This window comes from Flavobacterium sp. FlaQc-47 (genome assembly GCF_044006475.1).
Classification (GTDB): domain Bacteria; phylum Bacteroidota; class Bacteroidia; order Flavobacteriales; family Flavobacteriaceae; genus Flavobacterium.
Genome location: NZ_JBIPCQ010000004.1, coordinates 1 through 115,343 on the forward strand (window position 1 = coordinate 1; position 115,343 = coordinate 115,343).

Here is a 115,343-nt window from a genome sequence, read left to right on the forward strand (position 1 = left end):
TTTTTCTCTTTTATACCTGATCTTCTTCTGAAAACTACTTCCCTAGCCCCGATAGAAGTGGAAATCCTTTTGCTTTTTCCTTTAAAAAGCAAAAGATTGGAACGAATAGCGGGAAATAGCTCCTGATTTAAATTCCACATTTTCTAAATCCCAAATTACAAGCTGTGTTCTCTATCGCTAGCGATTTATTCGTTGGGTAAAGACCTTCTTATATAGGTAGCAAAAATAAACCCGACAGATTTTAGAAAACTATAGGATCATGGGAATAAAATCTTGCTTATATATAGGAGTGAAAAAACTCTCCCTATAGTTATTTTTACAATTTTCGATTTAAAAGATATCAAAGTACAATCTAATAGATTGTGTAAGTAATCAAATTTTTATTTCATGAATATAATACAACAAAACTTTAATATAAAACGCGATCTCTGCAGACAGACTAATTAGATATTTTATAAATTCTGGTAATGTCTTTTAATATTTCGGTGAAGTTGATATCCAGGTCTATTAATTTCCCGCTACTTATATCAAAGATCCATCCGTATACTTTCAAATTTCTTTCATTGTATGCTTTTTGGACTTCAGCGGTTTTAATAACATTGACGCATTGTTCCTGAACGTTCAATTCTACTAGTTTTTTATATTTTTCTTCTTCATCGGTAATAGCATCAAGAGTTTTCTGGTGAATACGGTAAACATCCCTGATATTTCTTAACCAAGGGTTTAATATTCCTAAATCTGATTGCTGCATGGCGGCAAATACGCCACCGCATCCATAATGTCCGCAAACTACAATGTGTTTAACTTTTAAATGTACAACCGCATAATTAATTACTGACATTGAATTTAAGTCGGTATTTGGAACTATATTGGCTATGTTTCGATGTACAAAAACTCTTCCCGGCTCTAAACCCATAAGTTCTTCGGCAGAAACACGGCTGTCTGAACAGCCGATGTACAAAAATTCCGGAGATTGTCCTTTTGAGAGTTTTTCAAAATAATGATTATCTATCTGGAGCTGTTTGCTGATCCAATTTCTGTTGTTCTCAAAAATTTGAGTAATATCCATAGTACTATTTTTAATTATAAAATTATAATTCTAATCCTTAGGACGGTTCATTTTATAGAAAATTGTTTGAAAATAATTCTACTAAAGATGTCCTAATATTGTGGTGTTTGGATTGTATCTGCTTAAAACTTATAAAATACACCCATTTTTATTCCAAAAGGAACTCCGGGAGTATAAGTAATATCTGTTACAGGCGCCAGCTCGTTTTTTAATTGGGTCTCTGTCGCAAACTGAGCTTCATTCCATTTTACATTTAGTAAATTATTGAACTGAAGATTTGTTCCCCATTTTACACCATTATATGAAAGTATCAAATCATTTACAAAGTAAGCTGTTGTTCTGATGCTGTTATCTTCTACAGCTGGTCTTCCTCCCAGATACCGATATTGTAAGCCGACAGAAAATCCCTGAAGAAAATCCCAGTTTACTGATCCGGTACTAGTTAATACAGGAGCTAGCGGAACATAATCTTCACCTTGGGTTTCATCAATAAATCTGGCATGCGAATAATTAATATCTGCATTGAGGTACAAGTTTTGTACTGGCTGAAAACGGATCCCTAAATCAACTCCACAACGTCTTGATTTTCCAGAAGGTTCTACTACGGCATCATCTCCTACGTAAACAAATTCCTGTTCTAAAAATAAATACCAAACTGTGGGTGTAATAATCAATGATTTAAAGGGATGAAGTCTGGCTCCAAAATCTGCGCCAATAGAATATGGCAGGGTATTTTGTTTTTCAGGAATTGCCACTCTCATATCATTAGAGTGAAAACCCATACCTGTTTTGAGCAGCCACATCACTTTCTCACTGGCACTATAAGAAAAATTTAGTTTTGGACTTAATCTGGTTCCATTTGATGATTGTCCCACGGGCATTTGTTCCTGATCCAGCAAATCATGCATATTAAAAATGAAATAATCCAACCTTAATCCCGGATTTACGGTCCATTTTCCGGTTTTCCATATCAATCCGGAATAAGCATGAAGATTGGTTTCTACTCCAGTAACATCCCTCTTTTTGTCTAATAATAAATCTCTGCGATAGACATGATTAAGCTGCAATGTGCCAATATCGTCATTTCGGAATCCAATACCTGATATCAATTCTACAGAACCGTTAGGCAGGACAAAATTTTTGATATGTTTCAATTCGGTACCATAAATATTTCTGTCCTCCTTTTGCTGAATTTCATCTCCATAAACGGGATCATTCAGATAAAATGTGAAATTAGAATACAGGTTAAAATTATATCGAGAATACCAGCCCATAGCTTCAATATGTTCTGATGGAGAGATACTATGTTTAAAATTTACCTGAACATTTGTCCGCGAAGTGCTTCCTCCTTCTGTTGGATCAATACTTCCCCAACGATCAATAATTCCTTCATTAATGGCTCGTTCAGGATTTTGACCTGAGGCATTCCAGGAGGAACTGAAGGTAGAAAACTGAACATTTAAATAATCATTATCATTGAGCCACTGATTGTATTTTGCGAAGATATTTAACCTGCTGAAATTTTGTTTTACATCAAATGGTCCATCGGTATAATTATATTCTGTGGCAACATAGAAATTTTTCCTATGCTCCGGATCATCCACAATATTGAACATTCCTAACATTCTTTTAGTATTAAAAGAACCTGCTTCCAGTTTAATCATACTGTTTTTTAAACGGGTATACGTCTGAAAGTCTACATATCCTGCGGTACAAAAATCACCGCGATCTGTATAATAAGCACCCTTTCCAAAATCGATATTATTAATGGTTTCCGGAATAACAAAATGTAAATCTGAATATCCTTGTCCATGCGCATGAGATACGATATTTACCGGCATTCCGTCTACATTAACACTTACATCAGTTCCGTGATCGGCATCAAAACCTCTCAGAAAAAGCTGTTCTGCTTTTCCACCACCTGCATGTTGGGCTATAAATAAGCCCGGCACTTTGCGTAATAAATCCTGGGCCGAATTTATCGGAAACTTATTGAGATCAACTTTTGTAACTGCTTTAAGGAAATTATTGTTGTTGATTATAACTTCTGAAATCTGTATGGGTTTATGCTGAAGAAAAATAACATTTTTATACTCTTTATCATTGTTAACAATCCATTTTACCTCATCGTATCCCTGATGACTGATTGTAAGAGTGTCTGGAAATACATCAATATGATATTTAAATAAACCGTCAGATCCTGAATGTGTATGATTGCCGCCGTGATTGTACTCTATCCGGACATTCTCTATGGGGAATTTGTTATCCGCATCTTTAATGAATGACTGACTTTCTTTGTTTTGTGCCAAAGCCATTTTACTCATCATTAAGACAAGAAAAGCAATTAGTATTTTATTCATGTAATTAATTTTAATCTTTTTTAGACGAATTTCTTATGAATAATTTTCTGCATGAGCAGCGTAATACATGTTCCTGCCACAAAAGGAAAGGTAAGTACTCCGCCAAAGCTTGAAAAGACGTCATTATCAATTAATATGTCATCAATAAACACTGTAATAAATACTGCTATTAACACCCACAATCCATCTATTTTCTTTATTCCTGAAAAAACTATGGCAGAAAGCACAGCATTAAAACCGAATAATCCCATATGAATTCCTTCAACTGATTCTCCTCTGGTAAATGAAATATAAGCTCCTAATAAAGCCCCAACAAAACCATATAAAGCTGCCAGTGGAGAATTGATAAAGACTGCAATAAAAAAAATAATTCCTGATAATGCGCCTCCCTGAAAAATCACTTCTCCAAAACCGTTAAGAGGGGTCATAAACTCACTATAATTTACACTAACCGGTTTTGCAGTTATCATTTCAGAAGGTGGAATATCAGTAAAATGATGTAGTGCAAAGATAAATACCCAAATTATTAATATAAATGGAAAAGTAAACACCGGAATTTTTTTGCTTATAAAAAAATGCTGTATAACACTTGCCAACGCCCCTCCCAAAACAATAAGAATCCAGATAAATAGAGTAGTCTGAAAGAAAAATGAAAGAGCAACTCCTACTAAAGCTGCACTGAAACCATAAAGTCCTGCATTGATTTCTGATTTTTCATAACCCAATTTCATGGCGGTGAATGTGCCTGCACTTGTTGCTAAAATGGTTGCAACACCGCCCTGCCAGCTTCCCATAAAAATACCAATAAGAAACAAAAGTCCTGTCCATCGGTTTTCCTGAAGCATAATTTGCCCTATTCCTTTTAATAAATTGTCGATAAAAGGAATTTTTATAAAAATTTTATTCATTGTAATTTTTCTTATTTTGTTTTACCATCCTAAAAAGACCATTCCTATACCACATATTGTGACGACTACGCCACTTACAACGCTCATATAACGTTCGAGTTTATCTGTATTGAAAAAGGTTGAATATCCGTATCGCCCCAATAAAACCATTCCAAGCATTGTTGCAACAGTCGTAAGTGCAAATGGAACTACCAGCGCAAGAATTTCAGTTACAGACCGATTCAATCCTGAATAAAAAAGAAGCGGTGTAAGAGGTTCGCTTGGTCCCATTACAAAAATCATAAATAGCACAAATGGCGTTACTTTTATCCGGCTCTGCGGCATTACTATTTCTCCATGATTATGTTCGTAGACATAAACATCATCTCCCAATACATCAAAATGTTTGTGAGGTTTATTTTTAATGGTTTGTATGATTCCATATATAAGATAAATGACTCCGAAAATAAGCAATGCCCAACCGGAAATATTCCCTCTGATATCCTGAAACCACGAAAATTTATTAAGCTGCCATCCCATAAAAATCCCGACAGAACCTAAAACCAAAGAACTCAAAACGTGACCAAAGCCACAGGCAATTGTCAGCAGAATTGTTTTACTCTTGCTCCATTGTTTTGATTTTGACAAAACAATAAATGGTAAATAATGATCCGGTCCGGATATGGTGTGAATAAAGCTTATCGATACAGCACTCAGTATTAATGCCCAAATAGTAGTATTCATAACTTATTTTTTATTCTAATTCCCAAAGGATTTCCTGAACCTTTACAAAAAAATTATACATTACTTCTCCTCCGTGTCCCAGTGTTCTGATCACAAATCCATTATCTTCCATCGCTGAAATACCGATTTCCATCTCATTTTGAGATTCAATGACAGAATGGATTGTATCGACTAATACATTTTTATCTACATTTTCTTTGGTACTGTAAAAGATAAAAGTTCCCTGATGGCTAAACCCTTCAAGGTTGCCTATTGTACTTATAGGAATCAGGTCTGGCTGGATGATCACATTATCCTTTAGTACCAATTTATTTTTATGATAAATCTGGGTAAGATTCTGAAAACGCTTCAGTTTAAAAAACTCTCCATAATGTTTTCTGCCACAGGTAATGATCTCGCTGATTATTACCTGGCTGTTTGTACCAATACGGATTTCGGCTTTACTTTTGAAATTAGAATTTTCATGAGGCACTACCGGATGTGGAACATAGGCAAACGAAGTATCATCCTCCATTGAAATAGTCAGCTGCTGAACAGCGTCATTTTTCATATTGAATAATCGTTGATAGGATTGTGACTGAAGCTGCAATTGAGCTCCTTTCTCTAAAGCAATATCTAATTGGTAACGGTCACCACACAAGATTCCCGGCGAAGTACTCATCACGATTTGATAAAGCTTACGATCATTTTTGCGTTGCCCTACAGATACTACACGAAAAGGAGGTGACACATAGAGATCTTTTACATAGGAGCTTCCTTGTTTAAAACCTGCTATAATATGTAGGCGACTATCCATTATCTTAGTAGATTCGGTTCTTCACATTCTTCCAGTAAAGCATATTTTTTAAGCCATCCTATAATTTCCTGCACACCCACATCTGTTTTAAGATTCGAGAATATAAATGGAGTTCCCTTTCTCATTCTTCTTGCATCATCTTCCATTACCTGAAGACTTGCTCCTACATAGGGTGCTAAATCAATTTTATTAATTACCAGTAAATCTGATCTGGTTATACCCGGACCCCCTTTTCTTGGAATTTTTTCCCCTTCGGCAACATCAATAATAAAGATGGTAACATCAGCAAGATCGGGACTAAAAGTTGCTGATAGGTTATCACCGCCACTTTCAATAAAAATCAATTCAATATTGGCAAAACGGTTTGCCAATTCATCTACCGCTTCAAGATTCATACTTGCATCCTCGCGAATAGCCGTATGCGGACAACCGCCTGTCTCTACACCAATAATACGATCATGAGGTAAAAGACTATTTTTTGCCATGAATTCCGCATCTTCTTTGGTATAGATATCATTAGTAATTACACCCAGATCATACGTTCCGTATAAATGTCTGCTCAGTCGTTCTAATAAAGCAGTTTTTCCCGAACCTACCGGTCCTGCTACTCCTACTTTTATATATTTTCTATTTTCCATTTTATAATTTAATTTTTGTTTTTATTACGACATATAAAGTCGTGAATACAGCCTTTCATGCTGCATACAGCGAATGTCAAAAGAGGTATTACAAAGCCCTACCTCATCTCGCTCCAGTTTTATAGTTTCCCTCGCAGTTTGCTCCATAATGGGATAAAGGCGAAACAAAATATCCTGTCCGTCCAGTTGTCCCAAAGGCACTAATTTTACCGCATTCGTAATCATTCCTGTAGTTGAAGTATAATAAAACCCGAAAAGGGCTTCCTGCAGAGGAATTTTCAAAAGGCAGCAAAACATGCCAAAAACAATACTGTAATGCGAACTTGCTTCACGATTTCGAACTGCTTCTTCATAAGCTTCCATCAAGTGGAAATTCTCATGTCTTTTAAAAATCTTAATCAAACGCAATCCTAATTTCTGACTTGCCTGACGAATTTCTCTCGGGCATTTCAAGGCAGTACATTCCTGGTCCAGATCTAAAATTGCTTTTAAATTATTAGACTCCGCAGCTTCATATGCTAATTTGACAAAAGCGCCGTCGTTGTATTTGAGATTGTATTTAAGCATATTCTCAACAAATTCCTGTGCCGTCGCCGCATTGTGTACGACTTTATTTTGTATAAAAGTTTCAAGTCCGTTAGAGTGAGAATATCCGCCAATAGGCAATGTAGGATCAGATATATGCAACAGACTGGCTAAAAATTGTATGTTATTCATCTTTTGAGGCTGCCATTTTTAAGATTTTTGTAAAAATTGTAGATCCCAAACTTCCGTGTCCATGAGGCTCTACATTTGATTTGAGAAGGTTTAGCAATTTTGCAGATTGTTTTTCGGGTTTAAAACCACTTACTTCGAGCCATCTGTACATTGGCATTTCAAAAGGAAGCAACACTTTATCGTGCTGTATAAAAAGTGGAATATGCTTATTGCCAATCTCATAGCATACTGTACCCATTTCCAGCATCGAAGCCGGAGAAATAACGATAGCTTCTGTCTCCAGAATATTAACCACAATTATTTTTTTATCATTCTCAAAAAGAACATCACCTTCCCTAAGTCGTTGACCTTCTCTTAAGAATTTAATCGCAATATCTTCTCCCTGACGTGTCTTTTTACGTTGAATTCTCTTTGTAGATTCAAACCATTCGAGATCAAGATAATCTATTGGCTTTAAGCCAAAGGAAGTATCTGAAATGTTGCCTAAAGTTTCACTAATAGTCATTATAATTTGGATTTTTTTCTGAAATCAATGGCTTTAGAAATACCAACTCCAAATGTAGAACCGCTCATACCTGCCACTGTAGTCTTAGTCCAGCCTTCATCTGTTTTTGTTTGTAACATCGAAAGTTCGGCAAACTTAAATTTCAATGCCCAGCCACTTCCCATAAATACTGCCAACATAGGATATGCACGTAAACGAAACCCGTTAAAGTTTTCCATTGGGCCTGGAGCATCTAATTGTTTTCCCCACACATAATGGGCGTCTACCTGTGCTATTAAACCAAAATACTGACCTAACATTACTGATGGACTGTACCAAATTCCCGCCTCATTTTGTTTGTAGACTGTGCTTCCATTTACAACATCTTTTGCAGATGCATAATTAACCCCGATCAAATCGTTGTTATTAATAAAATACCCTACCCCTATTGGGATTGATGCATTTACAGAAGGACTTGTTCCTATTGAACTGCTGCTGCCAGATGGAGTACTTGTTTTAGAATAATCATATGAACCATAAATCAATATTTGACCTTTAGGCCCGGATTCATTTTCTTTTATTCTTGTTCCTCCTAAAAATTGCGCATTCACTGAAGAGGAAAATAGTACTGCTCCAAAAAAGCATATAAAACTGATTTTATATAAAGATTTCATGTAAAATTTTATTATTTGATAAAAAGACACCGGCGTATACCTAACCATTCGGACATAACTATTATGCGTCAGTTTGAACACGAATTGCACGAATTTGCACTCATCTTTAAGATTCACTTAGTTTGTCAAATTAATTTCAAGAACGAATTCGTTGCAATTCGTGTATTTGTGTTTCGTTTCTTTACTTATGTTCAAATGGCCAGGCTTTCGCCGATTCTTTTTAATTTATAGGATTAAAATAAATAGTACAATTGGGCTAACGGAAGTTTTTCTGACGGCTCACATGTAATATGTACACCATCAACCGTCACGTGATAATTTTCAGGATTAACCTCAATCACGGGAGTTTTATCATTGTGGATAAGATCAGCTTTAGAGATATTTCTGCAGTTTTTAACCGGAAGAATAATTTTTTCCAATTTATATGCAGCGATAGATCCGTTATCAATCGAAGCCTGAGACACAAAAGTGGCACAAGTTCCAAATTTGGCACGACCATGAGCTCCAAACATATTTCTGTAAACAATAGGTTGAGGAGTTGGAATAGAAGCATTTGGATCACCCATTTTAGCCGCAATTACAAAACCGCCTTTTACAATCATTTCCGGTTTTACCCCAAACAATGCAGGTTTCCAGATTACCAGATCGGCCATTTTTCCCGGTTCTATTGAACCAACATATTCTGAAATACCGTGGGCAATAGCAGGGTTAATGGTGTACTTAGCTACATAACGTTTTGCACGATAGTTATCATGATCTGTATTTTGATCTTCTTCTAACTGACCGCGCTGCTCTCTCATTTTACTTGCTGTTTGCCATGTTCTGGTAATTACTTCTCCGGGTCTTCCCATAGCCTGAGAATCGGAACTCATGATACTGAACACTCCCATATCATGTAAAATATCTTCCGCAGCAATAGTTTCAGGACGAATACGAGAATCGGCAAAAGCTACATCTTCAGGAATATTTTTACTTAAATGGTGGCAAACCATCAGCATATCAAGATGCTCGTCTATTGTATTAATCGTGTAGGGACGAGTTGGGTTTGTTGAAGCAGGTAAAACATTTGGATACATTGCTGCTTTGATAATATCAGGAGCATGTCCGCCACCGGCACCTTCTGTATGGAATGTATGAATTACTCTTCCATTGATCGCTCTCATTGTGTCTTCCAGAAATCCACCTTCATTTAGGGTATCCGTATGAATAGCAACCTGAACATCATATTTATCTGCTACTTTTAATGCAGTATCAATTGTTCCGGTTGTAGCTCCCCAGTCCTCGTGAATTTTCAAACCTAACGCTCCGGCTTCAATTTGTTCTTCCAGTGGTGCTTCTGCTGAACAGTTTCCTTTTCCGAAGAAGCCCAGATTCATAGGGAAATCTTCTGCTGCTTCCAACATTTTCTGAATGTTGAATTTTCCCGGTGTACAAGTTGTTGCGTTTGTTCCGTCATTAGGTCCTGTTCCGCCGCCAATCATCGTTGTGATACCACTATAAAGTGAAGTTTCTATTTGTTGCGGACATATATAATGAATGTGTGTATCGATTCCTCCCGCAGTGACAATGTATCCTTTACCTCCGTGAATTTCTGTAGATGCACCAATAATCATATTTGGAGTTACTCCATCCATTGTATCGGGATTTCCCGCTTTCCCAATCGCTACAATTTTTCCGTCTTTGATCCCGATATCTGCTTTTACAATTCCCCAGTGATCAATAATAGTGGCTCCGGTAATACAAAGGTCTAAAACTCCCTGATCTCTTGTGCAGGTAACATTTTGTCCCATCCCGTCGCGAACCGTTTTTCCGCCTCCGAAAACAGCTTCGTCGCCATAATGGGTAAAATCTTTTTCAATTTCAATAATCAATTCAGTATCTCCCAATCTAATTCTGTCTCCAGTAGTTGGTCCTAATATATTAGAATACTGTTTTCTGTCTACGTTTAAACTCATCTTTAAATGTTTTTAAATTTTAATTCATTGGCTTTAGCTAAACTTTCTTTTTTCTTTGTTTCAGAATCTACAGATCCGTCAACCAGATTATTAAAGCCCATTGCCTTTTTATTTCCTCCAATTGCAACAAGTTCCACTTCTTTTTCTTCTCCCGGCTCAAAGCGTACTGCTGTACTTGCAACAATGTTCAGCCTTTTACCAAAACTCTTTTCGCGATCAAAGCTCATTGCTTTATTCACTTCAAAAAAATGGAAATGTGAACCTACCTGAATAGGTCGATCTCCTGTGTTGGTTATTTTTAATTTCACGGTCTCTCTGCCTGCATTGCAGATAATAGTGCCATCTTTTACAAAAATCTCTCCTGGTGCCATAATAATTGGGGATTAACGAATTGGATTATGAACTGTTACTAACTTGGTTCCATCAGGAAAAGTTGCCTCGATCTGAACGTCATGAATCATATCTGCCACGCCGTTCATCACATCGTCTTTGGTAAGAATCTGTGCACCTTCCTGCATCAATTGGGCAACTCTTTTACCATCTCTGGCGCCTTCCAGCAAATAATGACTGATTAAAGCAATTGCTTCAGGATAATTTAATTTAAGCCCTCTGGCCTTTCTTTTTAGAGCAAGTTCACCTGCAGTGTGCAGCATAAGCTTCTCGATTTCTCGTGGTGTTAAATGCATGATTGTGTTATTTAAAAATTAAAATATTTAGAAATAAGGCAACAGTAAACCTGTCATATCGCAATCAAGACAAAAGCCTGAACTGATATGATAAATAATTACCTTAAAAAAAGATTTTGAAAGGAAGAAACTCCTTTAAGAAAAAGGAAGTATAAGGGCATGGTTTAAAATATACAAAGGCACTCTAATTATAGTATCATAAAGTCCTAAATATTTTTGATTTTTCAGTAAAGTAGAAACAGGAGCAAAAGGAATTGCGTTTTGTTTCAATAAAAAATTAAGAGGTAAAAATCCTTTTGTATTATTAAAATTCTCAACCTCATCAAGAACATCTTCATTTGAAGTTTCAGTATATTGTTCAAAATTTAATACTGATGAATTGTCTTTAGAATGAGAAATGATTTCTTTTTGAGTATAAGTTACATTACTATTTTTATGCACTAAAGAAATACTTGAATTACATTCATAAGCTGTTACTTTATTTACAGATAAAACTGCAATAAAAGCTAATGTTATTAATATTAAAAATGTATTTCTCATAGTTGTTTTTACTTTCCTGAAAAAAGTGACTGTTGTAGTAATCACCTTTTCCAAGATTGTAAATTTATAAATAAAATCTTACAATTGTTTTTATTAGTCGTTAAAGTTTACACAAAAGTATAATTGGCAAAAACTACTAAATTAAATGTGATATTTGAGGAGGTGTTCCTTCTGCATTTGATGCGACAACATCAATCTGGATTAACGCATCCTTAAATAAAGCTGATACTCCAATTGTTCTTCGTGCAGGAATACCACCAGGGAAGAATTCTTTATAAACTTCATCGACAGCATCAATATCTGTTATATTTTTAAGAAATATATTTACTTTCACCACATCGTCCATCGCATGGTTGATACTTCTTAAAATTGATTCAATGTTTTTTAAGCACTGTTTAGTCTGCTCTTTGATTCCGCCCACTACAATTGTATCCGTTTTTGGATCCAAAGGCAATTGAGCTGCAATATGATTGTAATGAGAAAACGCTACTGTTTGTGTAGATAAAGGGCCGTTGGGTGCATTTTTAGTATTATTTGCCTTTATAACTATTCCGTGCCTGTCTTCTACAGCTTGTGGAGGTGTACCATCTCCGTGTGAGACTACCGCTTCAATTTGTACCAAAGCATCCATTGGTAAGGCTGCAACTGCAATTACTGTACTAGCAGGAAAATAAGCCGTAGACCTTGCAATAGCCGAATCCGGAAAAAATGTTGTGTAAACTTCGTTGACAGCTTCAATATCTGAGAGGTCTTTAACAAAAATATTTATTTTAACAATATCATCAAAAGGGACATCAATACTCTCTAAAATTGCTTTGATATTTTTTAAGCATTGTCCGGCTTGCTCTTTTACTCCGCCAATTACCAATCTTCCAGATTTGGGATCAATAGGCAATTGAGCCGAAAGATTATTATAATGAGAGAATGAAACTGTTTGCGAAGACAGAGGGCACGATGGTGCATTTCCGGTATTATTAATGAGTTTTATCAGATTACCCGCTTGTGGCGCATTTGGAATTGTCCCTTTTCCGTTTGAAACAAGAGCTTCAATTTGTACCAATACACTCATAGGCAAAGCAGTAACTGCAACTATAGTGCGTGCAGGAACATAATTTGGGAAAAATGTTTTGTAAACTTCGTCTACCAACATACTGTCTTTGATATTTTTAACAAATACAGTAATTCTGACAACATCATTCATTACATTATCAATGCTTTCCACAATTGCTTTGATATTTTTAAAACACTGTTCAGCCTGTTCTTTTATTCCGCCCACTACTAATTTACCAGATTTTGGATCTATAGGTAGTTGAGCTGAAAGATTGTTGTAATGAGAGAATGCTACGGTTTGTGAATATGGCCCGATACTTTTTGGAGCTTTTTCGGTATTTCGTGCTACTATTGAATTAACTTTTTTTGGAATCATTAGTCTATCATTTTACTTTATAAATTATGAGTTTTTTTTAAAGCCGCGATTTAGGCAGACCAAAAATATTGCTCTTTACAATTTAAATTATCCACTATAAGACATGAAAATACAACTATCCGACTTTCTTTTTAAGAAGCAGAATTTTTCTTATTTTTTCAACAACAGGCAACTATTTATTAGTTTATAAATCATTTTTTTTAGAATAAGTTCTGAGAAAATAAAAAAAGTAGAGTAACAAAAGATAAGAAGACCGGCAAACCACTTCTTAAAAAGAGATGGTCAATTTTAAGGTTATTAAAAGTTTAAAAAACTTTAATCTTAAAAACATCAAAAGCCACTCAATTGAGTGGCTTTTGATGTAAACCCAAAAAGACAAATGGCTACAGTAAAATTATATAGTGCGTAAAAAATTATTGAACGAATTCACTTTTTTCCTGCCAATCAAAATTCCCTATTCTTTTAGCAATAAGCCACTCGTTATTCAGTCGACTGTAATTATCCTCATAAATTGCACCTATTGATGTCTTCATTTTTTTTCCATTATCGTTCCCGATCAATGTAATTTGACAATAACAAGTTCCTCTGGCATTATCTCCATCAATAATAACCAATTGTTGTCCGTTAAAATGATAAACATAATCTATTTCACTAAGAAATTTCTCAAATGCAACTGCCATATTTTTTCTTCCTTGCAGTTTTAAAATTGTTTTGCCTTGAGATATTGTTTCTGACACAGCATCTTCTGTAAAAAATTCTACTTGCTTGGTAAAATCTTTTTTGTCTCCAAGAATCGAAACTTTATCAACAAGTTCTCTAAGTAAAATTCTATCTTCTAATTCTTTATTATTCATAATTTTATTTCATTAAAATGATTTCCAGATATAGATATTTTGCTACTATTAATTGTACTATTCTATAAAATGAGTATCACACAACAGTAAGGACTATTTTTCCCTGAATGTGTCCTTCGGCAGCTCTTTCATGTGCCTTGCGCGCATTAGCAAGAGGAAAAGAACTGTCGATAACAACACGAATTATTCCCTTATCAAGTAAACTTGACAGTTGCGCAAGCTGTGCACCATTAGAACGTACTTGAGTTGCAGAAACTGTTACGCCTAGTTTTTCAGCTTCTTTACTACCAGAGAATCCTAGCGGGAAAATTGGAAATAATGCTCCGCCACGCTTTAGTGTTCGTAAAAAACGACCACTTTTGGCACCACCTACTGAATCGATGACAAGATCTATATCACGTACAATATCCTCAGCAGAAGATTTTGTATAGTCAATGAACTCATCAGCACCAAGTTCGCGTAACCATGTTTCCTTCTTGCCAGATGCTACTGCAATAACTTTTGCTCCCTTCCATTTTGCTAGTTGAAGAGCAAAATGTCCCACTCCGCCACCTGCTCCATTTATTAGTACGGTTTTACCTTTAAGCGGAGTGGGTTCGTGTTTACTTGGTTGCAAAGGATTTTGTTCGTTATGTCCCAGCTCTATCATGAACTGCCAAGCCGTAAGTAAAGACATTGGTACAGCAGCAGCATGTAAGTGATCAATATTTTTGGGTTTTAATGCAAGATCAGAAACAGGTACATTTACATATTCGGCGTAAGCCTGACTTGGTCCATAACTTGGAAAACGCACCATAGCATAGACTTCGTCACCTACTGTAAATTCCTTTACATCATTTGCAACTGCTTCAATGACACCAGAAATATCTGTACCCAAGATTATCGGAAAAGGAACTTTTGGCTGCCATTCAGGAGGTAACATCTTATATCCGTCACGCAAATACCAATCCGGTGGATTAAGGCCTATTGCATGAACTCTTACTCTTACCTCACCGGAGTGTAATTTCGGAATAGGAGCATCTTCATATATAAGTACTTCCGGACCTCCAAACTCGTGCTGCCGAATTGCCTTCATAACTTTAGCATTTTTTATGTTATGTGTATTGTTTTTTAATTGTTCCATTTTTATTTGTGTTGTTAATATAGTGCAAAGTTAATTTAACAGTATATTTGTCGCAAGTATATACAAATAAGTACCTTATGAACTAAAAAGTATGCATTACTGATTATCAACAATTTACAACTTATAAAAAATGAAAAATAAATTAATAAATTCTGAAATCAAACAAATGTGTGGTGTAGATTATGCTTTTAAAAGAATAGGAGGAAAATATAAAGGTCGAATTTTATGGCACTTACATTCAAAAACAGTCTTACGCTATGGAGAATTAAGTAGAACTTTACCGGATATTACTACCAAAATGCTGACTCAGACTTTGCGTGAATTAGAAGAAGATAAATTAATCATTAGAGAAGTATATCATGTAGTGCCTCCCAAAGTAGAATATTCCTTAAGCGAGACTGGTCTGGAATTAATACCTTTTATACAATATTTACACAATTGGGGAAATATACAATTAGAAAAGGAAGCATTGCCGTGCTAAATTGTAGAAAATAATTAGTTTTAATGCTTAATTTTTAATGTTCCAAATGTTCCATACAGTACAACAAGAATAATGCTGTAAAGTCTTATTGATTTTTATTGCTTCTACATTTATCACTGCAATATTTGACTTCGTCCCAGACTTTTGCCCATTTTTTTCTCCATGAAAATGGTCTCTGGCAGACAACGCAGATTTTAGTGGGCAGGTTTTGTTTCTTCACTAGTCGCATTTTTTTGTTTATCTCTAAAACTCCAAACAATATCACTCGCGTATTTTCGAGTTTCTTCTATATTTACAATAGGTTCTGGATAATCTTTACCTATTTCGCATTTGTAAAATTGCTGCTCAATACTATTTAATTTCCATGGTTCATGAATTAATTGAGATGGGATTTCCTTTAATTCAGGCAACCATTTTTTTATAAAAACACCCTCTGAATCGTGTTCCTGAGAGTTTTTTATGGGATTATAAATTCTAATAGTATTACCCGTTGTTGTACCCGCCTGCATCTGAATCTGAGGATAATGAATTCCGGGTTCGTAATCTAAAAACTGTCTTGCCAGAAAATGCAGTTCCCTCCAGTCCTGCCATAAATTGAATGTAAAAAAGGAAACTACCATTGCCCGCATTCTAAAGTTGATATAACCTGTCTGAACTAAACATCTGATACAGGCATCAATAATAGGAATCCCGGTTTTACCTTCCTGCCACGCTTTTATAGAGGTTTCGTTTCTGGGTTTCACCAAGGAATCATAATCTTTGTTTATGTTTTTAAATTCAATTTGGTAGTCACTTTCAAATTTTTGCATAAAATGGCAATGCCAGTGCAGTCTTGAAACAAAATTAAGCATGGCTCTTTTATTGGGAGATGCTTCATAAAACTGATTAGTATAGTGATACACCATTCGCATACTGATGTTTCCGTATGTCAAATAGGGAGATAAACGGCTACATCCTTTTCTGCTTAGATCGGGTTTAGAAATATGTTTGCTGTAATTGACATGTCTTTCTTTTGCAAAACTTTCTAAGTACCTCCATGCCCAATATTCTCCACCCTGTTGAAAGTTTTCATTTCGGTTTGTAATTTCGGTTGAAAGTGCTTTTCCTTTTAGTTTTTGATAATAATCAGGATCTAAATGTTCAAATTCAAAAGCATTCAGTTCAATCATTTTAGGAGCTGCACGCATTGTTTCTTCCCATCGTTTATCCCAATTTTCTCTGGAACGCAACTTTCTAATTACGCCATGGAGCTGGGTTTGTTTCCAAATAATTTTTTGATCATCAAAAAAAATCTGCATGGCAATATCCCTGTAAAAAGTAACTTTATTGCCAATCTCCTGATGCGAAAATACTGTTTGAACATCATAAAGACTGGTTAGGTGCTCAAAAACAGTTTGGACTTCGTTATGAAAATAATAAATATTTGCCGCAAATGACTTTAATTTAGATTGCATTTCCTGTAATGATTCATAAACAAACCGCCAATGACGCACATCAGAATCATCATAATCCATTACTGAAGGTTCAAAAAAATAAACCAAAAGAAGAGGAATGTTTTGCTGCTGCGCGATAAAAAGAGGTTCGTGATCTGTAAAACGAAGATCACGTTTGAACCATATAATATTTATCTTTTTTTTGTTCAACTTTTAAGCAATGATCTAATTTCCTTATCCGGCTTTGCATAGCTTAATCGGTCTAATTGCAGGGTTTTATGATAGCTGTCCAGTCCGGAACAAGTAATTGTATTGGCTTTTTCTAAATTAACAAAACCATCTTCAGACAAGCAGTCTTCGGGAATAAAAATCTGGACTATTTGTCCGATAATCATAGTGGTATTATTTATTGAAATGTCTATTTTTTCTTTAAATTCAATCCCTAACTGTATGTTGCTTTCGAGTACAAAAGGAGCTGGAAAGTTGTTTTTATATTCCGCACTGAGTCCTGCAGCATCAAATTCTGAAATTTCTTTGTCGTATCTCGCTGATGTTTGATGTGCCTGCTTGTAGATCTGTTCGTTGATATGATTAATAGTATAGAATCCTGTATCTAAAATATTCCTCATAGTATCACGCTCGGGCGGGCTGGGGCGAAAAATCATGCCTATTAATGGCGGATTCGCTCCAATATGAAAAAAAGAACTAAAGATGGATAAATTAGTATTTTCCTCATTATCAGAAGTTCCTACTAATGCCACACTTTTAAAACCGCCTAAACTATTGATTAAATGAACGGCAGTTTGTTTCTCCATTTTTTCCAGATCACTGGTTTTAAAATTTATTTTGTTTTTCACTACTAGAAATTTTATTAAAAAACACCACTTTCAATCGATCAGTATCCATTTTTTATCACTGTTAAGTCTAAAAGTCGCAATATGCTCCTTATTCCATTCTTTGGGTCCTATAAGTGAGAGAAAATCAAAACCGTCTGCATCTTTATATAAATGATATATTTCACCCACAATAGGTTCAAAAGAAAATCTGGCGTTGTAAACCAATTCATTCCACTGGAATTCTTCGATTAAATCCTGGTATTGCATTTTTAGTTCCCTGAATTTGCTTTCAAATTCTTTGTTTACCTTATTTATACCCATGTTTTTCCAGCCTGTTAAATCATCAGCTTTTATTACCGGCGCGCCCACACTTGTAGCATAAGGTAATACGCTTGCATTATACCCATGCTCTTTAGAGAAAACTACATTATCAGGTTTATCTTTTTTCATCATCTGTATAAATTTTATTAACGCTTAGAGATTTTATTAACGCTTAGAGATTTTATTATTTGAAATTGCTCTCTGCCTGTTACATTTAAACCTGTCAATTCCTTCGGTTCTCTTTGCAACGTGTTTTGTTTTGCAATTTTCAACCCTTTCACGCCACAACTTGTAACTGCTAAATTTTAATTCTTTTTTCATCAAAGCCTTCACATCACTCTCTGATAGACCAAATTGAAACTTTACAGCATCAAAAGGGGTTCGGTCTTCCCATGCCATTTCTATAATTCTGTCGATCTGAACTTCATTCAATACACTACTATCTATTTTTGCAATAATTGGCTTCATTAAATATTGTTTAACAATTATTAAATATCGTTAAACAAAAATAGTCATTTTTTACATTTTAAAATGCCATAAAATCGAAAATCCATTTAATTATTAAGTTTTAAAGTTATGCTATCAAAAAAGCGGCAGTAAATCTTATTTTGAAATTGATATATAAAATGAATTCCTGATTTTTTAAATAAAAACCAGATCTTTAAAACAAAAATGCCTCTTCGCAAATCACTTCCTTTTTAAAAAGACTGTAATTGTTAGAAGTTTTCGAAAAAATATATAAAACAGAAAGTGACATTTTTCACTAAGAATTTGAAAAATGAATCGTCAGGGCAAAACATTTACGAAAAATATGTAAAGATTATTTGATTTACATGAAGTGGGAAGAACTATCGATAGATGCTCTTCTGTTGGAAAATTTAACGAGCAACTTTTGGCATTTATGAAGCCCGTCAACGCAGAATTTATAAGTGTTTACTTAAAACGTGAAGTATTACAATTACAACACTTTACTACAACATAATAGAAAGTTATTTTTTTTCAAAATAAAGATAATTGGTAGTATTACTTACATCGCGTAGTCGTATTTGTGAATTATTAAATTCAAACAGCTTCCAACTAGTATTGAGTTTACCCAAAACAGATGAACCGAAAATTATTTTGAATTCTCTAACACCATATTGCAGCGTACTTTCCCACTGACCTGTTTCTGAAATTCCACCTTTTGTAGCAACTACTGATTTATCACTTTTAAAAGTAAACGAATAGCCACTGTAAGAAGTCGTTTTATCTGAATCATCAAAATAATAAGGAATATTCCACGAACCACTTGTAAGGGTTGTTGTAAAATCAAGTGCTGCACTATTATTTTCAGGGCAGTAATCAATAGCATATTTGATGGCGTTTTCGAACTCTAAATTATTGCTGATTGATTTTTTCTGATTGTTGTAATCCGTTATTGAAATTGGATATTGCAACGAAATATATTCACTCGCATTGAGATTTTTTATAAAATTAAAAAATGCCTGATCATTCACAAGAGACTGAGAACTTGCGATTTGATTGGCACTGTTATAACTATTAATGGTAATGGGATAATTGATATTTAATCCGTTAATTTTAGATAAAAGATCAGGGTAAAGATTCCAATAATTAATTAAGTCGTTAAAATCGGCTTCATTCGGTACCAGCTTCTGGATATAATTATAGTATACCATTGTTACCGGAAAATCGATTTTTACAATATCATCATCATACCCATTGGCATTGATATTATCTATTACTTTTTGATAATCAGCGGTAGTATTAACTGCAATTTTCTCATTATTAACCGCAACGGTATAAGGTAGTTTTATAGTGCAGTAACTGGAGCCGTCGATAACATTATCCTGAACGGTTTGAACCATTGCCACCCTTTGTAAGTAAGTAGTAAGAGGCGAAACACTGGTAACAGTTGCTTGTTTATTATCATCTTGTTCATCAATTTCACTTTGACAAGACACTAATAGCAGGACAACCGCAATGGATAAATATTTTTTTAAAAGCAACATATTTATGTTTTTACAAATGTAATAAAATTTAAAGAAAATAGTTTTTAATAAATTTGGCATCAAAGCTTTTTGATTTGTTGTTTGATACTAAATTAACAAAATGCAATAGCATTTATTCTAATATAAAACAATCAGCTTTGCTTTTACCCTACTTCAATTAAAAACAAATACTTTTACACCGTACAAATCGAAAATCTAAATGCCACCTAAAAACCAATCCAACACTTGTGATGAAATTATTTTTTCGTCTTTCTTCAAAAGTCACGTAAAAGCACTTCGGAATTTTCTTTTTTACAAATTTGGTAATATGGATCAGGCAGAAGATCTGACTCAGGAAGCTTTTGTGAAACTCTGGCAAAACTGCGCTTCAGTACCGCTTGAAAAAGCAAAATCCTATATTTATACCATTGCCAACAATAGCAGCCTCAATGCGATCGCGCACCAAAAAGTGGTTTTGCGATATGAAAAAAACTTTACCGGACTGGATAAAACCAATGAAAGTCCCGAATATCTTCTGGAGGAAAAACAATTTCAATCCAAACTTTTAAAATCCATTGAAAACCTGAACGAAAAACAGCGTACAGCCTTTTTGATGCATCGAATTGATGGCAAAAAATACAGCGAAATTGCCTTGGAATTAAACATTAGTGTAAAGGCAGTCGAAAAACGCATTCATTTAGCTTTATTAAGCTTACGTAAAGAAATTGATTTATAAAAGTAGGGTAAATTTAGTTCTACTTGTTTAATACTATAATAGCAGCACAATGAAAAAAGATCGCTTATTAGCAAAATGGCTCAGCAATGAATTGACGAAAGAGGAATTGGCTGAATTTGAAACAAGTCCCGATTTTGAAAAATACCAAAAAATAAAGAATTATACAGCTCATTTAGAAGTAGATGATTTAGATAAAAACGCTATGTTATCGAATATTCTGAGCCAGAAAAAAGAGGTCACAAAAGTAGTTCCTCTACATAAAAAATGGATGTTTCGGGCAGCAGCAATCTTTGTATTAACGCTTGGAATTACTTTTGTTATGAAATTTTTTGTACCAGAAACGCAAACGGCAAATTTTGGAGAAAAAACAACTTTTTCATTGCCTGATAATTCTGAAGTGGTGCTGAATTCAGGTTCTGAAATACATTATAAAAAATGGAACTGGGACAACAACAGACATCTTGAATTAAAAGGAGAAGCATATTTCAGGGTAGCCAAAGGCAGACGATTTGAAGTGCAGACCAGTCTGGGGAAAGTATCGGTTTTAGGAACACAATTTAATGTTAAAGCGAGAAAAAACAGGTTTGATGTCGTGTGTTATGAAGGACGCGTGAAAGTAAATTATGCCAATACTCAGATTTTATTAACGCACGGACAAAGCGTTAGTTTTGAAAACGGAAAACAAGTAAAAAGAAATGTAATTGCCATGCAGCCGGAATGGATGGACAATCAGATTTGTTTTTATAAAGAAAATATAAAAAGCCTGCTGGACGAAGTAGAAAGGCAATATAATATTAAGATTAAATTAAACACAAAAGATACAACCGCTTTGTTTACAGGAAAACTACCTGCCAAAGACCTTGCGGTAGCATTGCAGATTATTAGAACAACCTATCATTTAGAGTCCAGAAAAGACTCCAATAATATCATAATTTTTGACGAAAAATAAATGTTCCTCCCCAAACAATTTCATTTTTTGTTTATTTTCTTTTTCCTTGTCCTGAATCTTTTTGCTCAGGACAAAGAAAAAGCGATGCCTTTTAAAAAAATCATAATTGCTATTGAACAGCAGCATCACGTTAGTTTTAATTATACCGAAGATCTTATTGCCGGACTGCAATTAAATCATCCAAAAAAATCACTTTCCCTAGACCAGAAGCTGAGTTATCTTGCCCAAAAAACAAATCTGTCTTTTGAAAATATTGGCAACCAATTCATTAATATCTATAAAAAAGAGCATGAAACTCGTATCATCTGCGGATACGTTTTTTCCGGTAATGATAAAAAACCTATTGAAAACGCAAATATCAGTTTAAGTACTAAAATTCAGGTTACAACGGATTCAAAGGGTTATTTTGAATTTAAAAAAGAAAATGCCGGTTTGCTTTTCATTAGTCATGTAGGATTTACACCCAAAAAAATTATAACAGGCAATTCTAAACCTGAAAATTGTCTTCAAATACTATTAGAACCTGAAATTACGCAGCTGGAAGAGATTAAGGCAAATGCTGTTCTGGCTTCGGGAATTTCAAAAAATACCGATGGCTCTTTTGAAATTAAACCCAAGAAATTCGGTATCCTGCCCGGACTTATTGAGCCGGATGCTTTGCAGACGATGCAGCAAATTCCGGGCGTAAACAGCCTGGATGAAAGTGTGTCAAGTATTAATGTTCGCGGCGGCACGCACGATCAGAATCTATTTTTATGGAATGGGATTCGCATGTTTCAAACGGGACATTTTTTTGGTTTAATATCGGTTTTCAACCCCAATCTGGCACATACTATTTCTATTTATAAAAACGGAAGTTCGGCATTTTATGGAGAAAGTGTTTCGAGTGTAGTCGCTATTTCTTCTACTCCCGAAACAATGGAAAAAAATAGTTTTAGTGCCGGAATTAATATGATTAATGCTGATGTATATGCAAAATACAATCTTTCGAAAAAGAGTTATATCGAAATTTCAGCACGAAAATCAATTACTGATTTTGCAGAAACACCAACCTACAAGGAATATTTTGACAAAATATTTCAAAACACAACCATCACTGATTTTTCACAGAACCAAAATATCGATTATCAAAGTGATAAAAAATTCGGTTTCTATGATGCTACGCTAAAATATGCACAAAAAATAGGCGCTAAAGATCAATTAATACTGGATTTAATTACCATCAAAGACAATCTCGAAGTCTTTCAGAGTGCGACTGTGTATAACATAAACAGATCAGAAAACAACATTTTACGTCAGCAGAATTATGGCGGAAATTTATCCTGGAAAAGAAACTGGAACAATTTCAATACTACTAAAATTAATATTTACAACTCTTCGTATAAGCTTTTGGGCAACCAGAAAACGACCAATGAAAACCAAACAGTTATTCAGGAAAACACCGTTACCAATAATGGTATTAATTTAGAGAACAATCATATTATCACTTCTCAATTTAGTGTAAGCGACGGATATCAATTTAATGAAATAGGTATTACTAATTTAGAGCAGGTCACTAATCCTGATTTTTATCGAAGGGTGAAAGACGTACTACGAACCCACGCCTTAATTTTGGAAGCAAAATATAACGATACGCTTTCCGGCATCTATTTCAAGACAGGAACACGAATTAATTATATTGAAAAATTTAAAAAATATATTGTAGAACCCCGAATACAATTGGGCTATAGCATTAGTAAAAGCTTAAATGCAGAACTGCTTGGCGAGCTGAAAAGTCAAAATTCCCAACAGATTATTGATTTGCAAAAAGATTATTTTGGCATCGAAAAAAGACGCTGGATTGTATCCAATAATACGACAGTTCCTATCCAGAAAAGCAAGCAATTATCCTTGAATTTATTCTATAAAAAAGGTGACTGGCTTGTGGATGTAGAGAATTTTTATAAAAAAGTAAACGGAATTACGACCTCCAGCCAGGGTTTTCAGAATCAGTTAGAGTTTGTAAGAACTACTGGCAATTATGAAATTTGGGGATCAGAAATGCTGTTACAGAAAAAAATGAATCACTTTCTGACCTGGTTGAGTTATACCTATAACCATAACAATTACCATTTTTCTGATTATCAATACCCAAGTTTTCCCAATAATTTTCAGTTAATGCATACTGTATCGTGGGCAGGGATTTATGAGAAAAATAATTTCAAAATTGCTTTGGGCACAAAATGGTCTTCGGGCAGACCTAAAACCTCTCCCGACCTTTCGCAAATTGATCTTTCAGATCCTGTACTGGTTTACAATAAACCGAACAATACTAATTTGCATATTTTTTCACAGGTTAATCTTTCCTCTACTTATAAATGGGAAACGGCAGGTGGAATTCAATACAAATTAGGGGTTTCCATTTTAAATATCCTTAATCGGAAAAATGAAATTAGCGAATATTATAGAATAAGCTCTTTAACCAATTCCATTGAGGAAGTAGAAACGTTCGCACTGCAAAGAACTCCAAATGTGAGTTTTAGAATTTCCTTGTAGTACTATTTAGAAGGTTTTAAAAAAAATTATACCTTTTTTTTTATTTTTTTTTATAAAATAACAATTCTTTGGTAGGGTAATATAAATCAAGACTGTTTTACTCTTGAACCTTATCAAAAGTAAAACAATGAAATCAAAACAAATTAAATTCGCATTAGCTGCTCTTATAGCAGCAACATTTTTTGTAAGCTGCAGTAGTGACAATAATAATGATCCTACGCCTACTCCAGAAGCAAAAAAAGAAATTGGTCTTTCTACAAGTACAACATTGGGCTCTTATCTTACTGATAAGGATGGGAAATCGCTATACTTTTTTGCAGCAGATGCAAAAGGACAAGCTTCTTGTTCTGGCGGATGCGAAGCCGTTTGGCCTCCATTTTATGTAGATAATTTAACAGCTGATAAATTAAGTACAGGACTAACATTCTCAGATTTTGCAACCATAACTACAACATCCGGTAAAAAACAACTTACCTACAAAGGCTGGCCATTATATTACTACGCACCAAGTGTTAGCGGAACAAATACAGCAGAGGCTGCAGGTAAAACAACAGGTGACGGAGTTGGTGGTGTTTGGTTTATAGCAAAACCGGATTATTCTGTTATGATTGTTAGCAGTCAGCTTACAGGACATGATGGTAAAAACTACAAATCAGATTATACTGTTGGCGACGGCTTAACTACTTATTTTACAGATGCAAAAGGGTTAACATTGTATAGTTTCAAGAATGACAATTTCCAGAAGAACAATTTTACAAAAGCAGATTTTTCAAACAATGCTGTATGGCCAATTTACGAAACAGACAAAATTGTTGTTCCTTCTGTTCTGGACAAATCTAAGTTTAGTGTTATTACTGTATTTGGTAAATCACAACTGGTTTACAACGGTTGGCCATTGTATTATTTTGGACAAGATGCCAGCGTAAGAGGTGCCAATAAAGGGATTAGTTTTCCTGCTCCGGCTGTTTGGCCAGTAGTCGTAAAAGATGCACCGCTTGCCATATAAAATTCCATAAGACTTATATAATAACTCTCTATTTCAAATTAGCTCCGTTAAAACTGAACTAATTTGAAATGAAAAGAGCATTATTTCTTCCTGAAAATTAAAACATCACTATGAAAAGAAAAAAAACAGCATTTATAATTGCCATCTTATTAGTACTGGTTTCGGCGGGCATTTATTTTTATTATGGTTTTCTCTTTAAGGAAGCTCGTAATATAGCATCAGAAATGCCTGATTTAAGTATACCGGCAACAAAATTAATTGAAGATTATAACGCTAATCCGCAAAAAGCTGATGCATTATATCTCAATAAAACAATTGAAATCACCGGTACAGTAACCAAACAAACAGATTCTGTCGTGATACTTGAAAATACTGTTTTTTGTTTGTTTAATCAAAAAACAAAAAATCAGCTTCTCAGTAATAAAATAACAGTTAAAGGCAAATGTATAGGTTATGATGAACTTTTTCAGGAAGTTAAATTAGACCAATGCACGCTTAATAAACAAAACAATTAATTAAAAATTATGAAGAAATTTTTAGTCCCAATCTGCCTTTTTCTGGCTACTATGGCATATTCACAGGATGATTTACTTAAAGATCTTGATTCTACTCAGGTAGATGAAAGTTATTCTACGGCAACTTTTAAAGCTTTGCAGCTGGTAACTTTACAAACCACAAAAATGGCTGCGAAAAAAGAATTCTACTTTGTGGTTTCACATCGTTTTGGTACTGTTAAAGATGGTTTAGACAGCTTTTTTGGTCTTGATAATGCTACAACAAAATTGGGTGGTATTTATGGTGTTACAGATTGGTTATCTGTTAGTCTTTCCAGACATACCTTAAACAAAATGTATGAAACAGGATTAAAATACCGAATGATGAGACAAAATGCGAGTTTTCCGGTTGATATTGTAGGATACAGCGTTGCCGATATCAATACCTTTTTAGAGAAAGAACAATATCCCGGTTTAGAATTCAAGCATCGCATGACTTATGTACAACAGTTACTAATTTCCAGAAAAGTAAGCGAAAAATTATCCTTAGAATTAGTACCCTCATTTGTACATAAAAACCTTTATAATCCGGACATTGAAAATGATAATCAGTTTTCTTTTGGAGGAGGAGGACGATATAAAATCACCAAAAGATTATCTGTCAATTTAGAGTATATGCACAATTTTGACAAACCGGGCCTTTACGAAAACCCATTATCTGTAGGACTTGACGTAGAAACCGGAGGACACGTTTTTCAGTTGATATTCACCAATTCTCAATCCATGAGTGAGAGCGGATACCTTACAAATGCCAGCGGTGACTGGGGTAAAGGAGATTTCTTTTTTGGATTTAATTTATACAGAGTATTTTAAAATTATAACTTATGAAAAAACTAATAGCATTCACGATTTTACTTGCTGCATTAACGAGTTGCAGTGATTCTGATACATTTCAGGATATCGAAACACCACCAGACACAGTAACACCCCCGGGTCCCGGAACACCTGTTCCTGAACCGGTAGCTGCATTTAGCTATACTAAAAATGCGAAATCAATTATTGATGCCAATTGTATAGGTTGTCACCAAAATGGAAGATCCGCAGGTTTCAGACCTTTAACTACTTATGCTGAAGTAAAAGCAGCAGTCGAAAACTCTGGCTTATTAAATCGAATTCAATTACAAACCGGACAACAAGGTATCATGCCTCAGGCAGGAAGAATGTCTCAGGCAAATATTGATATTATTGTAAAATGGAATACAGACGGATTAAAAGAAAACTAATTATTATGAAAAAACGATTTATAAATTTCTTTGCATTACTGTTGATTATTGTTGCAAATACAGATGGATTTGCACAAAAACTAATCACAAAAACCGGGACTATAAAATTTCAGGCTACTGTGCCTTCTTATGAAGAAGTTGCTGCCGAAAACAAAAGTGTATCCGCAGTATTAGAGCAGTCAACCGGAGATTTTGCTGCTCTGGTTCTTATAAAAGGTTTTCGATTTAAAGTTGCTTTAATGGAGGAGCATTTCAACGAAAATTATATGGAATCTGAAAAATTTTCTAAAGCCACTTTAAAAGGAAAAATAGAAAATTTTGATAGTTCTAAAATTACCAATACACCCCAAAACTTTACTTTAAAAGGAGATCTTACCATTCATGGAAAAACTAAACCGGTAATTGTTACGGTGAAAATTTCGAAAGCTGCAAACGGAGTAAATGCTGTTGGTTCATTTGAAGTTAAACCGGAAGATTATGATATAGAAATACCAGGTCTGGTAAGAAAAAAAATTGCTGACAAAATAAAAATCAGTTACAATTTTTTATTAATTAAGTGATTGTTTCAAGACATCAAATCTTTAGATAATAGAAATTACCCACCACTATTAGCTAAATAAATCTTTTTTTGATTTTGGAAGATCACTAAACATGACTAATGTTATGAGGTCAGTTTCATACCAAGCTGACCTCTTTTTTTTAATCTTAACGAAAATTAAAATGATCTGTAAAAATTATGTTGTTACCGGAGAGGACGTAGACGATTTTATGGTTATGGAAAGTAATGCCTACATTTCATACACGCTTCGATTATTGTATCATTTTTTGTTTGCTAACGGATTTTCAAAAGAGAAAATGAAAACTTTACAGCTTAGTTTGCAGGAAGGAGATCATGTATTAGTCAATTATAAAAATCTAATGTTTACCGAACAATTTTCAGTTGAAATGAAACATTGTTGTATAGACGACAAAATCAATATTAAAAGCTATTTTTTCAACTCAAAAAATGAATGCTGTGCTGAAGTTACTAAAGAAGTAGAATGGTTTGATCCCGTTCGCAAAATAGTAATTGCATCGCCTAAACAAATTCTGCAGCATTTTAATCCACATTTTATAGTTTAAAAATCATTGTTAGTTCATGCAACAAGATGTTTGACCTGCATTAACAAACATAGATATGTGTGAGAAACGAGTTTCTTTCTGATTTACCTTTTTTAAGCATAAAATCTATGTATCTATGTGTTGAAAAAAACATTTAGACATTTCACTCAATCGGTTCATTATAATTTATTCCTTATATTCTTTTGCATTATACTTCCCTAAGTTTCATATTCATTATATGGCGGAACCTGAAATAAAGCAGCACAGATGATGTTAACAAACCAAGAGATAATCCATACCAAATTCCCTTTACGCCAAAATTAAGATGAATACCTAAAAAATAGCACGATGGCAGACCAATTAACCAATATGCCACAAAGGTGATCAAAGTAGGAATATTGACATCGCCCATTCCTCTAAGTGTTCCTAATCCCACTACTTGCGTACCGTCAAAGAGCTGGAATATTCCGGCAATTACCAATAATTGTGAAGCCAGCACTATCACGTTAGCATCATTTGTTATCAGGTAAGGCAGATATTGATTAAAGAATGTAAAAATAAGTGCAAAGAAAAGCATGAACAGGATAACCAAATGATAAGATGCGTAAGCAAACTTTTCAAGTCTTTTGTAGTTCTTTTTTCCAAAACTATTTCCAATTTTAATGGTCGCAGCCGATGCGATTCCGCCTGCCATCATATACGTCATTGCAGCAAGGGTGATGGCTGTTTGATGTGCAGCCTGTTCTGTCGAGCCTATCTGACCTGCAATTACAGCTGCCACTGCAAATGCTCCTATTTCAAATACGTACTGCATAGCAACAGGTAATCCAATTTTTACTACATCCAGGATTTTTGAAAAATCGATAAACTTTACAGAGAAATGCTGTAAATAAATTTTAAAATGTTTTGATCGGAGTACATACCACACCATGACCACCATCATTAAAACCCTGTCTGCCAGTGTTGCAATTCCTACACCTTTCACGCCCATAGGTTCAATACCAAACAATCCTTTTACTAAAATCACGGCAATCACGACATTCACCACATTTCCCCAAATGGTTATGCTCATGGCTTGTTTTGTAAAACCAAGTCCCTCTGCAAACTGCTTGAATGTTTGAAAGATCATAAGGGGCAGAATCGATAAACTTAAAATTAACAGATAAGGTTTTGCCGTTTCCACTACCTGTGGATCCTGATCCGCATGCTGCATGGCAAACATAGAACCAAAGTATACTAGCAAAAAAAGGAATACTGCCGTTACTACATTAAGCCATAAGCTGTTAGAAAGAAGTCGGGCACATTCCTTAAAATTCGATTTTCCATTTTCCTGCGCAATTAAAGGTGTTAATCCGTAAGCTACCCCTAACCCAATAACCAAAACCACCATAAAAACCGAATGCACCAGAGAGACAGCAGCCAATGATATCGTTCCTGCATAATGACCTATAATAATGGTATCAGCGGTCTGCACCAGTGTATGGCCCAACTGTGAAATTACAACAGGTCCTGCCAGTGCTACTGTACTTTGATAATATATTTTATTAGATGTGTATTTTTTGAACATATTTAGAATTTGTACTGCACAAGGCAGATTAAACGAAGCAAAATTATTACGCCTTAAATTTTATGTATAGAATGAATTCTTTTAGTTTCATTGATTGAATGCATTGCAACCTCATCTGCCTGTTTTTTGTGTTTTGTTAGATTTATAAAAATGTTTGGCTTCTTTACCCGTTTCGTCTTACAACTAAGAAAATATTCCTTTTTGATAATCCGAAATAAAAGTGCTGCTGGTTATTCCGGTTTGGGTTTTAAAAAATCGCATCATATGTCCGGGTTCCGAAAAATGAAGATCATAAGCAATCTCAGCAATTGTCTTTGCAGAATGTATCAGATCATTTTTTATTTCAAACATTAATCTCTGTTTCAATAGTTCAGTAGCGGTAACATTAAGCTGTTTTTTTACACAAGTATTAATGGTAATCCTGCTCACATTTAAAACATCAGCATAATAGTCAATTCTTTGTTTATCCCTAATATTTATTTCTAATAACTGTTTGAACTGGTAAGCATAGTTATTCTCGGCTCTTTCGATAGAGAGATTATTTTTTTCGGCATATACTCTGTTGAACTTCAAAAGCAGGTAGTACGTTAGGGATCGGATAATATGAATACTATCCTTCCTGCCGCTTACAAGTTCAGCTTTTATTTCCATAAGCTGGTCTAGCGCTTTTTGAAGTTCATCACTTTCAATAGTAATATTTAAACGATAATTCAACTGATAGAAATAAAGAAGACGATAAGTGAAAAATTTGTCTGAGAAAAAATCGTTAAGAAAATTTTCCTGAAAAACCAAGACAGTAAAGTCCAGTCCCTCTTTCTCCAAGGTCCATTGTCTTTTCTGAAAAGGTGAAATAAAAACAATTGTATTGTCAGAAATATTGATTTTCTGCTGATTTAAAATCAAAGATCCCTTTGCTGTTTTAAAAAGTAAAATTTCAAAAAAATCAGTATTATAACTATCTCGTTCCAAATATCTTTCACTAAGGACATCTCCGTGCAATACATTAAGAAGCATTTCAACGCCACATTCACTTTTATGAAATTTGACTGTTTTCATTTTATATTTTTAATATCTAATTTACTCCAACTTTATTTTGAAATATATTCTTCACAGATAATTATAACTTAAGTGAGTAAATTTACAAATTCATTTGCAAACGACTTGCAACAAAAAAAAAATGAGCAGTAATAAATTAAAGCCCATTTTATAAAAAGGTGATTTATAAGTTTTTTTTACGAAAGTAAATAGTGTTCTGTTGTTACAATCTTGGCATAAAAAAATTCTAATGCTGCTAAAAAAGCATTGTGTACATCAGCCGCCTTAACATACTGACCGTTAATATCAAGATCTCTTGTGGCGCAGGCATCACCAATCACCGTACACTCAAATCCAAAATCAAAAGCAGCTCTTGTTCCTGCGTCAATGCACATATGAGTCATCATACCAGCAATTACCAAATGTGTTATGTCATTTGATTGCAGATATTCCAGTAAATCTGTACCTCTAAAGCTATTAGGAAACGCCTTAGTGATTACTTTCTCGCCTTGAAGTGGCTTTACATTTTCATGGATTTCTATTCCTTGCGTTCCATTCACAAAAATTGGAACTCCTTCTCCGGATATGTGTTGCACATGAACAATGGTATCATTTTCTTTCCTGAAATGCTCCAATAGTTTCTTAGCATTTTCACTTGCAGGAATGGGATTTACCAGTTCTAATGCCCCATTTTCAAAATATTCTTTTTGTACATCTATTATTATTAAGGCTTTCTTCATTTTAATCTAATTTTTTTAATTTTTATCTATTACAAAATTAAAACTTAGACTATCGTTATGATATACCAAAACACATTCAATACATACCATTTTGATAAGTAAAACTTACTTCACATCGATTTCTGCCTAAATCAGTAATTATTATTAACACAGTGGTAAATAAAATAAAGATGATCATTGTGCGATTTAGCTTCTGAAAATCAAAGATTTGTAATAATTCCAGCGCTTTTAATGCATTAAATTTAATTGTTTGAAAAATTTGTCTTCTAGATTATTGCATCAAACTCCCTTAAAAAAAAGTTATAATTTACAAATTTACTCTTAAATGAATATAATTTCATTTAACTTTACGATATGAGACCATTAGATCCTGATAAAAAAGAAAAAATTTTAAATTCGGTATTTGTACTTACGGGCAAACAGGGATTAGCAAGTGTTACGATCTCAGGCATAAGTAAAACAGCCGGAATTGCCGCCGGAACCCTGTACATCTATTTCAAAAATAAAGAAGAGGTTGTGCAGTTGGCCTACGCAGCAGTAGAGGATAAAATGACACAGGCAATGTATCGCGACTTTGATATTAATGTACCAATAAGGCAATCCCTTAAGCAAATTTATATCAACATGCTCAACTACAGACTCAATAATTATGACGAAACCGTTTTTATCGATCAGTATCAGCAGTCCGGCTACATCCAGATCAATTTTGCAAAACAACTGGCGGAATATGAAAAACAGAACAAGCCGCTATATAATCTTTTAGAAAAAGGACAGCAGGAAGGAATTATCAAAGCAGTGGATGCAATTATACTCATCAGCTTTTTTGATGGTGCGGTTCGCTCCTGCTCTACGGGTATCATACAAAAATTATTTCCATTAAACCAGCAGCTCATCGATAACTGCTTTGATATGATATGGAGAGGCATGAGCTAATAATTTGAATTTTAAATGAATATTTTTTCACTAATACATTTTAATACTATATATCATGAGCATATTTAAAGACAAAACAATTATTATTACCGGAGCAGCTATGGGTCTTGGACTAGCAGCAAGTAAAGCCGTAGCATTAAAAGGAGCCAACCTGTCGATTGTAGATTACAATGCCGAAGCACTAGAAAAAGCAAAAGCAGAAATCCAGTCAGTGGCTCCAACTGCAAAAGTTATCACTATCGTCGCTGACGTTTCAGATGAACAGGCAGTTAAAAATTATGTAGATAAAACAGTTCAGGAGTTTGGCGGTATCGATGGATTCTACAATAATGCAGGTATCGAAGGAAAACAGGCGCCATTAGTTGACTATGACATCAATGTATTCAAGAAAGTAATCGACATTAACCTTATGGGTGTCTATTACGGTCTAAAATATGTGATCCCGGTAATGCAAAAACGAGGCGGAGGAAAAATTGTAAACGTAGCTTCTGTAGGCGGAATCAGGGGTGTTATCAACCAGATGCCGTATGTAGCAAGTAAACATGCCGTGTCTGGTATGACTAAAAATGCGGCCATAGAATATGGTAAAGATGGAATATATACCAATGCAATTGCACCTGGCGCTATCCTGACCCCAATGGTAGCAGAAGCTTTTAAACAGGTTAATCCAGCCGACCCAAAAGCAGCTGAAACAACATATGCACAAAGAAACCCTACAAGAAAGTTAGGTAAACCGGAAGATGTGGGTAACCTTGTGGCCTTTTTGCTTAGCGATGAATGCCAGTATGTAAACGGGCAGACCATTGCCATTGATGGAGGGGAATCAAACCTGTATGGTAATTCATAAATTATTAGATTTTATTTGTAAACGGATTATAGTGTACACTATAATCCGTTTTTTTATGATGTTATGCTACTACAGCTTGAAAATATATTGCGCAATTTGATTAAAGCTGGTTTCAAAGAATATTTTATTTTTTCATAGTATGGATATTTAAATTCACACGCTGAATTCCATTCTTTCAAAAGCGTATTCTAAAATCCAGTTTTTAAATATAAACTTGACATTAGTTTTTATTACTATAGGAACCGTCACGGAAAGAATTTCCGCGCAATCGTTGCGTATATTTTAGCAATTAAGGTTAGCAATTATAACAATTTAACCCTTCAAAAAAATCCATTTGAAGTCTGTTTTCGTATATACTAGCAAAAGCTATTGTTATGGAAACACTACCAAACTTTCATATAAAAATTCTGCAAATGCTTGCCGACAGATACGGTATGAGTTGTACTTTAGAAGAACTAACAAGTTTACTAACTATTGTTTTTAAGACTTACACACCAGTGAACGAGAGCATATTTGATGAAAACAAAAAACAAGCGAGAGTATTAGATGCGTTAATACTTTTAGATAAAGAGGGATATATCTTTTTAAATTCAAATTCTGATAAAAGTACAATAAGTATAAAAGGTCTTATTTTAGTAAATAATAAGGTCATTTGTAATTAGGAAAGCTTCATTGTCACAAAAAATTTCCTTTAACAAATCATCAGTGAATGCTTCATTCCAAAGATGACTATGGAAGGAAATGAACTTGTCTGTCCCTTTGCATACAATTGCCAAGCGCCATCATGGAACAATTACTGCCAATACAAATTAATCAATCATTTTTTTAAACAACATTTTCATAGATTCCGGATCTATTGCGTTCATGTCTATCAACTTCAATGATTTAACCATTTTGATCGTGGTTGTTTTATATTTTTGAAAGTGAGACGTTTTTAAATGCAATTGATAAGCATTGTTATCATTATAGATTTCTAATATTCTTACTTGGGTGGAATCATTTTTTTGATACATAGGAAATATTGCCAGTACACCAGGTTCTAATTTTACTGAAGCCGCAGACTCCTCTTTTAATATGGCATTATATTGAGATAAATATTCAGGATAAATTTCAATTTCCGAAAGACGAACCATCATATCTTTTTTTTGGGCCGACATAGTACTGCAAGAAAAAAATAGTGCTGCAAATATTAAATTCAGGAATAAACTGTTTGAAAAACTGCTTTGAAGATTATGGATTAATTTTTTCATTTGTAAGGTGTTTTAAATATTAAACTAAAAATTGTTTAAGATACAAAGGATAATTTTCTAAATCGCCAACAATATCACCTTCTTTAAAAATATCAAAACAATTATAATCAGGAATAATATCAACACCGCAAAAGCGGTAGTTACTGGTGATCTGAATTAGAGCATCAGCAGTACTTCTCCCCTCAAAAAGTACCTGATTTGGATCGTCAAAAATTGTTTTAGGTGCATTCCAGGTAGCGGAAACCATAAATTTTTTGCCCTGCATTTTCCCACCTGTTCCGTACTGTTTGGTTACATCTTCTCTGGTTCTGCCATCACCTGCCAGAAACTTTTCACTTTGTAAACCATTGTTGAAAACATCGTCTACATATTTCTTATAAATCCACGGTGCTCCAAACCAATTGATAGGCGTCTGCAAAATCATAATATCAGCCTGCAAATGTTTTTCTACTTCCTCGCCGGCATCATAACCATCTTCTACTTTTGTTTCTAAAACTTGAAAATTATTAGCTTCAAAAAATTCCTTAGCCTTTTGGTGGAATGAATCATTCAGTTTGCCTTCGCTCCAGTTAGGATACGTTAAATGCGTATTGATTAATAAAACTTTTTTTTTCGTATTCATTGTAATTTTATTTAATATTTGATTGATAATAATTTAAAGTCCAAATATATTTCCCTACATATTTTGGATAATCTTCTTGAATATGATTGTTATAAAAAGATCTCGATAATTCTATTGAGAGTAAGCCAATTTAGATTATTGGCAAAAAGTCATTTGCATTTCATTCATTCTTCCGCCATGTACTTTCAATTTTGCAAACTCTGTTTCTAATTCCTGAAATTCCGCGGCAGACAAGTGAACATCATAAGCTCCTAAATTTTCTTTAAGATGAGGGATGTTTCTGGTTCCTGCGATAGAAACAATAAAAGGTTTTTTAGCCAAAAGCCAGGCAAGTGCAATCTGGGATGATGTTGCATTTTTGTTGGATGCAAAACGGTTGAGAAGGTTCACAATTGGCATATTAGCAGCCAAACCTTCCGGCGTAAACCGATCAAATGCTGAACGTAGATCCAATTTACTATCAAAAGGAGTTTGCGCGTTTAATTGTCCTGCCAGATATCCCATCCCCAGTGGTCCCCACGGAACAAAACCTATTCCTAATTCTTCGCACAAATCCAAAACACCGTTTTTTTCCACGCTTCGCTCCATAAAAGAATATTCAGTTTGAATGGCTGAAACAGGCAATTCAGCATGTGCTTTGCGAATAGTTGCAGTGTTAGCTTCAGATAAACCAAAATGCAATACTTTACCTGCTGCAATCAAGTCTTTTACCGTGCCTGCAACATCTTCAATTGGCACATTAGGATCAACACGATGTTGATATAAAAGGTCGATTCTATCTGTTTTAAGTCTGGTTAGTGATTCTTCAACCACTTTTTTAATATGTTCCGGTCTGCTGTTTAAAGTGATATTAGGCGCACCAATTTCAAAACCAAATTTAGTTGCAATAACTACTTTATCTCTAAATGGAGCTAATGCCTCTCCCACTAATTTCTCGTTTGTATAAGGTCCGTAAACTTCGGCAGTATCAAAAAAGGTAACCCCGCTTTCATACGCTTTGTGAATGGTTTTAATACCCTCTTCAATTTTTGCCGGCGCACCATAATTAGCGCTTATACTCATGCAGCCTGCTCCCAATGCAGAAACTTTTAACTTTCCAAGATTTCTGGTAGTCATTTTATTTTCTTGATCCTTGTTTTGTTGATCCTTTTTTTGTTGATTAACTTTAATATTGCTGGATGAAGCCGTAATCAGGCTTGGTGTAAACAGTAAGCCCGCTCCGGCAATTGCGGTTTGCTGAAAGAATTTCCGACGCGAATTTTCGTCTTTATTACTGGTGTTATCGTGTTTCATTTTAAGCTGTTTTAAAATTACTTTGCAAATTTACCGTTGTGAAAAACATTCGACAGAAACAGATTACCTATAAAAAAGATACAAATTACTGAAAATGAAAAAACACCTCTTTTGAAGGTGTTTAAATTCTTTAATTTTTGCCGATGGCTTGCAATCTAAATTCTTTTGGTGTGAGATGAACCTGCTTCTTGAAGAATTTTGAAAAATAATTGGGGTATTCAAAACCTAGTTCATAAGCAACTTCAGCAGTATTTAATTTTTGATTTTGAAGTAATAATTCTTTAGCTCTTTTAATAATAAAATCATGGATATTCTCCAAAGCCGATTTTTGAGTGAAGTGTTTAACGATATCGCCTAAATAATTCGCCGTCAATCCCAATTGATCAGCAAAATACTGAACGTTTGGAAGCTGCTTTACAGGCTGATTATAATAATCAATCAGACTTTGCTGAAAATGGGCAACAACACGATTATACTGTTTAGGATCAGTAGAAAATTGCCTTTTATAAAATGCTTCTACCAAAGATACAAGCACATTCACATAAGAAAGTAAAACTCCAAAATGTTTTTTCTCACTTTCATAATATTTAATCATTAATTTAAAAACTGCAGATACTTCTTCAACCTCATCATCAGTTAAATATAAAGCTTCGTGTTGCCCGTAATTTAAATACGTTTTGAATAAAAACCTGTTTTCTTCAATGATCTGTTTAGAAAGCTGGAGATACATCCCGGTATAATTAGGTTCAGCATCCCAGCCTGGTTCAATAATTAAATCCGGTGTATTAAAAAATACCGCAGAAACAGGCGCAACATGCGGAGTAGATCTTCTTTTATATTTTATTTTGATAGAGATCCTGTAAAAATCAACAACAACCCGCTGAGAATTTAAAATTATTTTGGGAGGATCATAATAACCAACGTCAATATCGTTATCCAGAGGTATTTCCATACCCATAAACTGATTATATGATTTAAAATCCTTGAATGTTTTCATATAAATAAAATTGAAATTTCAGAAAACTATGAGTCGAAAATCTTACTACAGAAGATTTTTATCCTTAGTTCTATATTGTAAGGCAATAGCATTAGATCTCAAAATTATGAATTTAAAACTAATTGTTTAGGTATAGTTTTTTTATCTTTAAAACTTCATATTGTGAATAAATTTTGCTTATCCCAACTTTTGAACCTGATCCCTAAAAACCTATCTTCTTCAAAACAAAAAAGCCACTCAATTGAGTGGCTTTTGATGTGAACTTAGAAGGAGTGAATTCTAACCTTTTATTCGAAGATTTAAAAATTTTAGCCGACTCGTTTGAAGATATATTTTAATACAAAGTTAACAAGACCAGGCATTATTTAGATAAATAAGACTACTTATATATAGCTTTCTAAATTATAATAAAAAGAAAATTTAATCATGAAAAGCTACCCCGTAATTCCGGAGTAAATCGACCACCCTTTCCGCTAGAAAAAGAGAAATAAAAACACTAAAAACAACTAAAAAAAAAATTAACCTCAAATTTAAAAAGGGCGATCAAATTTGACTATCCTCTTAAGTGACTAAACGGACTGAATTCTAACCTTTTATTGAAAGACTTGAAAACATTAGCCGACTTTTTTAAGTATTTATGAAATAATAGAAATAGAAAAAAATTTTATAGTTAAAATGAAGTTCGCTGAATTATGAAAAATTATAAATCTTTTAAAGGGTTTTCTTCGGGAGCATCATCCGAGGCAAACCCAAAACGTATAGAGAGATAGTTACGCACATCCCTTTAAAGTTAATTTTATTTAATAATAATTACTGATTATCAATATCTTTTAGTTTCGAAGAACAAATACTGCAGAATTGCTACATTAACGAAATTGTAAATCTGAAAAATTTACTAATGATAGTAAATTTACATGCTTATTTTCTCATCATAATCATTATAGTTATAAACTTTTAAAATTTCTTCTAAATACTTTGCGACAACTTTATCACTAAACCCAGATGATAAAAATTCTGAAATTTCTTTGAGTGATTTTGAAAAGTTTTTCAAATCTATTATTCTGAAATTCTTCCCTTTCTTCAAAATTATATACATGAAAGAGGGACTCTTGTTTGTATATAATCTATAAATTCCTTTGTGGGTATAACCCAATATTTTATCTTCAACTATCTCATGAATGAAAAATTTTTCATTGTTATTTTTAATATCAACTTCATACGTTTTGCCCTTGCTGATAATCGGCTTGGTAATATTTCGGGCGATAATAACGATTCTTTTTAATAATGTTTTCGTTGATATCTTCAGTATTCTTGCCGTGCTTCTTATTCCTAATCCTTCTTTGGTTAATTGATTTATATTTTGATTTATATCTCCTTTATAAGCTAGATATGCATAATTTTCAACTCTAATTTTCTTGCATGTTCTGCAAATATATCTCTGACTGCCAGACTTTATCTTTCCATACTTTATCATCTTTTGAATATCACCAACACATCTGATACATTACCTAAACACTACCATTATTTAGTTACATTCAAGCCAATCACTATCTGCTATCTTATTTGTGACTATTTTAGATTTAGATGAATCAACATATCCCTTTAAAAAATCCATATATTGAAATAATTCGTCATCATCTACCTTTAACTCATTTAAAAATTCAACCATTTCCTTTAATGATGAACTAGTTATTGTAAATGTTAAAACTTTAATATTATTTCCTTTTTTTAAAAGAATCATTTTTTTTCTGTGAGCATTAAAATTTGAAATGATAAAGATACCGTTTGTCTGCGTTTCAAATTCTTTGCCATTCAAAACTTCTGTAAAAATTATAGGCATGTTTTTTGATCTTATACTGTCACTGATACCCATTTTGAAAAAATATTCTCTAGCTAGAATCTCGGCACAATTTTTATTTTTATCGACTTGTTGTGCGCTTAACAATTGTGCAAAAGCAAATATAAAAATTATTTTATTTTTTAAAAATCTCATTTTATTTTTTATTTAATTCGTCAATTATCTTGTTAGAAATTTCAATAGCAGGATTTTCTTCTGTCTTAGGATTATTCATTCGATAAACAACATCTTCTTTACTTGCATGTTTAATCTCATGTCCAAAAGCAACACCTAATAACTTAGCAAAATTCATACTTTTAGGAATTGATTTACCATAAGTATTCATACTTTCTTTAGAATTTAGTGTTGCATCGATGGCCTTGTCATACATTACGATATCAAATCCCTTTACTTTTACATCAGAAATTTTACCTGATTCATCCCTTCAGTTACTTTTACATAACCATTTTCCGAAGGTGTAGTTTCACCAACTATAAAATTCCCATTGCCATCTTTGAATAAATTTTCTTTATCAAGTGTTACTGTAGTTGGTATATCTGAATTTACAAATTTATTAAACTGAGTTCTTCCTGTTTCAGTCATGTTTAATGATTTAGCCATATTTCTATCATCCTGAGTAGCATATTTTGTAAAATCTCCTTTTCCGTTATTAGCTGATGGATCATAAATGAGATTTTTATTTTTATGCGAATCTACCCATTCAAGGCCTTCTAATTCTCTGCCATCAACAACTCTATTTTCTGCGAAAGCATAAGGTGAATTATAGGTATACTTTTCTGCTAGTGGATCAATGCACATAAATCTTCCAATAGCATAATCGTAATTCCTCCACTTAAAGCTGTCCCAGTTCAGTGATAACTCATCTTGACGCTCTTGACCTTGGTACTTATAATTATAAATCTTAAAAAATATCTTTTTTAGACCTAATTATGGAGTATTATTTAGCATTTTCAATCTTTCCCTAGCCAAATCTTTCAAAGATTTATTTATTGATGGCATTTTATAAACTAAATTTGAATATCTACGTTTTATAATTTTTTCGTCGGGTATTTCAGAAAACATTTGATTGTCACTATTAACAATGGCAGTTAATGCTTCAGAGTTAGTGGTGTTTTTCAAAATAAAATCACGAGTAGAGAAAGCTGCTCCATAAGTAATATAAGCATCAAAATAATCAAAATCAATATACAAATTATTGAATTCACTAGGAATTAAATAATTCTTTTGATTTAAAGAATCAATCATACCAATAATTCTTTTTCCTTTTATAGTTTCCGCTATATCATATTTTTGATTATAATTTTGTCCTTCTTTAAAATTTACTTCTGCTGTATTTTTGCAAGAATAAAATATGTATAAAATCGATATGCCAAATATTCCTAATTTAAATTTCATATTACTGTTTTTTTAATTTTTTTTCTTCTTCTGTCTGATAGTCCATATATACCGGAGCGTCAGGATTTTTGCTTTTCTCTCGTTCTACTTTTTGGGCATCCTCTTCGGCTGTATCTGGAGGGTTCTGTGTATTAATATTGTTAGCAGCAGTGTTAATCAAATCATTTATTGGAATTTCAACTCCTGCTTTTGCCATCTGAGTTGCAATTTCATCAACAGTACCTGTGTAGGTCTTTCCACCATATTTAAATGTTATTTTTGCACTAAATCCTTCAACTATTTGTTCTTGATGTTTTCCCTCATGATTTTGAACATCATCCTTAATAAAAGGATTTAATTTATTAAAACCGGAATCATTTAATAAAAAGCTGTAACTCGTTTGTATATTTAAAGTAATGTCGACTTGATTAGTTTTAGTGTTCCAAGCATAAGTAGCTCCTTTGTATCTAGTTTGCCCAAAATCATGCATTTCTCTCGTCTTTCTTGGATCCATACTTCTAAGAAATCGCGATGTAATTACAGGTTTTATACTGTCTCCGTGAATGTCTATAAAAAAGACAGGGGTGTTTTTGGCGTAATGATAAGGGGTATTTTCATCATATTTTTCTGCAAATTTATCAATATTGAAAAATCTACCTATAGCTGGGTCATAATTACGTGATCCATAATCATACATGTTAAGTTCCAGCTCGTCTTGATATTCTTTTGAATTATATTTATACTTCTGTGCTGTTGCATTCCCTAACGTACTTACAATGTTAGTATGTGATTTCTGCTCGAGGCCAAACGGATAATAATTATTCTCTTCAATAATGTTTAAATTTTTATTATAACTTAAACGAATGTTTCCTAAATGATCTTTGTATTGATAAATATACTCATAAACTCCCGAATTATTGCGTACATATCCTTCTGGATGAGGGAAAAACTGAAGAGTATTGTTTTCATATTGAAAACCATCTGCATAATCTGTTGTAATAGTTCCCGCTACTTTTCGTTGTTTTACTCCAGTGGCATCGTATGTGTAATTAATGGTACCACCTGTTAATGTTACTTGGGTTGGCAGATTTAAATAATTATAAACAATTGATGTATTGATACCTTTATTGGCATCAGTTTTCATATTACCATTATCATCATAAGTATATTCTGTCGCTGCCGTCGAACCGTTACTAAATCCTTGTGTATTGCCTGAAGTATCTTCAACTTTAGTAAGTCTGTTGCCTAAGCCATACGTATAAACCAAGTTATCAATACTACCATAATTTGAAGTATTGAGTACCGTATTGCCATTTCTGAATAGCTTCATTATATTGCCATTCTTATCATAAGAAGGATTCTCATTATAACGTCCTATATTATCTGTAGCAGCTGTTAATCGATTTAAAGCATCGTAAGAATAAGAATAACTCCTTAAACTATTATCTTGACCAGCAGTTCTCCAAAGAGTCTGGCTAATATTTCCATTAAACAGTGCAGTGCCTGTACTTGGAGCGTTATAGTTAATTCCAAAAGCAAATAAGTCGGTTCCCAAAGTATTTACATCATTAATATTTTTAAGCCAACCACGAATATTGTAACCATAATTCACAGTTTGTACATTTGTGCCTGTGCCTCCAACACCTTTTAAAATTAATTGCCCTAAATTATCATAACTATTCATTGCAATAGTTTCTTGAGTTTGACTGTTTATTTTTTGTTTCCGAGTGAGTATCCTGCCCATGTGATCGTACGTAAAGGAGTCTACTACTACAATTTCTGCTGCATTTCCTTTTTCATGGGTAATGGTAGTTTCAATTGTTTTACCTGCAAAATCAAGCTGGCTTTTGGAAGTATTTACAGTCGAAAGAAAGTTATTTTTACTGTAATTGTAAATAGGGCGTCCTTTACCGTCATAATAGTTTATATGGGTAGTCCATGCAGCAGGATTAGAATCTAAGATACGAACCTTAGAGCAAGTGGTTAATCCTTTTGCATTAATAATAGGAGTAATACCATAAGAGGCAACGGTTGTACCGCCATCTAAATCAAAATTAAGATAATTATCATAATAAATGATCGTCCATAAATCTATACCCGTTGTTGGAAAAGCGGCATTAGTGTAATTGACATTTGTTCCAGCAATTGGTATTGCTGTGGCGGATTTATTTTCAAACAAAATAGTTCCGTTGGCAAGTCCCTGAACTGCTATACGGGTTGTTTGTGTTGTGTTTACATATTCGCCTGTATAAGCAGTTCTGCCAAAAGCATCGTATTTGGTGAAGACCCATTTATTATTAACTCTTAAATTAGCATCTTGGGTAAGGACAGGTCTGTCCAGTTTATCATAGACTGTATATTCCCATTCTTTACCTGGTAATTTTTTCTCTACCAAACGTTTCAGATTATCGTATTTATATTGGTAACAAAAATCACTCAGTACAGATGCAGTTATAGATCCATCAGCTTTTGGAGGCAGTACATAGGTTAAATTACCATAAATATCATAGACATAATAGGTTTCATGTGAAGTATTTACGGCAGTGTTATTGACAAGAGAAACACCATAAGTTTTCTTAAGGATAACACGGCCTTCCTTGTCTTTAAACTCTTCTGTGGTATTTTCATTTCCACTGCTCCAGTTTTCATTTTTTGTTACCGTTTTATACAATTCCCCAGATGTATAAAAAGTGGATCCGGATGCATTTCCTAAACCAATATCAAATACACCAAGTGTCCCATTCCATGTGGTATTAGCTGTAAACAATTTTACTTCACCAGCTGAGTTAGTCTGATAATCCAATCTTATCTCATGACCTGAATTTAAAGCCCAGGCACTTCCGGGAGCTGCCTGTTTTAAAACACGATTTAATGGTGATGCTTCAAACTGTTTCTCAGAAAATGGGTTTGGAGCTGAGCTGTTAATATCAACAGGGTAATTTGAAACATAATAGCTATTTGTATTTGCATCTCCACTTGTTCTATAAGATGCAATAGCGCCAGTGCTGCTTATATAGGGCAGATACTCTTTATGCTGCCTGCCAAAATCATCATATCCAATATATGTAACAATGTCTTGAGTGCCTGGTGATGCTTTAACAGCAATATTCTGCATTGGTCTGCCAAGCCCGTCAAAATACGTTACGCCCTCGATGACATCACTATTTTCTGAAATACCAGAACTGCTAATCATTGCTTTTTGATAAGAGCGTGTAAAAATATAATTTTCATTACTTAGAGCCAATGGAGCATATGCATCCGGAATTATTTTTGCAGCGAACGTGCTTCCAGCCTGTATTAATGTATTGGGCTTTAAAGTTATACTTTGAGTTGCAATTAGAGTCACGTTTCCTGTTACAATATAATCTGTATTTCCCGCTTCGGGTTTTGTAATAATTGCTGGTGCCTGAGCCAGTAAATCAGCACTTATAAAAACCAGAAGTAAAAAAGCAATTCTTAAAATAAATTTTATCATGATTCTAGTTTTTATAGTGATATTGGTTTTCTGAAAGAAGATTTCCCTGTGCATCCTTTACTGTTTCTAATCTTCCAAAAGAATCATATGTATAGGTAATAATGTCTCCCTTAGGATCTGTAATGCTTGTAACACCAATTAAAGGGGAATGAGTATAAGTTGTAACCATAGCTGTTCCTAATAAATTAGTGCGTATGATATTGATCTCATTACGAAGCTGCTGATCTGATGCGGGATTTAGTAGAATACTATTGTTGATCATAGCTTCTACAGTATTATAATCGCTTCCTACAATTTTAGCTACAGGATACTGCCCGTTGTACCCCCATAGGTAAACTTCCTTAACATCATTATCCTTGTATTGCTCCTGAATAAATCCATAGCTGCTGTAGTTACTGAAATTTAAATTACTGGAAAGAGTCGATTGTACATAATTACTTATCTGACCCAGGCGTACTTTATTATTGATATTAAAAAATGTATATTTATTACCGCCCAGAATTGTATTTGTGCCAGCTGAAGGCAATATATAACTAATAGTTTCCAGCGGTTTTAAATAATTTTTGCTTAATAAGACACTTTTTAAAGCATTAGTCCCAAAAACAAATTCATTATCAGGTGTAATGGCATAATTAAAAACTTGTGATTTTATATCTCCATTTGTGAGGATCTGTTTCACTTTTTTCACAGCAGGATTAGCTCGAGCATTTGTTACATATTCATAATCAGTTTGGGTTGATACATTTCCGGTAGATGCATAATTAATTTCTGTAGTACTTGTAAGAAATGAGTCTTGTCCATATAAAGTATATTCATTAGTAAATACAGATCCCGGAACCTGATTTGGAATACTAGGATGAGGTGAGTCTGACCAATAGTTCTCATTCAGACTAATATTAGGTCCGAAATAAACTTTTACTTTTAACCCTTTCTGGCTATCCCATGGACCTGTACCATACCTATTAGTAGTTTTCTTTAGCAGATTACCAGAATTATTATATATTTTTTCTTCCAATAATTTGCCTCTACGGGCCCTATTATCATCCGAAGGCTTAACTGGAGGCAACATCATTGGGTCAGAACCATCAATTTCAAAATTATACACCCTGTCGGTCCATCCATTTCCCTGCTCGATTGTTCGGACTTCAGTGTAACTTACATACGAACCTCCGTCTGCACTATAGGGGTTAATAGGTGATTCTAATAACTTATAAAAACCACATCTTACATTACCTCTACTACCCGTAGCCACTAAACTAATTGGTGATATTAAAAGTCCACTTGTTTTGGTGGAATCTGTAGAATACAGATTGTATTTATATTCGGTTTTAAAAGTCTTATTACTTACAGGATCATAATCCTTTATTTCCTTAATACGAACACCGCCTACCTTAATATTATTTTCATTAAATTTACCATAAGGGGTCTGTATGGTTCCCAGTGAGCGGTTTAAGATTGTCCATTTCCAAATTACATTATTAATTGTGCAGCCTTGAGGAGAATTAAAAACTTCTACGCGATACATCCCATTAGGAACTGTAAAATTATAATTTCTTTCAGTGCGATCCCCCCATAATTCCCCTCCATTAGCTTGATTTGACTGCTGTATTTTATACAATCTTATATGAAAGCCACTACAGTTACCACTCGCCAGAGCATTATAATTTAAAACTGTATTTCCTGCAGCATTGTTAAATGTAAAATACTGTTTTAAACTGGGAACATTAGGATCGCTGGATAAAGGAAAATTTGTACTGATAATTTGATTCATGGTACTGTTGGATGAATCAGGATGATAACTGTCTTGACTAAACTGAGTAAGGGCTGTATTACCCTCATAAACAAACTCTCTGGAGCCTCCCGTCGGGTAATTTATTTTTTTTAAGATATTTGTTTTGGCATAATTATAATTTGAGCTTCTGTCGGCCAAATCAAATCTGCTGTAGCCGGGTCTTACTACATTAGGAAACACAGAACTATTATTTTTTCCATTAAAAAACCCCCAATAATCTACATTATAAGATGGATCAGAAGGAATTTTGTAGGTCTGATCGTATTCAAAAGAGTAATTGTGGACTTCTAGGCCATTACTGGACTTCTCTGTGAACTTGTTTAATTTTAAAAGTCTGTTAGCGTTTGTTGAGGTTCCAAAATAGCTATAATCAAATACAAATTCCTTAACCAAGGTATTATCTGTTTTAAATAACTGAATACTGTTAATCTTATGAGATATCAGATCCAGCCTGTCATTGGTAGAATTTACCTTGATGTATCCCTTATCAGAATCAATTCTCGACACAATATATTCATGGGCGCTGGTAACGCTGGTGGAAAAATTAGGATGCAAATTTAATCCCTGACAATCACCCCCTGTTATTGAAAAAGGAATAAAAGGATATAATTGAGTAGTATTTTGATTCGAAGATTCTACATATGTATAAGTGATTTTATTTTCTTCATTGATATCATAAACTTCAGTCAAATACCAGGAATTAGATGACGGGCCTGAGCTGCTTGTAGCACTTTGGCTATCCTGATACTGCCAAGAATTTGTCAGGTAATAATTAACAGTTCCAGCTTTGTTTTTTCCAAAATAATATTTATTTCCGGCTCCGTCTGTGACAATCCACTGACGAATCCCAAAATTCAGTATTCCCGGATAAGACGTATATTCAATTTTTATATCCGTTTTTTCCATCATGACAACCTCACCATTCTCCTTAAAAAAAAAGCGTCCACTTTGACCATTAATATTATACATAAATAAATCCGGTTCCAAATCCATTCCACCACCACCTGGTGATCTGTGATAATAGCCAAAAGGATCACCTTGCAGGTCGCTCGTATTAAATGTACTTGGTCTTACGTTATTAGGATTTAGCATTCCATTTTGTAAATCATCAGAGCGATCATTAATAAATTGTGTAATACTACCGCCTGCACCATTCAAAGTAAACCCCAAACCCATACTCCCGGCACGCTCTCTTGCCTTTATCCCGCCAGTACTAACATAGGAAAGTGAAAGATTTGTTGATAATAAGCCACTGGTTATACCACAAAGTGGAAATTCAACAGGAACGGTTCCCGTGGAAGCACCTACAGGTCGCTCCAATACTTTAAATAATGTAGCTAAATCTGGTGGTAAAGGAGTTGTTTTTGGTACGTCAATTGGATTTACCTGGGAGTAGCCCACAAGACCCAATATAAAAAATATAAAAAGGAATAATAAGGAATGGTGTTTCATAGATATTTATTTTGATTGGTTATAATATTTTATATTTACTTTTCAAATAGGCACAACAGCGTACTTTTAAATTTATAATTTTAGGCTAATTATCAGTTCAATTGACTGTAAACAGCAACTTTAAGTTATAATTCAACGGAAAGTTCAATCATATAATCAACGGGATTATATGATTAAAATCAAATGCTGGCTTTTAAATTAGTACAGAATCCTTGTCCGCCATCTTAATACTTGCGTTAAGAAGTATAGTGCTGCCGCCGGGAAGATGAATCAATTGTTTACCGCTGAAAGCCATCATGTCATAATCGCCTTGAGGATCTTTCTGTTCCAAAACAGGAATACTTGTCTCATTGGATCTGAAAAAGAAAGTAGTACCTGCGGCTAGTATTCTGTGGCTGCAACTTGTTTATTACTTTTTTTAGAAGAGCCATATACTGTTCGTCCTGAAGGGAAAAATCAGTTGTATTGACAGCAACTGTATTATGGCTTATTTCATTTTTAAAAGCAGTTTCTCTGGCCACTTTTTTAAGCATGTTGAAAATATGATTTCGGGAAATGATAAATAAATAACTTTCCACATCTGTTATCGCCTCCATGTTTTTGCGGTTTCCCAAATCTTTAAAAAAATATTCTGAAGTACTTCTTCAGATAAGACTTTGGACTTTGTCAATTTTAATGCTGTGGAATAAACCACATTTTGTATGTATCATATAAAATTGTAAATGCCTGTTCGCTTCCCTGTGACAAGTCAGTTAGAAGTTTGTTTTCGTTAAAACCGGAATTTACAGACATAGCCCTTAATTGCATTTTTATGGAAAGAGTTTTATTCATTCCCCATATTTATCTTTTGAAATGTAAAAATGCGCAGCATGAATGCTGTAAAACGATGACAAATGATAAAAAAAACCGTTGACAAATGTCAACGGTTTGTTACAGCAGAACTGCCTGAGAGGCATGAGCTATTGGATACAAATAGATTCTTATATCAGAATCCATTGATTTTAATTTATATAAAATCCGATTTCATTTAGAATGAACCACAGATATTTCCTGTAAAAGTTGCACCAGCATTGGCGGAAACATCTGCTTTTACAGCCGATGCAGCTAGTGTAATTATGGAATATGGCGGGGTAAAAGCAGTTTTATTACCTGCTGTATTTCCACTGGTATTGGTAAAAATATTTCCGACTGCCGTTACCGCTGTATAACCGGCCATTAAATCAATGGGAACTTTAACGTTTTTAAAAACATTATTTTCCACACGAAGATTGGATTCAAATCCAGCCATTACGCACTGGGCGCTGGCCGTACTATTAAAGTAACTGTTGATGATATGCACATGCCCAAAACGCACCCTCGGCATTCTGGCCTTACAGCCAGGTGCCCACCAGCAGCGTGCAAAAGTAATTTTTAATTTTCCGCGGTCATTTAATTCCTGATCTCCTGAGCCAATTAAATTTGAAAACCTGTGATCATCCAATCCGCCTGACCCTCCTGCTCTGGGAAAACTTGGAAGGAGTGAATCCCAACCTTTTACTGGAAGATTTGAAACTTTTAGCTGACTCTTTTTGAGTTTATTATAATATTTAAGATAGTTATAAATAAAGCAATTCCTAAATTTAATAAAATCGATACTAGTTAACATTCTACGTGATATTTCTTTATACATATTCATGACCTCCAATTGTAATCAGATATTTTTTTGTAATATTATTTTCATAAAACGTATTTTATTTCGATTCTTCCACAATTCTCCAGTTATCAAAACTGCAATCAAAATTATAGCCCAACTCACACATTTCTTCAACCCATTTTCTTACGGTTTCATGTTTCATTTCAATTTCTATCGTTCTACCCGATATCACAAAGAGACTTTTATCATGAATGGCAATACCATAATTGACTATATAATCCATTTTCCGAAGTTCTTTTTCCAGTTTCTGAGCTTTTTCCAAACTATCAGTATAAAAAAAATAGTCAATTTTACATTCATTTTCATCTTGAACTGACGAATCATGCAAACTTAAAAATGATTCTATTAAAAGTCGAAACTGTTTGTCCTGATTGGCTGTAAAATCAATTTCGGAAACAAATAATTGCTTCTTTTTTTTAGGCTTTAAAAAATTTAAAAAATCCATTTATTTGGGTATTTTATTTCAATTATACATTTCAAAACAATTAGTTGAATGTCGAATCTGATAACCTTCGTTAAAAAAGCTGGCAGGCTATCGTGGACCTGCCTGCCAGCTAAAAAAAAACACTAACAACTTATCTTATTCTATATTGTTCTTTAAAACAAGGCACATATTTAAGCGAATTGCTATTTAAAAGGAGTAGAAAGATCCTCTATATAATAAGCACTTAAAAATGTTTCACCACTGAACCCATCTTTAACAGATAATAATACACTGTCTCCGGCATTGAAATTTTCAAGGTTGCCAAAAACAACATCCGGATCCGGATATCCTCCATACTCTACACCATCTTTGTATGGATGTTCATTTGTACCAGACTTGTGCACCACAATAACATACTGTCTAATGGTCACATCATCGCTTATAAGTGGAGGAAGTTCCATAAATTCTCCAAAAGAACCTGTCACATTTTTAAACATAATATTCGCCTTGACATACGAAAACTCAAAAGTATTCATATCTATTTCCTGAATCATGAATTCTACATCTACCGGGCCGCCATAAAAGAATTTGCTTGAAGAGGTAAATCTCATGCGGACACCCATATTATTTGTATTGACTACCGGTGTAAGTTCGATTTTGTCTGAAAAAGTAATCCCGTCATAGAATATTTTCTTCACCTGTTTAAAGGGGCTTTTTTCTATTAAAATCTCATCTATCTGTTTACCGTCAGCCTTTTTATTAACCTGAATTTTTTGTCCCGGCTGGTATAAACGGTCGCTGATTCTTATTGCCCCGCCAATCCCTTCTCCTACTACTTTACCATCGAGAACAAACTGTAGGGTATCTGTAAGTATTAGGCCTTTAATTTCCAGTTTTACTGGTGCTGCTAAATTTTCTTTTCCCAATAGTTCCTCGTCACTGCAGCTCAACAGCGTAAAAAGACAAAAAATAAAAAGAAAGGCTTTAATTGTTATTTTTTTCATGTTTTCTTAATTAAAAATTATAAGTAATAGAAGTGCTATAAGTACGACCGAATTTCTGACGGAATCGCAGCTGATCTCCTTCTTCATATTTATTACTGAAACCAGGTTTTAAAATCACTGCATCACTAGGATCAGTATCTATAACCTGATTAGGATTTGGCTGATAACTGGCATTGTTGATAAAGAAGGTAGAAGCAGTATTAAATAAGTTTCCACCGTTAACTTTTACTTCCAATGTCTTATTTAAAAACTTATACCCTAGCTGGATATCGACCTGAGCACGGGGCATTTCATACTCGATTTGATCAATATAGGAACTCACGATATAGGTTTTTTGGCCCGATTTGTTGTACATAACGTTAATACCTAATTTGTCACCATTATATTGGATCCCGGCATTGATCAGGTAAGGAGCCTGTCCATACATCGATCTGTCTTGTCTTACGGGTACTAAAACATTACTATTGATATCGTTGGGATCCTGTATAGGGTACGTTGCGGTAACCGTTGATTTTTGTAGTGTCAAGTTACCATAAGCCATCAGGTTATTAAAAATCTCATTATCTAAAAACATACCCAGGTTTTTCCTGAGCTCGAACTCCAGCCCGTATACTTTTGCATTGTCTGAATTTCGCAGATTGTAGCTGATATTTCCGTTAGTCAATATGAAACTTAGTTCTGCCGGCTTATCAAACTTTTTATAGAAAGCACCTGCAGAAATGATCTCGCCTGCCCCAGGAAACCATTCTGTCTTAAAATCGTAACTATCTATTCGTGTGCTTGTTAATCCATTATTACCAAAATTAGCACCCAGATATGGATTGTACCTAAAGAACTGACTGTTATCCATCAGCTCTGGTCTTACCACACTGCTGGAAAACGCGGCCCTGATGTTGATCTGCTCAGTTGGACTATAAGTTAAATTGGCAGAGGGAAGCCATTGCCAATCTTTATCATCCGGAAGTGTAAATTTACTGCTTACCTTGTCGTTGTAGCCATTTTTGACCTCCGTATACTTAAAGTATTCGGCCCTTATGCCATACACCAGACGTAGTTTATCCATAATCCTTGTATCCAGCATCAGGTAAGCTGCATGGCTTTTGCTTTTACCTTCATAGGAATCCAGATAAAAGGTATTCACGAAGTAGTTGTAACCATTCACTCCGAAATTTTCTGGATTGATCATTTCGCTGATAGGAATGTATCGTAAAGCCGGATCAATAGTAGGGCTGTTAACCAGTGCAGCAATCTGCCAATCAAACGTAGCCTTTTTAGTGATGCCGAAATACCCTGTCTTTAGTGAATTGTGGACATTTCCAATAGAAAAAGGTAATGTTGCATCTACATTCCAGGAATAATGGTTTTCTGCATTCTGGTAATTCTGTCGTGATGTTGGGGTAATCCTTGCCTCACTTTGCTGTGAAGTGATATAAAAGTATTGATAGTCATTACCTACCAAAACGGGTCTCTGAGTACCTATAGAAATATCTTTTTCCTTACGATCAATGCCTGTTCTGGCTAAATTCCATTCTAATTTTATCTTACCCAACTGGTGCTGTCCGCTTAATTTATTTTGGAGCAGATTAGTAAAGGTGGGGTCATCAACCTCCTGAATACGATTGGGTGGCAGACCTTCTTTGATATCATTTGGGCCATCGGAATTGTTGTAACCAACTGTTCTAATCAGGGTATTGTCATACAGATGCGTATAAGTATTACGCAGGCTAAATCTGTTTTTTCCTAACTGCAATCCAATATTTAATAAGGCACCAATTGTGGTATTGAAACTATAACTAGCTCCCTGATTGTTTGAAGTATATTCCCAATCGCTGCGGCGCTGCTGGTCAAAAAGATTGGTTTGCTGTGTATTGCGGTAACTTACAGAACCTGTAAAGCCCAGCTTGTTCTGGCTTACCGTATCGAGCACAAACAAACGGCCAAGGCTGAACTGATAATTTTGTGAGGGCGCGGCTGTATATTTATAAACCGAAAAATTATCATTTTTAAACTTTTTGCTCTGACCATCCAGTAATGATTGATATTCTGTATCCGATAATCCATTGTTTGGTATTGCTGTTCGGTCCGTATGCACCAGACCCGTAGGAAAATCTCTTCTTCCATCGTCAAAACCTAAATAATCATACTTGCCACGTTTATGGCTCAGGAAATCTTTTCCTGTAGTCTGGTCATTGTATGAAGCACCGACTGAAAAACTCGTAAAGTTCTCGTTAGGGATATCCTTGGTATTGATCTGGATCAATCCACCACCAAAACTGGCATTCATATCGGGTGTAACGGTTTTGCTCACTACCACGTTATCTACCAAATTGGAAGGGATCAGGTCGAATGAAAAATTCCTTTGCTGCACTTCGGTACTGGGTAAAATAACACCATCCAGCATAGCGGAGTTGTATCGCTCGCCAATACCGCGCACCACAACAAACTTATTATCCACGGTACTTATCCCGCTGATTCGTTTCAGGCTTTCCCCTATGTTCTTATCGGGAGTGCGGGCAATCTGCTCAGCACTGATACCATTACTTATTTCAGAAGCATTTTTTTGCTTGGCAAGTAGTCCTGCAGCCGACGCTTTTTTATACCCAGATGTAACGACTACTTCCTTCAGTCCTTTCGTATCTAATTTCAGGGAAATGTTTAAAAAAGTGTTTTTGCCATCAATTACCTCAACATCTGTAATACGCTGTGTGACAAAAGAGATATAACTCACTTCGATAGTATAAATGCCCCGTTTTAGGGAGATAGTATAAGAACCATCTATATCGGTTTGCAGGCTTTGTCCTGTTTCTATAATCCTGACAGAAGCATTGGGCAGGCTTTCGCCATGGTCATCTATAATTTTACCGGAGACACGACCGTCTTGCTGTTGCGCTTGAGTCTGTTTTATTACATTAGTAACCGTTTCTGTTTTTTTAATCAAATAGATATCCTGCTTATCTATTTTAAAATTAGTTCTTGTTTTTTTAAAAAGCTGCCCTAATACTACCTCTATCTTTTCATTAGAAGCATTTAGGGAAACGATACGTTTGAGGTCAACATCTTCAACCTGGTAAAAAAACTTAAATTTAGTGCTGCTTTCTATTTTATCTAAAATGTCTTCTAAAGTTACATTTTGTAATGTTATAGTTATATTGTCGCGCTGACCATAAATAGTATTGGCTTGTAAGGTAAAGAAACCAACCCATATCAATAAGATACTTAATTTCATTTTTAAATTATATTTAAATAATAATTGGGCGCTTCCTGTACAATTAGGATTTTTTTTCATATTTTTTCTGCGTTAAAAACTGGGATTGTTCCTTTTGGGATTATCACTTAAAATGGTCGGGAAATGCTACAACATTTTCCGATTTTTTTTTAGGGTATTTCGCCCTGAATTCATGGTTACATTGTTGTTAATTGTCTCTTTTTATTTTATCATATAAAGCTTGTATTTAGTTTAGTATTGATTTTATTTGATGATAATGGTATTGCCATCGATTTGGTATTCAATTCCGTAATTGATTTTTAGTTTATCAAATACCTCTTTAAAAGATGTTTTTCTGAAATTTGCATTAAATATTTTATTGCCTAATGCTTTATTATTATTCACTATGGTAATATCATAATGCCTTTCCAATTTTTTCAGAATATTATCAAAAGTCATATTCCTGAAAATGAGTTCTCCTCCCATCCAGGAAGTATATATAGCAGTCCTGACTGCATCCTTTCTAATTTTTTCAGTTTGTTTATTATAGCTTGCTTTAAACCCGGGCTTTAGCAAATTGCTTTTCTGGGTATCAAAAACTTCATTGTTAGTATATAAACCTACAGAACCCTCTACCAGGACTACATCAGTGGTGTTGTCTTCGGGATAGGCAGAAACGTTAAATTGCGTACCTAGTACCCTCACATTTAAGTTGTTTGCATTGACAATAAAAGGATGTTTTGCATCTTTAGACACTGTCAAAAAAGCTTCTCCGGTTATGAATACTTTTCGCTCGGCATCTTTTAAAAACTCAACCGGGTATTTAAGGGATGAGCCAGCATTAAGATGTACTGTAGTACCATCAGACAATTGCAATTGAAAGGTTTTACCGTTTGGAATACGCAGGATGTTATAAGCTAGTTTTTGTGAGGAACTGTTTTTATTATAAGTCAGCTGATTTCCATTTTGCTCTCCAACGATATGTCCGTTTGTATTTTGTATTTTGACAGTCCCGTCTTTTTCTAAAATCTGAATCGTGCCATCTTCAAGCTGTAGTGTAATGGCATCTTTTGGAAGAATATCCGATGGTGCTTTTGTTAGTTGAAAAAACAAATAACCCGCTGTTATAAAGCAGATAAATATCGCAGCAATTGCCTGATATTTTTTCCAGCTGATTTTTTGGGTTTGTTTTTCTTCTGAAGTTCGGATAGAATTATTAATTCTTCTCAATAGCCTTATCCTTGTTTCTTCTTTTTCAGAAAGATTCCAGGAAGCCATTTTATCTTCTTTTTGCAGATCATCATAAAATTGAAATAAAAGATTTTTTTCACCTGTTGTGCAATCATTATTTTCAAATTTTAGCAATAAATCATCAATCTCTTTTTTTGTCATTTTCTTGTCTTTATATAGCTATGGTGCAAAAAAGCACTTTGACGCACATAAAGAAATTACAAAAAAGAAGGATTTAATATATAGATAATGTACAAGTAAAGATTACATAACTTTAGAGGGTAATTTATGAAAAAAGAAGTATAAAAAGTGTTGCCCCTAAACTGGCACGAAGATGTTTTAAAGCCAGATGCAGCTGATTCTCCACAGTTCTGTGCGAAATATTGAAATGTGCTGCTATTTCTGATATAGAATAGTCCTGGTATCGGCTCATATAAAAAATATCCCGGCACCTGGCAGGCAGTTTTTCTATCTCTTTATCAATGGTTGACTTTAGTTCTTTTTGATTGAGATGTAATTCAATTTCCGGAATTTGTTCCAACTGGTCTATCATACTCAAATTAAAAGCTACGAATTTTTCGTTACGTATTTTTAGAAGTGAATTATTTCTAACTGCTTTAAAAAGGTAACCATATAAATTTTGAATCTGTATTTCATCCCTTCGTAACCAAATGTCTAAAAAGACATCATGAAGTACGTCTTCAGAAAGGGATTTATCATTAAGCACGTTGTACGCATTACCATATAATTTTTCCCAATACCTGTTATATATTTGCTGGAACGCTAAGTGATTTTCCTCTTTAACTAATGTTAGAAGCTGATCATCTGAAATTGCATTGAAATCGATTGGGCTCATTTAGTTACTAATTGAGCCAAATTTAGCTTAGTTCATGACGATTGATTTTCAATGGCTGTTAAGAAATCATTAAACTAAAATAATTATATGAATTAGCTTAGAGTCTTTTCTTACCAATCAAATTCTGTTTACAAATTCATTGCATATGATAAGGAACTTCTGTTTTTGCCTCAGGAGATATTGGCATAGAATATGGATTTAAGGAAGTTCCACTTTTATTGTCATTTGATGCAAGGCCTGAAATTGGATCAGGAAATTATGATGATGACAATTTTGGATTTGATGTAGGCATAGAAATTAGATTCAAATTCTAAATAAATTTAACATACTAAAAAATCCTGTCGAAATAAAACGACAGGATTTTTTAATTTTTATAGCTGTTAGTAAATCTTATTTATTTAAAATAGATTAAAAAATTATGGCTCTATAACTGATTGGCTGATTTCTAAAGTTTCAACACTGTTTTTTTTCCGTTATAAGAAATGTTCTTACCCGGCTCACCTGAACTATCACCTACTGCTGTATTCGGACCGGCAACAATAATTTTAAAAATACGTGATTTTAACATTCCTGGAAAGGTACCTGCTCTGTTTTCTATAGTAAGCATTTTTGTTTTATCAATCCATTTGAATTTGATAATGGAATACATATTTTTCTCATAATTATAATTATCGTTTTCATCTTCATATAATATAAATTCACCATCGGCACCAGGATAAATACGTATTTCAAGATTGTCCCATTTTTTTTCAGTGGCATATTGAACCTTAGGCCCAAAAGGAAGAATTGTACCTGCTTTGATGTAAAGTGGTATTTGATCAACAGCTGATTTGGATACAATTGTTTGTCCTCCCTTGATATAGGAATTAGTCCAGAAGTCATACCAGTCACTTCCATCAGGCAGGTATACAGACCATTCTTCTGCTTTATATTTTGTTACCGGGGCCACGAGAATCGAACGTCCGAATAAATATTCATTGCCTATGTTGTGTGTGTTTTTATCCGATACAAAATCCATAATGAGCGGGCGCATAAATGTTCCGTTATTGCTGCTGACATCCCAGGACGTGCTGTAAATATAAGGAAGTAGACTATAGCGAAGATTAATTGCTTTTTCCTGCGCATCAAAACACCACGTTCCCCGTTCACCGAAATTCCAAATTTCACGCGGAAGATCAGTCCCATGAGAACGCATCATAGGACAAAAAGCCCCAAACTGCATCCAGCGGACATACAATTCCTGAAATTCAGGGTTTTTATTTCCACCATCTTTTTTCCATCCTCCTGCAAAGAATCCACCAATATCGCTATTCCAGTTAGGGATTCCCATCAAAGTATAATTCAGTGCTGCAGGAATCTGTTTCTCCAGCATTTCCCATGACGAAACTACGTCTCCGCTCCATGTATTGGATCCGTAAAGCTGTTGTCCTATAAATCCTGAACGAGTTAGTATCACAGCTCTCTTGCTGTCGTTGGCTTTTCGCTGGTTGACGGCAATTCCTTTATTATGCATAAGACTGTATGCGTTTTTTACACTTCTATAACTACCCAAATGGGTTGGAAGATCATAATCTGAATCTTTTCTATTGATGTGGTCAGGCTCTGTTGAGTCAAGCCACCAGCCATCGTTTCCAATGTAACTGAATATCCCTTTGTTAAGATAACGCCAATAAATATCCAGGGCTTCCGGGTTATATACATCATAGGGTCTCGCACCGCTTTTTGGGGGCCAGGTATCAAAATTGATGATCATGTTTTTACTGTCAAATTCCTTACGCTGCTCTGTTTTAGGACCAAATCCAGGCCAGGTTACAATTAATAATTTTGCATTTAGCTTGTGAATTTCGTCTACCCATTTCTTCGGATTTGGAAATCTCTGCCTGTCAAAACTTTGCGAATTCCATAAACTGTCACTCTTGTTAAATTCTGGCCAGTACCTCCAGTCCTGGATAACTACATCTATAGGGACTTTGAGATTTCGGTATTTTTTTAAAACATCCAGGCTTTCATCTTCGGTGTGATAACGTTCCTTGCTTTGAAAAAAACCATAAGCCCATAAAGGAAGCATTGGTGCTTTACCAGTAAGATCACGGACTTGCGCTACAACACCGTCTGCGTTTTTACCATACATGAAATAATAATCGGCACAATGGCCCAGACCTTCGAAAGAAAGTTCCTGCGCATTATCGTTAAACTTAGAAATAGAATAATTATCCCAGAAAACAGCATATCCTTTCACTGACATAAAATAAGGTGAATAAGTCGACATGTTTTCATTCTGCATCTGATGGGACGAATTACGGCGGCTGAATTTATTATCCATGATTTGCCCAACACCATAAACGGCTTCATCACCGTCAAGCAAAAAACCTTCCCGTACGGTGTAAGAAGGTGTTCCGGCATCGTCTACAGCTGAAAACTGCGTGCCGAAATCCTTATCTTTAAGCAGTAGTTTTCCGTTAGAGTCGTAGAAGCTTATACCGCCAGTTTCAGGGTTGACTTCAACTTGTATGGAGCTGCTCTCTAATAAAGCTTTATTCCCTTTTTGTGTGGATTTTACCGATATCGTTTCGGGCGATTTCACTACAGAAAGACTTTTTTTATTATAGGAAAAGCCTTTCGGAGTTTTGAACACACGTACAATATTGTTCGAATAGAATTCGACTTGAATATCCATATTCTGTGTCGCAAATTTTACCCCTTGTTTCGTTCCCTCAATAGATTGAGCATTTAAATTTACTGTTATGAAGACTGCGAGAGTCAGCATAAAACTGGTTGTTTTATAAAATTTCATGGTTGTTTGTATTTTGGTATCTAGAACACCAAAAGTATCCCTGAACCACCATATTTAAACAACAGTCATGTTGAAATAAATAACAATCATGTTGATTTCCTGATCATTTCAGCATATTCAGAAGGTCGGCAGCCGTACATCTCCTGGAAGCATTTACTAAGATAGCTGGAGCTGCTAAAACCTACATTTTCTGCTATTTCTGAAATACTGAGTTCGCCTTCCAGAATTAATCCTGCCGCTTTCTGCAGGCGAATATTTCGGATAAACAAAGATGGTGGCTTGTCCAACAATGCTATCAATTTACGATAAAGCCCTGTACGATCCATACAAAGGTCACGGCTTAGATGTTCAACAGAATAGTCAGGTACATTCAGGTTTTTTTCTACCAGGTCTAAAGCTTTCGCTAAAAACATTTCATCAGCCCTGTTTTCATTCCTGCTTTCTGCAGATTGTACAGTTTGTAAGTTTGTTTGCGCCAGATAATTCTCCTTTTCTTTCTCCAGATATTTACATTGCTCTATTAGGTTCCGTATGCGAACTAACAATATATCCTCTCTGTGATTTTGTACTAGTTTTTTTCGGCTATAGTAGAGATAGGAATAAATTCCTGCTCCGATTAATCCCGTGAAAAGCATTATAAATAGTATATATGCCGTAGTGGTTTCCCACCAGGGCGGCTTAATTTTAATCCTTAACTCTGAAACCAAACTATTCCATTTTCGGTCATTGCCGGACGACATCACCAGAAATGTATAGTTGCCGTGAGGAAGATTAGTGTATGAAGTTGTCAGAATACCGTCATTCCTGTTTTCATTTCGTCCTCCCGTTGAAGTTTCCCGCCATTCCTTGTCTATGCCCTTGAGCTGATACTTGTAATAAGTTTGAGATGGGTTTTGATAATTTAATGCGGAGAACTCGAAAGTTAGAAAATTCTGGTCATATGAAAGTTCTATTTCTTTCGTGTAGGGTGCAGCTACAGGCATAATAATTCGGCCATCATATCGTGTACCTGGTTCGATTTTTTCTCCTTTTAAGAATAAATTTGTAAAAACAGGTTTAAAAGGTAGTTTTTCAGATGATACAGGATTTGTTTTTAATATATTAAAACCGTTAATGCCTCCAAAATATAATGTTCCGTCCATAGCCTCAAATGCAGCTCCATTAGAATACTCTCCATCTAACGTTCCTTCATCTGAACCGAAAGTAGTGAAACTAATTTTTCTATTTACACCCTCTATTTGCAGTTTTGTTATTCCATAACTTGTTGTTATCCAAATATTATGATGACGATCTTCTAATATAGCATGTACAAAATTATTGGACAGCCCGTCTTTTGTATAAAAAATCTTTTCTTTCTTCTTTTTTGGGTCAAAAAGTTTTAATCCGTCCTGTGTTCCTGTCCATTCCCAACCGCGTACATCCTTAAGAAATGCAGTCTCGTTATTGATTCCGGTAAAAGTATTTATTTTATGGAGCTTTTTCACTATTTCTACTGGTAATGACGAAGGTTGTATGACGGTCAATGTATTATCATTTTGACGCAAGGGAGAATAATAATAAATAACTGTTCCTGCTTTAATGTAAAAAGTTCCATTTTTGTCTTCTGCAAATGAATGCACGGTAACATCTCCCCTTCCGGCTGACTGGAAACCGGATCGTCCAATATATTTAAACTTGTAACGGGAAGGATGATAATACAGGAGTCCCTGATTTAAAGTACCGAGCCACAGCCCACCCTGTTTATCATAAAAAAGTGTGCTTACCTCTGTCTTCAAAATACTTCCATCTACTTTTTTAAGTGTTGGGAAATATTGTTTTTGTCCGCTTTCGCAATTAATAATCCAGATCCCGTTGGTACAGCTGATATAGGCAATATCATCTTTAGTAACCGCCAGGGTATTTAAAGTATAGGAAGTCTCAAGTATTTTTTTCCATGCCTTTTTCTGAATATCAAAATAGAAGAAACCTCCTTTAGATCCGTTTCGCAATTGATAAAAGCCGTTCTTACCTTTTACCACCATCGAAGTGTAATTGAAGAAATCATGCTGTGAGTCAGGATAAGCGGCACTGCTATATATCCTTCTTCCTGTTTTTAAATCATAACAAACTACCTCACCAGTGCTAAAAAACAGATATAAGATGTTGTTCTGAGAATCCAGATCCTGCAGTTGTCCATGATTCGCTTTTATATCTATAAAATCAGAAGAATTATATTTCCATAATCTGCCGGAAGACAGAAACCATAGCTTTTTGCCTGAATCCAGAAAAAGATCTTCAACAGATTTTTTAAATCCGTTTTTCTTAAAATAAATATCAAGGTCTGGTAAATATTTTTCTGTACGAAGATCAAGGCACATTAATTTGTGTGTATCTTTTATCCACAGGAGAGAATCTTTTCCCTGATAAATACGATAGAAGCCATTATAACCTTTAAGAGGATAAATATGACGTGCATTATGATGGATATACTTAAAGTGTTCTCCATCATAAAGATTTATATTACCGCTGGTTTTAAAGACCATCCTTCCGTCAGAAAGCTGTAGAATAAAACGTATTTGATTGTCACTTAGTCCATCTGAAACATTGATTGGAGAAAACACCAAATCACTGGTTTGGCCGGAAGCAGTGCTAAAAAAAATGAGGAAGATTATTATAACCTTAACTATATGATTCATTCTACTCATTCATTTCGCTTCTGTTTCGATTTAGACTTGCTTTTGTAAATAATAATGTCTATTTAAAAGTAAATATTTTATGAATCTAAAGTAGGAAAAAAAAGTGTTTCTTACATATTCATCATCATTAATACTCGTTTTCAAATATGTATTAAACTATAACTCTTATTACTTTATCTGAAGATAGTTTACCAAATTATCCCAAAACTGATGATCCAATTTACACTAAGAAGCAGCGATAATTTATATATTTTTCCAGATAAAGATGGATCAGATTGAATTTACAACCAAGAAAGCAGTCTGTAAATAGACCAAATTAAATGGGTAAACAAAACCCACTAATTAAAGTAGGTTTATTTGAAATAAATGGTATCGGAGAGATTTTCCTCACTGATGAATGCAGCGATATACCGCTGGACTTCATTTCTCTGCTCGGCAGGAGTCTCAAAAGTATTAATATGAAATTCATCATCCTGGTCAAGGATGTGAATGATTTCTGTATATCCTTTCGAAATCAGACTACCCTTTAGTTTAATTACAGTTAGTTGCCTGCGTGGGTCCAAATCTTTTCTCACTTTTAATTGTATAATTTTTTCCATTGTAAAGATTTGAAATTAGGAGTTCAGTGATTTTTCATCAAATATACTTATTTGATTAATATCCTGCTGTTTAGAAAAAATGTTTTAACATTAATATTTTACAATATCAGAGGAATCCAAAATAAGTATTGAGAAATGGCAGTTTTTTAATATTTCGAAAACACAGAATTCTTAAATATCCAATGTCATCTTCCATTGCGCGAATTCCTTGACCTCCCTAGCGGTTTGAATTAAAAGCGAGTCAAGCCTTTTTTGCATCAACTTCCTGAAAAACAATTCAAATACTAAGTCCCAAAAACGGGAATGCATTTTGAATTGGTACTGGCATCGCACCTGCGTCATCCCGGGGCCTGAATCAGAAAAGCAGAAGTGACAGCGAATGGCTTCGAGCCCCATAAAAGTTCCCGAAGTAAAATGATCGATCTGAACCAAAAACGAAACCTGCCGTATATAAACCAATAACCGGCTAACAGCAGTTGATCCGTCGTCAAAATAGATAAGGCTCTCTTTGCCTATTTTTGCCGTTTTATTTTTAAAAAAGGTAGATTTAATATTGGGCATAAACCAAAATCCCTTGAAAACAGAAAACAGATTCATTGAAAAAAAATAAGTAAAAGTCTCCTCGCAGACAGCCGAAACCCTGACAAATGAATGTATCTCTTTATCCATACCGTATTTATTTATATATTTTTTTTAAACTGCTTTGAACAATAAAGCCTGTACTCTTACGTATTTCTTTACAAAAACTGCTGATTGAAAAATAAATCCGCCATATGATAAATAATGATGGTCTGCTTTAAAACAGCACTTTACCGGATTCAAGTTTTTTTTATAATGCATTTACAAAAACAAAAAAGGCTGTCTGCAAAGACAACCTTTAATGACTAATTCAATAAAAAATGTTGTCTAAAGTTCTTATCTCCCCTTCTTACTATCAGGGCTCATAATTACCTCGACACTTGTAGAACTATCCAGTACGTGCTTACTAAACTGCTGAATAGTTTTCTGATTAATTTTAGCAATTATTTTTTTATATTCCTGATCCCCTAAAAATGGAATTTTATTCAGACTGCTGTTATAAAGGGTGTTGATCCAGAAAGCATTCGTTTTGACATCCTCTTCCCTGCCTTTTAAAATTGCTCTTTTGACGTCCTCCAAATCATCTGAACTTACGGGCTTTGATTTCAAATCATTTATTTCCTTCCAGACAATCTCCATAAGTTTATCCTGCTTTTCAGGATTGCAGTCAAAAGTCAGGGCCAGCTGAAAAGAAGCTTTGGGAATAAGATTTACAGTACCGCTCACATTAACCCCGTAACTCCCCCCTTCTTCTTCCCGAATGGTCTGCAGAAAGCGTTTTGACAGTAATTCCCCTAGTATATACATGGACATTTCATTCTCCTGACTGTAATTAATTTTGCCACTCAGGCTCAGGTAAACAGTTGTTTTAGGGATTTCCATTGGACGTTTGAAATGAACGACGGTTTTTCCTTTTGCCGGTTCAATATTATGATCGATGAAATTCTCTTTTATCTTTGGATCGGACTGAATGTTACCAATATATTTCTGGATCAGTCCCAATGCAGATTCCGGTATGTTTCCAACAAAAACGAAAGTGAAGTCAGATGCATTTTTAAATCGGCTGCGATAAATATTTTCTGCTTTTTGCAGATCAATAGCGGAAAGAAAATTATTGTTGAAGATGAAAGTCCTCTCATTATGATTTGAATTTGCCAGATCTACTGTATCCTTCATCGCGCTGGCATTATCCTCTTTGAGGTTTTCAAGACTATTTTTATACTGCTCTTTTAAAATATTTAAAATATTGGGATCAAAACGGGGAGCTTCAAAAGAAAGATAAAGCAACTGCAGCATGGTTTCGAAATCAGCCTGATTTGAATTCCCTTGGAATCCCTGAGTATTCTCACCGATAAAAGGAGCAGCTTTTGCTACTTTTCCGGTAAGCTTTTCCTTTAATCCAAGACCATCAAAATTACCAAGACCGGATGATCTTGCCAGTACCGCGGCCACCTCCGCTGAGGCCAGATCCTCTGTTTTGACTAATGATTTCCCTCCTTTTGCAAAAGCCGAAAAAATAACCTGGTCCTGAGAATATGAAGTCGGCAGTACAATTACTTTAGCATTGTTGCCCAGAATATACCCTTTTGCAGCGGGTATTCCGGCAACTTGAAATGTCTTTTTGATCACTGAAGGCTTCAGCTCTTTATCGATCAAGGGGGCATTAGTATCTTTTTTTGTGTAAGGTTCCAAAATCATGTTTTCCACCTTTTTCATCACCCCAATAACAGCCTGCCTATCAGGAAATTCACTCCTGTCCAGATCAGAACCTGTCACTAAGACCACTTGGTTGTCCGGTTTTTGAATATTTTTACCGTATGCATTAAATTCCTCCAGGGAAATACTCTTTATAATTCCTACAATGAGATTATAATCATCCTGGGCAGAAAGAAAAGGTTTGGCTTTAAGGAAATAATTGGTAAGTTTATCTGCCCAACTTTCATTGTCCACTTTGTCCTTGTTACTGATAAAATCATCGTAGGAACTGATAAAGAGCTGTTTGGTTCTGTCTAATTCACCCTGCAGGGCTCCATATCTCCTTAGTCGCTCCGCTTCTGTATATCCTTCTTCAAACCCTTGAAGTGTTTTTCCTTTTTTGGTTTCCATTAATATATTAAATGATGTATTTAACCGTGAAACCGGATCAAAATAAGACTGCAGGTTTAAACTTGAACTTTGATTTTTCAAAAGAAGCTCCCTGAAACGATAGTTCAGAATGCTGGTATAGAAAGAATTCATCACATTTTCTCGCGTGACAATACTGTCTCTAACCAATGGTTCATCCAAAACATACTGGAGCGTAACTGCTGTGGATGAGGCTTCTTTATCTGAGGCCGTTCCAAAATACAGTCCATTGTGTTTTGGAATCTCAGCATATGTTCTCAGGGCCGCATTTTTTTCCAGGGGAATATCCGAGAATATTGTTTTAATCTTTTGCTCTATTGTTTTAACGTCAATATCACCAACGACAATAACGGACTGAAGGTCCGGTCTGTACCATTTTTTATAGTAACTTCTAAGATCTTCATATTTGAAATTGTTGATGATATCCAGATCACCGATAACATCCCTTTGACTGTACTTGGAACCCTTGTATAAGACCTGGTCTGTCTGGGCCTTCAGCCTGAAACCGCTTGTTCTCCGTGTTCTCCATTCTTCCCTGATAACACCCCTTTCAGCATCAATCTCAGCATCTGTCAGTGATAAGGCGCCCGACCAGTCATGTAAAACCCAAAGTGTTGAATCTATTAGCTTTTCATTTTGTACCGGAACGGTGCTAATATTGTAAACCGTTTCATCCTGAGCCGTGTAGGCGTTAATGTCTCTGCCAAAACTCACTCCGTTTTTTTCCAGCATTTTAATGATTCCTTTACCTTTAAAATGTTCGGTACCATTAAAGGCCATATGCTCGAGAAAATGTGCCAGTCCATTTTGATTGTCCTCTTCAAGTATGGCGCCAACATTTTGTACAAAGTAAAAACTGACGCGGTCCTTTGGCTCTTCATTATGCAGAATATAATAGGTCATTCCGTTTTTCAGCTTACCGGCAGTGACCTCCTTGTTGAGTGCCATAGGGGTTTTGAATTGCGAAAATGCGCCATGAAAGGACAAAATCAGAATTCCGATTATGATATTTTTTTTTGGATACATTTATTTCTCGTTTTATCTTCTGTTTCTAGTTATTAATAAAAAAGCGCCGCTTAGCATGAGCAGTAATGGAAATAATCCTATAAAGACAATCTTACAAATGAAAACCTGATTGGCACTTATCGTAACAGTTTTATCGATACTTTTAGGTCTTGTCGTATCAATTGGAAATTCATAATTGCTCAGCCAGCTGAAAGTATCGGTGAAAAACTGGAAGTTACCAGAGCCATTTCGGCTTAATTCAGCATTTCCGATAAAATCAGCATCACCAGAGACAATGATCCGCTGCAATCTGCCATTTACAGTTCTGGTCAATGCAGCCACTAGGGGAACTTCCTTTAAGGAAGGTTGTTTTTTCAACTCCTCGGATATGGAGGTAATATCCATTTTGGATTCCCATGCAGGCATACTGTTAGTTTTTAAAAGCGGTGTTACCTTAAATCCTGCGTCTTTTACAATACTGATGCCGCTGCTCCCTAAAAACGGAATAGGATTATGGCTCTGGCTTAATTTAAAATTGGCATTCCCTATGTTTTTTGAAAACTGGGTTACTAAATAATCAGGAGCATCTGTTTCACTCTGCTGCACCAGCGCCTGTTGTGTAAAGCCTATACCTAATTTATCGGCTATTGCTGCAAGGGCCGAATTGGTCTCAGGTTCTGCCAGGAGCATTAAATTTTTTCCCTGATCAATGTAGTTGTTTACTCGGTCAACAGCCCCCTGGCTTAACTGGGTTTTAGGATCGGCTATAATTAAAATTGTGGTCTGCGCGGGAATATTCTGCGCATTGAGATCTATTGTTGAAACATCAAACCCCTGATTAATGAGGGAATACCTAAAGGAGACTTCATTAAATCCTGTCTTGTAATTTTTATCTCCAATCCTATCTATGCTGCGTTCCATATTTCCTGCCGCAAAAACAATTTTAGGAGCAGGAACAACCAAACGTTTTAATGCTGCGGAAATCTCCTTTTCCAGAGGTATTTTAAACATATCATCAAACATTCTCAAAAATGTCTTCTGTCCATTGTACTCCACTGTGCGTACAATTCTGTTCTGCTCGGGTTTCAAATCAACAATCTTTTTAATTTCCCCAGGAGCATATAATTTATCGAGTTTTAGATCCTGGGATTCAATCATCTTAAGAGCAAGTTCTTTGTCATTCAAACCCGGATTCTGCGCGTACAGGGCTTCATTGTTTGAAGTATCGTAATAATACACGTACTGCATTTCCATTTGGGGCAGAAAACGTGTATATTTCTCAAAACTGGCAATGTCCTGATTTTGAGAATAAGGCATAACCATATAGTAATTGATATCTAAAAGATTGACATAGGTTGTCATCTTAACCGGACCGTTTATTTTCCTGACGATATCCAGACTGCTCTTTGTAAGAGTCCTGTCATGGTTGCGTGTCATATCATAATAAGCCGATAAGGGTGCCCTTGAGGTAATATATCCAAATAAGAGAACGGTACTAACCAGTAAGGTATAGCTCAAAATTCTTTTTGAAGTAGTCTGAGCATCCCTTCCGGTCTGTAATTTATAAATACTAAGGCCGATAAAAAGGCTACTTACTAGTATAAAATAAAATATATCTTTACTGATAATTAGACCTTCAAGCATTTCATTGGCACGTCCGGCAATGGATAGGAAGTAGGTAATATCTTTTACGAAGAGAACATCCTGCCACAATTTTCCAATAAAATTTAAACCTGCCAGAACTACCAGCGTACTAATGGCCGCTACCACCTGATACGAAGTCAGACAGGACATGAAAAGACCGATTGCAGCATAAGTGCAGACCAGCAGATACAAACCGATTAGTCCTGAAAGGGCAAATTTCAAATCCAGGTTATCAATTGAAAAATAAGCTATTACAACCTGCAGTGCCAGTATCCCGACAAACAAAAGGCAATAACCTGCAATAGCCAGGTATTTACCCAATACAATATCTTTGATTTTTATTGGAGAAGAAAGCAACAGTTTAATCGAACCGCTGTTAATCTCACGGCTCACCAGCCCCATCGTCAATAGTGGTACGTACAAATACAGGTAATTCTGCATTTCAGTGTACAAGCCGCTGAAGCCTGAAAAAACGACCTGGGTAAGGTCATCCATACCTTCTCCCATCTTTTGTGCTTTTTCAAAGCGCTCAATGGAGTCAAAAAATTTCCAGCTGGACTGGATAGAAAATATAACTAAAACCACCCATGCCACAGGGGAATAAAACATCGTACTAAGCTCCGTTTTAGCTATTCTGTATATTGTTTTCATTTATTTATTTTTTATGAAGAAGTAGAATTTTTAGAAGGGGCCTTTTTTGATAATTGCGAAAAAATCTCATCCAATGATACCTTTTCAAATTGAATTTCTCTTAATTTCCAGTTGTTGTAAACACTAAGGGATACAATTTTTTCAGCAATTTCCTGTGTTCCGGTAAAAGTGATCTGAATTTTATTTGGTGAGATAAAAACGGCTTTAGTAACCTGCTCAATCTGCGCTAATGCTTCTAATTCTGGTGGATTTTCCATGCTTACCGTTAACGTATCTGCCTTGATATAATTATTGAAAGCCTCAATAGTATCCGAAAAGACCATATGCCCGTTTTCAATCATTCGGATGTCCTGACAGGTTGCCTGAACCTCCGAAAGGATGTGTGAAGAGAATATCACAGCTTTATCCTTAGAGATTTTTTTAATTAAGTTCCTCACTTCCAATATTTGGTTGGGATCCAGTCCATTGGTAGGTTCATCCAAAACCACCAGTTTGGGCTCATGGATGATGGCCTGGGCAATTCCCACACGCTGACGATAGCCACCTGAAAGATTTCGGATCAGGCGATTGCTGAAATGAGCAATACCGCACTGCTCCTTGGCTCTTTCCACAGCGCTTTTTAAATCTTCTTTTTTTACATGACGCAGCCCCGCGCAGTGGGTCAAATATTCATTAACCGTTAAATCTAAATGAAGAGGCGGTGTCTGGGGTAAAAAACCGATTAGTTTTTTAGCTTCAACAGGATTTTCTTTCAGGTTGATTCCGTCGATAAAAATATTGCCGCTTGTCTGATTTAAAACACCGCAGAGAATATTCATTGTTGTTGATTTTCCTGCTCCGTTTGAACCTAAAAGCCCCAGGATTCTGTTCTCTTTAATTTCAAAACTGATATTCTGCACGGCCCAGTCCCTGCTGTATTGATGCGACAGGTCCTCAACCCTTACAATTGTTGTTTCCATAGTGTTGCTTAAAACCCGGCAATGCATTTTTCAACACATTGCCGCGTTATGATTAAAATTTAGTATCCTGAATTTTGATTTAAAAAAGGATTAGAACGGATAGCCTCCTCAGGGATTGGATATAGATTATCCGTTGGGCTCCAGATTTTATCGGATAAAACAGAAAGAGTCTCATTTAACTTTCCGGTTCTTTTTAAATCCATCCATCTGTGTCCAAACTCTGCAAAAAGCTCGCGCTCCCTCTCCAGAGCAATAAGTTCGAGTAATTGATTGGCATCGTTTAGTGTTGTGGATTCCAGCAGTGCCCTGTTTCTTATGACATTGATATCTTGCTGAGCTCCCAAAATATCATTTGATCTTACCCGCGCCTCAGCTCTTATTAAATAAAGTTCCCCTAATCTTAACAAGGTTGAGCGCTCAAAAGGAGAATCTCCGTATGCATTTTTATATTTTCGTGGCGCTATACCAATAAAATTGTCATTTGTGTCATAAACATCTACTGTCCAGTTGCTCTTTCTTGCATCATCTGTCTCAAAAATGGTATTTCCTTTTCTAAGCAGATAAGTCCCTGCATCTGTAAATAATGCTGAACCTTCATAGGTAAAGGAATTATTAGCATACGGTATCTGAAGGATGGCTTCAGCATTATCTGCAATAAATGGGCTGTTATCATCGGTCAGGCCGGTAATTATCTCATAAGTTCCCGTCTGGTTTATTACCGCACTGGCATGGTCAGCAGCCTCGCTCCATCTTCCTAAATAAAGATTGACCCTGGCCAGTAAAGCTTCGGCAGCCCATTTTGTAGCCCTGATTCTCTCATCACCATAACTGCTGTAATTCACGGGAAGATTTCTTGATGCCTCTGTTAAATCAGCAATAATCTGTGCATATACCGCTTCCTGGGAAGATTGCGGTGCCAGCGAAGACTGATCCACGTTGGTTGTAAGGATTAAGGGAACTCTGCCCCAGAGATTGGTAAGGTTAAAATAACAGTATGCCCTCAGGAATTTAGCCTCTGCAGTCCATCGAGCACTTTTAGATGGTGTAAGGGTGGTACTTTTGCTTATTCCTTCAATGACACTGTTGGCATTGTAGACCGTTTTATAAAATGAAGTCCACATGGCGCTCATATTACCGTCATTGTCGGGAATTTCGTTAGTGCTGTAAACATTGGTAAGAAATGAACTTAAAATCAATTCGTCTGATGTTTGCCCCAAAGTAGTGTGCATCAGGTTATAGTAAGTATCATTTACCATACTTAGATAAATTCCGTTTACTGCAGCCTCAGCAGTCGGGTCCGAAGCATATACAGTAGAGGATGACAACTGATTAGCCGGCAGGTCAACATCGAGCATATCATCACATCCTGTAAATCCCAGTGCAATAAAAAACGACAATATATAGGTAAATTTAGTAGAATAATTTTTCATGGATTTTTAGATTTAAAATGTAAACTGTGTTCCTAAAGTGATCGTACGCAGCGGAGGCAGTGACAAGCCCTGAGTTTCAGGATCAAGCCCCTTGTACTTGGTAAAAGTGACCAGGTTCTGGCCCTGAAGCGAAACGCGGATACTTTGCAGGTATTTCTGGGTAGCTGCATCCAGAGGAATCTGATAAGATGCACTGACATTTTTAAGCTTTATATAAGAGGCATCTATGATAGAGGCATTGGAACCCATAAGATCATAAAAGCTGTCCTGAAATTCTGAACTCAATGCATTGCCCTGTGCTATATAAGCGTTATACTCATCCACTTGAAAATTAGCAGTGGAATACGGATAACCCGGCTGTGCTCCCTGGCTGGCCATAAGGGTAGTCCCATCCTGCTTTACAAATTGAAACAGGAAATCAAGTGTGAATGCCTTATAGGTAACTGTATTTGAAATACCACCATAGTATTTAGGATATGCAGGTCCGTAATACTGTCTGTCACCTCTGCCGGTGGCTGCCAGTTCATTAGAAATTTTACCGTCCCCGTTCACATCTTCAAATTGTGCTATCCCGTTAGCATCTACACCGGTGAAAGTCTGCAAATATCTACCGTTTAAAGGTTTGCCCACCACAAATTGCGAGTAATAACTCGAAGTTTCAATACCAGGAAATGCTAGTAATTTATTAGAGTTGGTTGAAATATTAAAAGAAGTCGACCAATTCAGGTTCTTGTTACGGATGTTTGTAGTACCTAATGTAAACTCCCATCCTTTATTTTCAACCTCGGCGGGAAGGTTTGTCTGGTAACTGGTAAATCCTGCCTGTGCGCTAAGTGTGGCATTGACGAGCTGGTTTCCTGACGTGTTTCTGTAATACGCTGCCGTGAAGGAAATACGGTCGTTTAAAAACCCTAAATCCATTGCGGCTTCAAATTTCTTTGTTACTTCCCATTTATAGTTTGGGTTGGCAATTCTAGCAGCAAACATCGCAGCATTTCCAATGCCATAAGTACGGGTATCATAAGTATCTGCGAAACCGTAGTCTCCAATAGCATCGCTTCCTACCTCCCCGTAGCTCGAACGCAGTTTACCAAAACTAAGCCATGTTAGTTCCTTTATGAAATTTTCCTGTGTAAAGACCCACGCACCTCCGATTGAACCAAAATTCCCAAAACGGTTATTTGCTCCAAAACGTGATGAACCATCCCTTCTAAAGTTTATGTTCAAAATGTATTTATTTGAAATATTATAGTTAAGCCTGCTGAAAAGGGAAATATATTTATATTCTGAACTGCCGTTTAAAGCAGTGACATTTGCTGCTGTACCCAGATTGCCAATCAAATTATCGGCGCTGTAACCTGTAGAACTTACATACGACGGCATCTCTGATTTCCTGTTCTGCCATGAGCCTCCAACTAGTGCTGTCAGGTTTCCTTTCCATATTGCAGTGGTATAGTTAAGCTGCGGATCAACGGTGAAATTATTGGTGATATTGGTGGAGACCGTATAGGATCTTGAATTATCCAGATCGATACCTAAAGTTTCATAAAATACATGGTTCATTGCCGATGACGGCATGAACTGTTTGGACTGCATCTGGGCTCTGCCATATCCAAGATCTGTTTTAAAAGACAGCCCTTTTGCTATTTCATATTGAATACTGAAACTTGTGATCAGGTTGGTACCTTTGTCATCTACCCTTCTCTCCAAAGCTGCAAGTGGATTGATATCGCTGAAATAGTCCCCGGACCAGTAATAGGTACCATCTGTATTGTATAAAGGGCGGTTTGGCGCAGTACTAACGGCATAATTTGTAATATCAAAAAATGGAAGCCTGTTATTGTCAAGAGCAAAAATGACAGAAGCCCCTAATTTTAATTTTTTATCCATCGTGAGATGATTGATATTAAAATTGGTAGAGAATTTATTATAACTGAAATCTCCAGGCACAACGGTAGTCTCCTTATGATATGCACCGCTTAAAAGAAAATTGGTATTCTCATTGCCTCCCTTTAGGGAAGCTGAAAAATTATTAAAGTTTGCTGTGCCTCCAATTAATTTTTTCTGCCAGTCGGTCTGGGCATTAGGATCCCAGTCTGTAAGGGCAATACCGTTGCTGAAATTACTGGCTGTATCGTTATTATTATCCAGGGCAGTCTGCAGCATGTTAAGATAAGCCGGTGTTTTTAATGTCTTAATCATATGGGCAACTTCTGAAATTCCGGAATTGGTATTTACGGTAAATTCCGTTTTCCCCGCTTTACCTTTTTTAGTGGTAATCAGCACAACACCATTGGCCCCCCTTGAACCATAAATTGCTGTAGCATCTGCATCTTTCAAAATTTCAATGCTTTCTATATCATTTGGATTGATAATATTAAGAGGGCTTGTAGACTGCTGGGCACCTCTAATTACGTTATCTGACTGAACCTGCTGTTTTATGTCATCACCAATATACGGAACACCATCCACCACATAAAACGGCAGATTATCCCCTGAAATAGAATTTCTCCCACGTATGCTGATATTGATATTGCTTCCGGCGTATCCTGAAGTCTGAGTTACAAAAACTCCGGGAGTTCTTCCCTGCAATGTCTGCAGAATATTTGTTACAGGCTGTTTTTCAATATCCTCAGAAGTGATTTTTACAACTGATCCCGTTGCTGTTCTTTTGGTTGTCGTTCCGTAACCAATTACCACGATTTCATCTAACCTGGCCAAATCGGGCTGCATCTTGATGGTAACTGACGTCTGGTTTTCAACGGTTATTTCTTGTGTTTTGTATCCTAAATAAGACACTTTAAGGGTATGTTTTCCAGCCGGGAGTTCAATATAGAACTGGCCGTCAAAATCGGAAATACCTTGCTTGTTGCCTCCTACAAGCGAAACTGTAACACCGGGAAGGGGCAGCCCGTTCTCATCAAGGACTTTTCCTGTAAGCATATAGGATGCTTCCATATCCTTGCCCTTTTCAGATGGAACATTTAGGTTCTTAGCACTCTCTTTCCTGTAAATCACAACACTTTTATCTACCTGCTTATAGACCAGGTTACTGCCCTGGAATACGGAGTTTAAAATCTCGCTTACACTTCTGCGGCCCCTTGGTGTGGAAACTTTTGGAAAATCTTTTATTATTTGGGGCTGATAAGCAAACAGTAATCCTGTTTTGCTTTCAATGCTTTTAAAAAGGGTTTTAATATCCTGATTTCGAAGTTCAATATCAACGGATATGGATTCTAAATTCTGCCCGCTCATTTCATTGGCAAAGACCATATGAGAGCCGCAGGTGAGTAGAAAAATGTGGAATAAGCTGATTCGCATAATCATAATGGTTTTTTTTGACAAGTGGGGAAATGAAGATTTCTTTTTCTTGTCAGGCATGGTTGATTTAAAGCCTAATTTCATAAATTTGCTTGTTTTTAATGGTTAGTTTGGATTTAATTATTAAGAATATTTGCCATCTGGTGTACGAGCCGGATGGTTTTTTTTTATAAATAGTTTACATCTATAGGCAGTATTTTAATTTTTTTAAATTGTCTTCATTACTGGCAGCCATCTCCCTGCAGGACAACCGAGCCAGTTTTATTATAGTGATATTGCGTTTCTATAACACTGCAGATTACTTTTAATACATGGTCAAGATCTTCATCATTGACAAAACTTGCCGTTATCCTGCACTTTTTTATTTTTTCATTGGACAGTAGAATCTGTACCTTGTATTTATCTGAGATCAATGCAGCTGCTTCTTCCATATTAATATCATCGAGGATCAGGTACTTATTTTTCCATTGGGTGACAGTCTCTGCGCTAACAATTTTATGCTGATAGCTTAACGTATTTTTGTTTACCCTGATCTGCTGGTTTGGAATAATCGTACCATATATCTTTTTGCCGTCCCCGACCTGAACCTTTCCCCGAATAACAGTAACCTCAATATTCTCGGTAGAATTTCCTGCTTTGATATTAAAGGCAGTACCCAGGACCTTTGTGCTGACTTTACCGGTATGTACTATAAAGGGCTTTGTTTTATTTCTTTTTATATCGAAAAAAGCCTCTCCGGTAAGTGTTACCTCACGGGTATTTAAATTAAAATCGTTTTGACGATAACTTATACTGCTATTTGCGTTTAGAAGTATAGTGCTGCCGTCGGGAAGATGAATCAATTGCTTACCGCTGAAAGCCATCATGTCATAATCGCCTTGAGGATCTTTCTGTTCCAAAACAGGAATACTTGTCTCATTGGATCTGAAAAAGAAAGTAGTGCCTGCGGCAAGTATTCCAATAATAGCGGCGGCGGCCAGAATCAAACGCACATTTTTTTTTCTTTTCCCTGCCATAGGAATCACTTTGGATAGCATGAGCGGTGCAGATAATATATCATGGAGAATAAAATCGGCTTTTTCGGGTTCTATCTCACTAAGGGCTTCATCTTCATAAAGTGAAAAATCAATTTTTTCCTTAATAAGGTCATCATATTTACCCTCATTTATAGCCTTCATCAGCTGCTGCTGATCTAATTCTGAAAGCGTATTTTGCAGATACCCCTCAAATAATTTTTCAAATACTTCTTTTTGCATCTTTATATAGTATAATTTTAATGGTCACCAAAATCACAGAACCGGAATATTATTCAAAATCAAACAGTGGTAAGCTATGCTTCCGATCTGAAAATTACAGGCCCTTTTATATAAAGACAATTTAGAAGCGGGACAGGACTAGTTGAATGAAAAAAAAAAGTGCTTTTTTTTCAAAAAGCACTTTTCATACCTAAAAACCAAACAGTTAGGCTTTGTTTTTTTTTCTAAAAAATCTTCATTCCGACATAAGCAGTTATCACAATGATATGATCCGTTAGCTGTGACCTAATAAATTTCAGGGCTTGGACCATATGGTTTTTAACAGTAAGAGGGGATATTTCAAGCACAACAGCAATTTTTTGATAGGTTAGCCCTTCTTCTTTGGCCATTAGATATATTTTTTGCTGCTGTGGCGGCAGCTTCTTTATGACTTTTTTTAGAAGAGCCATATACTGCTCGTCCTGAAGGGAAAAATCAGTTGTATTGACAGCAACTGTATTATGGCTTATTTCATTTTTAAAAGCAGTTTCTCTGGCCACTTTTTTAAGCATGTTGAAAATATGATTTCGGGAAATGATAAATAAATAACTTTCCACATCTGTTACCGCCTCCATGTTTTTGCGGTTTTCCCAAATCTTTAAAAAAATATCCTGAAGAACTTCTTCAGATAAGACTTTGGACTTTGTCAATTTTAATGCTGTGGAATAAACTACGTTTTTGTATGTATCATATAAAATTGTAAATGCCTGTTCGCTTCCCTGTGACAAGTCAGTTAGAAGTTTGTTTTCGTTAAAACCGGAATTTACAGACATAGCCCTTTATCGCATTTTTATGGAAGAGTTATTCATTCCCATATTTATCTTTTGAAATGTAAAAATGCGCAGCATGAATGCTGTAAAACGATGACAAATGATAAAAAAAACCGTTGACAAATGTCAACGGTTTGTTACAGCAGAACTGCCTGAGAGGCATGAGCTATTGGATACAAATAGATTCTTATATCAGAATCCATTGATTTTAATTTATATAAAATCCGATTTCATTTAGAATGAACCACAGATATTTCCTGTAAAAGTTGCACCAGCATTGGCGGAAACATCTGCTTTTACAGCCGATGCAGCTAGTGTAATTATGGAATATGGCGGGGTAAAAGCAGTTTTATTACCTGCTGTATTTCCACTTGTATTGGTAAAAATATTTCCGACTGCCGTTACCGCTGTATAACCGGCCATTAAATCAATGGGTACTTTAACGTTTTCAAAAACATTATTTTCCACACGAAGATTGGATTCAAATCCGGCCATTACGCACTGGGCGCTGGCCGTACTATTAAAGTAACTGTTGATAATATGCACCTGCCCAAAACGCACCCTCGGCATTCTGGCCTTACAGCCAGGTGCCCACCAGCAGCGTGCAAAAGTAATTTTTAATTTTCCGCGGTCATTTAATTCCTGATCCCCTGAGCCAATTAAATTTGAAAACCTGTGATCATCCGATCCGCCCGACCCTCCTGCTCTGGGAGCTTTAAGGTAATTGAACTTCGTGTAAGAAACTGTAATGTAATTCGATTGATTCTTGATGTCTAAATTCCCATCAACACCATCCCTGAACTCGCAGTGGTCTACCCATACATTCTGGCTGTTGTCTATGATGGCATTATCCCATCCATCAGTATCATACGCACCAGGGCCTTCAAAAATAAGATTTCGGATAATCAGGTTCTGGCATCTTTTAATGCTGATAATACCAGATTTTTCTTTAGTCTGATCAGTTGATACCAGTTTAGCACCGCTTGTTCCATAAATAGTCTTGCCTGTCTGGTCTTGTAAATTTAATCTTGCCGTAATTGTAATAGTACCGGTGATTTTTACAACCTTAACGGTTTTGCTTTCCACTGCGGCCTTTAACTGCGCATAATTATTTACTGCTGTTTCAGCTGAACTTCCCCCTCCGGTTGTGCTGCCGTTCTGGGATGCCCATCCAGGTACCTGGGAGCAATTACCTGATTTAGACGTAAGCCCCTGTGATTTTAACGCTGTGCTGTCCTGCTCACTCTGAGCGGAAACTTCTTCGTTATTGCAGCTTGTAAAACCAAGCATCAGCGTTATCAGGAGCACTGGGAATGTAGTTTTCATTTTCATCATAATTACTTATTTGAGGTTAAAATTAGTATCCTCAAAATTGTATATAAATTATTACAAAAAACGTGAACTAATTCATCTTTTTATTTTAACACATTTTTATTGCTGCCGATTTTAGATTAAATCCTGTCTCTATTAGAGATTATCAGATTTTCTCTGTAATTGAAAAATAATCCGTTACATAAAAACACTGTACCAAGAATAAATTTTTAATTGACCGCAGGTCCGCGAACTATTTCTCAAGGGTAATTTTACTTCTTATTTTACTTAGAAATTCCCTGCTTATGCCCAGGTATGAAGCAATGTGGAGATTAGAAATTTTCTGGTAATGTTTGGGGAATTTTTCAGTAAAATCAATGTAACGCTCATGGGCTGTTTTGCTTAGCGTATCGATCAATCTTCTCTCCAGAGCCACTTGGTTTTTCTGGGTGATGATCCTGAACAGTTTTTCAATTTTAGGCATGCTCTTATAAGCAAATTCCTTATCGGCTTTGGAGATTACAAGCACCGTACTGTCTTCAATTGCCTCAATGCAAAACTCAGATGTTTTTTCATTAGTAAAACTGTCAATATCGCTGATCCACCAATTCTCAAGTGCAAAATAAAGAATCTGCTCAGCACCTCTGGAATCAATATGGTAAACTCTAAACATACCCTTAACTACTAAAGCTTCAAACTTGCAGATTTCTCCTTTTTTTAATAAACAGCATTTTTTCTTAATCTCCCTTGGGTGGAATAAACTGCAGAATGAGTCTATTTCACCACCCGAAAGGTCAAGATGACTGGCTATGTTACTTCTTAAGGATTCTCTCATAATTCTCTTCCTGTTTCATGTCATGCTGCTTTGTGATATTGATGTGGAGAACTGCAAAAGCCCCATCTTTTCATTATTTATTTTAGGAAATCTGTTTTTATTGTCTTAATTTTTGATTCAAATGCAACTATAAAATTCTTGTTTACAATTCCATATTGATCGTTAAAATTTTCGTGGAAATTGGGCAGTGAAAAAGTATCAATGACAATAGCCCCGGAATGGGGCATCGTATTTTTTGCCAGTTCCAGTACCGTAATTCCCCCTTTTGACCCTGTAGAAGCCGATAAAATAAATACCAATTTGTTTCCAAATGCTTTGCGGTAAGGGATAACCGAAATCCAATCATAAATATTTTTAAATGCAGCCGAATAAGAACCGTTATTTTCCGAAAGAGATATAAGAAGCAGACTGCTCTGGTCTATCTTTTGGGCAAAATCCAATGCTAATTGGGGGATTCCTGAAGTTGCTGCCTTATCAATACTGAATATGGGCATTTCGTAATGGTTTAAATCCAGAATTTCCACAGAATGCTTTTCAAAAAAAGAAGCTGCATGCTTTACTAATTTTTTATTGATTGAGGAAGCACTGTTACTTCCTGCAAATGCAAGTATTTTCATTTTTTTATTTTTTAATCAATTTTATCATATTTTCCGTCGTAAAAATCCTTGTATGCCTCTACTATTTCCTGTTGGCTGTTCATCACAAAGGGACCTTCCGCAACTATGTTTTCGGTATACTCCTCGCCTCCGAATAACAAAAAAGCCGCTTTTGACTGTGAGTTGTTTTTAACTTCTATTTCTCCTGAATTTCTGGTAAATGCCACTAGTGCTCCTTCTTGAAATTCAGCATCATTTAAAATGATATTATCACTAATTGAAAAAGCGGCAGACTCAATTTTTTCCGTCAGGGTCATAGAGAACTGTTTTCCCGGCTCGAGCTCAATATGGTAGAGGAATTGTACAGAATAATTCGGGATTCTGGACCTCAGTTCTTCATAATTGCCTACAACAACTTTTATGGAGCCGCTATTCTCAGGTAAGGCCTTTTGGGGCACGTCAGTGGCCTGAACAGCCAGGTGAGCTGGGTGTTCTGCCTTGTTCACAGCAGGAAGGTTAATCCAGAATTGAAATCCGTGAATTATCTTGCTGTCTCTTTGGGAATCATAGTTTAAATTCCCATCGTGCACTATTCCGGTTCCTGCCTTCATCCATTGGACACCTCCGGAATGTATTTTTTCATAATTGCCCGCACTGTCAAAATGCTCCTCTTCTCCCTCAATAATATAAGTCAGGGTAGCAATTCCTCGATGGGGATGTGCCCCCATACCATTTTTATGGATCATTTCCTTTAGCACTGGTGCTATATAATCAAGAAAGACAAATGGACCAACTCTGTCCGCATACCTATTTGGAAGCATTCGATTAATAATCAAAGATCCAAGATTTGCTATATCACCCCTGGTTGAAAAACTTATTTCCTTTTTCATTTTAACTGTACTTTATCATCAACATAAAAAATATAAGAAACGCCCAAAATCGCTAAGAAAATAATGGGTACAACGCTCACTGCAACGGAGTCACCACTTGCATAATGCGCTATAGACGCAGAAATGAATGTTAAGGCAAATCCGAAATAGGCCAATAATTTTATTTTATCCCAAACCAATGGTACTACTAATACCAAAGCTCCCAGTGCTTTGAGGATTCCCAGTTCAATTCTAAAGTAACCCGGAAATCCCAGGTGTTCAAATGCTGCTTTCATATCCGCACTTGCCAGATATCCCCATGCGCTGAAAAGCATCATCACGGAAATAATTCCTGTTGAAGCCCAATAAATAATTTTGCCTGTTTTATTCATTTTTTTGTTATTTAATAATTTGTTTTCTACTACTTATGCAAAATTGCAGCATAAGAAATCCTAAAAACGATGCGTTATGATAAAAAAAACCGTTGACAAATGTCAACGGTTTTTAAAATTAACCTTTAGATTACTTCAGTAAAAAACAGCCTAAGAGCAGGTATAGCTCAAAAATAATCCCCTGTTCGCTTTTGTTTTATTAATCAATACCGCAGCGGCAGTTTACTGTCGTTTAATTTATTTATTCACATTTTAATAAGGCAAAGTTGCATCAATTACATACTTTGGGGGCAATGAGATAGGATAAAAAACATTTCAGAAATACATTTGTCCTTATTATTTCATACATGTAGTTTCTGCTGAAAACCAATTTAGACCAAAATGATCTTCTCCCCAATCTGCATCCATACTATTTGATCAGCGGCCTGTGGATATTGCTCCCTTAATACTTTTTCAGGATAAAAAACAGGTTCATCGCTAAGATCAAAAGTTCCATAGTGCATAGGCATCCATTTCTTTGCTTTTAAATCTTTAAACGCCTGAAGGGCATCTGATGGTCCTGTGTGTGATGATTTCATAAACCATTGAGGCTCACAGGCGCCAATTCCAATGAGTGCCAAATCTATATTGTAATCAGTGCCAATGTCCCTGAAATGAGGTCCATACCCACTATCCCCTGCAAAATAAATTTTCTTTCCAGATACCTTATCCTGTATCATAAACGAACCCCACAAGTTTAAGTTGGTGTCGGTTATCCATCTTCTTGACCAATGCTGGCTAGGTAAATAATCAATAGCAAGGGTATCAGAAGTTTTATACTGCTGGTACCAGCCTGCTTCCTGAATCTCATTTTTTATGCCCCATCTTTGTAAAATTTTTCCAATTTCTAAACCAGTTAGAATAACGGCTTCGGGATTGTACCTGCATAGTTGAATAATACTATTTTTATCAATATGGTCACGATGATTATGTGAGAGTAAAAGATAATCAACATTATCTAACTCTTTTAGCTTAAAAGGCACTTCTGTATAACGTTTCAAAAAACGGTTATGGGCAATAACAGGATCAATCAATATACGAATATTGTTTAAATCAATAATAAAGCAGGCGTGACCAATAGGAATAATCCCATTAGTACTTTTATCATTAATATGACTTACAGGTTTCCAGCTCAAAGGCGATTCTTGTCCTTTTTTGAGCTTGGTAAGCGGCCTTGGATTTGACATCCAACGCCAAAAATCACTAAATTTTTTAATATCGTCGCCATACAGGTTGGCATACAATCCTTTGCTGTTTAACACGTTGCCTTTCCAATCAGGCTTTACAAATTTCAATTTGCTATTAAATAATTTCAATGCCATATATTGATTTACTGATTATGCTGTTTGCTATTTCTGTTTCTCCAGTTTGATGTAAGCCATTTTATTGCAGGCATCTTCAGATTTAGCCCTAAAAATGGATAGAATTAAGAATCTTCACCGTAACGGTTTTGTCTCTGTTCTGGCAAATTCTTATTGTGCTTTTGTTGTGATCTCCCCGTATTTACCAGCGTAAAAATCCTCATAGGCTGAAATTATTTCTTCTTTGCTATTCATCACAAAAGGGCCTTCTGCAATAACCGGTTCTGTATATTCTTCTCCTCCAAATAAGAGAACATCAATTGTTCTCAGCCCTGTATTTTTTATTTCTATTTCTCCTGCTTCTCTGCTGAATTCTACAAACTCACCTGTTTTGAATTCCGTATCGTTCAGTACTGCATTTTGAGTACTCAAAAAGGCAGCCGCCTCTATTTTATCAGTCAGACTGAGAGAAAATTGTTTCCCGGCTTCCAATTGGATGTGATATAAAAATTGCTGTGAATAATTGGGGATTTTCGAACTCAGCTCTTCATAATTCCCTACAATCACTTTTATCGTTCCACTTTGATCAGGCAATGTTTTTTTTGGCACTTCGCTGGCCTGAATCGCTAAATGTGCCGGTTTTTCTGCTTTATTTTTCGCAGGCAGATTGATCCAAAATTGAAAGCCCTGAATGATTTTACTGTCTGTTTGGGCATCGTAATTTAAATTTTCGTCATGAACTACTCCTGTCCCCGCTTTCATCCATTGTATACCACCGGAATGTATTTTGGCATAATTTCCGGCACTGTCAAAATGTTCTTCCTCACCCTGAATAATATAAGTCAATGTAGCAATACCACGATGTGGGTGAGCACCCATGCCACTTTTAGTTACTATATCTTTGATGGCAGGTGCCACATAATCAAGAAATACAAAAGGACCAACTTTACCAGTATAGCTATTAGGTAAGATTCGGTTTATACTCAAAGATCCAAGATTGACTACATTACCTTTTGTTGAGAAACTTGTTTCCTTTTTCATCTCTGTCAATTTTTAGGTTTCATTTCTTAACTATTCTTACTTAACCATTGCTCAAGGGGCACGAATTCACCGACAGCAATTTCTTTAGCCATCTCAATTTGTGATACAGAATCAGGTCCCATGTAAGTGTGTTTTTCAAAATAACCAAACATTTCAGCAAGTTCCTTTGCACCATCAAAAAAAGTTGCAAAGACCTCAGCAGGCACTTGTGAAAAACTGTATTCTTTACCATTGCTTTTATATGCTTCAATAATATCATTAAAACTGTACAAATCGGTTGCCAGTGAAAGATAGCTGCCATTTCCTGCTTTTTCAGGTTGCAAAAATGCACCTGCAACTACTTTTCCTAAGTCATTTATATCTGACATATGAATTGCTTTTTTTGTTGGATCAATTGGAAAAGTCCAGCCAGTTGTACCGTCCTGTTTTGGCTGTGGGCCAAGCATCCCAACAAAATTTTGATAATAAAATGGAGGCTGAACAAATGTTGAATATTTAAACCCTGCACTTTTTACCAAATTATCCACCTTCGCCTTCAACGTAAAATGAGGAACTTCAAATGAACCTTTACTAATGATGTCTACATCAGGAAGTGTTGACCAAATAAAATGCTGCACCCCTGTCTGTTTTGCAGCCTCAATAGCATTTTTACCCTGTGCAATTTCATCTGCTCCCTCCCAAAAATTTGTAACTGCAAATACACCGTAAGCATTCTTAAAAGCGTTTTTTAAAGATTGCAGATCGGTTAAATCTGCATAAACGGCTTCATTTGCATTTCCAGAATATTTTTCCGGATTTCTGGTTATGGCTCTTACATTAAAAGAGCCTTCCTTTTCAAGTGCATTTACAATACCCTTCCCTTGTGCACCTGTTGCCCCAATTACTACTATAGTTTTCTTTTCCATTTGATTTGCTTTTTATATGTTTTTTTGTTGATTTAACAATACAAAATTGCAATGCAAACAAGCTTTGAAACGATGAGATATGATAAAAAAAAACGTTGATAAATGTCAACGTTTTTTTAAGGAATCACTTTCTGGTACTGCAAAAGCGATACAAAAAAAAGTCATTATGGATCATGGAAAATTTAGTAAAACATAATTAAGTAAGTCTGCAGTCTAAGTTTTAAAACAATTCGAAATTCTCTTGCCAGGAAATCTTTAGTTTTCGTTTGGTCTTTGTAGTCCATTAATTAAAAGATGCCCTGTATTCAAGCGGGGATACATTCATTTTTGTTTTGAATAATTTGCTGAATGACTGTGGATGCTCAAATCCTAATTGGTATGCAATTTCGCTTACTGAGAGATTTGTATTCACTAAAGCTTCTTTCGCTTTCTCAATTAGTTTGTTATGAATATGCTGCTGGGTGCTTTGTCCTGTCACTGCCCTCAGCATATCGCTTAAATAATTAGGCGATAGATTTAATTTTCCTGCAAAATACAGAACAGTTGGCAGACCATGCTCAAGTATTTTATCTCCTTGGAAATACTCCTCTAGTAATATTTCCATTTTTATCAGTATATCATTACTTGCTGTTTTTCGGGTAATAAACTGCCTGTTGTAAAATCGGTTTGAGTAATTGAGCAATAACTCAATTTGAGAAACCATTACATCCTGACTATACGGGTCAATTGAATGATTGTATTCCTTTTCAATGTTTTTGAATACTGTTTCAAGCATTGCTTCTTCTGTTTCACTCAAATGAATGGCCTCGTTAACAGCATAGGAAAAAAATCCGTAATTCTTAATATTTTTTCCAAGTGGGTAAGGTCGAATTAAGTCGGGATGAAAAACCAGCCACCAGCCTTCTGGTTTCTGGTTATCTCCTTCAATAGAAATCAATTGTCCCGGTTCCATAAACCCCAAAACCCCTTCATCAAAATCATAATAATTCCGGCCATATTTGAGTTTATTCTCAACGCACCGTTTTTTTAATGAAATGCTGTAAAAGTTCATTACCAAACTTATAGGATCCTGGCTTGGAGCAGTAATATCCTCAAAATTAATCAATCCGATATAAGGATGCTTCGGTCCAGGAAGTCCAGATAATTTATATAACCCCGAAATGGAATCAATCTTGAAGAGATTATTGTTTTTGCGTGTCATTGTCAATTAAAATTATATTTTATACTTGTCAATTTTTCAGAAACTTCCCATAGTTTCCTGGCAATCTGTTTGTCGTATGATTTGTCGCTTGATTTAACCAGTTGAGGATATCCGCGCAATTCTTTCCATCTTGTCGGACCAAAGTATTCTCCGCCTTTCGCACCTGTATCGGTTGCCGCTCTTAGTATAGGCAATGCACCTATTTCAACTCTTTGCCCAATAATATTATCCATAATGGACTGCATAAAAAAACCTGCGTGCCTTTGAAGATTAGTTTTAGTCCAGCCCGGATGCGCAGCAGTAACAGTTATTGCTGTATTGTTTGCTTTGAGCTTTCTGTCTAATTCATACGCAAAAAACAAGTTTGCCAGTTTGCTTTGGGCATATGCTACATCCTTGTTATATTGTTTATCAAAATTTAAATCATCAAAATAAATATCCGGTTTTCCCATTTCCATTTTGTGCAATACACTTGATTGTATTGCTATGCGGGAGTTTGGCGTTTTTTTTAAAACATCCAAAAGCAAACCAGTTAATAAGAAATGTCCCAGGTGATTTGTTCCAAATTGAATTTCAAAATTTTGCTTTGTTAGCTCACGTTTTGGCGGTGTCATTACACCTGCATTATTTATAAATACATCAAGGCGCTTATGCTTCCTATGAAATTCATCTGAAAACTTGTGTATGGAAGAGAAGTCAGACAAATCTAATTGCATTAGCTCCAACTTAGCATTAGGGTTATCTTTTTTGATTTTAGAAATTGCTTCCTTTCCACTTTCCAAGTTCCGAACGGTCATTATTACATGAGCACCTTTACTGCTCAAGACTTTTGTTGCTTCTAATCCAAGTCCGCTATTCGCCCCTGTAATGAGAATTGTTTTTCCTTGCTGTGAAGGAATATTATCTGTTGTCCAATTTTTTGTTGTCATTTTTCTTATTTTAAAATATGGTATAAAGTTCAGTGGTCTTTATTTTGTGATAGTAACCAAATCCCTGTATATTGTATCCAAATCAAGGTTCTTTCCAGTTCAATAATTGGCGTAGAAGCAAGTTATAAATAATAAAAACCGCTGATAAAATTCAACGGTTTTTATTATTTAAATTGGAATTTATCCTATCAAAAACGAGCTTACTGTAGTTCAGATCTACTCTTCTTATTTGTTAACAAATACGTAAAAAGATTTTATTTTATTGTCTTCAAAAAAGACAATATCCGTACCTGTCAATACTGATGGAGATCCTTCCGGGCCAGCACTCCACTCCAACTTAGCCACATTATTACTCATGACACTTTCTATGGTTTGAGTGATAGAAAAATCAGGAGGTAAGCTATTTAAAAGGCTGGTAACTTTATTATTTATGGCTTCATATCCAAAAAAAGATTCTTCGTCCATATCATACATTTCTACGTCTTTGGTGTATATTTTTTCTATAACTTTGAGTCTAACTGCTTCATCACGTTCGTTCCAAATCTGTGTTAAATGCTCTACCAATAATTTTTCGAATTCTTGTTCCATTTTTTTATTTTATAAAATTGATTAATATTATTTTATCCGTGAGCTAAATCTGATGATTCACTCCATTGTTCCCATTGCGATAAACGGTCTTCGTAAATATGCTTTACACTCTGCAATACACCTTTACCGAAGAAAATCCTAAATGGTGGATTTTCCGCATCTACTATTTTTAAAATTACATCTGCTGTCGCTTCTGGATTACCTATTGGCATTTTTTGAACTTCTGCATACATAGCGGCTTTGACACTGTCATAAGCGCCTATCGGTTCACTTCTAACAGCAGAAGATTGAGACCAGTCTGTTGCAAATGAGGCAGGCTCTATTATGGTGGTATTAATTCCGAAACCTTTTATTTCTCCTGCCAATGATTCGCTGATTGCTTCAACAGCCCATTTAGAAGCGTTGTAAATTCCTAGTGTAGGTACTGAAACAATACCAAGTAAACTTGATATTTGGATAATGTGGCCATTTCCCTGATTTCTCATAAACGGTATAGCTGCTTGGGTTATCCATAATGTTCCAAAAACATTTGTTTCGAATTGATCGCGAACTTCCTTTTCACTGGCTTCCTCGATAGTGCCAAACAAACCATAACCTGCATTGTTAATGATAACATCTAACTTTCCGAAATGCTGATGTGCTTTTTCCACCACTGAAAAGCACTGCGCTCTGTCTGTTACATCTAGCTGAAGTGGAAGAACCTTATCGCCAAATTCTGCTACCAATTCATCAACACTGGTTAAGTTTCTCGCAGTGACAACTACATTATCTCCCCGTTTAAGAAATGCTGTTGCCCATATTTTTCCGAATCCACGGGATGCCCCTGTAATTAAAATTGTTTTTTTCATTTTTTCTGTGCTATCTAATTAGACTTTTTTTTCTTAAAACGATTACTTGCCAATTGCCTCCAACACTTTGTGGGCAGTTTCTGTACCTGAATAATTTTGCTGGCCTGTGACCAGATTTCCATCGCGTACTGCAAAAGGTTTCCATATTTCTCCGCCTACATATTTTGCTCCAATTTCTTTCATAGCGTCTTGAACTCTCCATGATGTTAAATGCTGTCCTTCCGGGATAATTTTATACTGCCACAGCATTTTATTAACAGCATCTTCTTCCGCATTGGCAAAGCCGGTTACTGTTTTTCCTTTTGCTAAATACTTTCCATCTGAAAGTTTTGCATATTTAAGAATTGCTACCCCATGGCAGAGAGCAGCTGTGACTTTTTTTGCTTCGTAAAACGCCACAAATTTCTTTTGAAGGTCTATAGCTTTTTCAAAAGTATACATTGGTGCCTGACCGCCGGAAACTACAATAGCATCAAATTTAGCAACATCAATCTCACTAACTTTCTTAGTGTTTTCAACCAGTTTCATCAAACGATCTGTTGAAATAAAACCCATTGTAATTAGATCGTTTGCTGAAGTGCCACTTGGATCACGAGGGTCACTCATAGCATCTGCAATACATTTTCCTCCATCGTTACTGAAAATTTCTACTTGATAACCTGCATTAGTAAATTCAAAATAAGCGTGCGTTAATTCACTCCACCAAAAACCTACTGGCATTTTGGTTATTTCAGAAACGGCCGGGTTTGAAATTACAATAGCGATACGCTTCGTTTTTGGAAGATTATTTGATTTTGGAAGATCAACTGTTTTAAAAGACATCAATAATGTAGCAAAAATTGCTGCTGTAATAAATGTTAGTTTCTTCATTTTTTTGTTTTATTTATATAATTTAATAACCGATTGTAAATGGCTTGCCTACAAATTGCTGATTTTTGATTTCATCAACCAACGCAACTGCATAGTCTTCGAATGAAATGTTGCTTGCCCCATTTTCGTCAGCAACCAGACCAGTAGTCCCTAATCTGAATTTTCCTGTGCGTTCACCTGCCTGTATCATAGCAGCCGGGTTAAAGTAAGTCCAGTTTTCCAGTCCCGAATTTTCATAAAATCCTTGTACTTCACCATGTGCAAAAATTGAAGGCTTATATTCGTCCGGAATGTTTTTCATAATTTCGGTATTATCCAACATTTTCAAACCCGGTGCAATCTCATTATTAGTACCGCCTCCAACGGCAATAATTCTTGTCTGAGGTTGTTTTTTTAAGGCGTTTATAAGGTTTTGATGCGCTTGTTTAAACTGTTCAGGTGTTAGTCCTGCATACAGTGATATTGCAGCTACAATCACATCTTTGCCAGCTATTAGCGATGGTAATTCTTTTTCATTCAGCAAGTCGCCTTTAATAACTGTCAAATTGCTGTGCTTTAGTTCCAAGGCTTCTGGTTTACGCTGTACAGCTGTTACTTCATATCCTTTATCTAGTGCTTCTTTTAAAATTCGCTGACCAATGTTGCCAGTACCTCCAATTAATACTATTTTCATAATTTTTATTTTTTTAATGTTATTTCTTCTTTGATTTAACTATGCAAAGTTGCATCGCAAACAAGTCTTCAGAAGATGAGATATGATAAAAAAAACCGTTGATAAATGTCAACGGCTTTGTATTTTTACCATGGACTTATTCCAGTCGAGTCCTGTATGTCGTTACTAAAATATTTACCTGTTGGTCCGTTGTCGTCTGTGAGCGTATGTTTAATGATAAAGGATGCTGCACTTTCGATTGACCCTGTCCCAATATGGTGGTTGAAATCAGTTTTTGTAAAACCAGGGTCAATAGCATTTACTTTGATTGCTGTATCTTTTAGCTCATAGGCTAAAACAGCAGTGAATGCATTCAAAGCAGCTTTTGAAGCTACATAAGCAACTGGTTTTACATCATAGAATATCCAACTTGGGTCGCTGTGTAATGTTAAAGATGCCAACCCCGATGTAACAATAGTGATACGTGGACTTTCAGATTTTTTAAGCAGATCTAAAAATGCTTGTGTAACACTAATTCCACCAAAGAAATTAGTATCAAACACATTTTTAATTTCATTGATAGGTGTGTCAATGGCAGTTTGGGGGAATGGTCCGTGTATACCTGCATTATTTATCAAAATATCCAATTTACCCTGTTCCTTTTCGATAGTATTTTTAGCAGACAAAATGGAGTCATATTTAGTGGTATCTATTTCGATTGCCTTGATATTGTCAAAACCTTTTTCTTTTAATTCTTTTACAATTTCGTTTCCCTTTTCAAGGTCACGGCTTCCCAAATAAACGAACAATCCTTTTTTTGAAAGTTGTTTGGCTGTTTCCAAACCAATGCTTCTATTGGCTCCTGTAATTAATACTGATTTCATTGTTTTTATTTTTTTAAATTAATAATACAAAGTTGCATAACAACCAAGTCTCAAGTCGATGAGGTATGATAAAAAAAACCGTTGATAATTGTCAACGGTTTTCTATTAATAGGCATTATTATAATTTTAATTACACTGTTGTACCAATCTTATCTAATTCAAACAAAGCCTCTGCAGATAGTTCCAAAGAACCCGCCAGTATATTTTCTCTTAGATGTTTCACAGATGATGTTCCTGAGATAAGCAGAATATTTTCTGATCGCTGAAGCAGCCAGGCCAAGGCAACTTTTTTTGGACTTTCACCAATTGAAGCTGCTATACGTTCCAAGATTTCAGATTGAATGGGCATAAAGCCTCCAAGTGGAAAAAAGGGCACAAATGCGATTCCTTTTGCTGCGAGTTCATCGATTAATAAATCGTCTTTACGGTAGGCCAGGTTATAATGATTCTGCACACTTACAATGTCGCTTATACTTTCAGATTCTTTGTATTGTTTATAGCTTATATTGCTTAATCCAATATTTTTGATCAATCCCTGTTCCTTTAGTTTTACAAGTACTTTAAGAGGTTTGTCAATAGAAGTTTCGTCAGTACCCATTGGAAGTCCCACACGAAGATTGACAATATCCAGGGATTCCAGTCCAAGGTTAAGCAGATTCTGCTCAACGGCAAGTATAAGTTCCTCTTCTGAAATTGCAGTTAGCCAGGACTGATCGGCTCCTCGTCTTGCTCCTACTTTTGTTACTATAACTAAATCTTTTGTGTACGGAAAAACAGCTTCCTTAATGATCTGGTTTGCGATATGCGGGCCGTAATAGTCAGAGGTGTCAATATGATTAATTCCCAGGGAAATTGCTTCCCTTACAACTGCAACAGCTTCTTGTCGGTTTTCGGGTTCTCCCCATGCATTGTGGCCCACCAGATGCATAGCACCGTAGCCAAACCGATAGACAGTTTTCCCTGTTCCTTTAAATGTAAATGTTCCGCCTAATAATTGTGATGATGCCATAATATTTTAATTTTTGATTAATAATAAAGCAAAGTTCCATCACAACTACTCCATACAACGATGAGATATGATAAAAAAAACCGTTGACAAATGTCAACGGTTTTTTTATAAGCTCAATTTTTGGCTGTATGGCTACTTTTTCCTGATCCTGCTTAAAGTTTCTTTGGTTATTCCCAGAAAGGATGCTATGATATGCTGTGGAAATCGCTGAATAAACTGCGGGTGGTTTTTGCTGAATTCTTCATAACGTTTTTCTGCCGAGTTGCTTATAGTAGAGCTAAATCTGCGCTGTGATGCAATAAAACTTCTATTGTCCATCATTCTTGTCATTTCTCCAAATGATGGTATCTTTCCCATTAGATACAGCATATCTGCCACAGTAATAATAAGCAGTTCGGTATCTTCCCACGCATCGATATTGTATCTTGAAAGGGTAAGCATAACGGCACTTTCACGGTCGCTTGCCCACCAGTTTTCAATATATAACTGTGCAATGTGCTCTACCCCTTTTTCATCTACACTATATTGACGCATAGCTCCTTTTACAATAAAGCCTACATATTTGCATACATCACCTTCCTGCAGGAAATATTGCTTTTTCCTTATTTTTTTGGGCTGAAAACTAGCTATAATTAGATCTTCCTCTTCCTTGGTAAGCGGCAAATTCGTATATTGATTGATATAGGTTATTAATTTTTCGTGCATTGATTTGATCATTACTTTAGAGTGATGCAATATATAAAAAATGTATTTATCTAAACAGCATTTCTTTTAGGGAATATTAGTCGCAAAGAGCTACTCTTTGGAACAGCCCTTTGTGCTTTGATCACTCTTTACAAGTTTTTTCTTTTTTTTATACTAATTCAAAAATTATAAAAACTAAAAAAAGCCCACAATCAATTCTCTTCGATGATAACGTATTTTTAAGAGAAGCTATCCACATAAAATATAATTATAGTGATATTTAGCACAAATGTCTTTTAGGGTAGTAACTACCAGTTTACTGTAGAAAAGGCTTACTTGATTTATCAAACGACATTGCCCATGATGAAGATCATTACTCATTACATCAGGTCTTAAATACAGTCAATAAACAAATCTAAGTACTGCCTACTGATGTAAAAACATTTTTGTTCTAAGTGAAAGAAAGGCTTAACCAATATTGAGATTGCCGAACATCTCGATATATCAATCAAAACCGTCGAATCCAAATGACAAAATCCCTGTCCGTATTAAGGAGTTCACTTGAACAAAAGATTAAAATTTTCCTGTTTGTCCTTTTGGGAAAATTTTTTTTTTATATAAGATTAATGCCAGCAATGCGAAATAATTTTACCTCTTATTTAAAATCAGGAATACAGTTGCATCTTACCTTACTTAGATTTAAATGAAATGTTTAATTCCGAGTATAAAGTGGCTGCAAATATCAATAATCCCCCAACAAACAATTTCCAAGTTAAAGGCTCATGCAATAAAAACAAAGATGCTATTGCTCCGAAGAGAGGTTCAAAAAGATAAATTACCGCAACTTTTTCTGCAGATAAATACTGCTGGGCAATCATCGATACCGAATACATATAAGCTGTTGAAAATATAGCGCAATACATAACTCCTGTCCAGAAATCCTGATCTTCAACCGCCCAAATTTGTGAATTATCAACAATTGCCAAGCATAAAGCAATTATGCTGCCCGCTGCAAACATGGGAACGATTGCAGTAGCTATTTCATACTTATCTTTTTGTTTTTCTACCATTATCAAATAAATACTAAACGAGATAGTTCCCAAAATCACATAAACAAAACCCTGATTTAAAGTTAGTTTACCTGAAATGGTTATCAATGATAAGCCTGAGAGCGCAATAAGTGAGGCTATCGATATTTTTCTGGAAAAACCCGTACGATATACCAGCCATTTTATAAAAGGAACCAGAATGACGCATATACCCGCAATAAAAGTGCATTGTGAAGCCGGGAGGTATTGCAAACCTTTGGTCTGTAAAATCATACTGACAGTTAAAGGCACAGCTAGCATACTACCACACGTTAGGCTTGACAGGCTCACTTTTCGTACATATTTTGAAAAGCATACTGAAAGAATGACTGTAGCCAGGGCAAGTCTGTAGAACAAAAAAACATACAGTGAGCCTGCCTGAACCGCCATTTTAGTTATCGGAAAAGACATTCCCCAAAAGGCAGTTCCCAATAATAAAAGTATAAGATATAATGTTGCTTTTTTCATAAAAGTCCTTCAGTGTCTCGTCTATGAGAATTATTTTTTTAGTACTAAATTGTTTAAACATCAAATAAATTCCCCAGAATAATTGACAAATAATAATTATTATTAAATTGCAAAATATGGATATACAGCAATTAAAATATTTTCTGGCCCTGGCCAATGAACTGCACTTTTGGAACACAGCTGAGAAAATGAGTATAACGCAGTCTGCCCTAAGCAGACACATTATGTCCTTAGAAAGTGAACTTGGCTTACAGCTTTTTGTCCGCAATAAGCGTAATGTCAAACTTACTCCTGCAGGCGAATTTCTCAAAGAAAAGTGGAAAGCCGAATTGATTCAGTTCGAAGCTATCCAAAAGCACGCCCTGCAAATTCACCTGGGGCAGTATGGCACGGTCTCTATAGCGCATCCCGATTCCATATCATCCTTTTTCCTTCCCGATTTCATTAAAAAAATATACGCTGTATTTCCAAAACTAAAAATTGAGCTTCTGCAGCTCACTTACGAACAACAGGAAGAATATCTTAAAAACTACAAAATTGATTTAGCTTTTAGCCGCGAAGAAAATCAGTCCCCCCTAATTGGTTCAAAAAATCTTTTTTCAGAGAACTTATGTATGGTTGTGCCTATCGACCATCATTTTAAGACAACAGATGATGTGACAAATAAAACCCTTCTCACTCAAAAATTTATTTTAACCACAGGAGGTGCAGGCAGCAGTTATGACTCCCTTATCGCCAAAGTTTATAAACACTATCAGATAGACCCACACTCCCATATTTCGTGCGAATTTGGGTCAACCATTATACCTCTAATAAGAAATGGACTGGGTATTTCAATCCTTCCACAATCTTATGATCGACAATACAATAATGAAGTCCGGTTTATTCCACTAGCATTTACTACCAGCTTATATATTAATTGGAGAAAAGACGATCCCAATACATTAATCAGCAATATTCTTGAATTGATCCTGTAATAATTAAAGCTTAAGCATTTCGATATGCATGATACCATCTTCATCATATGGTTGTCCCTGCGCTAGAAAACCAAGCGAATTATAGAATTTTGACAAATGCTGCTGAGCCCCTATACGTATAGTGGACCCCTTGAACAGTCTTTGACAGGCTTCCACTGAGTTTTGCATCAATTCTTTCCCTAATCCCAATCCTCTAAAAGCTGGGGCTGTGATCACTCTGCCTATTGAAATTTCCCTGTATGACACCCCTGCAGGAACAAGGCGTGAATATCCGGCAAGAACACCATTGATCATGCAAATAAGATGATAGCTGTCCTGGTCTTTATTGTCCAAGTCCTGAAAAGCACAATTCTGCTCGACAACAAAGACTTCATTTCTTAATTGCAGAATAAGATACAATTCATCATTGGTTAATTCCTTAAATGATTTTGTAATATATGTAGTGGCCATAATTTTTGATTTATATGTTATTTTATCAAGTACAAAATAAAATAATAATGCCTTAAGGCATTTTTATTTTGATGTAAAGGTAAACAAGGGACTAATGTCAACAAATGCTGTTTTTTACTCAACTAATTCATTTATTGCATTATTATATCTTAATCAAAATCTTCCTGCCTAGGAAGATAGAAGTATTTAAAAGCTATAATTTATTATCTTTACCAAACAAATTCATGCATTTATAAAATCTGAATTCATAAATACTATCCAATAAAAATGCAACAAGTTATCTCATCTCGAAAAATAGAAATCACAGAAAAATTTATATTAGAACTGGACAAACATTTAAATGAACTTAAAACAGGAGTAGTTGAAAAAGCACTTGAAATTCATGAGCTCGCAGATCTGCTGTTTATAAAAAAAAATCATTTGAGCGATACGGTAAAGGAGGTTTTAGGTAAATCGCCATGTGATATATATGAAGAAAAATTGGTAGCAATTTCAAAAGATTTAATTGAACATTCAAACAAACCAATCAGTGAAATTGCCCGTACATTAGATTATGATCCCTCAAACTTTACGAAATTCTTTAAAAGATTTACCGGACGTACCCCTAAAGAATATAGAAATGAAACTCAATCCTAAAAAATTAAAGGTTAGCTTTTAGTAAGACCTTTTATGGATAATCCCTGATAAAGTAAAAATTATTCAGGTCTAAAAGGTAAAGAATGGTTTGCTCAATTTTCATTTGTGAGTCAGCCATACTAAGTTTTGTATCTATTTCTAAACTTTAATAGTTACATTTTTAACAATCTAATTAAATCCCATGGAAGGCGAAACTAACCTAAATATTATTTTAAAAAATTTAAATCCAGTTCTCAATGATGGACAGTATGTATATTCTAAAGTTGAATCTATTGCTAAGATTCCTCTCGCCAAAATTTTATTCTTTTTTAATGAACAGGAAGGCATTACAATAGTTATAAAAAAACAGGATGCCTTGGAACTCGACTTAAAGTTTTCCTACGTCGCAGCATGGATTACTCTTGAAGTTCATTCCTCTCTTGCTGCTGTTGGTTTAACTGCTGCATTTTCACACGCCCTGGGTAATGCTAATATCAGCTGTAACGTGGTTGCTGCATATCTGCATGACCATATATTTGTAGATGAACGAGATGCTTCCAAAGCTATGGAAGTACTGGCCGGGCTTAAAGGAAAGTCCTAAAACAGGGTCTAATTTTATGCAGTTTCCAAAAAATATCACTGCGAAGATCACAGATTACAGAGCTGAATTGCAATCTAATTAAAACAGGAGAGTTCACCATTTTTTTAGCTTCAGAATTTTGAACTTTGCCTCTTAATTAATAAGAGATCATATGACAGCTAAAAAAACTGTGCTCATTACAGGAGCAAATAAAGGGATTGGATTTGAAACGGCAAAAAGATTGGCAGAATTGGATTATTTTGTTTTTATTGGAAGCAGAAACCCAGAAAATGGATTACTCGCCGTTAAAGAATTAAATGCTTTGGGGTACAAGAACGTCGAGAGCATTCAAATCGATGTCACCAATTCAGAGTCGATAAAAAATGCAAAAGTAACACTGGAGTCAAAAATCCAAAAGCTGGATGTATTGATCAACAATGCTGGTATTACAGGAGAAATGCCACAAAATGCTTCCAGTATCACACTCTCAAATTTACGTGCTGTTTATGATACAAATTTTTTCGGCCTTATCGAAGTAACGCAGCATTTCCTGGAATTGCTAAAAAAATCAGACGAGCCAAGAATTGTTAATGTTTCAAGTGATTTGGCTTCATTGAGTAATCACAAAAATCCTGAATATCCATTCTACGAGGCGAAAGTAACTGCATATTGCTCGTCCAAGACCGCACTAAATGCTTTTACTGTAATGTTATCACACGAACTTAAAAATGAAACACGATTTAAAATAAATAGTGTCAATCCGGGATTTACAGCAACTGACCTAAATCACTTTACAGGAACACAAACTATTGAACAAGGAGCAAATGCTATAGTAAAATACGCAACAATTGGCAATGACGGGCCTACTGGTGGTTTTTTTGATGATCAAGGCGAAATTGCATGGTAGAATGATTACCATAATTAAGAAAAAATGACTGAAGTTTAAACTTCAGCCATTTTTCTTTTTAACCCCAATATGTAACTTTAAAAGTATTTTTGCCAATCCTCAGCAGCAATCTGAAAGTTACTATTGATCAGTTAATTTCTTAATTAAACTGTTTTTTATAACATATGTTTCAATTATTTTATTTTTTGTAATCCATCTTTGTAGAAAAAAGATTATGGAGTATTTGGGGTATTCTGCTTCAATTCTTATTGGAGTCTCTTTAGGCCTAATTGGTGGTGGCGGGTCAATACTGACCATTCCAATCTTAGTCTATCTTTTCAGGGTAAATCCAGAGCAGGCAACCTCTTATTCACTATTTATCGTTGGATCTACTGCTTTATTTGGGAGTTATAGCCACTACAAAATGGGTAATTTGAAAATCAAATCTGCGTTATGCTTTGCTATTCCTTCTGTCATATCAATACTTATTATCCGTGAGATTATTTTCCCACATATTGCCGCTACTCTTTTTTCAATTGCATCTTACAGTGTTTCAAAAGATCTTCTAATCATGGTTGTCTTTTCTGTTTTGATGATTGCTGCTTCAATTTCAATGATTAGAAAAAATAATTGTGGAATGAGGAGTATCCCAACCAATTATATCCAACTCAGTATCATAGGTTTTTCAGTTGGAATCATAACGGGTTTTTTGGGTGCAGGAGGCGGATTTCTAATCATTCCCGCCTTGCTTTTTTTTGCCAATTTATCTATGAAACAGGCTATTGGAACCTCTTTGTTGATCATTACAATCAATTCTTCTATTGGTTTTGCAGGGGATCTATACATTGGATCGCCGATAGACTTTCCTTTTCTATTTGGAATAACTGCAATGGCACTTATAGGTATGTTTATAGGAACCCAAATTTCACGAAAAATTGATGGAGCAAGATTAAAACCGCTGTTTGGGTGGTTTGTACTAATCATGGGTTTTTATATCATTACCAGAGAAGTTTGGTTTTCAAATTAAACAGTTGAAGAATCAGCTCCTTGCCTAAGATTTGGCCTGCATGTCTCATTTAGATTAGAAGTGCCTAATAATGTAATAAGATGTATTGTATATTCCGCAAAGTAGTTTTGCATTCTGTGACGTTTTAATTGACAAGCAATAGTTTATACTCCACTTATCGCTTTTTCATATCACTTTCAAAATAGTCCAAATTTAGATATTTTCAGATAATTTTATCATCCAATCCAAAATCCTTACCATTTATTTTTTGAAAGAAATATTCCATCAAAGTCTCTCTTCCAGACTTCCTTTATCAGCGACACTTTTCTTCATATGAGCTAAGTTTTACAATTCGCATTTAAATCAAATACATTTTATGAGCAGTAAAAAAAGGGAATCCTTAAAAATATTTTTAAGAATCCCCTTTTAGTTAACAAAGCAGATTGATGAATTAATTATTATAACTAAATTTGACCTAAGGTTTTCGTTGTAATACCCAAATAAGACGCCATAAGTTTCTTGGAAACCCTAAGTTGTATCTTCGGATACTGTTTTATAAACTGTTCATAACGGTCTTTTGAGTTGGTGCACATAAAATTAAGAATTCTCTTTTGAAGCACTATATTATTGGCACTGCTTTTTTTTCTGAAAAAAAATTCCATTTTCTTGGACAAGGCACACAATTTTTCTTTATCAGCATAGGATATGGAATACAGCACTGTGTTTTCAAGACATTTAATATCAATGCTTGTCGAGCAGCCTGTGTTAAAAGATTGTATATCAGAAATCCAGTTATCTTCCATCGCAAATTGGACTATATGCTTTTTGCCTTCATCATTTAAATGAGAAGCTACAACAAGTCCACTGACTATGAAGAATTCAAATGGAGCCGTTTTTCCTGATTCCACTAGGTAATTGCCTTTTTTGTATGTCTCCCTGACAAAATAATGCTCAATCTGCTGATACTCCTCATGAGAAAGCTGAATTGTTTTAGCTATATTTTCTTTAAGTGTTTTCTCCATTCTAGTTCTTGTTAAAACTATTTCTACATTAAATTCAAATGATGAAAATTAATTATAGAATAGCCTAAATTAAATAAAAAGATAAAATTACTCCAATACGAACCATTGCTTCACATCTTGGGCAATGGTTTCCTTAGCCAGCACACTTTCAAACTCGTTATTGCGGGCATTATACTCATATCCTTTCTGCCAATCCTTGTAATTACTAGTAATTTCTTTTATAGCATTGCAGATAAATAGAAGTTCATCGTTTCTCATTGTAGGATGCAGCGATATTCTTACCCATCCCGGTTTCTCCGACATATTGCTTTGCAGAATACCTTCAGTTATGGCTTTTGATTCTTCCTCCCCGATTTGAAATAAACTATGGGCATAGGTACTAGCGCAGGACCAGCCGCCACGTACCTGAATACCAAATCGGTCGTTCATAAGCCGGACAATCAGGTTGTAATGAATATTATCAATGGTAAAGGAGACACACCCTATACGTTCTGTCTCGAGATCTCCTAAAATATTTAGTCCCTCCACCTTATCAAGCTGTTCAAAACAGATATCCAAAAGCTCTCTTTCCCTGTTTCTCATATTCTCAGTCCCCATTTGTTCTTTAAGCTGCAAACACAAAGCAGTGCGCATAACCTGCAGGAAACCTGGAGTTCCTCCATCTTCTTTTACTTCTATTGCATCACTGTAGTGATAACCACCCCATGGATCTGTACACTTCACATTTCCTCCACCTGGATTATCCGGAAAATTTGATTTGTATAACTTTTCGTTAAAAACCAAAACACCGCAAGTTCCCGGTCCGCCTAAAAATTTATGTGGCGAGAAGAAAATAGCATCCAAGTATTGTTCGGGATCTTCAGGATGCATATCTATTTTTACATAAGGCGCAGAGGCTGCAAAATCGACAAAACATAGCCCACCATGTTGATGCATAACTTTTGCCAGCTCATGATAAGGTGTAATAATTCCTGTAACATTAGAACATGCCGTAAATGATCCTATTTTTTTTCTGCCAGAGTATTTTTTTATTTCCTGTTCTAATATTTTAGGATCAACCAGGTTATTTTTGTCTCCTGGCAGAACCACAACATCGGCAATAGTTTCATACCAGGGAACCTGATTGGAATGATGTTCCATATGAGTAATAAAAACAACCGGCCTCTCTTCCTCGTAGAGGAGATTTACATTGTAAATATTATCCGCAGAGCGTAAACCCATGATTCGCTGAAGCTTAGACAAAACAGATGTCATTCCTGTTCCTGTTGTTACCAAACAATCAGACTCATTTGCATTGACATGCCTTTTTATCAATGCTCTTGCATGCTGGTATGCATAAGTAGAAGCTTTGCCTGTTTCGCTTGAAAAAGAATGGGTATTGGCAATCATAGGCCCAATTTTATTGAGCATTATTTCCTCTATTGGAAAATATAACCTTCCACTAGCAATCCAGTCTGCGTACAATAACTTTTGTTTTCCGTAAATGGATTTAAAACTATGACTTACCCCAATTGTATTTCCTCTGAATTTAGAAAAATGAGTCTCTAAATTCTCAGGTATTGTTTTATCCAGAATAGCATTCATTATGTATAGTGCTTTAAATACTTTTTTTCTTAAAATTTTTAATCCCTGTATTCAGCCAATTATAATACTCTTCAATATCAGGGTTATAGGCAGAAGGAGTTGTCAGGTTTTCACTGTTATGATCAACTATGACATAAAATGGCTGTGCATTTGCCTTATACCTTTTGATTTGCAAATCGCTCCATTTATTACCAATCGTTTTGATTTTTTTACCCGTAGTTTCAGAAACATATTGTTCATTTTCCGGCAATTCTTTCTTATCATCCACATACAGGGAAATCAGAACTACGTCATTATTTAAAACCCCTAAAACTTTTGGGTCAGACCAAACCAGTTCTTCCATTTTGCGGCAGTTAACGCAGGCATATCCGGTAAAGTCCAACAACACTGGTTTTCCTGCTTTTTTGGCAAACTCCATTCCTTTTTCATAATCATGAAATGTGATGATATTCTGGGGACCATATTCTGCACCTTCTGGCAGAGCTGACTTCATTTCTGCTGGACCCTTAGAAGCTCCAAATCCGTCCGGTGATTCGCTGTACTGCATCGGAGGAGGAAATCCGCTGATTAATTTTAACGGTGCTCCCCAAAGTCCCGGAATCAGATATATAGTAAAAGTCAATACAATCAGTCCAAAACTCAACCTTCCCACCGAAATATGGTTCAACGGAGAATCATGAGGCAACGTAATTTTACCGAATAAGTAAAATGCCAAAACGCCAAATACCGCAATCCAGACAGCAAGGAAAACTTCTCTTTCAAGCCAATGTAATTGCAGCACCAGGTCGGCATTTGATAAAAACTTGAAGGCTAAAGCTAATTCTAAAAAACCAAGAACCACTTTTACTGTATTGAGCCATCCGCCTGATTTTGGCAATGCATTCAGCCATCCCGGAAAAGCAGCGAATAAAGAGAATGGCAATGCAATTGCAGTGGAGAATCCTAACATCCCTACAATTGGAGCAATTCCCCCTTTTGAAGCAGCTTCAACCAGTAAGGTCCCAACAATTGGACCTGTGCAGGAAAAAGAAACAATAGCAAGAGCCAATGCCATAAAGAAGATTCCAATGAGCCCTCCTCTGTCCGCTTGAGAGTCGACTTTGTTGGCTAGGGAATTTGGCAGCATAATTTCAAATGCACCCAAAAAAGAACAGGCGAAAACCACCAGTAAAATAAAGAAAATAATATTGAACCAGACGTTCGTTGAAAGCGCATTCAGTGAATCGGCACCAAAGACTGCCGTAACGATAGATCCCAACAAAACATAGATTACAATAATTGAAAATCCATAAATTAAAGCATTTCTGATTCCGGCTGCCTTGGTTTTACTTTGTTTAGTAAAAAAACTTACCGTCATGGGAATCATCGGAAACACGCACGGAGTCAATAAAGCAGCTAGGCCTGATAAAAAAGCAATAATAAAAATGCTGATTAATCCTCTTGATTCACTTTTTTCACCTGAATTCACAATCGCTTTCTCAGGTTGTATTTCAGTTTCAGCAACTGCTTTTACTTCTGTACCTACTGAATCTGTTTTGGTAAGGGCTAATCCTAATGAGGAAGCCATTTTTTTCGCATTGGGAATTTTAAAAGATAATTCTTCCGTTGAAGGCGGTAAACAATTGCTGTCATCACACACCATAAAATCAACATCTGCCGCTATATTAACCACTTCGTCTGAAGTAAGCTTTATTTTTTGCTTAAAAACGGCTTTATCTTCAAAATACTTAATTTTCATATCGAAGATTTTATCGACCGTTTCATGTCCTTTATCTTCGGATGTTTTACCGATTAACTCGAATTTTTTTGAAGTGTTTTTAAATGTAAAAGCAGTAGGAGACGGTCCGCCCTCTTCGATATATTGACCGTATAGATGCCAACCGGACTGTATTTCTGCCTGAGCCTTTAAAATATATTCTTTATCAGAAACCTTTTCTACAGATGTTGTCCATTTCACTGGATTATACATCTGTCCAAACATAATGCAGCTCACAAGCAGAAGTAAGGTTGTTAAAAATTTTTTCATTTTTTTTTGATATTTTAATTTTGATTAATATAAGAGCTGTCGGCAAACAGCTCTTATAAGGTCTTTCACAGAAAATGGCTTACTAATTCAGATCCTAAAATAAAAATGATGAAAGACGACTATTAAAATTTATTGTAAAGGCTTGCCGTCCTTGTCAAGAGATCCTGATTTTATTACAATCATCTTATCCAGCTGAATGTACTTTTTGATAGCATCGTTAACTTGTTTCAATGTTACTTTTTCAATCTCTTTTGGATATTGATCGATATAACTTGGTTCCTGCCCTCTTTCAATAATATTCAGAATGGTGTGGCACAATCCTCCTGTTGTTGCGAGTCCAACTTTAAAACTTCCAATCAGGTTTGCTTTTTTATTATCTAATTCTTCTTGAGTAATACCATTTTTTGCCCATTTGTCAATCTGAACCATTGTAGCGTCTAATCCTTTTTGAAATAAATCAGGATTGAAAGAGGCATTAACCATCCAGTACCCTCCTGTATATATATTTCCACCATGCATTGATGAAATGCTGTATGTAAGTCCGTCCTGATCCCTTACTGTCTGCATTAAACGTCCTGCAAAGCCAGCACCTAACGTATAATTTGCAATGTAAAAAGGAATATAATCAGCATCAGCTCTTTTCAAGCCTGTGTACTGTCCAATGTATAATTCGGCACTTGGCTTTTCAGCAATGGTAATCACTTCTGTTCTTGAAGGCACTTTTGGAGTTTCGTCAAATTTTAAAGTTTCTGCAACACCGCCATTCCAATTTTTGAAAGACTTCTTTAATGATGCGTTCAAGTTTGCACCTTCTGTATCTCCAACTATAACAAAATGCATTGATGCTGGTCCGAAATACTTTTTATGAAATTCTTTCACCTGGTCCAGAGTTGCATTTTTGATATTGGCCAGGTCCTCTTCAACACTTAAACTGTAATTTGGGTTTCCTTTTGGATAAATCGCCTGCAAAAGGGCAATACTGCCTCTTTCTCCTGGGTCATTCAAACTTTGCTGCGTATTTCCTGTAAGCTGTTGTTTCAGGTTTTCGAATTCTTTCTGATCAAATAAAGGGGTACGCAATTCTTCAGCTAATAAAACTATAACCTGGTCTAGATCCTTTTTCAGGCATTTGAAACCAATACTAATTTTGGTTGGAGATCCGTTTACATTTAAGTTCACCCCTAATTTTTGAAGCTTTTCAGAGAATTTGAATTTATCATTAAGTGTAGTCCCTTTTGACAACATGGATGCTGTCAAGGTAGGAATAATCGGATTTTTACTTTCATTGATAAAATTTCCTAATGAAATACTGGCTGCAACTGTTACAAAATCTTTTGCAGATGTTTTTACTGAGACCACATCAATACCGGCTACTTTTTCTCTTTTGTAAGCAGAAGTCTCTTTTTCGATTGCATCTAAATCTTCTGCGGCAACCGCTGATAATGCCTTTTCTGCTTCAAAAGATGCGTATTGGGTAGTACTTTGAGCATCACTATGTTCAGGATGTCTGTAATAGAACGGCTCTTTTTCCGGCATAAAATTATTGGCCTGCACTGATGCACCCTTATTTTGATCACCGGATTGTTTCGGTATAAAATATCCTGTGGTACTCTGGTCTTCTACTAAATATTTTTGAGCCACTCGTAAAACGTCAGCAGGTGTAACTTTTTTAAGCCGGTCAACTCCTGTTATAAAATCCGTCCAGTCTCCCGAAGCAATGGATTCGGTTAATTGTGAAGCAATTACGCCTGAACCGTCTCTGGCTAAAATTGTTTGTGCATTGATATTGGCAACAACACGATTTACCTCATCCTGACTCACTCCATCTTTTTGAATTTTAGCAATAACTTCAATCAATTTAGCGTCAATATCCTCGTGTTTTGAGGTAGTAGGAAATCCAACACCGATAGTAAAAAGCCCCACTTCCTTAAAATTACTTGCATTAGAATAGGCATAAATTCCCATGCCGCTATCAACAAAAGTTTTGTTTAAAATAGCAGATGGTCCTGAACCAATTATTTCCCCCAAAATATTCAGTGCGGGAAGATCTTCATGCAAAGCTCCCGGAATTTTATAGGATTTGTTGATTACGCCCAATTCACCAGGTTTTTTTACGATAATTTTGCGAGGCCCATATTGTTGTGGTTCTTCGGTATAGGGCTGAGGCATTGCTTTTGGAGATTTTGTAATTCCTCCAAAATACATTTCTATCAATTCAAAAATATTCTCTTTTTGGAAATCTCCAATAATAGTTAAAGTCGCATTATCGGGCCAGTAATACGTGTTGTAAAAGTTACGAAGAACCTCAATTGGTGCTTTTTCAATATCTGATTTCCATCCAATTGTAGAGTGATGATACGGATGCGCTATATAGGCTGCCGCCCATATTTCTTTGTCCAGCAGCTCATTTGGATCGTTTTCTCCTCGTTCAAATTCATTACGAACAACGGTCATTTCAGACTCCTTATCCTCTTTTGTTAGTAAAGAATTACGCATTCTGTCCGCTTCAATTTGTAATGCCAGTCCAATTTTGTCACTTGGCAGTGTTTCAAAATAATTGGTCCTGTCGTACCAGGTTGTCGCATTTAACTGCGCACCTGTATTTTGAAGCACATCGGTAATTGTATTTCCGTTTTTCTTATTGAAAGTTGGAGTTCCCTTAAACATTAAATGTTCTAAAAGATGCGTTGACCCCGTGTTTCCTAAAACTTCATTTTTCGAACCTACACGGTACACAACTTGCACCGTTGCAACAGGGGAGGAATTATCCTGCATGAGCAATATAGTCATGCCGTTGGGCTGGTACAAAAACTCTTCAATACCTCCTAACTCTTTCACTTTCTTAAAGTTGACTGATTTATTCTGCGCTGACATTAGGGTGCAGAATGCTAATGAGCAATAGCCCAGCAAGATATACTTTTTCATTTTTTTTAATTGATAATTAATTAAGAGTATAAGATGATTATTAAAATAACAATCATCTTATATAGAACCCTAAAGTATTTATTATGATTTTTTACTAAAAATTTCTTCCAATTTAGCATGAAGTGCTTCTTCTCTAAGATTTTTGGCTACAATTTTTCCATCAGGACCAATTAAAAAATTAGTAGGAACTAATTTTACACCGTATAAAATACCAACTTCATTTTTCCATCCTTTTAGGTCAGAAATGTGAGTCCAGGTTAAACCGTCTTTCTCGATCGCTTTCTGCCATAAATTCTTTTTATCATCTAAAGAAACGCCTAAAACATCAAATCCCTTATCATGATATTTTTTATATGCAGCAACCACGTTCGGATTTTCTTTTCGGCATGGACCACACCAGCTTGCCCAGAAATCAACCAGAACATATTTACCTTTATAGTCAGATAATTTTACAATTTTTCCATTTACATCTGTCTGTGAAAATTGTGGGGCAGTAGTTCCCGGGGCGGTACGATCCTCTATGTCAATGGCAGCTTTAAGCCTTTTGCCATATTTTGATTTTTGAATTTGCGGAGTTAGAATCCCGTAGTACTTTTTTACCTGTTCCGGAGTGCCATACGATAATAAACGTTCCTCTATAATCAGTGCTGATGCTACTTTGTCTTTATTCTCCACAATAAATTTGTCGGTCATCTTATCTGCCAGATTCTGCAGTTCCAGCCAGCGCTTATCCATCATGGCTTTCTGTTCCCCTACCAATTTTACTTTACCATTTTTTGTTAAGGAATCAGACAATTTATATAGAGGTCCCGCTATATGGCTTACATTTTTAAATTCATTTTTGTAAAATGACTTATAAATAGAATCCTGCATAGCACCTGAGAATTTAGCATTAAAAATAGAATCTTTATCGGCTTCAAATGAAATCGTCTCATTATCTAAAATGAATAAAGGTCCGCCTTCCTTTGCTCCTTTTAATTTGATGCTGTATAGTAAAGGTTCCTCTACTTTGCCTTGAAACGTAAACTGACCATCCTTAATTTCTGCAGAATCTTTAGTTTTTTTAGCCCCGTCTTCAAATTCAAGGTAGACCATGCCATTCTTCAGATTTGTAAATTTACCATTGATTGTGTAACCGTCTCCTTTATTTGAGCAGGAGGTAATGACACTAGCAAGTGCTAATGCGAGAATACTTGTTTTTAAAACTGTGTTTTTCATTTTTTTTTGTTTAATATTTTTAATTATTTGAAATATGATTGTATTGTATACTTAAGTTTTTAATCTCGGAAAGTTGAATTAATATTTAACGATTTTTATAAACTTCGGGTTTAAAGATAATTTCATATGATTTTCCTTCATTTAAGACTTTCGCAACAAGAGTTTGAATATCTTTCTTTGTCATACGATTAACTATATCTTCAAAATTCTTCGGGTCATTTATGTTCTCGCGAAATAAATAATAGTCGGTGATAAGGTTCATATCGTAACTTCTTTCCTCTTTATATTGTTCCCTTTCTTTAATTAGGTTTGTTTTTACCTTGGCTAGGTCTTCCTGTTGTATATCTCCATTTGCAATCTTACGAAGTTCCTCTTTGACGATAACTGCGAGCTTATCCGCTAAATCTGGATTGCAGTCAAAATTGAAAGTAATATAGAACTCTGACATTGGTTCCCTTAGATAATATGAAGATGCATGTGGACTGTATGCTCCACCTTCGGCCTCCCTAACGGTGGCAGTAACCTTGAGCTGCAGAATTTTCCCTAGTGCTGTTGCATAAACACTATTGGAAACAGAATAAGGCAATGCTTTTTTATAAGCAATATTAACTGTTGCCTTAGGGTCTTTCATTTCAAGATTAATACTCTTTTTAATTTGATTAGAAAGCCATTGGGGCTGGCTGGCAATGAAATTTTCTTTTTTGTTATGGGCAGGTATGCTTGCAATATATTTTTCCAGAAATGATTTAAGCTCGTTTTCTTGAAGATCACCCACTATAAAAAATTCAAAATCTGAAACATCGGCAAATCGCTCCTCATATATTCTTTTAGCCTTGTCAAATGAGATGTCAGCAACATATGCTTCGTCAAAAATTCGTTTTTTTGGATTGTTTTTACCGTACAAGGCTATAGTGAGACTATCCTGCATCTTTGTACCCACATCATTGTTTCGAGACAATAATGTCGTATTCATTTGATTTTGAATCATCTGATAACCCTGAAGTTCAAAACGAGGATGAACAAATGTCAAATAGACCATTTTCAGCATTGTTTCAGTATCCTTAGTACTGGAATAACCATTAACATTTTCATTTATATCACTGATATTAATATTGACATAGGCTGTTTTTCCAGCCAAAAACCTATCCAGCTCTGTAGCAGTGAAATCTCCCAGACCTGACATTTGCGCTAAATCCGGAACAATTCCGGCCGAAGGAAGATCTTCATCCTTAAGAAGAGAGGTACCGCCTTTACTGATTGCATTTAATACAACACTTTCTTTTTGTTTATTCGAAAATTTAAAATGCACTTTTACGCCGTTGCTCAGGATAAAAGTTTTTGCCTTAGTGTCATTATTTGCAATAGCCTTCACTATTTTGCCGCTTTTAATTTCCATGCCGGAAATTAAGTCTTTATCAGATAATGTTTCTGTATATGGTTTTAGCTTATCACTGCTTTCAACAGACGATATAATTTCCTTGGCGTCTTTTTCTGTTAAATTATAATCTCCTTCCACACCTGTTATATTTAAGAATCTATTGTTGGGTGCATACAGCCTTTTAATAGTCTGGTGCAATTCCTCGGTGGTCAGATTACTAAAGATAATCTTAGCATATGCATATTCCTGCTCAATATCAAGCAATGCTGCATTGGCCAAAAAATTAGACTGAATTTCCTGCTCAATCTCTTTATGGCTCCACTCATTCTTTTGGGCAATTTGATTTTCGTAATAGTTTTTAAATTGCTCAACAGTACGGTCCGTCTCTGATTGAATAAAACCATAACGAACTGCACGTACCACTTCAGAAAGTACTTCTTCAAAAGCTTCTTTTTGTTTATTAGGCTTTGGTGATATACCAATAATAAAATTGTTGGATGTTCTGGTTAGTGGACTATAACCTACTCCCGCACTTAAAAAATTTGATGCTCCATCTTTTGATTTTTCTGCAATTCTCGCAGACAACATTTGTGTTACGATAGATTCCAGCAATGAACGCTTTAAATCGCCAATAGTTTTATTTTCAAGCGAGCTTTTATGGCGGATACCAAATGCAATAGATGCTGAAGACACCTCAGGGTCTTTTCCTAAATGATAAAGAATTTCATTATTATCAGGAATTTCAACCGTAAAACGTTTTTTTGCATTTTTCACCGCTGGAATTTTTGAAAATTCCAAAAGGATTCTTTTCTCAATCTCATTAACATCCACGTCTCCAATAACAGCGATAGCCTGTAAATCTGTTCTGTACCAGTCGTGGTAAAAGTCACGAATTGCCTGATATTGAAAACCTTCAATAACTGAAAGCAATCCGATAGGCATCCTGTCAACATACTTGGAATTGTTGTATACAACTGGCATTGATGCATTCAAAAGTCTCATATTACCCACCTGACGAGTTCGCCATTCTTCCTTAATTACACCACGTTCAGCATCGATTTCCTTTTCTGTAAGTAGCAGGTACTTTGACCAATCCTTTAGAACTGTCAAACAAGTGTCGATCAAACCGTCTTTAGTTGGAATATTACTCAAATTATAAACAGTTTCATCAAAAGAAGTATAAGCATTGATATCCTTCCCGAAAACAGCTCCATGTTTTTCCAGAGAATTGAGCAGCTTTTTCCCAGGAAAGTGTTCTGTACCATTAAAGGCCATATGTTCTAAAAAATGAGCTAATCCACGTTGGTTTTCGTCCTCGAGAATAGAGCCTACATTTTGGATAATATAATAACTCGCAGCACCTTTGACAGCCTTAGTGTTTTTAATATAATAGGTCATGCCATTTGCAAGGACACCTTTTTTTATGGAGCTATCCATTGGAAGCATATCATTGTAATTTATAGTTTGTGAAGTTCCTTTGGAGCTAAACAGTATAAAGAAGAAAAAATAAACTATTGCAATATGTTTCATAAATATTTAAATTATTAACCGTTATCCTTACGGCCAGCAGTTATATTAATGTGTGTTTTAATTCAGTAATATGTTCAATTCATACATGTTACTGAATGATTTTAGTATTCACTAATAGAAAAAGCGATGCCCATCCGCTTTTATACCAGACAAAATTGGTAACGGTTAAAATATATTTTTTATTTAAATTTTGATTATTACTGAATAATATCGTGTTGTATTATACTTTAAATAATTCTTCTAATTTTTGATCAAGCGCTTCACCTCGGAGGTCTGTGGCTATTATCACTCCGTTTTGATCAACTAAAAAGGTAGCTGGAATTGTAGTTACCAGAAAAGATTTGCTAACCGTATTGTTATCAAGAAGATTCGGCCATTTCATATTTTCCTGTGTAAGGGCTTTGTTCCATGCTTTGGAATCCTTATCGATTGAAATACTTAAAACTTCAAATCCCTTAGAATTGTAATTTCCATAAGCCGTTTTAAGATTTGGGATTTCTTTTCGGCATGGGGAACACCAGGAGGCCCAAAAATCTATCAGAATGTATTTTTTACCTGCAAAAAGATCTTTAGAATTAAACTTCTTACCATCCTTATCACTTAAAATAAAATTATTAATCTTTGTACCTGCGAGAGTTTTAGGATACAATTCTTCTTTTGCCAGCTGCCCGTAGTAGCTATTTTTTGCCTCTTGGGAAAAACTTTCGAAAAGAGGCTTTTGCTCAGGTGTGAGGTAACTTAGCTCTTTCATCATAAAAAATGGCCCCCACCATGTATCTTTATTCTTTAAAATAAGATTTTTGGTAGAGCTTTCCACTTTTTTGAAAAACTCACCTTCTTTTTGGGAATAATTTTTCCATTCTGCCGACCCTTGAATGGAATCCAGTACCTTTTTGTTATTCTCTCCAGATGCTTTTAATCGCATGGTTAGCATTTTCTCGCTGTCTTTATTGTAGGAAGCATAATCATTATCCAGTTCCTTTTTGAAACTTGTTTCCTGGGCAAAATAGTCATTTGATTTAGACCCCTGCACAGTAGTATTTTCAAAAATAATCTGTCCACTCTCCTTGTTAATTTTCGCCGTTGCGGTTAATTTAATTTTTGAATTTTCAACCATAATAGGAATCATTCCGGTATTCTTACCAAAAAACATCAGATAAAAATAACGCGGTTCTTTAAGTTTGCCCGTTAGGACAAATTTTCCATCTTTTACCGTAGCATCCATAATAGAGGGATCACTAGAATGGGTTGCACCTGGAATTAACCCAACCTTTACACCGTCGTTAATCCCCGAAATACTGCCTTCAATCTGAAAGGAGTCTGTAGAAGGGCTCTTTTTTTGCCCCAGCATAAAAGAAACCGCAAATAAGCAGATATAAACACTTGCAATTTTAACTTTATTCATTTTTTTTATTTTTGTTGACTTGTTTATTATGATTATTTTGATCAGACATTCCCACTATCTTTAATTTGGATTTTATGATTCATTATTTAAAAGCTTCCCTTTCGAAAAATCCTAATAAGGAAGCTTTATTTAATTATTTAGATACATTTTGTGTAATGGTTCCATTTCCAGGATTTCTTATTGCCCCTTGCGGAAACGGCATAGTCCATAAATGTGAACTTTTTGACAAAGTGTAAGTGATACCGTTTACTGTTTTAGATAAACTCACAGGATAAGTACCCTCTGCAATCAGACGTCTCGCATCTCCAAAAGGCACAATGGTAAGAATAAGTTCATTATTTTTGGTTTTCAAAATAGCATTGACGGCCTCAGTTGTATTGGTCGCGGAAATGTCCTGATATGACACCGGCAGTATTCTTGACTTTCTAACTTCGTTTAAAACATCCATAGCATCATTAATTTGTCCAGCACGGGCTAAACACTCAGCCTTAATCAGATAAACCTCCACTGTTGTTATCCCGCCATAATTAAATGTACCTGCCAGAGTTGACTGATAGTTTGTCTCTGCCCCAAGCGTTCTGATTTTCCAGCGTGATAGAAAGCGGGCATCACCCGTCTCAAAGCGCTGGGCGCGCTCTACCGGAATATCACTTTCTGTTGCAAAATAATAAACTGCCCCATGACGAAAAGTATAATTTTCTGTATAATCGTATCCCATTGGTGACATTGTATTTATGTACGAATCGGGAATTTCAATTATATTCTTGTTCTGCTCATAATATGCTGTCCAGTCATATAGAGCATTATTCTCTGAAAGAGCCAGTTCAGCATATTTTAGTGCCTCTGTATAGTTGGTCATCTGAAGCAATACTCTGGAATAAAAAGCATAACCTGCCCCTAAGTTCGGATGTAGGGCTGTCTGGGAAACTTTTGGCAGGAAGGGGATCGCATCCCTGACATCGCTTAGAATAAAATCATACATTTCCTGAATTGTTACCTGCTTGCTTGGCGCGTAGATATTGGCACTGGTAATCAAGGGAACCGATAATTTCGTAGCAGCTGTTGCTGCTGCATAAGTGTCTGCATAATAATTAACCAAATTGAAGTAATTCATGGCACGCAAAACTTTTGCTTCGGCCCAAACTTCCCTTTTTTGCTCTTCGGTAGCCTCGGTGGCCGTTAGTGCATTTTCAATAATTAAATTAAATGTCGATATCCCTGCATACTGGCCATAGTAAGTAGTTTCATCAGCCCGGTTGAGTTCGATACGGTTAGCTGTTTCATCCCACATATAATTGGCATTTGTAAGCCTGTCATAGGATAAGGTTGCGGTTGTAACATACTTATCATTTAACAAATTCAGAGTTTGATCAACGTTTGCTGACTGGCTGGTATACTCATCACGCAGAAAAGCTTCATAATCTGCTAACGTGGTTGGTCTTTTAGATCCTTTTGGCAAATCATCCAAATAACTCTCACATGATGTAAAAGCACTACCTAAGACTAATGAGCATATAATGCTATAATATATTTTTTTCATTGTACAGTCTTTTTAAATTAGAAATTAACATTTACACCCAAAACAAAATTTGGAGACTGGTAACCTCCCAGAAGATATTTAGCATCCTTGCTTTTTGCCAAAGTAAAAACATTCTCAACATTAAAGTTAAAACGGACATTTTGCAGTTTAACTTTATGCATAAGCTGTGAAGGCAATTGATATGCCAGTGAGATATTACTTAATCTCACATTTGATGCATCAATAATATTAATATCAGCATACGAATATATTGCCTGCAGGTCAGAACTGTATTCCGGATCATACTCGTAAACAGCTCTAGGAATGTCTGTGTTTGCCTCATCTCCCGGCTGTCTCCAGCGGTTTGCAATATTTTTATTCACTACTCCTATTTCAGTTAAATAACCGCCATAAGCACTTGAATAAACATTATTTAACATTGGCAGGAAATTATTTCTCATTTTATGACCCAGCTCATAAATGAAAAGTGCCGATAGCGAAATGCTTTTATAATTAACCGATGTATGGAACGAACCGCTTTGTATTGGTACCATCGTACCATAATCCTTGATCGCTTCTAAATCGCTTGGGTTATATGTCACTGCAGTTCCTGTGGCATCATAAACCTGCGGCAGACCAGTACTACTTAAGCCTGCCCATTTATATCCATAAATAGAATTGAAATCCTTGCCTACTCGCGGATATGCTCTTGGATAATCTAACTGAAGATAGTAGGCAGGTGCCTCTACGTTCACATAATCTACTTTGTTTTTATTATTAGCATACAGTAATGTTGCGTCCCATGAGAAAGAAGGTGTTTTGATAATGATGCCACTTAAAGTTACCTCGAATCCTTTATTGGTCATACCACCGTTATTAATTGAATAGGTTGAGTAGCCCCAGCCTTCAGTAGGAACACCGGTAGTATTGGCCAGCAGGTCCTCTCCTTTTTTATTATAAAAATCAAAAGTACCGCTCAACCTTTCTTTAAATAATGAAAAATCTACACCAACATTGGTAGTTGTTGTTTTCTCCCAAGATAATTCAGGATTAGGTCTCGAGTTGATACCGCCCTGCATTCCACCTACATTGGTATTTCCGTAATAATAGGACGTAAGATAAGGTGCTGAATCCTTAGATATATTTCCTCCAATACCATATGAAGCACGGAGTTTAAGCCTGTTAATGATTGAAGATTTAAAAAATGATTCTTTATCAACATTCCATCCAGCACCTGCTGACCAGGTAGGTTTATTTTGATACTTGTTGTCTGTACCCCATAAATTAGAGCGGTCCCATCGAAGACTTCCTGTTACCGAATATTTTCTGTCATAAGTGTAACCGGCATTACTATATAATGACACATAGCGATTTAAGGTTTCACGCGCCGCACCAAAATCACCCTGTCCAAGATACCCGCCAAATATAGAGCCATAAACCTTAAGCAGCGCTGCCTGATTTACTGGTGTAAACGTCAGCGATTGATCATCCCAGCCATACTGTGTATTTTCTTTCGCTTCCATTTTATTATGACGTATTTCCGTCCCTGCAAAAGCACTTATTTCATGGACACTATTATAAATCTTTTCAAAATTTAACTGCTGACGAAAAGTGTATGCATTGGAATATATGTTACTTTGCCTTAATATATCACCATACGGCAGATTATATACTGCAGTATTAGATGGCGAGATCGTAACCAAACCGTTAACAAGTGAGCGGACGCTGTAAGAATCCTTATCACGAAGTTGGCTGGAGCGGTCGGCTCCAAATTCATATTGGAACATCGTATTTAATGATAGTGCGGAACTAAATTTTATATTTAATTTTGCAAACGTTCTGTTTAAAAAATTTTTCCCTTCCAGTAAATTTCTTCCAAACTCGTCCATTGGAGTAATATCCATATTGTAAAGACCGTAATTCTGCATTGACTGAAGCCTATAGGCGCTATAACGCGAAGCTGCCGTTGAGCTAAAGTTAGTACCATCATCATTAATCAGCTGGTTGTAGGGCTGGTATTTAAATTCAGGACGCAAAGGATTAAAACTCTGTGTGTCACTTTGATTGTAGTAAATATAAGTTCCTAAATCAAGAGAAAGCCATTGATTAATATCAGTTGAATTTTTTATATTAAGGCCTAGGGACTGGCTATCAGAATTCTTATCCTCAAATTGATTTCCTTTATAGGTCAGTGAAGCATTAAAAGTATTTGATTCTGTCGCTTTTCCTACACTTATATTATGCTGCACAAAATATTGATCACGTTTTGCATATTTTGCCATATCATCATAATATTTAAATCCTTTTGATGCAAGACCGTCCAAACGGCTGTTCATCTCTGACATGGAAATATTGCCAGCATACCCATTTAGGATAGTATTCATGCCAAGACTTGTAAAAACCGCATTTTGAAGCAGCGAGTTTGAATACCCCTGCGCACTTCCATCTGTTGCCTGCAAGTAAGGATTGCCAGCGGCCCATCCTCTTTCCAGATCCACTATATCTGAAGAATTTGTCAAATTTCCTGTATAATATCTATAAGGCGTAACGGTAAGATTACTGGAAAATGAGATGTTTGTCTGACCTAATTTTGCTTTTTTTGTTGTAATGACCACAACTCCATTTGCGGCACGTGCACCATAAATTGAAGCTGCAGCAGCATCTTTAAGCACAGTAATACTTTCAATATCATCTAGATTAAGATTAGCATCTTCTACCGGAAATCCATCAATTACATACAAAGGGGTAGTAAGACCTTTCATTGAGGTTGTTCCCCTTATTTGTCCATTTTGATATCCAACAATACGCCCTTCTAATATATTATCAAGACTGCTTAAACGCTGTTCTTTAAAATCCTCAGCTTTTATCTTTGACACCGATCCAGTAACCTGTTCAGCTGAAATATTTTGATAACCTGTAGTTATGACCAGCTCACCTAACTTAAATGTCTCTTCTTTTAAAACTACATTGATAATACTTTTACCTTCGACTTTAATTTCTTGTCGCACATATCCCAGATAAGCAAACGATAAGGTAGTTTGTCTACCAACTGTAATTATTTGATATTCTCCATTAAAATCAGTCTGTACTCCATTTCCGGAACCATTGTCAGAAACTGCGGCACCGACAAGCGGCATGCCTTTATCATCTGTCACCTTACCTCGCACATTGAAATCTTCATTTCGCCTGACTGTAGGGGAAGGTGACACGACTGGGCCTGTTTTAGCAGTCAAAATAATCTGGTCATCTATAATTTTAAAATCTGTTCCTGTATTTTTAAAAATCAGCGCTAAAATTGCCGACATTGGAACATCAACGGCGTTGACATCAACTTTATAATCCAGATCCACTACTTTTACATTATAAACAAATCTGTACTTCGTTGTAAATTCAATTTTTTCAATTATATTCCCAATACTCATATCCTTAGCACTGAAGGAATGTTTCTTTTTTTGGGAATAGACTGTCCCTGCCTGCATAACAGAGAAAGCAGTAAATAAAAATAATACGGTTAATTTCATCTTCAAATCGAATTTCAAAAAAGGTTTCTCAAACCTTATTGTGTTCAAGAGATTTTTCATACTTTTAAATGTTTTATTTTGGTTGGTTAGTTAACTGACCGCCTTTATTACGCCGGAAAATGTTAGAGCATTTTCCGGTTTTTTTTTAATGACAGTCCTGGCAATATATTTTTTTACATAGGCATTTATATTTAATAGTTAAAATTTACTGGATTGTTATTTTATCTTCCTTGATTACATACCTCAGCGCGTAGCTTTCACTGAAGTACTTTAAAATATCTTCAATTGACTTATTATCAAAATTGGCATTAAAAACTTCATTGGCGAGTTTTTTATTATTATTTACAATAGTTACACTGTAGTTACGTTCAAGCTTTTTAATAATCTCCTCAAAGGATGCATTTTTAAATACTAAGTCGCCATTCAGCCACGCAGTATAGTATCTCGTATTTACACTGTTCACAGTAATTTTCTGACCTCCTCTAGTGCAAGAACCCTTCAGGCCGGGATTTAGAAACACCTGATTAACCGGTGTTATTATATCCTTATAAAGTGAAACCTTACCTTCAACTAGAACAACAT

General features: G+C 35.5%; 103 protein-coding genes (1 of these 103 running past the window's edge). 19 read left to right on the plus strand and 84 right to left on the minus strand.

Translation table 11 applies throughout. The features are described from left to right. Positions 1-439 precede the first annotated feature (439 nt). The 16 genes from ACHRVX_RS13210 to ACHRVX_RS13285 form a co-directional block, all read right to left on the minus strand. Positions 440-1,069 carry a carbonic anhydrase gene (locus tag ACHRVX_RS13210; RefSeq protein ID WP_395332908.1) on the minus strand — a complete coding sequence of 210 codons (630 nt, stop codon included), beginning with the start codon at positions 1,067-1,069 and terminating at the stop codon, positions 440-442. Between the two features lie 122 nt (positions 1,070-1,191). Beyond that, complete coding sequence (locus tag ACHRVX_RS13215) at positions 1,192-3,429, minus strand: TonB-dependent receptor (protein ID WP_395332910.1); 2,238 nt, start codon at positions 3,427-3,429, stop codon at positions 1,192-1,194. 20 nt (positions 3,430-3,449) lie between these two features. After that, positions 3,450-4,337, minus strand: a complete 888-nt coding sequence (locus tag ACHRVX_RS13220; protein ID WP_395332912.1) for an urea transporter — start codon at positions 4,335-4,337, stop codon at positions 3,450-3,452. A 21-nt stretch (positions 4,338-4,358) separates the two neighbouring features. After that, positions 4,359-5,060 carry a hypothetical protein gene (locus tag ACHRVX_RS13225; RefSeq protein ID WP_395332914.1) on the minus strand — a complete coding sequence of 234 codons (702 nt, stop codon included), beginning with the start codon at positions 5,058-5,060 and terminating at the stop codon, positions 4,359-4,361. Between the two features lie 10 nt (positions 5,061-5,070). Next, positions 5,071-5,856 carry an urease accessory protein UreD gene (locus tag ACHRVX_RS13230; protein ID WP_395332916.1) on the minus strand — a complete coding sequence of 262 codons (786 nt, stop codon included), beginning with the start codon at positions 5,854-5,856 and terminating at the stop codon, positions 5,071-5,073. Then, positions 5,856-6,494 (minus strand): urease accessory protein UreG, encoded by a 639-nt coding sequence (gene ureG, locus ACHRVX_RS13235; protein WP_395332918.1) that lies wholly within the window; start codon positions 6,492-6,494, stop codon positions 5,856-5,858. The genes ACHRVX_RS13230 and ureG overlap by 1 nt, the downstream gene beginning before the upstream one ends. A gap of 24 nt (positions 6,495-6,518) precedes the next feature. After that, positions 6,519-7,211: an urease accessory protein UreF gene (locus ACHRVX_RS13240; RefSeq protein WP_395332920.1), complete on the minus strand. Its 693-nt coding sequence runs from the start codon at positions 7,209-7,211 to the stop codon at positions 6,519-6,521. Continuing rightward, entirely contained in the window at positions 7,204-7,716 is a 513-nt protein-coding gene (gene ureE / locus ACHRVX_RS13245; RefSeq protein WP_395332922.1) for an urease accessory protein UreE, read from the minus strand. Before ureE ends, ACHRVX_RS13240 begins: the two co-directional genes overlap by 8 nt. Further along, a complete protein-coding gene (locus tag ACHRVX_RS13250) occupies positions 7,716-8,369 on the minus strand; it encodes a hypothetical protein (RefSeq protein ID WP_395332924.1) in 654 nt (217 codons plus the stop codon). The genes ureE and ACHRVX_RS13250 overlap by 1 nt, the downstream gene beginning before the upstream one ends. 233 nt (positions 8,370-8,602) lie before the next feature. Further along, positions 8,603-10,324, minus strand: coding sequence for an urease subunit alpha (gene ureC, locus ACHRVX_RS13255; protein WP_395332926.1), 1,722 nt, complete (start codon positions 10,322-10,324; stop codon positions 8,603-8,605). A gap of 2 nt (positions 10,325-10,326) precedes the next feature. Then, the gene (ureB, locus tag ACHRVX_RS13260) at positions 10,327-10,695 is read right to left on the minus strand and encodes an urease subunit beta (protein WP_395332928.1); all 369 of its coding nucleotides are present in this window, start codon (positions 10,693-10,695) and stop codon (positions 10,327-10,329) included. 12 nt (positions 10,696-10,707) lie between these two features. Then, entirely contained in the window at positions 10,708-11,010 is a 303-nt protein-coding gene (gene ureA / locus ACHRVX_RS13265) for an urease subunit gamma (RefSeq protein WP_213307179.1), read from the minus strand. A 135-nt stretch (positions 11,011-11,145) separates the two neighbouring features. Beyond that, positions 11,146-11,550: a hypothetical protein gene (locus ACHRVX_RS13270; protein WP_395332930.1), complete on the minus strand. Its 405-nt coding sequence runs from the start codon at positions 11,548-11,550 to the stop codon at positions 11,146-11,148. 136 nt (positions 11,551-11,686) lie between these two features. Then, the gene (locus ACHRVX_RS13275; protein ID WP_395332932.1) at positions 11,687-12,976 is read right to left on the minus strand and encodes a RidA family protein; all 1,290 of its coding nucleotides are present in this window, start codon (positions 12,974-12,976) and stop codon (positions 11,687-11,689) included. A 413-nt stretch (positions 12,977-13,389) separates the two neighbouring features. Beyond that, complete coding sequence (locus tag ACHRVX_RS13280; protein WP_395332934.1) at positions 13,390-13,830, minus strand: nuclear transport factor 2 family protein; 441 nt, start codon at positions 13,828-13,830, stop codon at positions 13,390-13,392. Positions 13,831-13,906: 76 nt separating this feature from the next. Then, positions 13,907-14,905 (minus strand): NADP-dependent oxidoreductase, encoded by a 999-nt coding sequence (locus tag ACHRVX_RS13285; protein ID WP_395332936.1) that lies wholly within the window; start codon positions 14,903-14,905, stop codon positions 13,907-13,909. 178 nt (positions 14,906-15,083) lie between these two features. Here ACHRVX_RS13285 and ACHRVX_RS13290 point away from each other — a divergent pair, with 178 nt between their 5' ends. Next, positions 15,084-15,434, plus strand: coding sequence for a winged helix-turn-helix transcriptional regulator (locus tag ACHRVX_RS13290; RefSeq protein ID WP_395332938.1), 351 nt, complete (start codon positions 15,084-15,086; stop codon positions 15,432-15,434). Between the two features lie 85 nt (positions 15,435-15,519). Here the strand turns inward: ACHRVX_RS13290 and ACHRVX_RS13295 are convergent, their stop codons facing one another. The 6 genes from ACHRVX_RS13295 to ACHRVX_RS13320 all read right to left on the minus strand — a co-directional run bounded on the left by ACHRVX_RS13295 (position 15,520) and on the right by ACHRVX_RS13320 (position 20,033). Continuing rightward, on the minus strand, positions 15,520-15,663 hold the full coding sequence (locus tag ACHRVX_RS13295; protein ID WP_395332940.1) for a DUF2256 domain-containing protein: 144 nt from the start codon (positions 15,661-15,663) through the stop codon (positions 15,520-15,522). Continuing rightward, entirely contained in the window at positions 15,629-17,077 is a 1,449-nt protein-coding gene (locus tag ACHRVX_RS13300) for a deoxyribodipyrimidine photo-lyase/cryptochrome family protein (RefSeq protein WP_395332942.1), read from the minus strand. Before ACHRVX_RS13300 ends, ACHRVX_RS13295 begins: the two co-directional genes overlap by 35 nt. After that, on the minus strand, positions 17,074-17,724 hold the full coding sequence (locus ACHRVX_RS13305; protein ID WP_395332944.1) for a flavin reductase family protein: 651 nt from the start codon (positions 17,722-17,724) through the stop codon (positions 17,074-17,076). The genes ACHRVX_RS13300 and ACHRVX_RS13305 overlap by 4 nt, the downstream gene beginning before the upstream one ends. A gap of 30 nt (positions 17,725-17,754) precedes the next feature. Further along, a complete protein-coding gene (locus tag ACHRVX_RS13310) occupies positions 17,755-18,153 on the minus strand; it encodes a DUF2452 domain-containing protein (RefSeq protein WP_395334083.1) in 399 nt (132 codons plus the stop codon). Between the two features lie 36 nt (positions 18,154-18,189). Next, positions 18,190-18,492, minus strand: coding sequence for a TIGR03643 family protein (locus tag ACHRVX_RS13315; protein WP_395332946.1), 303 nt, complete (start codon positions 18,490-18,492; stop codon positions 18,190-18,192). Between the two features lie 521 nt (positions 18,493-19,013). Continuing rightward, positions 19,014-20,033 (minus strand): hypothetical protein, encoded by a 1,020-nt coding sequence (locus ACHRVX_RS13320; RefSeq protein ID WP_395332948.1) that lies wholly within the window; start codon positions 20,031-20,033, stop codon positions 19,014-19,016. A 199-nt stretch (positions 20,034-20,232) separates the two neighbouring features. Between ACHRVX_RS13320 and ACHRVX_RS13325 the strand changes: the two genes are divergently transcribed. The 9 genes from ACHRVX_RS13325 to ACHRVX_RS13365 all read left to right on the plus strand — a co-directional run bounded on the left by ACHRVX_RS13325 (position 20,233) and on the right by ACHRVX_RS13365 (position 28,137). Next, complete coding sequence (locus ACHRVX_RS13325; RefSeq protein WP_395332950.1) at positions 20,233-20,748, plus strand: RNA polymerase sigma factor; 516 nt, start codon at positions 20,233-20,235, stop codon at positions 20,746-20,748. A gap of 49 nt (positions 20,749-20,797) precedes the next feature. Continuing rightward, on the plus strand, positions 20,798-21,697 hold the full coding sequence (locus tag ACHRVX_RS13330; protein WP_395332952.1) for a FecR family protein: 900 nt from the start codon (positions 20,798-20,800) through the stop codon (positions 21,695-21,697). Beyond that, positions 21,698-24,232: a carboxypeptidase-like regulatory domain-containing protein gene (locus ACHRVX_RS13335; RefSeq protein WP_395332954.1), complete on the plus strand. Its 2,535-nt coding sequence runs from the start codon at positions 21,698-21,700 to the stop codon at positions 24,230-24,232. Between the two features lie 127 nt (positions 24,233-24,359). Then, positions 24,360-25,238, plus strand: a complete 879-nt coding sequence (locus tag ACHRVX_RS13340) for a hypothetical protein (RefSeq protein ID WP_395332956.1) — start codon at positions 24,360-24,362, stop codon at positions 25,236-25,238. Positions 25,239-25,348: 110 nt separating this feature from the next. Next, entirely contained in the window at positions 25,349-25,753 is a 405-nt protein-coding gene (locus tag ACHRVX_RS13345) for a hypothetical protein (RefSeq protein ID WP_395332958.1), read from the plus strand. A 9-nt stretch (positions 25,754-25,762) separates the two neighbouring features. Then, positions 25,763-26,605, plus strand: a complete 843-nt coding sequence (locus ACHRVX_RS13350) for a DUF5777 family beta-barrel protein (RefSeq protein WP_395332960.1) — start codon at positions 25,763-25,765, stop codon at positions 26,603-26,605. Between the two features lie 11 nt (positions 26,606-26,616). Beyond that, positions 26,617-27,015 (plus strand): cytochrome c, encoded by a 399-nt coding sequence (locus ACHRVX_RS13355; protein ID WP_395332962.1) that lies wholly within the window; start codon positions 26,617-26,619, stop codon positions 27,013-27,015. Positions 27,016-27,020: 5 nt separating this feature from the next. Beyond that, entirely contained in the window at positions 27,021-27,575 is a 555-nt protein-coding gene (locus tag ACHRVX_RS13360) for a YceI family protein (RefSeq protein WP_395332964.1), read from the plus strand. 160 nt (positions 27,576-27,735) lie between these two features. Continuing rightward, positions 27,736-28,137 carry a hypothetical protein gene (locus ACHRVX_RS13365; RefSeq protein ID WP_395332966.1) on the plus strand — a complete coding sequence of 134 codons (402 nt, stop codon included), beginning with the start codon at positions 27,736-27,738 and terminating at the stop codon, positions 28,135-28,137. A 187-nt stretch (positions 28,138-28,324) separates the two neighbouring features. On the opposite strand, the gene ACHRVX_RS13370 is transcribed toward ACHRVX_RS13365, so the two are convergent. The 3 genes from ACHRVX_RS13370 to ACHRVX_RS13380 form a co-directional block, all read right to left on the minus strand. Next, complete coding sequence (locus ACHRVX_RS13370) at positions 28,325-29,683, minus strand: MATE family efflux transporter (protein WP_395332967.1); 1,359 nt, start codon at positions 29,681-29,683, stop codon at positions 28,325-28,327. Between the two features lie 183 nt (positions 29,684-29,866). Then, positions 29,867-30,739 carry a helix-turn-helix domain-containing protein gene (locus ACHRVX_RS13375; protein WP_395332969.1) on the minus strand — a complete coding sequence of 291 codons (873 nt, stop codon included), beginning with the start codon at positions 30,737-30,739 and terminating at the stop codon, positions 29,867-29,869. A 176-nt stretch (positions 30,740-30,915) separates the two neighbouring features. After that, positions 30,916-31,458, minus strand: a complete 543-nt coding sequence (locus tag ACHRVX_RS13380; RefSeq protein ID WP_395332971.1) for a cysteine hydrolase family protein — start codon at positions 31,456-31,458, stop codon at positions 30,916-30,918. A 354-nt stretch (positions 31,459-31,812) separates the two neighbouring features. Here ACHRVX_RS13380 and ACHRVX_RS13385 point away from each other — a divergent pair, with 354 nt between their 5' ends. The 3 genes from ACHRVX_RS13385 to ACHRVX_RS13395 all read left to right on the plus strand — a co-directional run bounded on the left by ACHRVX_RS13385 (position 31,813) and on the right by ACHRVX_RS13395 (position 33,900). Beyond that, the gene (locus ACHRVX_RS13385; RefSeq protein WP_395332973.1) at positions 31,813-32,391 is read left to right on the plus strand and encodes a TetR/AcrR family transcriptional regulator; all 579 of its coding nucleotides are present in this window, start codon (positions 31,813-31,815) and stop codon (positions 32,389-32,391) included. Between the two features lie 55 nt (positions 32,392-32,446). Beyond that, complete coding sequence (locus ACHRVX_RS13390; RefSeq protein WP_395332975.1) at positions 32,447-33,238, plus strand: glucose 1-dehydrogenase; 792 nt, start codon at positions 32,447-32,449, stop codon at positions 33,236-33,238. 374 nt (positions 33,239-33,612) lie between these two features. Then, the gene (locus ACHRVX_RS13395; protein WP_395332977.1) at positions 33,613-33,900 is read left to right on the plus strand and encodes a hypothetical protein; all 288 of its coding nucleotides are present in this window, start codon (positions 33,613-33,615) and stop codon (positions 33,898-33,900) included. Positions 33,901-34,047: 147 nt separating this feature from the next. Here the strand turns inward: ACHRVX_RS13395 and ACHRVX_RS13400 are convergent, their stop codons facing one another. From ACHRVX_RS13400 to ACHRVX_RS13630, 47 genes are all read right to left on the minus strand, one after another. Then, positions 34,048-34,488, minus strand: a complete 441-nt coding sequence (locus ACHRVX_RS13400; protein ID WP_395332979.1) for a putative quinol monooxygenase — start codon at positions 34,486-34,488, stop codon at positions 34,048-34,050. A 19-nt stretch (positions 34,489-34,507) separates the two neighbouring features. Continuing rightward, positions 34,508-35,110 (minus strand): NAD(P)H-dependent oxidoreductase, encoded by a 603-nt coding sequence (locus ACHRVX_RS13405; RefSeq protein WP_395332981.1) that lies wholly within the window; start codon positions 35,108-35,110, stop codon positions 34,508-34,510. A gap of 135 nt (positions 35,111-35,245) precedes the next feature. Beyond that, positions 35,246-36,403 carry an aldo/keto reductase gene (locus ACHRVX_RS13410; RefSeq protein ID WP_395332983.1) on the minus strand — a complete coding sequence of 386 codons (1,158 nt, stop codon included), beginning with the start codon at positions 36,401-36,403 and terminating at the stop codon, positions 35,246-35,248. 130 nt (positions 36,404-36,533) lie between these two features. Next, positions 36,534-37,400, minus strand: a complete 867-nt coding sequence (locus ACHRVX_RS13415; protein WP_395332985.1) for a helix-turn-helix domain-containing protein — start codon at positions 37,398-37,400, stop codon at positions 36,534-36,536. Between the two features lie 910 nt (positions 37,401-38,310). Beyond that, positions 38,311-38,874, minus strand: a complete 564-nt coding sequence (locus ACHRVX_RS13420; RefSeq protein WP_395332987.1) for a hypothetical protein — start codon at positions 38,872-38,874, stop codon at positions 38,311-38,313. A gap of 51 nt (positions 38,875-38,925) precedes the next feature. Continuing rightward, complete coding sequence (locus tag ACHRVX_RS13425; protein WP_395332989.1) at positions 38,926-39,393, minus strand: hypothetical protein; 468 nt, start codon at positions 39,391-39,393, stop codon at positions 38,926-38,928. A 1-nt stretch (position 39,394) separates the two neighbouring features. Continuing rightward, complete coding sequence (locus ACHRVX_RS13430; protein WP_395332991.1) at positions 39,395-39,583, minus strand: hypothetical protein; 189 nt, start codon at positions 39,581-39,583, stop codon at positions 39,395-39,397. Positions 39,584-39,651: 68 nt separating this feature from the next. Next, positions 39,652-40,170, minus strand: a complete 519-nt coding sequence (locus ACHRVX_RS13435; protein ID WP_395334085.1) for an RHS repeat-associated core domain-containing protein — start codon at positions 40,168-40,170, stop codon at positions 39,652-39,654. 15 nt (positions 40,171-40,185) lie between these two features. Then, positions 40,186-40,653 carry a hypothetical protein gene (locus tag ACHRVX_RS13440; protein ID WP_395332993.1) on the minus strand — a complete coding sequence of 156 codons (468 nt, stop codon included), beginning with the start codon at positions 40,651-40,653 and terminating at the stop codon, positions 40,186-40,188. Position 40,654: 1 nt separating this feature from the next. Continuing rightward, on the minus strand, positions 40,655-44,107 hold the full coding sequence (locus ACHRVX_RS13445; protein ID WP_395332995.1) for a DUF6443 domain-containing protein: 3,453 nt from the start codon (positions 44,105-44,107) through the stop codon (positions 40,655-40,657). Positions 44,108-44,111: 4 nt separating this feature from the next. Continuing rightward, positions 44,112-47,351 carry an RHS repeat domain-containing protein gene (locus tag ACHRVX_RS13450; protein ID WP_395332996.1) on the minus strand — a complete coding sequence of 1,080 codons (3,240 nt, stop codon included), beginning with the start codon at positions 47,349-47,351 and terminating at the stop codon, positions 44,112-44,114. A 347-nt stretch (positions 47,352-47,698) separates the two neighbouring features. After that, a complete protein-coding gene (locus ACHRVX_RS13455; RefSeq protein WP_395332997.1) occupies positions 47,699-47,947 on the minus strand; it encodes a hypothetical protein in 249 nt (82 codons plus the stop codon). A gap of 76 nt (positions 47,948-48,023) precedes the next feature. Next, positions 48,024-48,182 (minus strand): hypothetical protein, encoded by a 159-nt coding sequence (locus ACHRVX_RS13460; RefSeq protein WP_395332999.1) that lies wholly within the window; start codon positions 48,180-48,182, stop codon positions 48,024-48,026. Positions 48,183-48,378: 196 nt separating this feature from the next. Beyond that, a complete protein-coding gene (locus tag ACHRVX_RS13465) occupies positions 48,379-48,996 on the minus strand; it encodes a hypothetical protein (RefSeq protein WP_395333000.1) in 618 nt (205 codons plus the stop codon). 85 nt (positions 48,997-49,081) lie between these two features. Beyond that, positions 49,082-49,489: a ribonuclease E inhibitor RraB gene (locus ACHRVX_RS13470; RefSeq protein ID WP_395333002.1), complete on the minus strand. Its 408-nt coding sequence runs from the start codon at positions 49,487-49,489 to the stop codon at positions 49,082-49,084. A gap of 182 nt (positions 49,490-49,671) precedes the next feature. Beyond that, the gene (locus ACHRVX_RS13475) at positions 49,672-50,472 is read right to left on the minus strand and encodes a hypothetical protein (RefSeq protein WP_395333004.1); all 801 of its coding nucleotides are present in this window, start codon (positions 50,470-50,472) and stop codon (positions 49,672-49,674) included. Positions 50,473-50,482: 10 nt separating this feature from the next. Then, a complete protein-coding gene (locus ACHRVX_RS13480; RefSeq protein WP_395333006.1) occupies positions 50,483-53,758 on the minus strand; it encodes a TonB-dependent receptor domain-containing protein in 3,276 nt (1,091 codons plus the stop codon). A 183-nt stretch (positions 53,759-53,941) separates the two neighbouring features. Continuing rightward, positions 53,942-55,069, minus strand: coding sequence for a FecR family protein (locus tag ACHRVX_RS13485; protein ID WP_395333008.1), 1,128 nt, complete (start codon positions 55,067-55,069; stop codon positions 53,942-53,944). Between the two features lie 124 nt (positions 55,070-55,193). Next, positions 55,194-55,763 carry an RNA polymerase sigma factor gene (locus tag ACHRVX_RS13490; protein WP_395333010.1) on the minus strand — a complete coding sequence of 190 codons (570 nt, stop codon included), beginning with the start codon at positions 55,761-55,763 and terminating at the stop codon, positions 55,194-55,196. Between the two features lie 445 nt (positions 55,764-56,208). Next, a complete protein-coding gene (locus ACHRVX_RS13495; RefSeq protein ID WP_395333012.1) occupies positions 56,209-58,557 on the minus strand; it encodes a TIM-barrel domain-containing protein in 2,349 nt (782 codons plus the stop codon). An 86-nt stretch (positions 58,558-58,643) separates the two neighbouring features. Further along, positions 58,644-61,157: a helix-turn-helix domain-containing protein gene (locus ACHRVX_RS13500; RefSeq protein WP_395333014.1), complete on the minus strand. Its 2,514-nt coding sequence runs from the start codon at positions 61,155-61,157 to the stop codon at positions 58,644-58,646. Positions 61,158-61,585: 428 nt separating this feature from the next. Next, entirely contained in the window at positions 61,586-61,831 is a 246-nt protein-coding gene (locus ACHRVX_RS13505) for a hypothetical protein (RefSeq protein WP_395333016.1), read from the minus strand. Positions 61,832-62,002: 171 nt separating this feature from the next. After that, positions 62,003-62,500 (minus strand): hypothetical protein, encoded by a 498-nt coding sequence (locus tag ACHRVX_RS13510; RefSeq protein WP_395333018.1) that lies wholly within the window; start codon positions 62,498-62,500, stop codon positions 62,003-62,005. A gap of 246 nt (positions 62,501-62,746) precedes the next feature. Further along, positions 62,747-65,560: a M16 family metallopeptidase gene (locus ACHRVX_RS13515; RefSeq protein ID WP_395333020.1), complete on the minus strand. Its 2,814-nt coding sequence runs from the start codon at positions 65,558-65,560 to the stop codon at positions 62,747-62,749. Between the two features lie 12 nt (positions 65,561-65,572). Further along, positions 65,573-67,834 (minus strand): Gldg family protein, encoded by a 2,262-nt coding sequence (locus ACHRVX_RS13520; RefSeq protein ID WP_395333022.1) that lies wholly within the window; start codon positions 67,832-67,834, stop codon positions 65,573-65,575. Between the two features lie 11 nt (positions 67,835-67,845). Next, the gene (locus tag ACHRVX_RS13525; RefSeq protein ID WP_395333024.1) at positions 67,846-68,793 is read right to left on the minus strand and encodes an ABC transporter ATP-binding protein; all 948 of its coding nucleotides are present in this window, start codon (positions 68,791-68,793) and stop codon (positions 67,846-67,848) included. Positions 68,794-68,852: 59 nt separating this feature from the next. Next, entirely contained in the window at positions 68,853-70,223 is a 1,371-nt protein-coding gene (locus ACHRVX_RS13530) for a RagB/SusD family nutrient uptake outer membrane protein (RefSeq protein WP_395333026.1), read from the minus strand. A 12-nt stretch (positions 70,224-70,235) separates the two neighbouring features. Then, a complete protein-coding gene (locus ACHRVX_RS13535; protein ID WP_395333028.1) occupies positions 70,236-73,628 on the minus strand; it encodes a TonB-dependent receptor in 3,393 nt (1,130 codons plus the stop codon). 137 nt (positions 73,629-73,765) lie between these two features. Continuing rightward, a complete protein-coding gene (locus tag ACHRVX_RS13540; RefSeq protein WP_395333030.1) occupies positions 73,766-74,800 on the minus strand; it encodes a FecR family protein in 1,035 nt (344 codons plus the stop codon). Positions 74,801-75,024: 224 nt separating this feature from the next. Then, entirely contained in the window at positions 75,025-75,612 is a 588-nt protein-coding gene (locus tag ACHRVX_RS13545) for an RNA polymerase sigma factor (protein WP_395333032.1), read from the minus strand. 231 nt (positions 75,613-75,843) lie between these two features. Then, complete coding sequence (locus tag ACHRVX_RS13550) at positions 75,844-76,941, minus strand: polysaccharide lyase family 1 protein (protein ID WP_395334087.1); 1,098 nt, start codon at positions 76,939-76,941, stop codon at positions 75,844-75,846. 232 nt (positions 76,942-77,173) lie between these two features. Next, positions 77,174-77,755: a Crp/Fnr family transcriptional regulator gene (locus ACHRVX_RS13555; protein WP_395333034.1), complete on the minus strand. Its 582-nt coding sequence runs from the start codon at positions 77,753-77,755 to the stop codon at positions 77,174-77,176. A gap of 77 nt (positions 77,756-77,832) precedes the next feature. After that, positions 77,833-78,372, minus strand: coding sequence for an NADPH-dependent FMN reductase (locus ACHRVX_RS13560; RefSeq protein WP_395333036.1), 540 nt, complete (start codon positions 78,370-78,372; stop codon positions 77,833-77,835). A gap of 11 nt (positions 78,373-78,383) precedes the next feature. Beyond that, complete coding sequence (locus tag ACHRVX_RS13565; RefSeq protein WP_395333038.1) at positions 78,384-79,241, minus strand: pirin family protein; 858 nt, start codon at positions 79,239-79,241, stop codon at positions 78,384-78,386. Further along, positions 79,238-79,612 (minus strand): DoxX family protein, encoded by a 375-nt coding sequence (locus tag ACHRVX_RS13570; protein WP_395333040.1) that lies wholly within the window; start codon positions 79,610-79,612, stop codon positions 79,238-79,240. Before ACHRVX_RS13570 ends, ACHRVX_RS13565 begins: the two co-directional genes overlap by 4 nt. Positions 79,613-79,983: 371 nt before the next feature. Further along, positions 79,984-80,973: an MBL fold metallo-hydrolase gene (locus ACHRVX_RS13575; RefSeq protein ID WP_395333042.1), complete on the minus strand. Its 990-nt coding sequence runs from the start codon at positions 80,971-80,973 to the stop codon at positions 79,984-79,986. A gap of 150 nt (positions 80,974-81,123) precedes the next feature. Then, complete coding sequence (locus ACHRVX_RS13580; RefSeq protein ID WP_395333044.1) at positions 81,124-81,993, minus strand: pirin family protein; 870 nt, start codon at positions 81,991-81,993, stop codon at positions 81,124-81,126. Positions 81,994-82,019: 26 nt separating this feature from the next. Next, positions 82,020-82,898: an NmrA/HSCARG family protein gene (locus tag ACHRVX_RS13585; RefSeq protein ID WP_395333046.1), complete on the minus strand. Its 879-nt coding sequence runs from the start codon at positions 82,896-82,898 to the stop codon at positions 82,020-82,022. A gap of 283 nt (positions 82,899-83,181) precedes the next feature. Then, complete coding sequence (locus tag ACHRVX_RS13590) at positions 83,182-84,099, minus strand: helix-turn-helix domain-containing protein (RefSeq protein WP_395333048.1); 918 nt, start codon at positions 84,097-84,099, stop codon at positions 83,182-83,184. 2 nt (positions 84,100-84,101) lie between these two features. Continuing rightward, positions 84,102-85,028 carry an oxidoreductase gene (locus ACHRVX_RS13595; protein WP_395333050.1) on the minus strand — a complete coding sequence of 309 codons (927 nt, stop codon included), beginning with the start codon at positions 85,026-85,028 and terminating at the stop codon, positions 84,102-84,104. A gap of 225 nt (positions 85,029-85,253) precedes the next feature. After that, complete coding sequence (locus ACHRVX_RS13600; protein ID WP_395333052.1) at positions 85,254-85,616, minus strand: hypothetical protein; 363 nt, start codon at positions 85,614-85,616, stop codon at positions 85,254-85,256. 32 nt (positions 85,617-85,648) lie between these two features. Beyond that, positions 85,649-86,464 (minus strand): SDR family NAD(P)-dependent oxidoreductase, encoded by an 816-nt coding sequence (locus ACHRVX_RS13605; protein ID WP_395333054.1) that lies wholly within the window; start codon positions 86,462-86,464, stop codon positions 85,649-85,651. Positions 86,465-86,506: 42 nt separating this feature from the next. Further along, positions 86,507-87,334 carry a type 1 glutamine amidotransferase domain-containing protein gene (locus tag ACHRVX_RS13610; RefSeq protein WP_395333056.1) on the minus strand — a complete coding sequence of 276 codons (828 nt, stop codon included), beginning with the start codon at positions 87,332-87,334 and terminating at the stop codon, positions 86,507-86,509. Positions 87,335-87,356: 22 nt separating this feature from the next. Next, on the minus strand, positions 87,357-88,007 hold the full coding sequence (locus ACHRVX_RS13615) for an NAD(P)-dependent oxidoreductase (protein WP_395333058.1): 651 nt from the start codon (positions 88,005-88,007) through the stop codon (positions 87,357-87,359). 125 nt (positions 88,008-88,132) lie between these two features. Continuing rightward, positions 88,133-88,870, minus strand: a complete 738-nt coding sequence (locus ACHRVX_RS13620) for an SDR family NAD(P)-dependent oxidoreductase (protein ID WP_395333060.1) — start codon at positions 88,868-88,870, stop codon at positions 88,133-88,135. A 130-nt stretch (positions 88,871-89,000) separates the two neighbouring features. Further along, complete coding sequence (locus ACHRVX_RS13625) at positions 89,001-89,879, minus strand: oxidoreductase (RefSeq protein WP_395333062.1); 879 nt, start codon at positions 89,877-89,879, stop codon at positions 89,001-89,003. Between the two features lie 132 nt (positions 89,880-90,011). Then, complete coding sequence (locus tag ACHRVX_RS13630; RefSeq protein ID WP_395333064.1) at positions 90,012-90,584, minus strand: Crp/Fnr family transcriptional regulator; 573 nt, start codon at positions 90,582-90,584, stop codon at positions 90,012-90,014. A 462-nt stretch (positions 90,585-91,046) separates the two neighbouring features. Here ACHRVX_RS13630 and ACHRVX_RS13635 point away from each other — a divergent pair, with 462 nt between their 5' ends. Continuing rightward, positions 91,047-91,094 (plus strand): hypothetical protein, encoded by a 48-nt coding sequence (locus ACHRVX_RS13635; RefSeq protein ID WP_395334089.1) that lies wholly within the window; start codon positions 91,047-91,049, stop codon positions 91,092-91,094. A 158-nt stretch (positions 91,095-91,252) separates the two neighbouring features. Here ACHRVX_RS13635 and ACHRVX_RS13640 read toward each other — a convergent pair whose 3' ends face one another. Next, on the minus strand, positions 91,253-92,119 hold the full coding sequence (locus tag ACHRVX_RS13640) for a DMT family transporter (RefSeq protein WP_395333067.1): 867 nt from the start codon (positions 92,117-92,119) through the stop codon (positions 91,253-91,255). A gap of 116 nt (positions 92,120-92,235) precedes the next feature. Here ACHRVX_RS13640 and ACHRVX_RS13645 point away from each other — a divergent pair, with 116 nt between their 5' ends. After that, positions 92,236-93,096 carry a LysR family transcriptional regulator gene (locus tag ACHRVX_RS13645; protein WP_395333069.1) on the plus strand — a complete coding sequence of 287 codons (861 nt, stop codon included), beginning with the start codon at positions 92,236-92,238 and terminating at the stop codon, positions 93,094-93,096. Positions 93,097-93,099: 3 nt separating this feature from the next. Here the strand turns inward: ACHRVX_RS13645 and ACHRVX_RS13650 are convergent, their stop codons facing one another. Continuing rightward, complete coding sequence (locus tag ACHRVX_RS13650; protein WP_395333071.1) at positions 93,100-93,546, minus strand: GNAT family N-acetyltransferase; 447 nt, start codon at positions 93,544-93,546, stop codon at positions 93,100-93,102. A gap of 267 nt (positions 93,547-93,813) precedes the next feature. On the opposite strand from ACHRVX_RS13650, the gene ACHRVX_RS13655 reads away from it, so the two are divergent. The 4 genes from ACHRVX_RS13655 (at position 93,814) to ACHRVX_RS13670 (ending at position 96,654) form a co-directional block, all read left to right on the plus strand. After that, on the plus strand, positions 93,814-94,182 hold the full coding sequence (locus ACHRVX_RS13655; RefSeq protein ID WP_395333073.1) for a helix-turn-helix domain-containing protein: 369 nt from the start codon (positions 93,814-93,816) through the stop codon (positions 94,180-94,182). A 181-nt stretch (positions 94,183-94,363) separates the two neighbouring features. After that, entirely contained in the window at positions 94,364-94,762 is a 399-nt protein-coding gene (locus ACHRVX_RS13660; RefSeq protein ID WP_395333075.1) for an ACT domain-containing protein, read from the plus strand. A 151-nt stretch (positions 94,763-94,913) separates the two neighbouring features. Continuing rightward, the gene (locus ACHRVX_RS13665; RefSeq protein ID WP_395333077.1) at positions 94,914-95,648 is read left to right on the plus strand and encodes an SDR family oxidoreductase; all 735 of its coding nucleotides are present in this window, start codon (positions 94,914-94,916) and stop codon (positions 95,646-95,648) included. A gap of 214 nt (positions 95,649-95,862) precedes the next feature. Continuing rightward, positions 95,863-96,654, plus strand: a complete 792-nt coding sequence (locus ACHRVX_RS13670) for a sulfite exporter TauE/SafE family protein (RefSeq protein WP_395333079.1) — start codon at positions 95,863-95,865, stop codon at positions 96,652-96,654. 443 nt (positions 96,655-97,097) lie between these two features. On the opposite strand, the gene ACHRVX_RS13675 is transcribed toward ACHRVX_RS13670, so the two are convergent. The 10 genes from ACHRVX_RS13675 to ACHRVX_RS13720 form a co-directional block, all read right to left on the minus strand. Next, the gene (locus tag ACHRVX_RS13675; protein ID WP_395333081.1) at positions 97,098-97,655 is read right to left on the minus strand and encodes a Crp/Fnr family transcriptional regulator; all 558 of its coding nucleotides are present in this window, start codon (positions 97,653-97,655) and stop codon (positions 97,098-97,100) included. An 87-nt stretch (positions 97,656-97,742) separates the two neighbouring features. After that, entirely contained in the window at positions 97,743-99,239 is a 1,497-nt protein-coding gene (locus ACHRVX_RS13680) for an aminotransferase class V-fold PLP-dependent enzyme (protein ID WP_395333083.1), read from the minus strand. 13 nt (positions 99,240-99,252) lie between these two features. Then, positions 99,253-101,265: a cytochrome c biogenesis protein CcdA gene (locus ACHRVX_RS13685; RefSeq protein ID WP_395333085.1), complete on the minus strand. Its 2,013-nt coding sequence runs from the start codon at positions 101,263-101,265 to the stop codon at positions 99,253-99,255. A gap of 129 nt (positions 101,266-101,394) precedes the next feature. After that, positions 101,395-104,190: a M16 family metallopeptidase gene (locus ACHRVX_RS13690; RefSeq protein ID WP_395333087.1), complete on the minus strand. Its 2,796-nt coding sequence runs from the start codon at positions 104,188-104,190 to the stop codon at positions 101,395-101,397. 81 nt (positions 104,191-104,271) lie between these two features. After that, positions 104,272-105,408 carry a redoxin domain-containing protein gene (locus ACHRVX_RS13695; RefSeq protein WP_395333090.1) on the minus strand — a complete coding sequence of 379 codons (1,137 nt, stop codon included), beginning with the start codon at positions 105,406-105,408 and terminating at the stop codon, positions 104,272-104,274. A gap of 85 nt (positions 105,409-105,493) precedes the next feature. Further along, complete coding sequence (locus tag ACHRVX_RS13700) at positions 105,494-108,316, minus strand: M16 family metallopeptidase (RefSeq protein WP_395333092.1); 2,823 nt, start codon at positions 108,314-108,316, stop codon at positions 105,494-105,496. A 220-nt stretch (positions 108,317-108,536) separates the two neighbouring features. After that, positions 108,537-109,721, minus strand: a complete 1,185-nt coding sequence (locus ACHRVX_RS13705; RefSeq protein ID WP_395333094.1) for a redoxin family protein — start codon at positions 109,719-109,721, stop codon at positions 108,537-108,539. Between the two features lie 133 nt (positions 109,722-109,854). Next, a complete protein-coding gene (locus ACHRVX_RS13710; RefSeq protein WP_395333097.1) occupies positions 109,855-111,261 on the minus strand; it encodes a RagB/SusD family nutrient uptake outer membrane protein in 1,407 nt (468 codons plus the stop codon). A 17-nt stretch (positions 111,262-111,278) separates the two neighbouring features. Continuing rightward, positions 111,279-114,761, minus strand: a complete 3,483-nt coding sequence (locus ACHRVX_RS13715) for a SusC/RagA family TonB-linked outer membrane protein (protein WP_395333099.1) — start codon at positions 114,759-114,761, stop codon at positions 111,279-111,281. 205 nt (positions 114,762-114,966) lie between these two features. Then, positions 114,967-115,343 carry the 3' portion of a FecR family protein gene (locus tag ACHRVX_RS13720; protein ID WP_395333101.1) on the minus strand. It continues 775 nt past the right edge of the window, so only the last 377 of its 1,152 coding nucleotides appear in the window; its start codon lies beyond the right edge, outside the window; it ends in the stop codon at positions 114,967-114,969.

Excerpts from the sequence above, each read along its gene's own strand:
- ACHRVX_RS13715 (WP_395333099.1), bottom strand. The coding sequence starts at position 114,761 with ATGAAATTAACCGTATTATTTTTATTTACTGCTTTCTCTGTTATGCAG.
- ureA (WP_213307179.1), bottom strand. The coding sequence starts at position 11,010 with ATGCATTTAACACCACGAGAAATCGAGAAGCTTATGCTGCACACTGCA.
- ACHRVX_RS13385 (WP_395332973.1), top strand. The coding sequence starts at position 31,813 with ATGAGACCATTAGATCCTGATAAAAAAGAAAAAATTTTAAATTCGGTA.
- ACHRVX_RS13680 (WP_395333083.1), bottom strand. The coding sequence starts at position 99,239 with ATGAATGCTATTCTGGATAAAACAATACCTGAGAATTTAGAGACTCAT.
- ACHRVX_RS13310 (WP_395334083.1), bottom strand. The coding sequence starts at position 18,153 with ATGAAAAAAGATAAACCTGATAATGTAGTTTTCTCTAAAGAGCATGGG.
- ACHRVX_RS13390 (WP_395332975.1), top strand. The coding sequence starts at position 32,447 with ATGAGCATATTTAAAGACAAAACAATTATTATTACCGGAGCAGCTATG.
- ACHRVX_RS13295 (WP_395332940.1), bottom strand. The coding sequence starts at position 15,663 with ATGCGACTAGTGAAGAAACAAAACCTGCCCACTAAAATCTGCGTTGTC.
- ACHRVX_RS13480 (WP_395333006.1), bottom strand. The coding sequence starts at position 53,758 with ATGAAAAAAAATCCTAATTGTACAGGAAGCGCCCAATTATTATTTAAA.
- ACHRVX_RS13465 (WP_395333000.1), bottom strand. The coding sequence starts at position 48,996 with ATGTTAACTAGTATCGATTTTATTAAATTTAGGAATTGCTTTATTTAT.
- ACHRVX_RS13575 (WP_395333042.1), bottom strand. The coding sequence starts at position 80,973 with ATGGCATTGAAATTATTTAATAGCAAATTGAAATTTGTAAAGCCTGAT.
- ACHRVX_RS13685 (WP_395333085.1), bottom strand. The coding sequence starts at position 101,265 with ATGAAAAAATTTTTAACAACCTTACTTCTGCTTGTGAGCTGCATTATG.
- ureB (WP_395332928.1), bottom strand. The coding sequence starts at position 10,695 with ATGGCACCAGGAGAGATTTTTGTAAAAGATGGCACTATTATCTGCAAT.
- ACHRVX_RS13615 (WP_395333058.1), bottom strand. The coding sequence starts at position 88,007 with ATGAAAATAGTATTAATTGGAGGTACTGGCAACATTGGTCAGCGAATT.
- ACHRVX_RS13630 (WP_395333064.1), bottom strand. The coding sequence starts at position 90,584 with ATGCACGAAAAATTAATAACCTATATCAATCAATATACGAATTTGCCG.
- ACHRVX_RS13330 (WP_395332952.1), top strand. The coding sequence starts at position 20,798 with ATGAAAAAAGATCGCTTATTAGCAAAATGGCTCAGCAATGAATTGACG.
- ACHRVX_RS13455 (WP_395332997.1), bottom strand. The coding sequence starts at position 47,947 with ATGGAGGCGATAACAGATGTGGAAAGTTATTTATTTATCATTTCCCGA.
- ACHRVX_RS13670 (WP_395333079.1), top strand. The coding sequence starts at position 95,863 with ATGGAGTATTTGGGGTATTCTGCTTCAATTCTTATTGGAGTCTCTTTA.
- ACHRVX_RS13695 (WP_395333090.1), bottom strand. The coding sequence starts at position 105,408 with ATGAAAAACACAGTTTTAAAAACAAGTATTCTCGCATTAGCACTTGCT.
- ACHRVX_RS13625 (WP_395333062.1), bottom strand. The coding sequence starts at position 89,879 with ATGGCATCATCACAATTATTAGGCGGAACATTTACATTTAAAGGAACA.
- ACHRVX_RS13595 (WP_395333050.1), bottom strand. The coding sequence starts at position 85,028 with ATGACAACAAAAAATTGGACAACAGATAATATTCCTTCACAGCAAGGA.
- ACHRVX_RS13240 (WP_395332920.1), bottom strand. The coding sequence starts at position 7,211 with ATGAATAACATACAATTTTTAGCCAGTCTGTTGCATATATCTGATCCT.
- ACHRVX_RS13395 (WP_395332977.1), top strand. The coding sequence starts at position 33,613 with ATGGAAACACTACCAAACTTTCATATAAAAATTCTGCAAATGCTTGCC.
- ureG (WP_395332918.1), bottom strand. The coding sequence starts at position 6,494 with ATGGAAAATAGAAAATATATAAAAGTAGGAGTAGCAGGACCGGTAGGT.
- ACHRVX_RS13375 (WP_395332969.1), bottom strand. The coding sequence starts at position 30,739 with ATGAAAACAGTCAAATTTCATAAAAGTGAATGTGGCGTTGAAATGCTT.
- ACHRVX_RS13550 (WP_395334087.1), bottom strand. The coding sequence starts at position 76,941 with ATGAAAATGAAAACTACATTCCCAGTGCTCCTGATAACGCTGATGCTT.
- ACHRVX_RS13590 (WP_395333048.1), bottom strand. The coding sequence starts at position 84,099 with ATGACACGCAAAAACAATAATCTCTTCAAGATTGATTCCATTTCGGGG.
- ACHRVX_RS13460 (WP_395332999.1), bottom strand. The coding sequence starts at position 48,182 with ATGAATAAAACTCTTTCCATAAAAATGCAATTAAGGGCTATGTCTGTA.
- ACHRVX_RS13665 (WP_395333077.1), top strand. The coding sequence starts at position 94,914 with ATGACAGCTAAAAAAACTGTGCTCATTACAGGAGCAAATAAAGGGATT.
- ACHRVX_RS13355 (WP_395332962.1), top strand. The coding sequence starts at position 26,617 with ATGAAAAAACTAATAGCATTCACGATTTTACTTGCTGCATTAACGAGT.
- ACHRVX_RS13345 (WP_395332958.1), top strand. The coding sequence starts at position 25,349 with ATGAAAAGAAAAAAAACAGCATTTATAATTGCCATCTTATTAGTACTG.
- ACHRVX_RS13690 (WP_395333087.1), bottom strand. The coding sequence starts at position 104,190 with ATGAAAAAGTATATCTTGCTGGGCTATTGCTCATTAGCATTCTGCACC.
- ACHRVX_RS13350 (WP_395332960.1), top strand. The coding sequence starts at position 25,763 with ATGAAGAAATTTTTAGTCCCAATCTGCCTTTTTCTGGCTACTATGGCA.
- ACHRVX_RS13225 (WP_395332914.1), bottom strand. The coding sequence starts at position 5,060 with ATGAATACTACTATTTGGGCATTAATACTGAGTGCTGTATCGATAAGC.
- ACHRVX_RS13270 (WP_395332930.1), bottom strand. The coding sequence starts at position 11,550 with ATGAGAAATACATTTTTAATATTAATAACATTAGCTTTTATTGCAGTT.
- ACHRVX_RS13410 (WP_395332983.1), bottom strand. The coding sequence starts at position 36,403 with ATGAAACACGATAACACCAGTAATAAAGACGAAAATTCGCGTCGGAAA.
- ACHRVX_RS13400 (WP_395332979.1), bottom strand. The coding sequence starts at position 34,488 with ATGAAAAAATTAATCCATAATCTTCAAAGCAGTTTTTCAAACAGTTTA.
- ACHRVX_RS13315 (WP_395332946.1), bottom strand. The coding sequence starts at position 18,492 with ATGAAGCCAATTATTGCAAAAATAGATAGTAGTGTATTGAATGAAGTT.
- ACHRVX_RS13525 (WP_395333024.1), bottom strand. The coding sequence starts at position 68,793 with ATGGAAACAACAATTGTAAGGGTTGAGGACCTGTCGCATCAATACAGC.
- ACHRVX_RS13320 (WP_395332948.1), bottom strand. The coding sequence starts at position 20,033 with ATGTTGCTTTTAAAAAAATATTTATCCATTGCGGTTGTCCTGCTATTA.
- ACHRVX_RS13580 (WP_395333044.1), bottom strand. The coding sequence starts at position 81,993 with ATGAAAAAGGAAACAAGTTTCTCAACAAAAGGTAATGTAGTCAATCTT.
- ACHRVX_RS13365 (WP_395332966.1), top strand. The coding sequence starts at position 27,736 with ATGATCTGTAAAAATTATGTTGTTACCGGAGAGGACGTAGACGATTTT.
- ACHRVX_RS13290 (WP_395332938.1), top strand. The coding sequence starts at position 15,084 with ATGAAAAATAAATTAATAAATTCTGAAATCAAACAAATGTGTGGTGTA.
- ACHRVX_RS13605 (WP_395333054.1), bottom strand. The coding sequence starts at position 86,464 with ATGAAAAAAACAATTTTAATTACAGGGGCATCCCGTGGATTCGGAAAA.
- ACHRVX_RS13520 (WP_395333022.1), bottom strand. The coding sequence starts at position 67,834 with ATGAAAACAATATACAGAATAGCTAAAACGGAGCTTAGTACGATGTTT.
- ACHRVX_RS13545 (WP_395333032.1), bottom strand. The coding sequence starts at position 75,612 with ATGTCTGTAAATTCCGGTTTTAACGAAAACAAACTTCTAACTGACTTG.
- ACHRVX_RS13420 (WP_395332987.1), bottom strand. The coding sequence starts at position 38,874 with ATGATAAAGTATGGAAAGATAAAGTCTGGCAGTCAGAGATATATTTGC.
- ACHRVX_RS13645 (WP_395333069.1), top strand. The coding sequence starts at position 92,236 with ATGGATATACAGCAATTAAAATATTTTCTGGCCCTGGCCAATGAACTG.
- ACHRVX_RS13325 (WP_395332950.1), top strand. The coding sequence starts at position 20,233 with ATGCCACCTAAAAACCAATCCAACACTTGTGATGAAATTATTTTTTCG.
- ACHRVX_RS13560 (WP_395333036.1), bottom strand. The coding sequence starts at position 78,372 with ATGAAAATACTTGCATTTGCAGGAAGTAACAGTGCTTCCTCAATCAAT.
- ACHRVX_RS13370 (WP_395332967.1), bottom strand. The coding sequence starts at position 29,683 with ATGTTCAAAAAATACACATCTAATAAAATATATTATCAAAGTACAGTA.
- ACHRVX_RS13405 (WP_395332981.1), bottom strand. The coding sequence starts at position 35,110 with ATGAATACGAAAAAAAAAGTTTTATTAATCAATACGCATTTAACGTAT.
- ACHRVX_RS13215 (WP_395332910.1), bottom strand. The coding sequence starts at position 3,429 with ATGAATAAAATACTAATTGCTTTTCTTGTCTTAATGATGAGTAAAATG.
- ACHRVX_RS13440 (WP_395332993.1), bottom strand. The coding sequence starts at position 40,653 with ATGAAATTTAAATTAGGAATATTTGGCATATCGATTTTATACATATTT.
- ACHRVX_RS13555 (WP_395333034.1), bottom strand. The coding sequence starts at position 77,755 with ATGAGAGAATCCTTAAGAAGTAACATAGCCAGTCATCTTGACCTTTCG.
- ACHRVX_RS13450 (WP_395332996.1), bottom strand. The coding sequence starts at position 47,351 with ATGAAACACCATTCCTTATTATTCCTTTTTATATTTTTTATATTGGGT.
- ACHRVX_RS13660 (WP_395333075.1), top strand. The coding sequence starts at position 94,364 with ATGGAAGGCGAAACTAACCTAAATATTATTTTAAAAAATTTAAATCCA.
- ureC (WP_395332926.1), bottom strand. The coding sequence starts at position 10,324 with ATGAGTTTAAACGTAGACAGAAAACAGTATTCTAATATATTAGGACCA.
- ACHRVX_RS13650 (WP_395333071.1), bottom strand. The coding sequence starts at position 93,546 with ATGGCCACTACATATATTACAAAATCATTTAAGGAATTAACCAATGAT.
- ACHRVX_RS13535 (WP_395333028.1), bottom strand. The coding sequence starts at position 73,628 with ATGAAATTAGGCTTTAAATCAACCATGCCTGACAAGAAAAAGAAATCT.
- ACHRVX_RS13360 (WP_395332964.1), top strand. The coding sequence starts at position 27,021 with ATGAAAAAACGATTTATAAATTTCTTTGCATTACTGTTGATTATTGTT.
- ACHRVX_RS13705 (WP_395333094.1), bottom strand. The coding sequence starts at position 109,721 with ATGAATAAAGTTAAAATTGCAAGTGTTTATATCTGCTTATTTGCGGTT.
- ACHRVX_RS13220 (WP_395332912.1), bottom strand. The coding sequence starts at position 4,337 with ATGAATAAAATTTTTATAAAAATTCCTTTTATCGACAATTTATTAAAA.
- ACHRVX_RS13430 (WP_395332991.1), bottom strand. The coding sequence starts at position 39,583 with ATGAATACTTATGGTAAATCAATTCCTAAAAGTATGAATTTTGCTAAG.
- ACHRVX_RS13700 (WP_395333092.1), bottom strand. The coding sequence starts at position 108,316 with ATGAAACATATTGCAATAGTTTATTTTTTCTTCTTTATACTGTTTAGC.
- ACHRVX_RS13445 (WP_395332995.1), bottom strand. The coding sequence starts at position 44,107 with ATGATAAAATTTATTTTAAGAATTGCTTTTTTACTTCTGGTTTTTATA.
- ACHRVX_RS13655 (WP_395333073.1), top strand. The coding sequence starts at position 93,814 with ATGCAACAAGTTATCTCATCTCGAAAAATAGAAATCACAGAAAAATTT.
- ACHRVX_RS13505 (WP_395333016.1), bottom strand. The coding sequence starts at position 61,831 with ATGGAAAAAATTATACAATTAAAAGTGAGAAAAGATTTGGACCCACGC.
- ACHRVX_RS13600 (WP_395333052.1), bottom strand. The coding sequence starts at position 85,616 with ATGGAACAAGAATTCGAAAAATTATTGGTAGAGCATTTAACACAGATT.
- ACHRVX_RS13585 (WP_395333046.1), bottom strand. The coding sequence starts at position 82,898 with ATGGAAAAGAAAACTATAGTAGTAATTGGGGCAACAGGTGCACAAGGG.
- ACHRVX_RS13425 (WP_395332989.1), bottom strand. The coding sequence starts at position 39,393 with ATGAGATTTTTAAAAAATAAAATAATTTTTATATTTGCTTTTGCACAA.
- ACHRVX_RS13230 (WP_395332916.1), bottom strand. The coding sequence starts at position 5,856 with ATGGATAGTCGCCTACATATTATAGCAGGTTTTAAACAAGGAAGCTCC.
- ACHRVX_RS13565 (WP_395333038.1), bottom strand. The coding sequence starts at position 79,241 with ATGAAAAAGGAAATAAGTTTTTCAACCAGGGGTGATATAGCAAATCTT.
- ACHRVX_RS13515 (WP_395333020.1), bottom strand. The coding sequence starts at position 65,560 with ATGTATCCAAAAAAAAATATCATAATCGGAATTCTGATTTTGTCCTTT.
- ACHRVX_RS13335 (WP_395332954.1), top strand. The coding sequence starts at position 21,698 with ATGTTCCTCCCCAAACAATTTCATTTTTTGTTTATTTTCTTTTTCCTT.
- ACHRVX_RS13510 (WP_395333018.1), bottom strand. The coding sequence starts at position 62,500 with ATGGATAAAGAGATACATTCATTTGTCAGGGTTTCGGCTGTCTGCGAG.
- ACHRVX_RS13485 (WP_395333008.1), bottom strand. The coding sequence starts at position 55,069 with ATGACAAAAAAAGAGATTGATGATTTATTGCTAAAATTTGAAAATAAT.
- ureE (WP_395332922.1), bottom strand. The coding sequence starts at position 7,716 with ATGACTATTAGTGAAACTTTAGGCAACATTTCAGATACTTCCTTTGGC.
- ACHRVX_RS13610 (WP_395333056.1), bottom strand. The coding sequence starts at position 87,334 with ATGAAGAAACTAACATTTATTACAGCAGCAATTTTTGCTACATTATTG.
- ACHRVX_RS13490 (WP_395333010.1), bottom strand. The coding sequence starts at position 55,763 with ATGAGCCCAATCGATTTCAATGCAATTTCAGATGATCAGCTTCTAACA.
- ACHRVX_RS13210 (WP_395332908.1), bottom strand. The coding sequence starts at position 1,069 with ATGGATATTACTCAAATTTTTGAGAACAACAGAAATTGGATCAGCAAA.
- ACHRVX_RS13675 (WP_395333081.1), bottom strand. The coding sequence starts at position 97,655 with ATGGAGAAAACACTTAAAGAAAATATAGCTAAAACAATTCAGCTTTCT.
- ACHRVX_RS13280 (WP_395332934.1), bottom strand. The coding sequence starts at position 13,830 with ATGAATAATAAAGAATTAGAAGATAGAATTTTACTTAGAGAACTTGTT.
- ACHRVX_RS13470 (WP_395333002.1), bottom strand. The coding sequence starts at position 49,489 with ATGGATTTTTTAAATTTTTTAAAGCCTAAAAAAAAGAAGCAATTATTT.
- ACHRVX_RS13415 (WP_395332985.1), bottom strand. The coding sequence starts at position 37,400 with ATGAAAACATTCAAGGATTTTAAATCATATAATCAGTTTATGGGTATG.
- ACHRVX_RS13710 (WP_395333097.1), bottom strand. The coding sequence starts at position 111,261 with ATGAAAAAAATATATTATAGCATTATATGCTCATTAGTCTTAGGTAGT.
- ACHRVX_RS13530 (WP_395333026.1), bottom strand. The coding sequence starts at position 70,223 with ATGAAAAATTATTCTACTAAATTTACCTATATATTGTCGTTTTTTATT.
- ACHRVX_RS13495 (WP_395333012.1), bottom strand. The coding sequence starts at position 58,557 with ATGAAATTTTATAAAACAACCAGTTTTATGCTGACTCTCGCAGTCTTC.
- ACHRVX_RS13570 (WP_395333040.1), bottom strand. The coding sequence starts at position 79,612 with ATGAATAAAACAGGCAAAATTATTTATTGGGCTTCAACAGGAATTATT.
- ACHRVX_RS13620 (WP_395333060.1), bottom strand. The coding sequence starts at position 88,870 with ATGAAATCAGTATTAATTACAGGAGCCAATAGAAGCATTGGTTTGGAA.
- ACHRVX_RS13340 (WP_395332956.1), top strand. The coding sequence starts at position 24,360 with ATGAAATCAAAACAAATTAAATTCGCATTAGCTGCTCTTATAGCAGCA.
- ACHRVX_RS13540 (WP_395333030.1), bottom strand. The coding sequence starts at position 74,800 with ATGCAAAAAGAAGTATTTGAAAAATTATTTGAGGGGTATCTGCAAAAT.
- ACHRVX_RS13475 (WP_395333004.1), bottom strand. The coding sequence starts at position 50,472 with ATGAAAAAAATAACAATTAAAGCCTTTCTTTTTATTTTTTGTCTTTTT.
- ACHRVX_RS13285 (WP_395332936.1), bottom strand. The coding sequence starts at position 14,905 with ATGAAGGCAATTCGGCAGCACGAGTTTGGAGGTCCGGAAGTACTTATA.
- ACHRVX_RS13380 (WP_395332971.1), bottom strand. The coding sequence starts at position 31,458 with ATGAAGAAAGCCTTAATAATAATAGATGTACAAAAAGAATATTTTGAA.
- ACHRVX_RS13640 (WP_395333067.1), bottom strand. The coding sequence starts at position 92,119 with ATGAAAAAAGCAACATTATATCTTATACTTTTATTATTGGGAACTGCC.
- ACHRVX_RS13275 (WP_395332932.1), bottom strand. The coding sequence starts at position 12,976 with ATGATTCCAAAAAAAGTTAATTCAATAGTAGCACGAAATACCGAAAAA.
- ACHRVX_RS13250 (WP_395332924.1), bottom strand. The coding sequence starts at position 8,369 with ATGAAATCTTTATATAAAATCAGTTTTATATGCTTTTTTGGAGCAGTA.